The sequence below is a fragment of the Paludifilum halophilum genome (assembly GCF_002245355.1).
Lineage (GTDB): Bacteria > Bacillota > Bacilli > Thermoactinomycetales > DSM-45169 > Paludifilum > Paludifilum halophilum.
The window spans coordinates 115343-230685 of sequence record NZ_NOWF01000001.1; the positions used below are offsets into that span (position 1 = coordinate 115343).

The following is a 115343-nucleotide window of genomic DNA, read 5'->3' on the forward strand; positions in this document are numbered from 1 at the left end:
GCGAATATCGGGCGGATCGCTTGAAGCGAAATGGGATCTCAGTTCCCGATGGCAGGTCAACTCTGTTGAAACAGTATATCACGGCCGTATTTCAAACCCGGGTGTTGGTTCTGTACCGTTCCAACACCCGAAGAATATGGTTGGCCCATGGAAAAGGACAACATCGGGAAATGTACAGACGGGTCTCTCTTCAGGAAAACACTCGAGAAGCGCGTCGGGTCAAGGAGACGGCGATTCGGGCTGTTTACGCCGCCGGACTCGACTACGGAGTGGTAAAACTGGCGCTTCAGCCAGGAAATGTGATCACTGTGTTAAATGTGAATCCCTCTCCCCGTCTCAATCCGGAGATGGAGTCGGGATTTATATCGGCGATTCATCAATATATTCACCGGTTGCCTCTGATGGCAGCGGATTGGAATCAGGTGATGCTGGGGGCGGATCCGGAGTTTATCATGCGGCGGAAAAAGGGGCAGGTGGTGATGGCATCGGAGTATTTTCCCCGTTTCGGCCGTGTGGGGTGTGATGCCATCTGGTACGGCCAAAACCGGTCTTTAAAACCGCTGGTGGAATTAAGGCCCCGACCCAGCATTGAGCCCCGGCAACTGGTGATTCGTATGTATCAGGGGATGATACAGGCCGCCAAAAAGGTGAACGATTCGTCTGTTCAGTGGTTGTCCGGCGCATTGCCCCATCCGGGCTTTCCCTTGGGGGGACATATTCACTTCAGTGGCATTCCTCTCAATTTCAAACTTCTTCGAGCCTTGGACAATTATCTGGCCCTTCCTTTGATACTGATCGAGGATCCCAGAGGAGTAAGGAGAAGGCCGAAATACGGCTTTTTGGGGGATTTCCGCCGTCAATCCCACGGCGGGTTTGAATACCGGACCCTTCCCAGTTGGCTGATTTCGCCGACGCTGACCAAGGGTGTATTGGCTGTCGCCAAGCTTGTCGCTTCCCGTTATCCGTACCTGACCCTTGATCCTTTGTCCGATGATGACATTCAGGAAGCCTACTACCGGGGAGAAAAAGAGAAGTTGAGAGAGTCGGTCAGACAGCTGTGGGGAGAGCTGATGACACTAAGAGAATACGGGAAATACAAAATCTATCTGGATGCTTTGTATGAGATGCTTTTTTCCCGATCAACATGGGATGAGTCCAGAGATTTCCGGGTCCTATGGAAGCTTCCTTTCCGCGAAAGCTAGATTCGTTGTGATCGACCCTTGAAAACGGTGTGCTTGTTCCTTTCGCGAATACCGTGGTAAAATAAGAGTCACGCAATCAGGCGAAAAAACACTTTTAATCAAGGGTTCGGAGGGTCTGATCCGTGGCCAAATACACTCCGATGATACAACAGTATCTATCGATCAAGGCAGATTATCCCGATGCCTTTTTATTTTTTCGTTTAGGCGATTTTTACGAGATGTTCTTCGAAGATGCCAGAAAAGCGGCGGAAGAGTTGGAGATTACGTTGACCGGCCGCGACGGTGGAGAGAAAGAGCGGATCCCCATGTGCGGGGTTCCCTATCACTCGGCAGAAGTTTATATCGGCCGGTTGATTGAAAAAGGGTACAAGGTGGCAATCTGCGAACAGGTGGAGGACCCGGCCGCCGCCAAAGGGGTGGTTCGTCGGGAAGTGGTCCGGGTGATCACCCCGGGTACAGTGATGGAAGAGAAAATGCTGGTGGAAAAGGAAAACAATTTTTTAACGGCCCTGACACGGCACCAGGACCGGTTCGCCTTGGCCGCCGGTGATTTGTCCACCGGGGAGTTTTATGTAACGGAATTTGCGGGGGAAACGGAAGACCTCATCGATGAACTGGTTTCCTTCCAACCGAAGGAGGTCTTGTTGGCCCCTCAGCTTTCCGGGGATTCTTCTCTCCGAGAACAGCTCACCGTCCGTCTGGGAAGTGTGGTGACGGTTCTTCTCCCGGAACAGGTTCCGTCCCGGGACAGAATGGAGGAACAGGTGTCCGGCCAGTTTCCCAATTACCGCGAGGCGTGTTCCACCCCGATCACTCTGGAAGTAACGGGCTTGCTGTTGGGATATCTCCAACGGACACAAAAGCGGGGGTTGAGCCATATGAGCCGGCTTTCCCGTTATGATACCGGTCAATACATGGTATTGGACGAATCAGCCCGTCGCACTCTGGAATTGACGGCTTCCCTTCGAGACGGAAAACGGAAGGGTTCTCTGTTGTGGCTGTTGGATCGGACGGCTACGGCGATGGGGAGCCGCCTCCTGAAAAAATGGTTGGATAAGCCCCTTCTGGATCGCGGTGAGATCGAAGAAAGGCAGAGTGCGGTTCAATCCTTTGTCGATGATTTGATCCTCCTGGAGGAGATCCGGGATCATTTGCGCGGGGTCTATGATCTGGAGCGACTCGCCGCCCGGATCGCTTACGGTTCGGCCAATGGGCGGGATCTTGTCTCTCTTTGCCGGTCATTGAAGATGATTCCGGAGCTTTCGCGGCGGCTGGCGGGTACCGGATGCGATGCTTTGCAAGCAGTCAGTTCCCGGTTGGATCCTTGTGGCGATGTATCGGCTCTGATTGAAAAAGCCGTCGTGGAGGATCCGCCGGTTTCTGTAAAAGAAGGGGGGGTGATCAAGGAGGGGTTCGACGAAGAGCTGGATCGCCTCCGCTCGGCACAGCAGGACGGCAGGAGCTGGATCGCCCGCTTGGAACAACGGGAACGGGAAGCTACGGGAATCAAATCTCTCAAAGTGGGTTTCAATAAAGTGTTTGGCTATTATATCGAAGTGACCAAGGCCAACCTGCGCCTGCTCCCGGAAGGGCGTTATCAACGGAAGCAAACATTGGCCAATGCCGAACGATTCGTCACCCCGGAGTTGAAGGAACGGGAACGGTCGATCCTGGAAGCAGAGGAAAAATCGGTGGAGCTGGAGTATCAGATCTTCACCCGGGTCCGGGAAAAAATCGCCGGTGAGATTCCGCGGATTCAAAAGCTGGCTGAGCAAGTGGCCCGGTTGGACGTGCTCCACTCCTTTGCTGAGGTTTCCCAGCGGTATCGGTATGTACGCCCTGTGATCCGCACCGATGATCGGCTGGTGATCGAAGAGGGGCGTCATCCGGTGGTGGAAGCCGCTGTCGGCGAGCAGGAATTTGTGGCCAATGATGCCCACCTGGATAATCGGGAGCGTCAGGTGCTGCTGATAACCGGACCCAATATGGCCGGGAAGAGTACATATATGCGCCAGGTGGCCCTGATTGCCCTGTTGGCCCAGATCGGGTGCTTCGTACCGGTGAGCCGGGCGGAAGTTTCGCTGATCGATCGAATTTTTACCCGGATCGGGGCGGCAGACGATTTGGTCGGAGGACGGAGTACGTTCATGGTGGAGATGGATGAAACCCGTCTTGCATTGGCTCAGGCGACTTCCCGAAGTCTGATTCTGCTGGACGAGGTGGGACGGGGGACTTCCACCTATGACGGAATGGCTCTGGCTCAGGCGATTGTGGAGTATATTCATGATCAGGTGGGGGCTAAAACCCTTTTTTCCACTCATTACCATGAACTGACCCAACTTGAAGAAGAATGGGAACGTGTCGTCAATGTGAATGCCCGGTGTGTGGAAAAAGAAGGGGAAGTGGTTTTTCTTCATCGGATGGAGCCCGGCGGAGCCGATCGCAGTTACGGGATCCATGTGGCTCATCTGGCGGGAATGCCCCAAGGAGTGATTCAGCGTGCCAGCGTTCTCCTGGAGAGCCTGGAGAGCCGATTGGAAACGGCCGGGACACAGCAACTCGATTTGTTCCATTTTGCGGCGGAAACCGCATCTGCCCGGGACTCCTCTTCGCTGTCCGGGGCGGAGGAAGAAGTTTTACGGTCTCTGTCCCAGTGGGACTTGATGAATCGCACCCCGATGGAGTCGGTCCAATTCCTGTATGATTTGCAACGTCGATTGAAGGAAAAACGTCCGGCAGAAGGAGGTTCCGATGGGTAAAATCCGAGTGTTGGACGATCGGCTGGCGAATCAGATTGCAGCTGGTGAGGTGGTGGAACGGCCCGCTTCCGTCGTTAAAGAGCTGTGTGAGAATGCCCTGGATGCGGGAGCGGATCGGATTCAGGTGACGATCGAGGAAGGGGGGATTCGTTCGATCACCGTCTCCGATAATGGTGCGGGGATGGATCGGGACGATGCCGTTTCCGCTTTTAAACGGCATGCCACCAGCAAGATCCGGCGGGAACGGGATTTGTTCGCCATCCGTTCCCTCGGGTTTCGAGGGGAGGCTCTTCCCAGCATTGCCTCCGTCAGCCGGTTGACGATGTTCACCACTGACGGAGGTGACGGTCCCGGGACCCGGGTGACCCTGAAAGGGGGCAAACTCCTTTCCACTGAGGATTGGGCCGGATCTCGAGGGACGGAAGTCCGTGTGGAAGACCTTTTTTACAATACCCCGGCTCGTTTGAAATACTTAAAAACCGTCAACACTGAAGTTAGTCATGTCGCTGATTGTGTCGGGCGTCTCGCTTTGGCTCATCCGTCGGTCTCGTTCCGTCTGAAACATAAGGAAAAGGAACTTTTCCGCACTCCCGGGGATGGCAAACGGCTCCATGTCCTTTATGCTTTGTACGGGAAACAGGTGGCTCGAAAAATGTTGTCCTTTTTCCGGGAGGATATGGATTTTACCGTATCCGGGTTGGTCGGCCGTCCCGAAGTGACCCGTTCCAACCGTTCCTATGTCTCCACAATCATCAACGGACGGTATATTCGAAGTATTCCCGTGGTCCAGTCGGTGATCCGGGCCTATGATACATTACTGCCGATCGGTCGATATCCGATCGCGGTCCTTTCCATCGAGATGGACCCCAAGCTGGTGGACGTCAATGTGCATCCTTCCAAATTGGAAGTTCGCCTGTCCAAAGAAAAGGAATTGTGCCGGTTGGTGGAAAGCGGGCTCAAAGATTTATTTCAGCGGGAAGTGTTGATCCCGAAGGCGGAAATCAATCAAGGCCGGCCCCTTTCTTCGGCTCCGAAGCCGGTTCAGGAGCGGTTGAACTGGACCCCGCCGGCGCCAGACACTTCCGCAGGCGAGTCACTTCCGTCCGGGGAGAAGGTTCAAGAATCCCGACATGCTTTTCCTGCTTCGCTGACACCTTCTTCCGCGTCTCCTTCCCCGGTACCGGATAAAGGTTTCGCTTCCCCTTTTTCCGACGGCGGAGACCGGGAAGGAGGGAAGAAGGAGACGCCTCCGACTGTGGTGCAGGAGCAACCGGTTGAAAAACCTTTCTCCTCTCCTCGGGAAGAAGTTGAGAGGTCGGGGGAGTTGGAAGAGGAACGCTTTCCCGACTTGACCCCTTTGACACAAGTGCACGGAACCTATATTATCGCTCAATCGGAGGACGGTTTTTACATTTTGGACCAGCATGCCGCTCATGAACGTATTTATTATGAGCTTTTTTCACAGCGGATGCGGGAACGGGACCGGGAACAGCAATCTCTGCTGATTCCCCTAACGATCGAATGTACTCCGTCGGAAGCGGAGCTGATCCAAACGCGCCTTTCGCAGATGAACGAAGTGGGGATCGAGATCGAGTCCTTCGGAGGGACTTCTTTCCTGGTCCGTTCCCATCCGCGGTGGTTTCCGTCGGGTAGCGAAGAGGATTTGATTCGTGAGATCATCGATTGGATGAAATCCGGAGACAAGGTGGATACCTACCGTTTGCGGGACGACGGAGCCAAAATGATGGCTTGCAAAGCGGCGATCAAGGCCAACCGTCACCTGAACAGGGAGGAGATGGAGAGCTTATTGAAGCAGTTGCAGGCCTGCCGTACTCCCTATACCTGCCCCCACGGCCGACCGATCCTTGTTCATTTTTCCACCTACGAAATCGAGAAAATGTTTAAACGGGTGATGTGATGACGGTGGTGACAACTTCCCGTAAAGTCCGGGACGAGGATCGTCGTTTGGCTGCGGCAATCGCCCGCCGCTTGAACGTTTCGGTGGTGGAGCGGGACAAACGATCCCTTGCCCGCCTGTTGGCCGACAGCGGTGCCCGAGATGCAGTGGTCGTCTCCGGTGGATCCGCCTGGTGGCAGGATCGGGATGGGGATGAGTTTTTCTTCCATCCCGGTACGGCGGCTATTCGATTAAAGCAGTTGACCCGAGGCGAGCCCGACGGTTTGGTAGCCGCCGCCGGTTTCCGGAAGGGGCAGCGGATTCTCGATTGTACACTGGGGCTGGCCTCGGATGCGATCGTTGCCGCGCATATGGTGGGGGACTCCGGAGAAGTAATCGGATTGGAAAGCCAACCGGTAGTGGCCGCCCTGGTGGAATTGGGACTGGAAACCGCCCGGTTTCAATCCCCCCGGTTGATGAGGGCGATGCGTTCCGTGCAGGTGGTTTGTGCTGATTACCGCGAATTCTTGCCTCGGTGCCGAACAGGGGAGTTTGATGTGATTCTGTTTGACCCGATGTTTCGCAAGACGGTACAGCGATCTCAATCGATGCAGTCCCTCCGGGTGATCGCCAATCCCGATCCCCTGGATGAGGCTTCCGTCCGGGAAGCGATGCGGGTGGCCGCATGCCGGGTTGTTCTGAAAGAGCGAAAGGGAAGCCCCGAATTTGAAAGGCTGGGCTTTTGCATCGTAAAGGAGGCGTCTACCTATGCCCTCGGCGTTATCGACGTTTCCCGGCGGAAAGGGGAATGAGGGGGATCTTTTGGTGATTGTCGGTCCCACGGCTGTAGGAAAAACGGCTCTTAGTCTGGACCTTGCGGAAAAGTTCCGGGGCGAGATTGTGTCGGGGGATTCGATGCAGGTCTACCGGTATATGGATATCGGAACGGCTAAGGCCTCACCGGCGGAACGCGAAAGAGCCTCCCATCATTTGATCGATCTGGTGGATCCCGATTATCCCTTTTCCTTGGATGAATTTCAGCATCGGGCTCAAAGAGCGATCCGCGAAATTCAGCACCGGGGGCATCTTCCGATCATGGTGGGAGGGACAGGCCTCTATATTCAGTCCGTCACCCACGGTTATCGCTTGCCCGGGGTCAAGGAAGATCCGGAGTTTCGCCGGAGGATGCAGCGGCTGGCCGATGAAAAGGGAAATGAGGCTCTCCATCGGCGCCTTCGGGAAGTGGATGAAGCAACCGCCGCCCGCCTTCATCCTAACGATCGGAGACGAATCATCCGCTCCTTGGAGATCTATCGGGCAACGGGACAACCCCCCCGGTTTCAACAGCGGGCACAGACATCGTATAATAGTTGCTGGATCGGTCTGACCATGCCTCGGGAGCTCTTGTATGAGCGGGTGGAACAACGGGTGGACCGGATGATCGAAGAAGGACTGGTGGAGGAAGTGGTTTCCTTGAGGGAGCGGGGCTACCGGGGGGATTTGGTTTCCATGCAAGCTTTGGGGTACAAGGAGATCGCGATGGTTTTGGATCGGGAGATCACACAGGAGGAAGCGGTGCAACTGATCAAGCGGCGAACGAGAAAATTTGCCAAGCGTCAATTATCCTGGTTTCGCCGATTAAAGATGATTCATTGGTTTGATGTGACAAAGCCCCATTTCGAGGAAGAAATTCGAAAGCTGGTAGCAGGAAACTTCCCTCGGTACAAAGAATAGAGTAAACTAATGCCAAAACGTACTTAGGAGGTACATATTTTGAAGCAGTCGATTAACATTCAGGATACGTTTCTGAACCAAATTCGTAAAGATTCAGTTCCTGTAACCATTTATCTGGTCAATGGTTTCCAACTGCGCGGGGTGGTGCGGGGTTTCGATAATTTCACCATTGTCATCGACAGTGACGGCAAACAGCAAATGGTTTACAAGCACGCGATTTCCACCTTCACACCCTCTCGGGCGGTTTCGCTGATGTCCAATGATGAAGCGAATAAGGAAAGCTAAAACCAAGTGGCCTCCACTTGGTTTTTATCTTTTTATCCCGGTGGTGTTTTCGGTATCGGTTCACCAATAAATGGGCTCCTGCGTATATTGAGGTGAGCGGAACTTGATGAAGAGGTGACAACCATGGCGAGCCGCGTAATCACCCAGGAACCCAATCGCATTCACGTCGTGCTGGATCATGAGGCGAGAGGGAAGGCTCCGATGCCCTCCTCTTTTTCTTTCGGACCTTCCCTTGATGATGAAGGGCATCTTCCCCTTAAACGGTGTCTGGAGGAATTGGATCGCCTGGTGGGGTTGTCGAAGATTAAATCTTTTATTCACGAAGTGTACGCATGGCTGGAGGTGAGCCGCCGACGCCGGCTGGCGGGTTTAAATGCCGAGGGCCAAGTGCTTCACATGGTTTTCGAAGGGAATCCGGGTACGGGTAAAACCACGGTCGCACGGATCATGGGGCGCCTTTTACAAGAGATGAACCTGCTTTCGAAGGGGCACTTGGTCGAGGTGGAGCGGGCCGATTTAGTCGGGGAATACATCGGTCACACGGCTCAGAAGACGAGGGAACACGTCAAAAGGGCCTTGGGAGGAATCCTCTTCATCGATGAAGCCTACGCTCTTTCCCGAGGTGGAGAAAAGGATTTCGGCAAAGAGGCGATCGATACACTGGTTAAATCCATGGAAGATTACAGAAACGATTTTGTGTTGATCTTGGCAGGCTATCCCGGCGAGATGAAACGTTTTCTCCGTTCCAACCCGGGGCTGCCTTCCCGGTTTCCGGTTCATTTAAGCTTCCCGGATTTCACCATTGATGAGTTGCTGCAAATCGCCGAGGGGATGGTAAAACAAAGGCAGTATCGTTTTTCCCCTTCGGCGAAGGAAAAACTGCGCCTTCATTTGTCCAAGGAAGCCCGGCATGGACACGAATCTTTCGGGAATGCCCGATATGTGCGCAATATTGTGGAACAGGCGGTCCGGCTGCAGGCGGTCCGATTGCTGAAAAGTCGCTATGTTACCCGGGAGGAGTTGATGACACTGCGGACGGAGGATTTGCAGTTTCCGCAATCCGAAAACTCCTCCGCCTTTTCGTGGTATACTTGAGACAGAACAGCGTTTGAAGTGTGAGGAGGATCCATGACAATCAGTGAAACCTTCGACCGAGAAAGGGCGGTCCTGGTCGGTTGCGGAATCAAAGAGGACTCTTATGCGCCGGAATCGTCTCTGTCGGAACTGGCGCGGTTGGCGGATACCGCCCGGGCGGACGTGATCACCCGACTGGTGCAGATTCGCGACCGTTTTGATCCTTCCTGGATGATCGGCCGGGGAAAGGTGGAGGAAATCGCCCGAATCGTGGAAGAACGGGAGATCGACCTGGTGATCTTTGACCGCGAACTCTCCCCGAAACAATTGGCGAACCTGGAAGATGCGTTCCCTTGCAAGGTGATTGATCGAACCCAGTTGATTCTGGATATTTTTGCAATGCGGGCGCAAACCAAAGAAGGCATCTTGCAAGTGGAGCTGGCTCAGCTGGAGTACACCCTCCCTCGGCTAACCGGACGGGGAAAAGAACTTTCCCGTCTGGGAGGAGGGATCGGTACCCGCGGACCCGGAGAAAAGAAATTGGAGACGGACCGTCGACACATCCGCCGCCGGATTCATCATATCAAAAAAGAACTGGAGCAGGTGGCCAAGCACAGGCAGTTGCATCGGTCCCGCCGCCGAAAAATGGATATGCTACAGCTGGCCCTGGTCGGATACACCAACGCCGGGAAATCGACACTGTTGAACCGGTTGACGGGGGCCGGTGTCCGGAGGGAAGATCGGCTTTTTGCTACATTGGATCCCACTTCCCGCTTGCTGGAACTTCCATCAGGAGAAAAGGTGATCCTGACGGATACCGTCGGTTTTATCCGCCGCTTACCCCACCACTTGGTGGCGGCTTTCCGCTCTACATTGGAACAAGTACGGGAAGCGGATCTTTTGCTTCATGTCGTGGATACCAATCATCCGGAAGTCGCAGAGCAGATGGAAGCGGTGGAAGGAGTTCTGCAGGAGCTGGGCGCGAGCCAAATTCCCATACTCACAGTGTTCAATAAAACGGACTGTGCAGGGGAAGAACTGGTATCGACAGAAGGCGAATCGATCCGGATTTCCGCCTTCAGCGATTCGAACCTGGAACGGTTGACGGCCAAAGTGGATGAGATGCTCCATGCGGCTCAGGTGCACGGTTCAGCGGAAATCCCGGTGTCTAAGGGGGAGATGATCTCTGATCTATATCGCGTCGCAGACGTAATTCAATCAGAGTTGTCCGGTTTAACATTGAGAATCGACTTTCGTCTCCCCCTTCGCCGTTATGAGCGCATGTCTTCCGAAATGAAGTCCTGCATTCGCAGAGTGTATGAATCCCAAAAGTAGAAACGGTGTTGTGACATTGTACAAGTATTTCAGGCATTCAGAACGGCTGAAAGCATGGGCGGAGGAAGCCCTCCAGCGGATCGCTCCTCGTATCCGGGAGATCGAGGAGCGGGTGGATCAGCATCAGTGGCGTCTCCTACAGGCTTATCGTGAAGCGGGAGTGAGTGAAAACCATCTGTCTTCGTCGACGGGATACGGATACGATGATCTGGGGCGGGAAACGTTGGAGCGCATTGTAGCGGATATCTTCGGGGCGGAGACGGCCCTTTACCGATCTCATATGGTATCGGGGACCCATGCCATTGCCGCCTCTCTGTTCGGTGTGTTGCGGCCGGGAGAGGAATTGATTTATGTGACGGGGCCTCCCTATGACACGTTGGAAAAGGTAATCGGTCGCGAGCGGGATGGTTCCGGGTCCCTGGCGGACTATGGTATTTCTTATCGATCCGTTCCGCTGACTTCCTCTGGAGAAGTCGATTGGAATGCGGTTCGGGAGGCCGCCGGTCCGCAGACCCGGTGTTTCGCGATCCAGCGATCAAGAGGGTATTCGGAACGGGATTCTTTGACGATTGCTCAAATCCAGGGGATGGTTCGGCGCCTTCGAACCATCCAACCGAACGCAGTGATCTTTGTGGACAATTGCTACGGGGAATTTGTGGAGGATCAGGAGCCCACCCACGTCGGGGCGGATTTAACCGCCGGTTCTCTGATTAAGAATCCCGGAGGCGGTCTGGCTAAATCGGGCGGATATATCGTCGGCCGAAAGAAGTGGGTGAATCGGGCAGCGGCACGGTTAGTCGCCCCGGGAATCCTGGCGGAGGGGGGCGCCTCGTACGGCTATATGCGGGATTTTTACCAGGGCTTTTTTTTGGCCCCTCATGTCGTGGGGGAAGCTCTTAAGGGAGCGGTATTCGCTTCAGCGATTTTGGAAGCGGCCGGCTTTGAGACAACGCCCCGGTGGGACGGGGAACGAACGGATATCATCCAGCTGGTGAAGTTCGGAGATCCGGATTTGCTGGTCGCATTCTGCCGGGGAATCCAGGAAGCATCGCCGGTGGATGCCCGCCTTCGTCCGGAACCTTCACCGATGCCCGGTTATGAGGATCCGGTGATCATGGCGGCGGGAACCTTTGTTCAGGGGGCAAGCATTGAGCTCTCCGCTGACGGACCCCTGCGTCCTCCGTATCGGGCTTATATGCAGGGAGGGTTGACGTTTTCTCATGTGAAGATCGGCATTTTGAATGCTTTGGACCACATGTTACAGTCAAATGCTGTCTTCTCCCTGGACCAGGAATGATGGAAGGTGATGTTGAGTCCAATGGAAATCATCTGGTGGTTGATCATTGTGTTGTTGTTTATCGCGGGGTTTGCGGGACTGCTTCTTCCGGTTCTTCCCGACTCCCCGCTGATGTTACTCGGGTTTGTGCTGTATCATTTTCTCATCGACTCCGACTCCTTGACGCTTTCGTTTTGGATCGGTGCCGTCTTGATTACGGCGGCTGTCCTTGCGATCGATTATATCGCCGGTGGTATTGCCGCTCGTACTTACGGAGGGTCCCGCTGGTCGATCGGGGCGGCGATGATCGGGGCCTTGGTGGGAGGGATCGTTTTCCCTCCCCTCGGAATTTTGTTCGGACCGATTCTGGCCGTGATGATCGTAGAGTTACTTCAGAAAAAGTCCTGGGAGGAAGCTCTCAAGACAGGATTCGGGACGTTGGTCGGATTCCTGGGGGGCCTTTTCGTTAAAGGTCTGCTCATGATCGGTATGATTGTCTGGTTTATCCTTTTGGCCATTTGAAAGAAAAACATCCGCCTGTCTCCGAGAGCGTTCTGTCTGTGCTGATCCATCCATCGCCGGGTACCGGACCGGTGTGATTGTGTGCGATCTCTTGCAAAAAACGCAAAGGATCCGCCGATCACACCGCTCCCCTCACCTCCGAAATTTGAATAGTAAGATATATTATCCGAGGGGTGGAACGGCCCTTAGAAAAGATGACAACTTTTTATGTTATTTTTTCTAACACTCATTGACTATATAAACTGACATATATATAATAAAGACAATGAAGGGAAAGGGAGGTCCTGCTGATGCGCGATGACATCCGTCGGAACATGCCCCTCTTTTCCATGGGGATCGTAACGAAACTGACGGAGCTCACTCCGCGTCAGGTGCGCTACTATGAGCAGCAGGGACTGATCAAACCGGCGCGGTCAAAGGGGAAACAGCGGTTATTCTCTTTTAACGATGTAGACCGTTTGCTTCATATCAAATCCTTGATGGAAAAGGGGATCAACATCGCCGGTGTCAAAGAAGTATTGTCCGGTCGAGAGCCGGAGACTCTGTCCCGTTCGGCGCCCCGCCCGGAGAAGGCGGAACGTCCGAATCTATCCGATGCTGATTTACACAAGTTGTTAAAGCGACAGTTGAGCGAGCTGAGTGCCCGACCGAACCAAAGCCATCTGATTCGCGGAGAGTTGTCAAGGTTTTTTCATTAATTCCACACCGTTTCATCACTGATTTAAGGGGAGAAATAAGAATGGCCAAGTTTACGAAGGAAGACATTCTCAAATCCGTCCAGGAACATAATGTGGAATACATCCGTCTTCAGTTCACCGATCTGATGGGGACGATCAAAAACGTGGAAATCCCCAAAGGGCAGCTGAAAAAAGCACTGGACAACAAAATGATGTTTGACGGTTCTTCCATTGAAGGCTTTGTCCGGATTGAAGAATCGGATATGTACCTCTACCCCGACCTGGACACTTGGATTATTTATCCCTGGGGCGGTAGTGAAAATTCGAGGGTCGCCGGTTTAACCTGTGATGTTTACACCCCTGACGGGGAACCCTTTGCCGGTGATCCGCGCGGGATTCTGAAAAAGGTGATCAAAGAAGCAGAAGAGATGGGTTTCACATCCTTCAATGTCGGTCCGGAACCGGAGTTCTTCCTGTTCAAAGCCGATGAACGGGGAGAGCCGACTCTGGATTTGAACGATAAGGGCGGTTATTTTGATTTGGCGCCCTTGGATCTCGGTGAAAACTGCCGCCGGGATATTGTGGTCACCTTGGACAAATTGGGCTTTGAAATGGAAGCGTCCCACCACGAGGTGGCGCCGGGGCAGCACGAGATCGATTTCCAATATGCCGACGCCGTAACCGCCGCTGACAATATTCAGATTTTCAAGCTGGTTGTCAAAAACATCGCCCGTCGCTATGGGTTGCATGCCACTTTTATGCCGAAACCGCTGTTCGGTGTGAACGGCTCGGGAATGCATACCCACCAGTCCCTGTTCCGGGGGAAGGAGAATGTCTTCTTCGACGATCAGGATGAGTTGGGACTCTCCCAAACCGCTCGACACTATCTGGCCGGGCTCTTGAAGCACGCCAAGGCGTTTACCGCTGTTACCAATCCGTTGGTCAACTCCTATAAGCGGTTGGTTCCAGGGTTTGAAGCCCCTTGTTATGTCGCCTGGTCCCCAACCAACCGCAGCCCGCTGGTTCGTGTTCCCGCTTCCCGGGGGTTGTCAACCCGGATCGAGGTTAGGAGCCCCGACCCCTCCGCCAACCCGTACCTGGCTCTGGCGGTGATGTTGAAGGCAGGCCTGGACGGGATTAAACACAAGCAGGCACTGCCCAAGGAAACCGATCGCAACATCTATGTGATGGATGAAGAGGAGCGGAAAGCCGCAGGGATTGAGAGCTTGCCGCCGACTTTGAAGGCCGCCCTGGACGAGTTGCAGAAAAATGAGGTGATCCGGGAGGCCCTCGGTGAACACGCCCTGACCCATTTCGTAGAAGCCAAGGAGATCGAATGGGATATGTTCCGTACTCAAGTTCATCCCTGGGAACGGGAACAGTATATGTCCCTTTACTGAGTCGTTGGAAAACCTGCTGTCTTCGACAGCAGGTTTTTTGGTTTTATAGATTCCTGTCCGTTGTGTTGAGGGGGGGCTTTCTCCCTTCTACCCATCGATCATGCAAGCGAAGAAGAATGAGTAAAAGGACATTGGCCAAGGCGGATAACCCCATATTCCAGCCGTGTTCGTAATACATTCGACCCAGCTGGTGAAGGTTGAGCTCCACGGCGAGAAGAATGACGGTTCCCAACAGGATCCATCGGACTTGGTGGAGGATTCGGTCCGGATATCTCTGAATATAGATCCATGCTCCAATGGGATAGATGCCCAGATTAAGGGTGATGTGAGGCCACAAACCCGGAAGCAGAGGATCTTCGTACCCCCAGAAACCGCCGCTGACAAAGGCGGCATCCAGCAGAAAGGAGCCCAAGCTCGCCGCCAAGGCCGTGGAATATCCCCGTCTCCATTCCTTCCAATGGATGAGCAGGAGACCGATCAGCCACCAGATGATCAACCAGAAAATAAAGACCAAAAGAGACACGACCTTTTACCGTTTTTATTTATTATCTCTTGGAAAGGGGGAGCTTAGACGATGGAAATGGGAAAACAGCGTAATATTTAATAAAAACAAGTTTGTAAAACAAACAAAGATCCTCCGCAAAAAAAGAGTTCATCCCATAGATGAGCTGGAACCGGATGGAGCTGATCGACGATCCGGAGAGAAAACCGGAAAGGGATCGGAACTGACGGGTTGTGTGGTTCCATGCTTTTTGCAGGGAATGCATCCATAAGGAAAGGTTTTCGCTGAACGCTTCCTTTATACGGGGGAACAGCCGGAGCGGGAAGTGCCTGTATCTCCCGTTCCCGAGTCGCGTTGACTCGCCTGATTCGGCAAGGGTATAATGGACAAGTCACTAATTGGATGGGGGTTCGTAGTGTGCTTACCACGATCGGAAATATATCCGCCCATGTCGGAGAAAAAGTGAAGTTGGGCGTTTGGCTTTATAATAGACGTTCCAGCGGGAAGATTCAGTTCCTGCAACTTCGTGACGGCACCGGCATGATTCAGGGTGTCATGGTGAAGAGCCAAGTCTCTCCGGAAACTTGGGAGCAGGCGGCTGATTTGACTCAGGAAAGTTCTCTGTACATAGAGGGGACGGTCAGGGAGGATGAGCGCTCCCCAAGCGGTTTTGAGATGGATGTCACGGGAATCGAAGTGATTCAGACGGCTGAAGAGTACCCGATCGCCTTAAAAGAACACGGAGTGGAGTTCTTGATGGATCACCGTCACCTGTGGATCCGTTCTCCCCGTCAGCGTTCCATTTTGCGCATTCGGGCGGAAATTATCCGGGCGATGCAGGACTGGCTCAATGGAGAAGGTTTTACACTGGTCGACCCTCCGGTTTTGACCCCTTCTTCCTGTGAGGGAACGACCAACCTGTTCCATACGAAGTATTTTGATGAGGACGCTTATTTGACCCAGAGTGGACAGCTCTATATGGAAGCGGCGGCGATGGCTTTGGGCCGGGTCTATTCCTTTGGTCCCACCTTTCGGGCGGAAAAATCGAAAACCCGCCGCCATTTGATTGAGTTTTGGATGATTGAACCGGAAATGGCTTTTGTGGATCATGAGGAAAATCTCCGCATTCAGGAACGGATGGTGGCTCATGTTGTGCAGCACATCTTGCAACATTGTCGGGATGAGCTGAAGGTGTTGAAGCGGGATACGTCGGCACTGGAAAAAGTGAAGGCTCCTTTTCCCCGGATTACCTATGATGAGGCAGTCCATCTCCTTAACCGGGAAGGGATGGAATTCTCGTGGGGAGAGGATTTTGGTGCCCCCCACGAAACGAAGATCGCCGAAAGCTTCGATAAACCGGTATTTATCACCCATTACCCGACCGGGACAAAAGCGTTTTATATGAAGCCGGATCCCGAACGGTCGGAAGTGGTGCTTTGCGACGATCTCATTGCTCCGGAGGGCTACGGGGAGGTTGTCGGGGGAAGCCAGCGGATCGATGACCCCCGACTTCTGGAAGAACGGTTTCAACAACATCAGCTTTCCCAGGAGGCCTATGAGTGGTATATGGACCTTCGGAAGTATGGATCCGTTCCTCATTCCGGATTCGGACTTGGACTGGAGCGAACGGTAGCCTGGATTTGCGGTCTGGACCACGTTCGGGAAACGATCCCCTTTCCCCGGATGCTGAACCGGCTTTATCCGTAACGAGATCCGTCGCATAGTCGGCAGGTTTGCGGTAGCATCGGCGCATACCGATGCTTTTTCTTTTTCAAGTCTGTTTTTTAAAAAATCTCGTTGCTATAGTGAGGAAGAGAGGTGGATGAGATGGATCGGAAAATGTCGCCGCATTCGGCACTTGTTCATCTATTGCAGCAAGGTTCCATGTCTTTTCCGGTGATGTTGTTTACGGAATATAAACGGTTGGGTTTGACCGAAGGACAAGTGATGCTTTTATTGCAGATGATGGTTTTTGAAGAAAAAGAGGAAACCCCTTTTCCCACTGTCAGTCAGTTGGAAGAGAGGATGGACGCTTCTGGCGATCAGATTATGGCTTGGCTTCAATCGTTGGTTCAAGGCGGTTTTTTAACCATCGAGGAATCGGTGAATGAGGAAGGGATCCGTAGCGAGCGTTATTGTACCGCCCCCTTTCTGCAACAGTTGGCGGCTTCCTATCTGGATCGAGACCCGGAGGAGCCCGACGAGTCGGTGGAGAAAGCTTATGAGAATTTATTCCAACGATTTGAACGGGAATTTGGGCGCCCGCTGTCTCCGATGGAGTGTGAAACCTTGACTCAATGGCTGGATGAGGACAAGCACTCGGAACCGCTGATTATTTCGGCACTTCGAGAAGCGGTTTTCTGTGGTAAACTCAGTTTTCGCTATATCGACCGGATATTGCTGGAATGGCAGCAAAACGAAATCCAAACACCGGAGGAAGCGGTGGAGTATTCCCGGAAGTTTCGAAACAAAGGGATTCTCTATCAAACAAGGAATCCTCGGGAAGAGACGGAAGACACCTTTTCCTTTTATAACTGGGTGAAGGGTTGACGATGGACGGAAGCGGATCCGCTTCCGTCCATTTTTTTAAGTGGTGGGTCACGCGTGGACGTGGCTCTGTCGATCCCCGCATACATTGAATAAGGACAGGAGGGGATCGGGTTGGCTCACGATGTGGGAGTACTCATCAGCCGACAGATATTCCAAGACTGTCTGCGGGGAAGGTCCCCTTATGAGCCCTTGGCTCTCTATGATCATTTCGGAAGGAAAGAGGGATTCCAACCAATCTTTTTTACGTTGGAGGATATCTTCTTTCAGGATCTAACGGTGAGGGGGTTCCTTTGTAACAAAGAGGGAGGGGTTTGTCAGAAACGATTGCCGCTGCCGACGTTGATTCATAATCGGATTAAACCGGCTTTCCGGGACAGCAGAGAGCTGGCCCGGTTACGTCAGCTTTCCGAAACGGTGCTTTTCAACGCCGACAACCGCCTCAATAAATGGACGGTTCACCGCATTTGGTCCCGGGAGTCCGACCTGCTTGCCCATCTTCCGGAGACAATCCGGTATCATCCGTCGGAGGTGAAACCGTTTCTCCTTCGCCGCGGTTCGGTCTATTTGAAGCCGTGTCATAAAAGTTTGGCGATCGGGATTTTCCGCATGGACTTGGAGGAAAACGAAAAAAGTGCGAGAATCTCTGTTCCCGGTCAGGAAGAGGGTCAGATTTATTCTCTGGAACGAGCGCTTTCTTTCCTGAAGGAACAGATCGGAAATACTCCGTATTTGGTTCAGCAGTCCCTTCCCTTGATCCGGATCGATCACCATCCCGTCGATATCCGGGTGGCCGTTCAACGGGGAAGAGACGGAGAGTGGCGGGTAAGCGGGATGGTGGCCCGGTTAGGTCCGGTCGGTGGAATAGCGACCAATGTGGCGGTGGGGGGACGGGCGCAACAATTGCTGCCGGTTCTTCGCCAAGCGGGGTTTCAGAAAGCCGAAGGCCTGTGCTGTCGGATCGGAGAAATGGTGGTGAAGGCGGCGGAAGTGTTGTCCCGCCGTTACCCGGAGTTGGCGGACCTGGGATTCGATGTTGCGGTGGAACCCGGTGGAAGGTTGTGGATCATCGAAGTGAATGCACGCGACTTGCGAATCACTTTCCATCAGGCCCGGGATCTGGAGTCCTGGAGGCGGACATTCGCCCGTCCGATGGAGTATGCCTCCTATCTTCTCCGGAAGCAGGATTCTTCCCGTCCCTCGGTGGCGGTCCTGACACCGGGAACTCTGCCTGTGAGAGGAAGATCCAGCGGCTCCGTAGAAACCACCGTGAGGGAAACAGCGGAAAGGTTGGCGGAGGAACGCAGGGTTTATGTTTTGGGGATGGATACCCGGGTGTTAAAAAAATCCTGTCCGGTGGAAGTTCGCGCTTCCAACCGCCGGCAGTATTGGAATCAGGCCTTCGGCCACCTGCGTCGACTCCGTTCCCCGATCATCCAAGTGGAGAACCGGCCGGCAGTCATCGGCGAACTTCGCTCCATCTGTTCCCAGTCTCGTCTCCTTCTCTATCTTCATTCCGATACCTTTATCCGTCCGCCGTATATCCGACCGGCGACGCTTCGCAAAAATCTGGATCATTGTGACGCAATCGTTACAAACAGTGCGCATCTGAAAGAGCAGCTGATTCGCATGTTTCCCCGGTGCCGGGATCGAATCCATGTCGTTGCCCCGGGAGTGAATCTCAACCGTTTTCGCTCTCTTCAGGATCCGAGGGTGCAGGAACAACGGAGTCAGCGGCGCCAGGCGATGGGTTTAATCGGTAAAAAAGTGCTTCTTTTTGTCGGAAGAATGATTCCGCAAAAAGGTTTGCATGTCTTGTTGAAGGGATTAGCGAGAATTCGAGAACGGCATCCGGAGACCCACTTGCTGATTGTCGGAGGAAGCCATTACGGAAGGATGATCCAAACACCCTATGTCCGCATGATTCGAGAGCAGATGAAACCCTTCCGGGACATGGTGACCTGGATTCCTTTTGTTCCCCATTCACAGATGCCCTCTTATTATCAGGCGGCCGATCTCCTGGTGACTCCTTCTCTGGTACGGGAAGCTTTCGGCCTTGTCAATGTGGAAGGGATGGCGACCGGTCTCCCGGTGGTATCCGTCGGAATCGGCGGAATTCCCGAAGTCGTGGAAGATGGAAAAACAGGGGTTTTGCTTTCCCGCAGAGAGTTGGCTCCACGTTTGCCGGAGGTCTGTAGTGACTTGTTCGGAAATCCGCAAAGGATGAAGCGACTGGGAGAAGCCGGTCGGAAGAGAGCGGAAGAGTATTTTGGATGGGACCGGACGGCGGAAGGCATGGAACGCTTGTATAAAGATTTGCTGAAGGATGATACCCCGTTATCGATAGGATAGCGGGGTTATGTTATTTTTTCTTACATAAATACTTTTCGATTCGTTTCTTTTGTGGTAATATGTTAATTAAATTTACATAAAAGAGAGGGATGGTTCATGGAGCGTTTGGCTTTATCTATGGATGCAGTCTGGGTTATGTTATGCGCCGTTCTCGTGATTTCGATGCAGGCGGGTTTTGCGTTGCTGGAAGCGGGATCGACGCGGATGAAGAACGCCGGTCATGTCGCCGGCAAGCAATTGCTGAGCTTTTCCATGGCCGGGCTGGCCTTTTGGGCTGTGGGATATGGTTTGACCTTTGGAGAGGGTAATCGCTGGATCGGTACTACGGGCTGGTTTTTGGATTTGCCGCCGGAGGGTGACAGCATTCCTCTGGAGATCTCTTTTTTATTCCAGCTCTCTTTTGTGGCCGTATCCCTCGCTATCGTCTGGGGCGGGTTTGCGGAACGGGCCAAGCTGGGGGTTTACGTTTTATTCGGTCTTTTATATACGATTGTCATCTATCCGGTTGTCGGTCATTGGATTTGGGGCGGCGGTTGGTTAAGCGAGTTGGGAAAACAGGATTTTGCGGGATCAACGGTCGTCCATCTGCAAGGAGGGGTCGCTGCGCTGGTAGCGACGTGGCTTCTGGGTCCCAGGATCGGCAAATACAACACGAATGGTACACCGCATTCTTTGCCCGGTCATAATCAGGTGTACACGGTGCTGGGGGTACTGGTCATCTGGCTGGGGTGGTTCGGGTTTAATCCCGGCAGTACGTTGAGCGTGCAGGACGGTTTTTTCGGGTATGTCGCTTTAACCACCAATCTGGCAGCGGCTGCCGGGGGCATCGGTGCTTTAGCAACCGCTCGCTTGCGGCTCGGACGGGCGGATATCCCAATGATGCTGAATGGTGTGTTGGCCGGGTTAGTGGCGGTTACGGCCGCCTGTGCCTTTGTGGAATCATGGGCGGCAGTGGTGATCGGGGGGATCGCCGGTTCATTGACGGTATTTACGGCGCAGTACTTTGAACGAAAAGGGATAGACGATCCGATTTACGCTTTTTCGGTACACGGAGTGGCCGGGATCTGGGGAACGCTGTCAACGGGCTTTTTCGCTTCCCCCCGCCTGGTGGAGATAACAGGAGTAGGACAACCGGGATTATTATACGGTGGAGGGTGGACGCAGTTGGGCGTCCAAAGCCTGGGTGTACTGGCCTCTGCGATCTATGTCGCTGTCGTATCCTTTGTCATTCTTCGGCTATTGGATCGTTGGATGGGGTTGCGCGTATCGAAAGAAGAGGAAGTCATGGGACTGGACTTAAGCGAACATGGAGCCTACGGATACCCGGAGTTGAATTCCGCCGAAAAAATGTAACCATAAAGCGCCGGAGAAGAAGTACGTAGAAGTTAAGGGACCCATTTCTACCCAAGATAGAAATGGGTCCTTCTGTGATTGGAGACTTATGTTTGGAAGAGACTCATTCCATGCTTTTTTGTTTGGTTTGATTGAAGTGATTTATTTTTAATCAGGTGATAAATGCCATAAAACAGTGTCATACTCCCGATCAGAGCCAGAACCCATACCGAACTTCCGGAGATAGGGAAAAATCATCTTAAATTAAAACAAGTTTGTAACGCAAACAAAAAAAGAAATATCGAAAAAACATGTCTCCCAAGACAAGTGACCTGCGCCGATGTTCAGCGCAGGTGCTTCAGTTGGTCGATCACTTTTTCCAGGTGGAGTTTCCGGGAGGCCTTGAAATAGATGATCGATTGCTCCGGAGTTTGTTTGAGGTGGCGAATTAAGGCGGATCGGTTGGTAAAATGAAAGACTTTATTGGAATCCATTCCGTTTGCAACAGCTGTTCTCCCGATTTCCTTCGCCAGTTGTCCGTAGGTGACCAATTGTTTTAAACGGAGTTTGGCGGCATGTTGCCCCACCTTTTGGTGAGCCCACCGGGAATACCGGCCCAGCTCCAACATGTTTCCCAGTACGGCTACGGTCGGACGATTATCGGACATGTTGTGGAGGACGGTCAGCCCTGCTTTCATCGCTGAGGGATTGGCATTCCAGGCATCGTTGATCAATCGGCGTCCGGATTTGCCGCGAATAACCTGAAATCGCATTTTGGGAAGGCGGACTCTAGCGAGTCCCCGTTGAATTTGGGAGACACTGAAATCCAGGCTGCGGGCGATACCGATGGCGGCAAGGGCGTTGTATACGTTGTGATGACCCCACGTAGGGATGGAGAATGAATGTTTCCGTCCATCCAAAAGAACGTCGAATGTCATCCCGGTGTTCGTATATTTCACGTTTTCTGCACGAAGGTTTGCCGGATTGGTGATGCCAAAGGTTTTGCGTGTGCCTCGAAACCGCTTCGTCGATAACTTTTTGGACCCGGGACAATCCGCATTTAAAAATAATGTGCCACCCGGGCGCATTCCTTCGACCAATTCCTGTTTAGCTCGTACAATGGCGTCTAAGGAACCCAAGCTGCCTACATGCGCTTCTCCCACATTGGTAACGGCCCCCACCTGGGGACGGACTACACGACATTGGCGGGCGATATTGTTAAGGGATTTCATCCCCATCTCCAGTAATAAAAGATGGTCACCGGGCTTGAGGCGGAGGAGATAGGAGGGAAGGAACGTGAAGGTGTTCAAATTTCCCTGGGTCTTCACCGTCCGTAAACGCTGTCGAAGAATGGAATGGATCATTTCGGTGGTGGTGGATTTACCGGCACTTCCGGTAACGGCTACCACCCGTACGGGAACTTTTTTCATGTTCCACAAGGCAAGTTTCCAATATGCCGACGGTATGTTCCGGTGAGTAATAACGGCGACACCGGATGGCAACGAAGAAGAGAGATGCTCGGGTACAACGGCGGCGATGGGGCGGATCCGCCGAAGGGCTTCCAGCTGTCTGTTCCATGACTTGGATTTGGAATAGAAGTAGATCTGATTCGATCGCAAATATTTACTTTTGCCCAGGTTGGCTGATCGGACAAGGCGATCAGCCGTTCCGCGGATCAGGGATCCACCCATGATTTGGGTGCATTCTCGAAGGGTGACGGGTTTCGTAATAACCGCCTCCTATACTGTGAAATCCTCCTGATGATTGGCTTACCCGTATGATATTCGAAATCACATGATTTGGGACAGGATAAATGCCCAATTTTAAACGGGATACAGGCACTCCAGCAGGATGATTCACCTTTAAGAGGAGTCGGAATCATAACTCCTCGGGAAGGAAGCTGAAACAAAGGGAACGCTAGAAGCGTTGTGAAAAAGTCCCCTGTTCGGGAGGGTGGGGTTCCACACGCCGTTTCGTTGTTCTGACGAGCCAAAGGCACTCCGTGTGGAACCCCACCCCGACCCACCAAGGATGTGCTAAAATCACAACGCTTCTAGGGTAAGGACAAATTTACCTATCGTTCAAAATCTTCATAGAACGGATGAAATTTATGGTCGTCGCGGAAACAGCCTTCGTTCCACTCGATCCATCCTTTGCTCCAGTGAATAAATTCTCCTGGAAAGGTTGTAAATCGTCCTTCCTAAATCCGGCTGTTGTTGTACTTCGTAAGGACCGTACTGTTGAAGATTCGGGTTCAAGTTGTAATTCCAATAGTTCATGTTTTTATCTATTCCTTTCTTAAGTAGGATACTTCACCTATATTCTTGAGGATATGAGATGAAACGGCAAATGACTATATTTTCGAATCCGGAGGTATTGGGTTTACCGGAACGAAAAAAGAAAATGGTACGGTAGTCATTTCTGTAACAAAAAACTGGTACTTTGAAAAAGGAAAGTACCTCCTATTAGCCATACGGGGCGTCAAGGCCTTGACCCAAAATAACAAGGAGGTACTCACATGAAGTATAAGCAAAATCGGAAACTGGAGAAAATCATGGAATCGACGTTCCGTCTCGATTCGAACCCTTCAAACGGAACATGGGAAAACTAACGTCCTGTTCGGAGAGGGAGGTGCATAGAACGGTACAAATGTGGGGTTTACTGTATGTGAAGGAAACAGAATGTCCCTCACCGGTGTTCGTTATTAACAGTTTCCCATCCTTTTAAATTGGATACCCCGTAGTTTGCGAAATGATTAATCATGATCGCCATTTCTTTTGGAGATGGGTCCATTTCATTCTCAATCCAATCCTTAATAACATGGATCGCTCCACTCACCACGAACGTACTCAAATACCGTGAGTCTACTTCTTTTAAATGATGGACGGTATTCATCATAAAACGTTGCGCGATATCCATCAGCCGTTGTTCAAAAGCGGGGTCCCTATTTTTGGTTAATAAGGTTTGAAAGAGAAATTTGTTGTTTGTGATGTATTCTAATAATTTCTGGGTCATCTTTAATGACTCTTCTTCGATTGTAAATCTGTAACTGTTCAGATACGTATTCATATCTTCGATAATCTCCCATTCGATCTTATCCAGTAAGTCATACGGATCTGAATAATGCATGTAAAACGTGGAGCGATTAATATCCGCCATTGCACAGATTTCTTTAACCGTAATGGCGGATATCGGTTTGTCGTCGGCTAGTAATTCAATGAGACTTTCTTTTAATACTTTGCGTGTGTGTTTTTTGCGCCGATCCAATTTCTTACTCAACCTGATAAACCCCTTTTATAATATTTTGTTAAATCCAACATCATCTAAAAAAGTGTTGAAAAGCGAACAAACTTTATAAAACTGTTTGTTGTATTTACGACACAGTGTCTATTAAAATAATAAAGTGTCTAAAGGCTAATATCAAGAGAGGATGAAGCCTTATTGACTTCTCAGTAAAAATTATAAAACATAAAAAACCTATTGTGATAACCGTTGTGGTTCTTGCTCTAGTCAGCACGATCATGCAGTTTGCAGTCTCTGTCAATTACAATATGGTTGATTATTTACCTGATGATGCACCATCTATACAAGCCATGGATTTAATGGAAGACGAATTTGATGAGCCGATTGCCAATGCGAGAGTGATGGTTCGCGATGTATCGATTACCGAATCTTTAGCATACAAAGAAAGATTAGAAGCAATCGATGGTGTCACTGGAGTCACTTGGTTAGATGATGTTATCGATCTAAAAAAGCCCATCGAAATGGCGGATCCAGATACGGTAGAACCTTATTATCAAGATGAAACAGCGTTATTCTCGTTAAATATCCGTGAGGGTGATGAAGTCGCAACCACCGATCAAATTTATGACTTGATCGGTGAGGAAAACGCCATTTCTGGCGAAGCAGTCGATACAGCGACATCCCAAAAAATGGCCGGTCAAGAGTCTTTAAATGCCGCCGCTTTGTTAGTTCCCATCATTATCATCATTTTAATTCTATCCACAACATCTTGGATCGAACCGTTATTTTTTTTAACGGCCATCGGAATTTCCGTTCTAATTAACTTGGGAACGAATATTTTCATCGGTGAAATATCCTTTGTTACACAGTCGGTAGCACCGATCTTACAACTGGCTGTATCTTTGGATTACGCCATTTTTCTGCTTCACAGCTTTTCAGACTATCGCAAACGGGTATCGGATCCCAATGAAGCGATGCGGCGAGCCATCAAACAATCGTTCCCCGCTATTGCAGCCAGTGCATCAACAACGTTTTTCGGCTTCATCGCACTATCATTTATGAATTTTGGCATCGGCGCTGACTTAGGCTTTAACCTTGTCAAAGGAATTGTTCTCAGCTTTATTAGCGTCGTCGTCTTTCTACCTGCTTTAACGCTGATGTTTTACAAATGGATCGATCGTACACAACATAAACCATTATTTCCGAGCTTAGAAAATATCGGAAAGCGGGTTATGCAATTTCGAATTCCAAATTTAATCCTCCTTTTACTCTTGATCGTACCGGCATTTTTAGCTCAGAGCCAAACCTCCTTTATCTACGGGGTTGGAGAACAGCCAGAAACAACCCGGGCGGGTGCTGATGCAGCCGCTATACAGGAAGAGTTCGGAAAGAATACTTCGATGATCCTACTTGTTCCTAAAGGGGGGATGGGTAAGGAAGAAGAACTCGTTCAACACTTAGAGGAACTCCCTCATGTGTCGAGTGTTATTTCATACGTAAACACTGTCAGTTCGGCTATTCCGCCTGACTATTTAGAGGAGTCGGCGACGGAACCATTTTACTCAAAAAACTACACGCGAATCACGCTGAATACCGAGACCGACTCGGAAGGTGATGAAGCCTTTTCGTTAATCGATGAAGTTCGAGATACAGCTGAATCCTATTATGATGAGGTCCATCTGCTCGGTGAGAGTGTGACACTGTATGATATAAAAAATACCGTTGAACAAGATAACACGGTCGTGAATTTGCTAACGATTATTATGATCGCCATCGTGCTTGTCATCACTTTCCGATCGATCTCGATCCCGATTGTCTTATTACTGACGATTCAATCGGCCGTATGGCTAAACTTATCTGTCCCATATTTCACAGATTCGTCATTGGTGTATGTCGGTTATTTAATCATCAGTACGGTACAACTCGCTGCCACAGTCGATTACGGTATCTTATTTACGGAAAACGATCGAAACCTCCGTCAAGAAATGCCTGCCATGAAGGCGATTAAGAAGACGATCGATGACAAGATGTTTGCGATATTGATATCTGCTTCCATCTTATCAAGCGTTGGGTTTATTTTATCGTTCACATCAACAAACCCCATTGTGTCTTCGATTGGGTTATTGCTGGGCAGAGGTGCATTACTCGCGTTTGTGATGGTCGTTTTCGCCTTACCAGCTATGTTGGTCGTATTCGATCGAGTGATTGAAAAAACAACGCTGCGAGCGAACTTTTATAAGGGGAAAGGAGAATGATGATGAGGTTTAAACGGACTGGTGCCATATTCATGGCCCTCCTTCTTGTGATACCGACGCATCTCGTATCAGCGGCGAAACAAGAAGAAAAATCACAAAGCGAAGGATCCTATTCTGAGAAAAGCGAAGTTGTATATGCCACATTAGAGGCCAATGGCGATCAAAAAGAGATGTATGTCGTCAACCATTTCTCAATCGATAAATCTGGAAAAATCATCGACTATGGACCTTACACCAGTGTTGAAAATTTAACCAACTTAACAGAGATGAAATTGAACGATCATCAAGTTGGGTTTACCGCCACAGAAGATCCGTTTTATTACCAAGGGAATCTAGAAGGTCGATCATTACCATGGGATATCGATGTGTCCTATCAATTAAATGGTGAAACCTTACCTCCTGAAAAACTGTTAGGTAAAGATGGAAAACTGGAGATTCACATTGATACCAAAGCGAACGAAAAGGATAATCCCTTTTTCAAGAATTATATGTTACAGATATCCCTTCCTTTAAACTCGGATATCTATCAAAATATCGAGACTCAAAACGGAACAATCGCCGATGCAGGAAAAAATAAACAAGTGGCCTTTACCGTTATGCCTGAAAAAGAAGAGAGCTTTGTTGTAAAAGCTGATGTAAAGGATTTAGAAATCGAAAGTATAGAAATAACGGGCATGCCAGCCTCCATGCCCATTGATACGTCTAATGCCGATGACATCACAAATGATGCGAAGTCTCTATCCGATGCGACAAAAGGCATTGATGTAGGCATTGATGAACTGAATAAAGGGATAACAGAATTAAATCAGGGTGTCGTGAGCTTGCACGGAGGGTCGCAGGAGTACAAGAAGGGAATTAATAAACTCGATCATGGCTCCTCAGAACTGATTGAAGGATCTAAGTCCATTGATGAATCGCTAGAAAAAATGAGTCAGTCATTAGGAAGTCATTCGGGTCAGATGAATGTGAGCAAATTACAGGAACTACAAAAAAGACTCACGGACATGGCAAACGGGTTAAAAGTAACAGAAAATAACCTTGCTGATTTACGGGATCGATATTCGAACGCTTACAATAGACTAGACAAATCGATAGCGGCCATTCCCGCTTATCATATCTCCGATGAAGAAATACAGGAATTAAAAGAGAGCGATGCGGATTCTAAAGTTGTCGATAAACTGGTCAAAACCTATACTGCTGCCCGTGCCACGAAGGATACCTATTCCGATTTGAAAAAAACCTTTCGAGCAGTGGATCCGACGCTTAAAGACGTTACAGGCTCCGTTCATGATATGAGAATCTATCTAGAAACCATCGTTGATGAATTAGACAAAAGCCTGGATCATACGAATTTGGATGAATCGATGAAGGAATTACAGCAAGGGTTAAATGCTCTATCATCCAATTATAAATCCTTCCATTCGGGATTGGTCGATTATACCGAAGGTGTAGCCAGATTATCAAAATCATATGGGGAGTTACATGGTGGCATCACAGAACTGACAAATGGAACACATGAATTAAAAAATGGCGTTCATGAACTCCATAATGGTACATCGGAGTTGGCTCAATCGACGAATGATCTACCAGATCAAATTCAAACCGAAATCGACCAAATGACCGATGAATACGATAAATCGGATTTTGACCCCGTTTCATTTGTTTCATCCAAAAATAAAAAGGTTCAGTCTGTGCAATTTGTCATGAAAACAGAAAGCATAAAAAGAGATAAAGACAAAAAGGATGATCAACAAAAAGAAGAAGAGAAAAAGGGATTCTGGGACCGGTTCTTGGATTTGTTTAGATAAGACCTGATAGAAGATCTTTTGCAGACTTTTGATTACGGGAGCTTTGTTCAGAAGAGATCGGAGGTAATGCGGAAAGATCAGTTGTTGGACGTCTCTCTAAACAATGAGCAACGACCATGGTCCATATAGGCTGCTGCCGTGCCTTATTTTTTTCGCTGAGCATACCGTTAGGCGAGAAACCATGGGAAGGAAGCGGTTTAATGGAAAAATGCAGAAACAAAAGCTCGTCGTTGCCCATGTATCCCTATTTTGGCTATGAAACTCAGTGTGAGCAGGTTCCCATCACTTTTCCTCCTCAGCATCAAGACAGACAGCCTGGTCTGGAATACATGATGAAACCCCTGCCAATAGCCGATAACCCTGAATACAGGGGAAGTGGGAAGATGGCCGGGAAAGTTGCGATCATCACGGGAGGGGACAGTGGAATCGGTCGCGCTGTCGCTATTGGCTTCGCCAAAGAGGGGGCGGACGTGGTGATTGTTTATTTATATGAACGCCGAGATGCCATAACGACCCAGCGGATGGTGGAGCGATATGGGCGTAGATGTCTGTTAATCGAGGGCGATTTGCGTCAATCCGCATTTTCGGATGAAGTCGTGCAAAAAACGCTTGAGTACTACGGTCAAATGGATGTTTTAGTCATCAATCAAGCGGTCCAGTTCCCCCAAGAAAGCATCCGGGATATTTCCGACAAACAGTTGGAAGATACATTCCGTACCAACATTTTTCCTCACTTTTACCTGACTCGAGCGGCTATCCCTTATCTTCGTCCGGGAAGTTCGATCATCAGTACAACATCTGTCACCGCGTATGAGGGGGCTCCACTGCTGGTTGATTATTCTTCCACAAAAGGAGCTATTGTGTCATTTACCCGTTCTTTGTCTCTTCAATTGGTTCGTTGCGGGATACGAGTGAATGCAGTTGCTCCCGGGCCGATATGGACACCATTGATCGTATCCAGTTATTCAGCCGATTATGTGAAGACCTTCGGTTCGGATACGCCTATGAAACGCGCCGGTCAACCATTTGAACTCGCTCCGACATACGTCTATTTGGCATCCGATGATTCATCATACGTTACCGGTCAGGTATTGCATGTCAATGGTGGCGTCATCACGGAAACTTGATTAAAAAAGCAAAATCCGCAATAAAAAGGCTGCTGACTTCAATTCTGATCAGCAGCCTTACCCGCTGAGCGGGTCCTTTATTTGAAAACCCCTTGAGAGTGTGATAGAAAAATGACATATTGGAGAGTGATTGACGGCAGATGAATCGGCCATGAGATTTTCCCGGACCACCGGGCCGTACATACCCAGCCAAAACCACCATGCCGAAGTTTCATGGTCAGTCCACCCTTCTTCTCTGGAGGGTTCACACGGCTCCGACTTTGAAACGGGTTACCTGGATGTCTGTTCATTTTGTACCGAGGCTTCCAATGAAGTTCCCTCATAGATGGGGATGTTGTGAAAAAAATCGCTGAGCTGTTTTAAGGCTTGTTCCGCATCGGGACCAGCGGCCGTGAGAACCAACTGATCCCCACTTTCCACCCCGACAAATAGTGAAACGAGACCCAACAGCCCCTTGCTGTTGGCAGTGATCTTACCATGACAAACCATGATATGGCTAGAATAGCGGCGGGCGGTTTCGACGAATTGAGTCACTTCCCGCAGGGACGGTTTGGCTCGGATGGTGAAGTTTCGTTTTTTACGCACTGGAATTCCTCCCTAATTAAAATCTAAAAAAGAACAGGTAGTAGAATCGGGGTTAACAGCCCGACTATGAATGCGGTCAAAGTCATCCCCGCCACCTACATGGCGGTGGCGGGTTCTCCCCACTTGGAAGCGCTGACCTTCTACCATCTGGGCCGCGGTACCCATCGCCAGGCCTTTCAGCCATTGGCTCTGCACTCCCATCCACGTTACCCCTATGATCACCGCCGGAGGGATCGGGAGGTGTAGAAACCGAACCACCCACTCGGATCCGTAAAATAAGAGGAACAGGATTTCCAAAACCACAAACCAAATGGAACGATTGTTCTTCCCCATCCCCTTCTGTTTCTGCCGGTCCATTGTTGATTCTTACTATACGGCTCCTCCCCTTTTTTGCGCAAATTTTATGTAAGATTATATAACACGGAAAAAGCGTTTACATCTCTTTTTTGCTCTTTATTCGATTTTCATCCGTAAATGTGTAAATAAAATTTACATATAAATAATCTTGAGACGCAGTCCATTTTCGAATATGTTATATTAACTTACAATAATAAACGCATATACTCCGATTTCCGTCGGGGGACAAAAAGGGTGAGGTGCTTCCTATTATATCCTGGTTTAAATGCAAGGTTCCGGGTAGTGGTGAAGGAAGGACTTTTTTACGGTATGGGGCGAAGACTTTATGGTAAAGACAAGGAGGTTGAAAAGATGAAGGGGTTAGAGGAATTCGTTTATAAAATGGTCGATTCACAGTACGAAATCAATCTTTCGAAAGAGGTCTCTGAACTTCATCCAAAGAGGTTGAGGCTCCAACTGAACGAACATGGTTTGGAACCGATTTATCGATACAGAAAAGAGATTGCACGGTTCTACACCTATAAAGACGATCTCCGTCAGGAACTGATTTACTATATGACGAAACAAACCAAAAACACGATCCACCATTTGAATCAATTTGTTCATCTAACTCCGCAAGATGAAGATTCTTTGATCAACCTCTACTCTCAATTCGTTCATGTCACTCTGAATGGGTTTAGATGTTCCGAGTCCTTTCCTGTTTTCAAAAGTCATCTGCGAGGCAGCATCGACCGTCATTCGTCGTTTCTGACTCATTATTTGCATACCATCCGCGATGCTCACATCATCCGTTCAGACTCCTTCCAACCTGTTGTATGTCACGAATATACCCCGACACTGCAGTTACGCCTGCTCGGAATGCAGCATTCCCAAATTCAAGAACCGATCCTGGATATTGGTTGTGGAAGCCAGGGGCGATTGGTTCGGTATTTCCGCGATCAGGGATTGGAGGCCTATGGAGTGGATCGACATGTTATTCAAGATCTTTATCTTTTTGAGGCAGATTGGTTTGAATTTCCTTTTCTAAAGAATACATGGGGAACGATTCTTTCCCATATGGCGTTTTCCAATCATTTTGTTCATCATCATTGGAGGAAAGACGGACAACCCGAAAAGTACGCCGAGATTTATATGAACATCTTGGAGTCCTTAAGAAAGAAGGGAAGTTTTTTCTATGTTCCCGGACTTCCATTTATAGAAGAATGGTTACCATCCAATCGCTATCGACTCCAACGAACCACGATAGACCGGCAACCATCTTTTTATTCGACACAAATCATGAAGCGGTGAAAGAAGATTGCGCAATACCTGATTTCATATGGCATACGGCATAAGCTGAATTAATGGCAATGCTTCGGTTTTTGGATTTCACCAATAGAAATGACTCGACTACTTTTGTCGAGTCATTTCTATTTAAAAAAAGGTCGAGAAGGGGCGGGTTTCATTTTTGGGACAGTGACCCTTAAAGAGGGGGGAGTTGCTTGTAAACCCGGATCATCTGCGGCACAACTTTCCGAACATCATGCATATCTTCCACGTACTTCCGACCCGAGATGCCCAGTCTTCTCCGTTCTGCCGGGTGTGTGATAAGCCATTCTAATTGTTCATAGAGGGTTGCAGGATTAGCAGAAACGATAGGGGGATCGGTGAGAAAGGTAGATTTTAGGTCTTCCCGAAGGTAGGAAATGACAGGTTTCCCCAAAGCCATCGCTTCCACCGCCAGTACCCCATAGGTACCGATCAAAAGCTGGTCAATAATGATATCCGCACGGGAATAGATTTTGAGTGCCTTACGTTGCGGAAGGTTTTTGACCAGTTGAAAGTCGAAATCGTAGCGCCTCTGCAATTCTTTGACGGTGTCGATCACGTCCCCGCTTCCTTTGAAGAAAGGCAAGGAAGGGGCATGGACCACCAGTGGGCGATCGTTTTTCTCATCAGGGAACCGGGGGCGAAATGATTGCGTTTGAATCATGCGCGGTACCACGTGAACCTTTTCATAGAAAAGCTTGGCGTGTTCGTACAGCTCATAGTCGGGAACTACAGCATCGCGAATACGACGGGATAATATTTTAAGATGATTGACTACTTGCTCCTCCGTTTGCCCATTTCGATAAAGGATTCGGATATAAGGGTTGTTTTTTCGTGCAGCGGAACGGATTCTTACATCATTACCACAATGTCGCATCAATACTTTTTTGTGTTGATGAATTAATTGATCGAGATCGGAACCATCATTATATATGGTTAGACCCCAGTAATAATGAAAAACATCAAATTCATTCCAGTGTTCAGAAAACCATTTTTTCATCTCTGGCCGTGAAAGTTGCAGTTGGCGATAATGTCCAAAAGGGTTTCGATTATAAGTACACAGGGTCACTTGATAATCAATCCCGTTCAAGTTTTTGGCTAGAAGTCCCGCTTGACCGGCCATATCCACAGGTGCAATAAGGATTCGCATAGTCTGAGGCCTCCCTTTTTTCAATAGCATGATCATTACAATATACTTTCTGATGGGATAAACGGAACGGCTACCATGGACACGGCCCCAATCCTTTTGAAATCAGCAGAATATAATAAAGAAAGATGTTGGGAGGGATAGACGTGTATCGTTGGTTTTATCTCGAAAATCACCTAAAATTTTTGGAAACGATCCCGTCTGGATTCAAAGGATTGGGAGTTTCATATGATTTGCCCCGCAAACAAATCACTCCCGATCAACTGGCTCACCAATTGGAAGAGGTAAGGCCAGACATTATATTGGCCACGGGGTGGACCCCTTTACAAAGAGAACCCTACTTCCGTGTGATCAATCAATATTGCAATAGATACAACGCATTTCACGTGTTTTGGTCCTTTGAGGATCCCTTGCATACCGAGACGTGGGGCATGTACTATGCTGAAACAGGAAAACCCGATTACGTGTTCACACACTCCTTTGACTCTGCTTCGATCTATCAACAAATCGGGATCCCTTCCAGCTACATGCCGTTTGCATGTAACCCCGATATTCATCGAACGCTCCCGGCTCAGCCACGCTATCAATCCGATATCGCTTTGGTGGCCAATCTCAAAACCGCTTGCCACACCTTTCGTATCGCCAGTTTGGAAACTTTATTAAAGCCCCTGATCAATCGGGGGTATGATGTCGCCATTTGGGGACAGGGTTGGCGAGAGAACCGATCAGCTCTACCTTTTCATGTACCCGATGACATGATTCGGGGTCCGATTCCATATGATCAAGTTCCATATGTATATGCTTCATCCAAAATCATCTTAGGGGTGCAAAACTCCCCGGATCTGCTCACGCGTCGAACCTTTGAGTGCCTGGGGTCGGGAGGCTTCCTCCTTACTAATGATACGAAAGGCGTACGTCGACATTTTCAGTCGGGAATCCATCTCATGACGAGCCGCAATCCTTCCGAGACCATTTCGATGGTTGACAAATTTCTCCGTGAGGGGAGTTTTCGCAAGCAAATTGCTTCGGCCGCGCAAAGAGAAGCGCATCGCAACCATACGTATTCAACCCGAGTAAGTGCAATGACCCAAGCGATACAACCCTATGTATCTGCCAAAAAACAGAAAAAACGTGTTTCCCTCTTCACCCCTCGTTTAAAGCAAGAAGTTCGTCCTCGACTAAACTTTACAGGAAGCAATAACCAGGGTATGCTCGGGCAATATCTTAGAGTCGGTCGGAGCCATCAATCCGTTCAACATGCTTATCTATGGTTTGACGTTCAAGAGGATCTCCTGCGATCCTGGAGGATTGCTTCAGCAAAGTTGAAAATGTTTCTTGTATCCCCGGCAGCCGGCCATCCGACGATCAAATGTTATGCCATTCGATCCCCGTGGAATAAAAAATCCCTGCAAAATGGTTCACCTCCGAAACGAAGCACCCAACCGATTGCTAAAACACAAATTCGCTCATCCTTTTCTAAGGAATACCCCTACAAAGATAATTGGTATACGTTCAACATAACCCATGTCGTCCGTGAGTGGTTAACGGGTACGCAAAAGAACTACGGACTATGTCTGGGGCTTTCTGATGCGAATTTCGGTTTCCTTCAGTTTACAAGCACTCGTTGGAACGGTCGAAACAAATACGTTTTGGGACGGGTTTATTATAGACGGTACCTACCGAGGTTGGAGATCATTTATGAAAATCAGACTCCGATCCAATTGAATAGCTGGTCCGCGTTTAAAGAATAGCTTTCACTCATCGGGTAGCAAAAACCCGGCTCCTTAGCACAGGATGCCGGGTTTTTCGGTGCCGTTTAGCCACCTTTTAATGGGAGGCGAAATATGAGAAGCGATTAAACAGTGTGTCATTTGTGGGTTGAAAATGCAATGTTTCATGACGCAGAGGGATCCAAAACGTGTAAGAAGTAAACAAGATCGAGTTTAGGGTTCGCTGGGGTCTTTACGTAGACCGGCACTGCAAAACCCAGCCCCTCGGAGCTAGACTTCCGAGGGGCTGGGTTGCCGGATTAGTTTTGAGCGGTCTGTTTTCTTCTCTTCGTTGTCCATCCCGCCAGGAGAACCCCAAGGATAATCAGGATCTCCAGGCCGTATTTAATGAGGGGATCGCCTTCGAAAAATTCCTTGACAAAAGGTTCATCCACGATCATTTTACCAGCGGTCCAGGCCAGCACGCCAGCACCGATATAGATAATCATAGGGTAGCGCTCGATCAGACGCAAAATGACGGTACTGCCCCAGATGATGATTGGGACGCTGATCAACAAGCCGAGGATCACCAGCAGGTAATGGCTGTGGGCGGCTCCAGCGATCGCCAACACGTTATCCAGTCCCATCACCGCATCGGCGATGATAATGGTCTGAATCGCACCCATCATACTTTGGCTGGCTTTGACATCTTCATGGTCTTTTTCTTCCACCAACAGTTTGTAAGCGATCCAGATCAACAGAAGTCCCCCGGCCAGCAACAGTCCGGGGATTTTCAGTAGCCATACGACGGCCAGAGTGGCGACGGCCCGGATAACGATAGCTCCGACGGTTCCCCAGATGATCGCCGGTTTCTGTTTATCCTTGGGCAGGTTTCGCGCTGCCAACCCGATGACGATCGCATTGTCGCCGGCCAACACCAAATCGATAATGATAATGGAAACGAGTGCTTGAAAAAACTCTACAGAAAAAAGTTCCATCCAATCCATAACCTCGCTTTTTTGGTTATTTTATTTTAAACAAAATAAAAAGACCCTCACCAAATAACGGTAAAGGTCTTGCTAACAACGTGTACGTTGCCAACAAAGCCGGGGAACAATTCCCGTAATGACGACTTTGTTGTCACAGCTACTCCCCTTTAAAGGAAGAAAAGAAGGTATTCATTTGCACTGATTTCATCATATGCGAGAATAAAAGCCGAGTCAAGAGCCTAGATGAAAAATTTATCTTCATTTGAGTTTTTAATTTCATAAACAAGTTTGTAAAACAAACAATCGATTTCTATCGCAAAAGAGCATCATTCATAGAATGGTGCTCCCTTTCGATATCACCCCCTATTGATATTAGGCGTTTATCCCCGTGCCAATGCCAGGGGGATGACATAGGATGAGTGTAGGTTTTGACTCGCCTAAAAGCGGAGCAATCGAAAGGGAAGGGAGAGGAGAGAATGAAAGGGGTGATCCTCGCCGGAGGAACGGGATCCCGGCTGTATCCTTTAACCAAGGTTACAAATAAGCATCTGTTGCCGGTCGGAAGATACCCGATGATTTATCATCCTATTTCCAAGATGGTGGAGTGCGGCATTCGGGATATCCTGATCGTAACCGGGGTGGAGCATATGGGGGACGTTGTCCGGTTGTTGGGAAGCGGAAACGAGTTTCATGCCCGGTTTTCATACCAGGTACAGGATCAACCCGGAGGTATCGCCCAGGCTTTGCAAATGGCTTCCTCTTTCGCCGGTAAAGAGCCGATTCTGGTCATTCTGGGGGACAATGTGTTTGAGGACTCGCTGATCCCTTTTGTTCGTTCCTTTGAAAAACAGAAAAAAGGAGCCAAACTACTGTTAAAAGAAGTGGACCATCCGGAACGGTTCGGAGTGGCAGAGATCGAGGGAGACCGGATTATCGGAATCGAGGAGAAACCAAAAGAACCTAAGAGCTCTTACTGTGTCACGGGTATTTATTTATACGATTCCCAGGTATTTTCCTTCATCCGTCAACTTTCTCCATCCGCGAGAGGGGAACTGGAGATTACCGATGTGAATAACCTTTATATCCAAAACAGCATCCTGACTTATGATCGATTGCAGGGGTGGTGGAGCGACGCCGGAACTCCTTCTTCGTTACTTCGAGCCAATCAATACGCCACGGATCTGTCGCTTCGCTTCAACCCGGAATCGGGAGAAGATGCGTCATGAGTCGGACCATCCTTGTCACTGGAGGGACGGGTTTTATCGGGAGCCATTATATCCGTTATTTGCTGAAACGGTACCCGGCCGTCCAGGTTCTCAATGCCGACGCTCTCACATACTCCGCCAACCGGATCAACCTAAAGGAAGTGGAAGGAGATTCCCGCTATTCGTTCATCCGAGTCGATTTGTCCGATCCGACTGAGGTGAAACACCTCTTTGAACGTAAAATTGATGAGGTGGTCCATTTTGCGGCGGAAAGCCACGTGGACCGAAGCATCCAGGGGGCCGATGTTTTTATTCATTCCAATATCATCGGCACTTATCATCTGCTGGAGGAAGTGAGGCGTTCCCAGACCGTCGAACGAATGGTCCATATTTCCACAGATGAAGTATACGGCAGTATTCCACGAGGGCGGACCCGGGAGGGGGAGGCCCTGGTCCCGGGAAACCCCTACTCGGCGAGCAAAGGGTCGTCGGATCTTTTCTGCTTAGCCTATGCAAACACTTATGGACTTCCCCTGATGATTTCCCGGTGTACCAACAATTACGGACCCAACCAACACCCGGAAAAGTTTATTCCCCGGATGATCCTGCATGCCCTCCAGGATCGCCTGCTTCCCATCTACGGAAACGGATTGCAAGAACGGGACTGGATCCATGTCGAAGACCACTGTGCAGCGGTGGACCGCATCCGGAAAAGGGGAGAACCCGGTGAGATCTATCATATCGGGATGGAACAAACCGTTTCCAATCGAGAGATTGCCCGTCGCATCCTCACCCTATTGAACAAACCAGGGGACCGGATCCGTTACGTCTCTGACCGTCCTGGACATGATCTTCGCTATTCTCTGGACACGACCAAAATTCGCGAGCAATTGAGTTGGTCCCCCCAAATCTCTTTGGAAAAAGGGCTCCAGCAAACCGTCGAATGGTACGCCCGTGTCGACGATGAATGGTTGCAATCCTTCGGGGCGGTCGACCCGAAAGAAGGGGAAGGGAACCGGGAATGAACATCGTGATTACCGGAGCCGGAGGACAGCTTGGCGAAGATATTCTTCGCCTGTTGACCCGTACCCGGAACTGGCGAGTGTCCGGTTACCAAAGAAAGGACTGGGATCTTACAAACGCGGGAAAAACCTTGCAAGTGATCGGTACGGAACAGCCGGATGCTGTGATTCATTGTGCCGCCTTCACTGACGTAGATCGGTGTGAGACATTTCCCCGCGAAGCGTTTCGGGTGAATGCGAGAGCTACCCGGGATCTGGCGGCGGCCTGTCAGCGTCACGGAGCCAAACTGATCTATATCAGTACGGATTATGTCTTTGACGGAAAGAAAACAACCGGATACACGGAAGAAGATCTTCCTTCTCCGATCAATGCCTACGGTAAAACCAAATGGATCGGTGAACAGTGGGTCAAGCGGCTTTGCTCCGATCACTTGATCCTCCGAACCGCCTGGGTATACGGAAATTACGGTCGCAACTTCGTCTCCGCAATCCTTCGAAAAGCGGAAAAGGGAGAGCCTTTATCCGTCGTGGATGATCAGGTGGGGTGTCCCACCTATACAGTTGATTTAGCGGAACAAGTGAGAAATCTGTTGGAAACATCGCTGACAGGAGTAATTCACACTGCCGGAAGCGGCCGTTGTTCCTGGTACGAGTTTGCCGCATCCATACTCAAGCGGGCCGGGTTCCGGGGAAACCGGCTGGAACGGATCTCATCCCGCCAGCTGAAACGAGAGGCGGTTCGTCCGGATGTATCCGTTTTACGATCGATTCGGTTGGAGGAGAACGGTCTAGAAAGGTTGCCTCACTGGAAAGAAGGATTGAATCGTTATTTCATGGACCGGGAGGAGGGAAAGGACGATGATCGAAGGCGTTGTCTTTAAAAAATTGCTTAAACATTGCGACGATCGGGGTACCTTTATGGAAATTGTACGGGATGATGAAAAACTTCTGGAACGTTTCGGCCAGCTATCGGCATCCATGTCGTATCCTGGTGTGATCAAAGCGTTTCACTATCATCAATACCAGGATGATCTGTGGTACTTTCCCGCCGGAAACGCACAAGTGGTCCTGTACGATCTACGTCCCTCATCAACAACTTATCAACAGACCGATGTTTATTATATGGGAGAAGAAAATCCATCCGCCCTCCTGATTCCCAAGGGAGTGGCGCACGGATACCGGGTGTTGGGCCAGCTTCCGGCGACGATCGTTTATTTGACCACCGAGTCTTATCGTCCGGAACAGCCGGATGAAAAACGGATTCCCTGGGATGACCCGATTATCGGGTTTGATTGGAAAACGCATCACCGCTGAAAGGCGGGGAAGGTGAGGTCGGGAAAGTATGTTGGATCTTTGGGTATTTGTCGATGAGCCATCGACTACATCCTTCCCCTCCTTTCCCCCCTTGGTTCTCCAAACGGGAATCGCAATCACACCGATCTCTCGACGAACCTGGAATTCCCGGGGGTGGACTTCGATCGAAAAAAAGGGGGGAACCGGTTGGGGCGAAAGGGTACGGAGCGAAATTCAGAAAGATTCCTCTGTCCGGGTCCATTGGGTTGGGCTCCCGGTCCCGTCAGAGGAGCTGTTCAATCTTAAAAAAAAGGAGGCTGTGTCCGTACACCTCTATCTGGATCAGTTGCCGAAGGATTCGGAAGATCTCCCGTGGGAGTCTTTGGATTCGGTGAGAGTTCCATCTTTTTTCTTTCGCCATCGGCTTCGCCGGATTTTCCCCGAAAAAAAGAATCGAATCCTTCTGGTCCATCCCGTCCCCCGGCCTTGTTATTCCCGGTGGGACAGAGACGGTCACAAGCGAAGAACCCAACTCCGGCACGCCTGGGGATGTTCGGAAAAACGGGTGCTCCTGGTGGAAAGAGATGATCTGCAGAAGAGAGAGATCCGCTTCCTGAAGAAAATAACGGAAGAGATATCCACAACCCGAAAGGACGCCGTCACTCTGTGGATTCCGAACGAAGGACGAGGAAAGAGCGAGCCGGAAAACAGGAACGATCGGCGGTTGGCGGCGGATTGGCTGTTGACTGGCGGCACTTTGAGACGCTCCTTGTGTCCCTTGCATGTGGAGGCGCTGGCATGTGGAACACCGGTGTTAACGACGGACACGGGGGACCATGGTGAATGGATACGTCATGGCTACTCCGGCTTGCTTTTAGAGACGGAGCATTGGAGGTCGGAATTGAAAATGTATCTGCAACGCTTGGCCGAAGCCCCCCGGCTGACTCGGGATTTGGGAGTGAACGGGCGAAGGTTGTATGAGACCTATCTCCGGACGGGGGAGGATTCTCGGTGAACGGCATGACCAGCATTATCATTCCGGTCCGGAACCAGCGGGCTTATACCCGGCTCTGCCTCCGATCGATCCGAACCTATACCCGGCCCCCCTATGAGGTTATCGCCGTGGATAATCGTTCGTCAGACGGCACTGCCGCATATTTGGAGAAGCTCTCCGGTGTCCGCCTTCTCCGCAATCCTGTCAACCGAGGGTTTGCCGGAGCGGTAAATCAAGGACTGGAGGCGGCGCGGGGCGAGTATATCGTACTGTTGAATAACGATACGCTGGTTTCCCATCGATGGTTGGACCAGCTGTTGGCTGTCCTTCATGATGAAAGAAACGGATTGACAGGTCCGCTTTCCAACCGGGTCATCCCCGAACAAAAAATAAAGGTCACTTTGACAAAACCCGAGGAGATCCATTCCTTTTGCCGCCGTTTTAACCGAACCGACCCTTCCAAGTGGCGGGCTGTTCCCCGCTTATCCGGATTTTGCCTGGCATTCCGCGCCCGTCTGATCCGGGAGATCGGCCGGTTGGATGAACGATTCGGTCTGGGAACCTACGAGGATGATGATTTTAGCCACCGTGCCCGCCTGGCCGGGTATCGCTGTATCGTGGCCGGGGACACCTATGTCCACCATTTTGGAAGCCGCAGTTTTCGCCGGAAAGGTCAAAAGGAATTTTATAAAATCCTCCGTCAAAACCGGCGTTATTTTGTGTTGAAGTGGGATCGACCTCCTGTGGACGGGAAGGATTCATCTTGAACATCGGCAAGCGATGGTTATCCGTTTCCTTTCCGCCGCAGTTGTTTCACGACTTTTTCCAGCTTTATTTTTCGTGAAGCTTTGAAGTAGATATAGGAGCCGGGAGGAGCGAATCGCCGGATATGGGCGGCGGCCGGGAAACGGTGGGGAAGGGAACAGACGTTTTCAGAGGGATAGCCTTTGGCGATTGCCGTGCGGGCGATCTGTACCGCCCGGGGGCCGATCGTCAAAAGCCGGTCCGGATTCAGTTTGGCAACGGCGACCCCGACTCGGCGGTGGGCGGAAGAAGAGAAAAGACCCAATTCATGCATGTCTCCCAAAACAGCGACACTGACATTTTCCTTGGCCATCCGTTTTAATACCTGCAGTCCGGCGGTCATCGAAGTCGGATTGGCGTTGTATGCATCGTTGATCAGAGTGTAATTCCGGATTCCGCGGATGCGTTGCAACCGCATATGGGGAGAGGAATACGTTTGTAATCCTCTTTGAATATCGGGTATGGGAATACCCAGGTGTTTACCGACGGCGATGGCGGCTAAAGCGTTATATACGTTGTGCTTTCCCCAAGTTGGAATATGAAACCGATCCGGACCCACTCGAAAATGCATCCCGTCTTCGAGAAAGCGAATCTTTTTGGCCCGAACCGTGGCCGGATGACGGATGCCAAAAGTGAGGATCCGTCCGCGGAACTGCTGAGTCCGGAGCCGTTGGGAACCGGGATCATCCGCGTTCAGAATCAGGGTTCCCCCGGGAGACAGGCCATCCACCAGTTCCTGTTTGGCCCGGACCACATTGTCGAGAGAATTGCCCAAGCTGCCGACATGTGCCTCCCCCACATTGGTAACTACACCGACCTCAGGCCGAGTGTACTGACATTGCCTGCGTATATTGCCGAGGCTGGACATGCCCATCTCCAGAACGGCCACCCGGTGACGTTTTTTTAAGCGCATCAGGTTTCCCGGAAGACAAGACGCAATATTATTGTTGGCATAAGACTTCATCGTCGGATACTTTTGAGCCAGGATAGCGGCTGTCATTTCTTTCGTCGTGGTTTTGCCGGCACTGCCGGTAATCCCGATAAACAAGGCGTCGGATCGGTTCCGCTGCCAAAGGGCCAACCGCCAAACCGCCTGTTTCGTATCGGGAACGACAATCAGCGGACATTTTTGGGGGACCGACCGCCTCCATCCCGGAGAAACAATCACCCTTGCGCAGGACTGGTGTTTCAATTCATGCAATTGGCGTCGAATGGATTCATTTTCTTTAGCAAAAAAGACGACACCGGAACGCAAATACTTGGTATTTCCGTAAACTGCGTGACGAACGGGGGCCCGCGGTTGTCCCCGAACGAGAGATCCTCCGATCAACCGGGCCAGCTGACCGAACCGAATGGGAAACAAAGCGTTCACCTCACGATCCATCATCCATCCAACGCTTGTGCTCTTAGGATCAGGGTATGCTTGTCATGCGGCAAGCGTTCTGGGTGGGAAACTGACAAGATATTCGCCAAATCCCTGGCCTCATAGGCAAAGGGAGTTTCCATCCTCTCCGAGCGTTCATATGTTGTGCGTGACCGGAGGTGTGATGGCGTGAAGGAACAAAAAGGAGTAACTCTATGGTTGACAGGATTGTCCGGAGCCGGGAAAACGACGATCGCTTGCATTCTGGAACAGAAATTGAAGGAACGGGGACTCCGCGTGGAACGGTTGGACGGGGATGTCGTTCGAACCCATCTGACAAAAGACTTGGGTTTCTCCAAAGAGGACCGCTGTGAGCACATCGAGCGGGTCACCTATGTGGCGGAGTTGCTCACGCGCCACGGCGTGATCGTATTGGCCTCCTTTATATCCCCTTATCGTTCCATGCGCGCATACAGCCGAAAGCGGATTTCTTCCTTTGTCGAAGTCTATGTCCATTGTCCTCTGGAAGAATGTATCCGCAGGGATGTCAAGGGCTTGTATGAAAAGGCGATGAAGGGAGGAATCCCCTGTTTTACAGGGATCAATGACCCCTATGAAGCCCCGGAAAATCCCGATCTCACGGTCAACACCCAGGAGGAGACACCGGAGGAAAGTGCCGAGCGGGTGCTCCGCCATCTGGAATGCGAGGGATGGGTGAGCGGGGGGTGATTCAGGCAAAAACACTTGCCGGTCGCTCTCTGGGATTCGAAGTTGAGGCCCTTTGTCTCATAGTTTTGATTTTTCACCCGCCCATGTTACAATTTAGCAGTAAACGGACATCCCCCGCTTAACTGGTGAAGCGGGGGATGTCGTGTAAGGAAAGAGTGAAAAAATGGACGTTTTGGAATTGGAGGGAGTCTCTAAAAAATCGGTACCCGGGAAATCGTGGACGGATTATGTATGCGAGTCGGTGAAGGGGAAGTGTACGGATTTCTCGGACCCAACGGTGCCGGCAAAACCACTACCATTCGCATGATTGTCGGCTTGATCCATCCGACACCCGGGACGATCCGGATTATGGGCCATGATGTGCAAAAAGAGCGTAAACAGGCCATGGCCCATGTAGGGACCATCGTGGAAAACCCGGAGACCTATCCGTATCTACAGGATGGAAAAATCTGATCCACTATGCGCGACTGGCAGGGTTGAATTGAAAGAAGCAGGTGTATCCGATTTGTTGGAATCCACTCGGACCGTTTCTTTTCGTGTGCGCGATCCGGCGCATGCATTAGGGGAAGGGGTCACCGCGGAAGAACGGGAACCTGGAATCATTCAAACCCATCTGGAAGAAGAAGCGGTTCCGTAACGCATAAGACAATCAAGCGGCTCCTTGGAAGGGCGGGGCCGCTTTGATCATTCACCGGAAGCGTTTCGTCTGTCGCTGTTGGCTCCTTGTTTCCGGATGGCCTCGTGAATCGCCTCCAGCCGATTCCAGTGGTTTTCTACAGCCGCTTTGCCCTCGGAGGTGATCCGGATGGTCGTCTGGGGGATTTTTTTACGGACAAAATGTTTGTCAATAGCGATAAGACCTCCTTTTTCCAATTTGGTGAGATGGCAGGACAAATTGCCTTTGGTTAACCCGGTCAGCTCCTGTAAGAAGAGAAATTCAGCCAAGGTACACGCGGACAGGGCCGTCAGGATGGAGAGGCGGGCCGGCTCGTGAATCAATTTGTCCAATCGCGCTAATTCCTTATAGGGCAACATGGGTGAATTCCCCCTTGATTCGAAATCTTTTCTTTCTTCCTTATTATAAGATGGAGAATCATCCATATCAACAACTGGTTTATATAACAAACCATAATCCCTTTTTTCCTCAGATCTCTCCGAATAAAGGCGGACAGCCCGTACCACGGACTGTCCGCCTTTTAAAAAGCAAAGAAATCGGCAGAAATCGAAAGGGGGAATCTGGTATACTGGAAACGAGCGCACACGTGTGCGCTCAATCCTTAATGATTCGGTTCGGGGTTACTTTTCATCCTCGTCTACCCATCGAATCCGGTTTACCTGTTCTTTTACGGAACCGCGAATCGCTTGGAGATATTTTTCCCGAAGCCGGGCCTGCTCCTTCTTCTCCTCAGGAGTCAGCCCTTCGGCTTTTTGCTTGCGGGCCAACTCATTGATTCGCTGAATCATTTCATCCGTGATCACACTCATCACTCCTCCTTTTGTCACTCTAGCGGAAAGGCCGGTGCTACGCAAGCCGGGAGAAAAGGATGAAATCCGCAGGAGAAAAACACGGAAGCTTTACGCCCAATACATAGGAAGATGGAGTGTTGCGAGATGGTTCAATGGAAACGGTTCGAGGAACTGACGCAGACCCCTGGTGTCCCGGGGGATGAAGGGGAAGTCCGGCGCATTCTCCGCCGGTATATCGATCAGTGTACCGATAAGTCCGTCCAAGACAATCTGGGCAGTCTATTCGGTGTTCTCCGGGGGGATCCGGATGGTCCCCGGGTACTGGTTGCCGGTCATATGGATGAAGTCGGTTTTATCGTCACCCGTGTGACAGACCGGGGCTTTCTGAAGTTTCAACCCCTCGGCGGATGGTGGAGTCAGGTGATGATGGCTCAGCGAGTTCAGATTGTGACCCAATCCGGCCGACGAATCCCTGGAGTGATCGGCTCGACACCTCCCCATCTCCTTAAGGAAGAATCTCGAAAAAAGCCGGTGGACGTGTCGGAAATGTTTATCGATATCGGGGCGGACAGCGAAGATGAAGTAAAACAATTAGGCATCGTACCCGGCGATTCGGTGACACCTTCATTTCCCTTCATTGAAATGGCGGGGGGCCGCAGGCTGATGAGTAAAGCCTGGGACAATCGATTCGGGTGCGGATTGGCTCTGGAATTGCTGGAAGATTTGAAGGGGATCGACCATCCCAATATCCTTTATTCCGGAGCAACGGTGCAGGAAGAAGTGGGATTGCGGGGAGCAGTAACCGCTGCCAACCGGGTTCGCCCCGATGTCTTCTTCGCAGTGGATGCCGGTCCGGCGGGGGATACGCCGGGCGTTACCGACGGTTTCGGTGAACTGGGAAAAGGGGTTGTGATCCGTCTATTCGACCGGTCCATGATTCCCCTGCCGGGTATGAGGCAGTTTTTGATCGAGACGGCTGAAAAAGAAGGTATTCCCTATCAATTTTTCGTTTCACAGGGAGGGACGGATGCCGGGGCGGTTCATCGTTCCGGGACAGGAGTTCCTTCGGCAGCCGTGGGGATTTGCGCCCGGTATATCCATTCCCATGCCACAGTGGTAGATAAAGAGGACATCGAGGCGGCCAAACGCTTTTTGTCTGCCGTGGTGCGACGCTTGGACCGGGAGACACTGGATGCCATCAGAAAGGGCTAACCCGGAAAAACCCGGACCGGAGTCCGGTCCGGGTTTCGGTTCTATCGGGGAAGGAGGTTGACTTCGATCAGGTACCCGATTCATCCGATGCATTTTACCGAACTATTGGACGGGGTTTTCCGAGTTCTAAGATCCCGATTTACTGTTTTTCTTCCGATTGCCCTTATCTTTATGGGCACTGGCCCATTTTTGATGGACCTTTCTTCCCGGCTGGTTTTCCAACCGGGAAGATGGACGGGAGTCGCGGAAGGCGCCTTCTTTTTACTCGCTCTGCTGATCTATAGTTTCTCCTTCCTTGTATTGCAACCGCTTCTGTCTGCGGCGGCGGCGGGTACGACTTCCTACTCCCTTCGGAAAGAACGACTCACTTTGCGTGAAGCGCTGAAAATAGCCGGCAGACACAGCGGCCCGTCGATTGCCGCTTGGTTATTCCTGTGGATTCTTATTGCGGGGGGATGGATCATCCTGGCCGGCCTCCTGTTCGTCCCGGCCGTCCTAGCCCGAATGGCCGGAGCGGGAGAATGGATCTTCGGATTGGGGGCCTTTATCTTTTTCCCAGCAGCGGGGGCTTTTTTTCTTTTCATCATGACCCGTTTTTTTCTGATCATCCCGGTGATTGTGGAGGAGAAAACGGCGATCTTCGGTGCGATGAAGCGCAGTTGGCAGCTGACCCGCTCCTCCTTCTGGAGAACGATGTCTTTGATGATTGTATTGGGATTGCTCACTTTTTCTTATCAGTTTGTCGTTTCAATATTGTCCCAGTCTCTGTTCATTCCGGAATGGCCATGGGTTCTCCATGGGCCGATCTCTCTTTTTATGACCGTTTTTTATTGTATTCCGCAGGTACTGCCTCCCATTCTGGCTACCCTTATTTATTTCGACCGGCGCTGCCGATATGAAGCGATGGACTTGCAAGCCGAAATCGATGGCTGGAATGGGGAATCGGCACTGCCGCCCCTGTCGAAAGAGAGGTGGCCATCGTGACGCCGGATTACCGAGAAGCTCGGAAGCAGTTATCGGAGATCCTGGAAGAAGAGGAGTTTTCCCAGCAGGAACAGTTGCAAGGATGGCTGGAAAAGGTAGGTTCTCTTTTTCATTCATTGGATGAAGGAGTCCAGAGGTGGCTGGAAAGTATGTTGGGAGTGGAAGACCCTCGGTTGGGTTGGTTTTTTCCTCTCCTCATGGCGACGCTTTTGGGGTTTTTGCTTTGGTGGGTCGGAAGACGCATGGTATTTAGTCCACGGGAGACAAAGAAAAGCTCATCCGCGTTTCATCCGGACCCGAAAACCACCGAATCCGGATGGGATCTCGGAGAGAGGATGGCCCGTACGGGGCAATATCGGGAAGGGATCCGCTGTCTATTCCGGGGTGTACTGGAAAGCCTCGAAAGCCAAGGGGTTCTTCGCCGCTCCGACTCCAAGACCAACCGGGAATACCGGGATGAAGTGCGGCGAAAACAGCCGGATCTGTCGGAGATGTTTACCTCTCTCGTCCTCCGGTTTGAGCGTGTCTGGTACGGAATGAATCAGGCAAACGAAGAGGACTTCCGGGAATTTTATCAACTTTCCCATCAACTGGTCTGCGCAAGAGGAGGTGGGTCGCGTGAAAATCACTAGAGGCGTCCTTGTTCTCCTCATCTCTGTGATCGTCATCGGTCTCTTGGGATGGTTGGTTGCTTTTCTTCCTGCTTCCTACCCCAGCTATTCAAGTGAAAGCCCCGCTCAGGACGGAGTCAAGGGAGTTTACCGCCTGTTCAAGGAGAGGGGTGTGGAGGTTGCCCGTTGGGAGAATCATTGGGGTGACCTTCCCGATGATCAGGGCCATGTCCTCTTTATCGTTGCGCCGGAACAATTTCTGATCCCGGAAACCGCTCGAGATCGGCTACTCCGATGGGTGAGTCGGGGAAATGTCGTTGTGTTGTGGGCCGATCCTGCCGATCCGATGGTCACCGAATTGGGATTTATCGGCGAATCGGGGGATGGAAAGGAGAAGAGAGCTCGCATGGAACCGGTGGCGGCGGGCTGGCTCAAGGATGTCCGAAGTCTGTATTTCCCCCGAGACTTTCGTCTGTCCGACTATGTTGAACTGGATGACAGCTGGAAAGACACCGATGGGATCCGTCGGATGGGCCGCTTGAATACGGGAAAAGGGTCGATCTATTATATCCCTGATCCCGAAATGATTACCAATCGTTATATTGAGCAGGCGGATAACCTGGCTTTGCCTCTTTACTTTGCTTCTTTGGCGGATACAAAGGTCTGGTTTGACGAAGGTGTGCACAAGGGTGCCTTATCCGTTTCAGGCAACAGGGAAGAAGACACTCCGTCTTCTCCGTGGCAGTTGTTGTCGGGAGAGGCGTGGTTACTGATCTTTCAGGGGACGGGACTTTTTCTGCTGTGGCTCTTTTGGCGGGGAAAACGGTTTGCCGCACCCCGTCAGGAAACGGTCACCGAAGTTCGGACTTCCGATGAGTATATAGAGGCGATGGGCGGCCTGTATCAATGGGCGGGGCTGGGAAGGGAATCCCTTTCGATTCAGTTGGATGGCCTGTTGAAAGAGGCGGCCAAACATTTTGGACTTCCCGGGAACGCTTCCCGCATGGACACGATTCGCTGGACCCGCCGTTTCCTCGGTGATGAAAAAGCCCGTCGGCTGGAGCGTTTAATCGAAGAAGTCGAGCAAGCTCCTTCCAAGGTGAAGGGAAGAAAACTGATTCGATTGAGCCGGGAAATCCAGGAGATGAGGGAGGAGATTGCGGAATGGAAAACAGCACCGTCCACACAAATCACATAGCGGAAGTATCAGAACAAGTACTGAACGGATTGAAACAGGTCGTTACGGGTCAGGACGGGCCATTACGTCTTTTGTGGGCGTCTCTGATAACCGGGGGGCACGTTTTGATGGAAGGAGCTCCCGGTCTGGGAAAAACGATGATGGTTCGGGCGATGGGTCAAATCATCGATGCCGATTTTTCCCGGGTTCAGTTCACCCCGGATTTAATGCCGGCTGATGTGACGGGAACGAAGATTTTTGACGTGCAGTCGGGGCGGTTCACCTTTAAGCAGGGGCCGATTTTCACTCATTTGTTGTTGGCGGATGAGGTGAACCGGACACCTCCGAAAACCCAGGCGGCTCTTCTAGAGGCGATGGAAGAGGGAAAGGTGACGGTAGACGGGGAGTCGTTGGACTTGCCCAAGCCTTTTTTTGTGGCAGCGACCCAAAACCCGATCGAGTATGAGGGAACCTATCCCTTACCGGAGGCTCAGCTGGACCGATTTACGATGAAATTAATGGTCGATTATCCGGAAGAGGAAGAGGAAGTCGCAATCCTGGAAGGACACCGAATCACCTCCAAACGGGAAGCGGTACTTACCCCTCTGATCGGTGTGAATGAGATTCTGGCCCTTCGGGACCGGATCGAAGCGATCCGGACAGAGGAATCCATTCTGCGTTACATTACCTCCATGATCCGCTCGACCCGGACCCATCCGCAGGTGATGCTGGGGGCCAGTCCCCGGGCGGGACTGGCTGTACTGACCCTAAGCCGGGCGATGGCAGCGATGGAAGGACGGGATTATGTCATACCGGACGACATCAAGTTTGTCATCAAACCCGTATTGCGCCACCGTCTTATTCTCAACCCGGATGTGGAACTGGAGGGGTTGAAAACTGATGACCTTATCGAAGAGATCGTCCGTACGGTTATGGTTCCGAGATAACGCTCTTCTTCCCTCTCACCGAATGTTGGCGGCCATCGCCCTGGGAATCCTGTTTACAGGTCTGGGAATCCTGACCGGCCAAGGGAAGAGCTTTTTCACCCTGTATTACGCTCTGTTGGCACTCATTGGAGGGTACGATGCTTTCCTCCTGATCCGGGATTCGGATTTGGAATTCGTGCGGAAAAGTGATGGGTTTTTTGAATTGGGGGAAGACAGCCGGGTTCAAATCGTGATCCGCCACGCGGGTTCCTATCCTCTCCGGTGTATGGTGAGAGACGATTACCCGAAAGGATTTAGGGTGGACCGCAGAGAGATGTCGGTAATCGTTCCTGCCCGGGGGTCGACATCGGTCAGCTATTCCGTCCGGGCCCATCGGCGCGGTCGTCACCGGTTCGGACGTATTCACATTCGCGCTTGGAGCCGTTGGGGTCTTTTCGTCCGCCAACAGGCGGAATCGGCTGAAGAGGAAAAACGGGTTTATCCCCGGTTGGCGGAAGTGCGTAAAGTAAAAGGCGGGGTTTACCGGAAGCAGCTGACCATGGAGGGGCCCCACAGCCGGCATGGTTTGGGTAGAGGATCGGAATACTCCCATATCCGGGATTACGTCCCTGATGACGAACCCCGATGGATCAACTGGAGCGCGACAGCCCGCCGGGGACGCCTGGCGACCAATGTTTATCAGCCGGAGCAGGGACAGCATATCGCCATTCTGATCGACTGCGGCCGGATCATGGGAGTGAGTGACGGAGAGTCTTCCCGGCTGGACCGGGCGGTGGAAGGGGCTCTCGCCTTTGCGGCGGTCGCTTTGGACCGGGGGGACAAGGTGAGTTTGATCGCTTTTTCCAGCGGGATCAAGCGATGGGTTCCTTCCGGAAAAGGGGGCAAACAGCTGCAGCATATCATCGACGCCTGTTTTGATCTGGAGCCGGACTTTGTCGAGTCCGGCTATCAAACCGCCCTGGAATCATTGGCCTTCCATCACAAACGCCGGACCCTTGTAGCTTTGTTTACCGATGCCGGCAATCTCACTTTTGCCGATGAGCTGGTTCGCCAGATTGCCATCCTTCAACGGCGTCACCTGATTCTCACGGTCACGATGAATGACCTTCGGCTGGCGGAGGGAATCCGGTGTTACCCGGACAGCGAGCTGGAGGTCTATCAAAAGACCATCGCTCAATTGATGGGAAACGAAAGGGAAGACCGGCTCAACCAATTGAAACGTCGTGGGATGGTGGTGTTGAACGTTCCCGGCGATCAGTTGGCCAGTGATGTGATTCAGACCTATATGGACATCAAAAATCGGTCTCTGCTTTAAATCCAAACCCGCATATGCGGGTTTTTTAATTCGGTAAAACAACGAAAAAGAAAGGCTCCTTCCGAGCCCTTCCTTCAATCCATCATTCAACCCGTAACCACCAAGTCTTGCTGGTGCTGCCTTTGTGGTATTCCTCTTTCCATTCGACATCCAAGCGTCTCCAAGTAAACCCGGTATCCGATGAACGGTATAAACCTTTATTGGTCAAGGCGTAAAAAACCCCGGGTTCCTTGTCATTAGCCGTAAGGATGGGGATGACCATTCCTTCCGTCGGTGGAAGACCCTCCTTTACTTCCTTCCAAGGTTGTCCCCCTTCTTTTCGGTAAATCGTGGATTCCGGCGGTACCTGGGACAGGTGATGGGCATGTGTGGCGTGTTTAGCGGCGGATACGAGGATTCGATCCGGATCGCCCGGATCCACCGCCATACCGTACAAATAATGGTGTTGAAGCCCTTCGGCCTTGTATTGCCATGTAACGCCGGCGTCCCGGCTTTCCGCGTATTCTCGTCCTTCTTCAAACAAGCCGTCGCCTGCGGCCGCATACAGCCTCTCCGGTGCCATGGGATGAGCAAGCAGGGTATGGGTATCCAGTGGACTTCGAAACTTTCGATCTTCCCATGTTTCGCCTCCGTCGGTACTCCGAATGAAGGCCCCGGCCTCTATGGACACATAGATGTTGTCGTCCTGTTTGGGGTCTGGTGTAATCCAGCGGACATGACTGGTATGGGGACGCGGAGGAAAACTCCAAGTAGGAGCGGATGGCAACAGCCTGACTTTCTCCAGTTCTCTCCAGGTATCTCCTCCGTCTTCCGAACAAAAAAGGGCTGTCGGTTCAGTGCCTGCATATACAATACCATATCCGTTTGCGGATTTTGTGGGGCTGACTGCGATGGCCGTTATCATGGAGTGGTGAATCCCTCCCGCTAGGGGTTCCGTATACCTTCCCGGAGAACCGCAAGGCTCCCAGGTATCTCCCCCGTCATCACTCCGCCACAGCCCTCGCCCGAATGTACCGCAGTACACCCGCTCTGGTTGAAAAGGATCGGCGGTCACACAAACCGGCTGCATGCCCTGCAACTTCGGTTTGGTAGTCAACGGGCCTTCCCGTTGATCCACGACCAACAATTCTCTTTCCATCGCCAAGTACATTTTTGTCATGGAAAATCACACTCCTTTGGTAAGGATCTGTGCCACCCTGCCTTTCTCCTAAAAACCTTGTGATTAGCACGTCCTTGGTGGGTCGGGGTGAGGTTGTACACTCCGTTTCGTTGTTCTGACGAGCTAAAGGCACTCCGTGTGAAACCCCACCCTCCCGAACAGGGGACTTTTTCACCGGACTTCTAAACGGGCTTCCAGATAGGGCGCTAGGATCAGGTCAACCCTTTAAATATCAGGTTCAATGTATCGGTAACAATCTCATCCACGGAGGGGGACGGACTCTCAAGAAGAAGGTTCTGGATAGGATGGGATCCGGGAAACAGAATAGCCCCCATAATCACCAGCAGGGTATGATCCAGGGAGCGAAGATGAAAGATTCCTTGGTCTCTCCCGATCTCCAATATTCTCCGTACTCGTTTCCAGACGGGCTGGGTATATTGGAGCACCTTTTCCTTTCTGGGACTATTCATTGCAATTTCCTGGTGGATAATTGCGGCCATTTCAAGATCATCCCATTTGAAACGGATCATCTCTTCCAAAATGGATCGCAGTTCTTCCTCAGGGGAGGACCTTGGTTTGTTTTTTTGCAGCATGCGCTCCTGAGGATAAAAGGTATCCAAAAGCGCGTAGAATAAGTTTTCCTTCCCGCCAAAATAGTAGGAAACAAAAGCCGTGTTGACATGGGCCTCCTCGCAAATTTGACGTACAGTGGTGGCTTTGAAACCATATTTCGCAAATAATTTTTTGGCGGCATAGAGGATGGATGTTTTCGGATCGATCGGATTCCTCTTCAAAATTCGTACTCCTCGCGTCAATAAAGTATGAACCGGTGTGGTACGGTCGATTTTAAACAAATGTTTAAACTAAATGTAAAATACTCATGAGCGCCTGTCAAATGGAAACAGGATTGACAACAGTGAAAAAAGACCGATATAATGCAATTAAACATATGTTTAAAATTTATATTCAAACAAAAAAAGAAAAAACTTCCGTGACCCGAGCGAACTATAAGAAATAGAATGGTTCGCCTTTTTCTATCCCTGATTGTTAGTTTGTACTAACTAACAATCAGGGATAAAACCATGCTGGATACTAAAAAGGTAAAGGGGTTGTTTTTTTGTATACCGTTCGATTTGCCGATATCGGTCCATCGGGAGCCAAAGTCGGTGCCAAAGCTTATCATTTGTCCGTTTTGGCCAATCACGGATTACCGGTTCCCGACGGATTTATCGTGACAATGGACGCCTTTGTTCGTACATTAGAAGTTCATCAGCTCTCTTTGGACCATCCGGAAGCGTTGGCGGATCACCTGCCGACCCTGACGATTCCGGAGGATGTGAGAAGGGAGCTGGATTCCGCTTTTCAACCGTTATTGAAGGAGTATGGAGCCGTCGCTGTTCGGTCATCCTCGGAAGCGGAAGATCTGGAGGGGGCTTCCTTCGCCGGACAATACGAAACATTCCTTCATATCCGCGATTTTCAGGAGTTGCAGGATCAATTGAAGGCGTGCTGGGCATCGATATTTGCCCCTTCGGTCCTGCACTATTTGAAACAAATGGGGATGGATACCCAAACGTTACCCATGGGTGTTATCGTCCAGGGACTGGTTCGCTCGGAGGTTTCCGGCGTCGCCTTCAGCACTCATCCGGTTACAAGCGATTCGCGGGAAGTCATGATCAATGCCAGTTACGGGCTGGGGGAAGCGGTTGTTTCCGGACGAGTCACCCCTGATCTATGGACTGTGAAGAAAGACAGCCATCACATTCAAGTGGAACCCGGGTCCAAAGAAGTCCAGGTATACCCGGATGAAAACGGAATAAAAACAGTGGAAACCCCTGTCCAAGACCGGGAACGACTTTCACTGAAGGATCACCAAGTTCTGGAGCTGGCTCGGATGACGGAGAGAGTCGAGGAGTTGTTCGGCCATTCCGTGGATACGGAGTTTGCATGGGAAGGGGACCGTCTTTATTTATTGCAGGCACGCCCTGTGACGGCTGGAGTCACTGAAGAGGAAGCGGAACCTCTTTCGGAATTTCAACGTTCGCTTCTGCTGACCGAATCAGAGAGAAAGGGCGATTTTTGGATTTTTATGGAGGACCATATATCGGAAATCTTGTCTCCTCTGGATGCATCTTTTCTGATTCCTGCTTTTAAAGGGGCATCCGGGGTGTTTGAATCCTTTGGTTTTCCCTCCCAGTTAAACACCAAGGTGTTCAAAGGACGACTCTATACGTCCCCGTCTGTACCCGAAGAGGATCAGAAAATACAGATGGAAAAACAAAAAGAGAAGGTGGCCCCGTTATTTCCCCGGTTAAACCAACGGTTGCGGGATGCTGTCGATCAAAAATTGCTCCCCCGCTACCGCCGTTTTGAGGAAAGTGCCCGAAAAACGCTCTCCCTCCAAGAAGCGTCGGACCAACTCCGGGAATTGTTCGAGTTTCATAAGGAGGTATGGTGGATTCATTTTGATGTGGTCCTTCCCCAGGGCGCGCTCCATATAGCCTTGGAATCCGTTTACAAGGAGTTGTTGGGGGAAGGCAGTACGGTGGAAATTCAGGAATTGTTGACCGGCAAAATGAACAAGTTCCTGGAAGCTGAACGGAAAATGTGGAAACTGGCCGAACAAGTCAAGGGGAATCCCGATTTGCTCGAGGTCTTTAGCGAGGGATCCGCCGAGGATTGGTGGGCGGCACTCTCTGATTTTCCGGAAGGGCGTTTATTCCGGAACCGGGTGAAAGATTTTCTCTCCATTTACGGATACCGTCCAATCCGCCCCCATGTTTTCAGTGAAACCTGGATCGAAAATCCGTCCCATGCCTTGGCTTCCATTGCTTCCTATGTGGAAAGAACCTATGATTTCGACGAGGAGTTTCGGAAATCAGTGGAGAGACGGAAAGCCCGCGTGGAAGAAGTGTTCGGTCGGATGCCGGAAGGGGAGAAAAAGCAAGAGTTCATTCGGTTGCATGAATGGGCACTGGATGCCTCCTGTATCCGGGATGATCACCATTTTTACATCGATGCCATGCTTCCTGCGGTTTCCCGGCATTTTTTGCTGAACGTGGGGCAAACGTTGGTTCGCCATCGCGTGCTGGACGAACGGGAGGAGATTCTGTACCTGTATCTGGATGAAGTGTTTGATTGTTTGAAGAATCCTGAACCGATGTGCGACCGGGTGCAAAAACGGAAGGAAGCGTATGAGGAGTATAAGAAAACCTCGGTGCCCGTCTTCTTCGGAACACCTCCGGAAGCCTTGAAAAAGGACCCCATGTTTGAAGAGATGTTCGGACCCATCATGAAGGAAGAGGGTTCATCCGACGCCATCAAAGGTCATGCGGCATCGAAAGGCACCTTTACGGGAGCTGTTAAAGTGATCCATGATGAAAAGGAATTCGGCAAATTGCAACAGGGGGATGTATTGGTCTGCAAAACAACCACACCGACATGGACGATCCTCTTCAGCACGGCAGGAGCGGTAGTGACCGATGCTGGCGGGGTCCTGTCCCATTCCGGGATTATCGCCCGGGAATATGGGGTGCCGGCGGTATTGGGAACCCAGGCGGCCACTCGAAAACTGCGAGACGGTGACCGGGTAACGGTCGATGGAACCCACGGCACCGTAACGCTACTGGAGTCGTCACCGCACCGGGAAGCGGCGGCTGCGATGGACCGCAGCGGTGGTGATCACTCGTGAATCGCACCAAGGAATGGGTGGCTATTGTCGCTATCCTGCTCGGATCGGCACTGGTTCCCGTCAACTCGACGATGATCGCGGTGGGGCTGACCACCATCGCGGACAGCTTCAATGAAAATCTGACACAGATATCCTGGGTGGTAACGGTCTATTTGATTGTGATGGCTGTCACGCAGCCAATCGCCGGCAAATTGGGGGATATCCACGGCAGCCGTAAAGTGTTACTGGCGGGATTGACCTGCTTTTTGGTTGCTTCTGTCGCCTGCGCCTTTTCATTTCATCCCTTGTGGCTGATTGTCTTCCGGGGTCTTCAGGCATTGGGCGGGGCGTTGCTCACCCCCAATGCCATCGCCTTGATGCGCCACACGGTCCCAAGGGAACGGCTGGGTCAAGTGATGGGGATGTTCGGTTTGGTGGCGGGATTGGGAGCGGCTGTCGGGCCGCTGTTGGGTTCTCTGTTGATCGGTATATGGAGTTGGAAGTCCATGTTCTGGGTCAATGTTCCCTTTTTGGTCTTCTCGATTCTTGTTTCTCTCTGGGCCTTGCCCCGTACGGATACCCGGAAACGGATCCCGCTGGATATCGGGGGTTCGATTTACATGGCCTCCGGATTCACACTTTTGATCCTTCTTTTTCAGGGAGCCGGCGGGACCGGTGTTTGGGCGATGGCCATGGGATTCGGCCTGTGTTTTTTCGTTTTCCTGTTTGTCCGCCATGAGCGACGGACGGTGGAGCCGTTGATCGATTTTGCACTGTTTAAGCGCCTCCCATTCGTCAGTGCAAACCTTTCGATCCTGCTCAGTAACTTTGTGATGTACGGTATTCTTTTGGTTATGCCGATCGTCTTGGAGAGTCGGTTTGATATTCCGGAGAGTCGGACCGGATTGGTTGTGTTCGCCTTTACGTTGGCGATGTCACTTTGTTCCCCGGTCGGAGGGCATCTGGCCGATCGGTTCGGCCAAAAAACGATGGTCGGAACGTCCTTTGTATTGACGCTTTTGTCCTCCACCTTCCTGTGGATATTCATCACCGAGGGATCCCTTCCCTTGGTGATCGCTTCATTGGTCTTAGCGGGGCTCGGTTGTGGAGTAGGAATGGCCGCCATGCAGCTTTCCTCCCTGGATGCTGTTGAAAAAGAAAAGACCGGCATCGCTTCGGGGATTTTCTCCACCTTCCGGTATTTCGGCAGTATGGTGGTGTCCTCGATCGTCAGCCTCTTCGCCGGTTCTTGGGTATTGTTCGGGTGTTTTCTGGCCGCCGCTCTCGCAGGACTTGCGGTATCGCGCGGGATCCGGAACCATTCACCGGCGGAACCCCAACAGATGAGAGCATGAAGGGGCTGGTGGGCATTTGAACAGTGTACCGCGAAAATCAGGGCTGGATACAGGCAACTTTTTAAAAAAAGCCCGGAGGAGAATCCCCTCCGGGGTTTTAGTTGTCATTTTTATTGGTTTATTTGGAGCGGGAATTGTTGATTCGACAGGGGTTTGATAAGCTGGGAATGTTCGCAGGATCAATCTTTTTCGTCCATCCAAAAACGAAAGCCCCTTCCGTGAGGGGCTTGACCGGAGTTAATCGGGAATGAGGGTCGGTTTGGAACTGGATGGGGCAGGGGGCTTCGTTGAGAAATCATTCAAGGCTGGGCGGCCCAAGTAGAGAACCAGGAGAACTAAGGTGATCAGAGCAACCAAATACTTGGTCCAGTCAGGCCAGGGGGCGGGTGTAATAAACCCTTCAATCAATCCGGCAATGATGAACATCGGAATGACGCCCAGGATCAACCGGACGGTGACTCGACCTTCCCGTTTAAAGGATTCCAACCGGGAGCGATCACCCGGAACAAAAAAGGCATAAGCCAGGGACAAACCGGCGGCGCCGGAGATGAAAATGGCAGTCAGTTCGATGATTCCATGAGGCCAAATAAATGCCCAAAAGGTATATGAAGCCCCTGACTGTTGAAACAGGGCGGCTAATGCCCCGATCAAAAGTCCGTTGGAGAAAAGAACCCATACGGTCCCCACTCCCAACATGGCACCCAGTGCAAAGCAGAGGAAGGCGACTTTGATATTGTTGGTCATGATTTGGCTGGAGACGACGGCATGGTTCCATTGGTTTTGCCCGATTTGATCCGGATCGAGGTTTTCTGTCATACCGGCAGGCAGAAAGGCGTTTCCGTTATCCGGATCAGCCAGGGTAAAACCGTAGGCGTAAAGCGCCCCCGCGACAAACAGCAGGGCCGCGATCAGGAAAAAGATCGACCGTTCATAGAACAGTTCCGGAAAGCGACGGTTGAAGAAGTGGATTCCCCGGCGGGCGTCGCTCTTGGAATGATTTCCATAAACCGCCTGATGGGCCCGGGCCACCAGGCGGTTGAGATAACGAGTGACCGGATGTTCGGGAAAATAGGTTTGGGCATAGGCAAGGTGTGTTGCGGTTTGCCGGTAAGTATGACCGAGTTCGTCCAAGGTTTCTCGAGAAACTTCTTGGCTATGGATTCGGGTTAGCAGAGATTCCAACCGTTTCCACACAGGTTGGTGTTTTTGGGTGAATAATTGGACACGATGTGCGGATTGAACGGACACTGACAAACCACCTCCCTTCCCATTCTATCACGGGAAAGGAGAGGGAAAAGGGGAAAAGGAGCTGTTTTATGGAAAATCGGATTTCGGTGACGACTCCCGAATTTGTCAACCTGGAGTTTGAAACCGCAGGAGTTGGAAGCAGGGCGCTGGCTCTCCTGCTGGATTGGCTGATCCTGTCGACAGCCGGACTGCTTTTGTTGATCCCGGCTTCTTTGTTTATGGGTTTATCCGAGATCGTGGGCAATCCCTTTTGGAGCTCCCTCATTATCGCTGTTTTCTTCTTCCTGTTTCTCTTTTTGCCTTTGGCCTACTACGTCCTGACCGAATATTTTATGAACGGCCAGACCATCGGAAAAAAAGTGATGGGCCTTCGGGTGATCTCCGACCAAGGAACGGCTCCCGGATTTTTAGCCGTATTCCTCCGCAATTTGCTCCGCATGGTGGACAACCTGCCGCTGCTCTATCTGGTCGGAATGACCGCTGTGATGATCCATTCCCGGGAAAAACGGTTGGGGGATCTGGCTGCCGGTACATTGGTGGTAAGTCTCAGGGGGCAACCGATGCCGCAGATCCGCTTTCTCTATGCCAATGGGGAACCCCTCTTTGCTTCTCGGGAGTTATCCCCTGTCACGGAACAACAGTGGATGACACTGGACCGGTATCTGCATCGGAGGGAGTGGATGACGCCTGCTGCCAGACAAACGCTGGCCGCAAAGCTGGTTATCGTTTTGTTTCCGGATATGAAAATCGAGCCGGGAAAAGAGGAGTTTTATTTGGAAACGGCTTATATTCAACTGGGGCCCTATCAGGAACATCCGTATTTTATGCAACTTTAATATTTATATCCTTCTCTTCCTCATTCTCTTGGATTACAATAGATTTGTCGAACCCCCTGTGTTTTTGTACCAAAATGTCTCATCGGAACGGTTGAACATCCATTCCTAGTTTGTGCTGTCGATCCAGCTATATCCGGGGGAGTGATGATCCTTGCGTTCTCCCATGGTGCGCACGGGAATTTTTTTATGTATTTGGAGTCTCGTTATGATGGGGTGTTCATCCGAAGCGCAACCTCCCACACCCTCCGCCGGTCAACCGGTTACGGAAGAGAAGGATGCGAATACCCAGTCGGAGGTTGAAACCCTCGAAAACGAAAAGAAAGAAGAATCGGCTTCCGCCCAGCAAACACCTGGGGCGAGAGAAAAAGGGGAAAAAAAGCAGAAAGAGAAGAAAGAGCAACAAGAAGAACCGATTCGAGAGCAAGAAAAGGAAGAGTTGAAGGAGATCAAGAACCGTTCGGTGATCTATAACGGATCCAGAAAGACAAAAAAGATCGCTCTCACTTTTGACGACGGCCCGGACAAACAATACACCGGACAGATCCTCGATATTTTGAAGAGGGAAAAAGTTTCGGCCACTTTTTTTGTCATCGGACGGATGGCCCGGAAACACCCGGATATGCTGAAGCGAATCGTGCAGGAAGGACATGTGCTGGCCAACCATTCCTGGAGCCATCGCTATTTTCCCAAATTGCCCATGAACCAAGTGGAAAGGGAAATCGAAAAGACGAACCGGGTTGTCAAAAAGGTGACCGGAAAGGAAATGACCTTGATCCGTCCCCCCTACGGTGCGGCGGACGGAGTGAGAAAAAAGATTCACGACAAAGGGTTTATGATTGTTAATTGGGATGTGGACACACGGGATTGGCGTTCCGGGAGGACCGCCGAAGCGGTGGTGAAATCGGTCAAAAAACATGCCGCCCCGGGGAGTATCATCCTTCTACACTCTGCAGGCGGTTCCCGAGATCATACCGTTCAGGCGCTTCCCGAGGTCATCGCTTATCTCAAAAAGCAAGGTTATTCGCTGGTGACCGTAGATGATTTATTGGATTCGCCGGCCTATTTGGAAACATCCGATCAGCCTGTATCGACAAAAAAGCCCTGACGGGCTTTTTTGTTTCTCTATTTATTGAAAATGATATTTCTTCATCTTGTTATATAAAGTGGCTCGGGAAATTCCCAGCAGTTTGGCTGCCGCGGTTTTATTGCCGTAGGTTTTGATTAAAGCATTTCTGATCTGGGTCTCTTCGCTGTCAGTCGGCATCTGTCCGTTGAAAGGGACAGGGGAGGGCGGATGGTCTTTTCTCCCCATGAAATGGTTTGGGAGGTGGTGTGGTTGAATCACCTCGTCATCTGCCAGAATGATGATTCGTTCCATCATATTGCGCAATTGTCTGATGTTTCCGTCCCAGTTATGATGCAGAAGCCGATACATCACTTCCGGATCGATCTGTGGGATCGGCTTTTTATATTTGATGGAAAATTCCTTTAAGCACAGTTGAATCAGTTCCGGGATGTCTTCGATTCTTTCGCGCAGAGCGGGTATATGGATGGAAACCACATTTAACCGATAGTATAGATCCTGTCTGAACGCCCCTTCGTCAATCATGTTCTCCAGATTCCGATTGGTAGCGGCAATGATGCGAACATCGACGGGGATCGGTTCGTTTCCTCCGATCCGGTAAAACTGCTTTTCTTGGAGGACGCGCAATAATTTTACTTGCAAGTCAAAAGGCATTTCTCCGATTTCATCCAGGAATAGGGTTCCTCCTTTTGCCGCATCGATTTTTCCTTTCTTCCCTTCCTTGTTTGCACCGGTGAAAGCCCCCTTCTCATAGCCGAACAATTCACTTTCAAACAGTGAAGCGGGAATAGCACCGCAATTGATGTCGATGAACGGACCTTCTGCACGAGGGCTCGCTCGATGGATGGCATGAGCGAACAATTCCTTTCCGACACCGCTTTCCCCGGTGATCAGAACAGAAGCCTCTGTCGCGGCCACTTTTTCCGCCAAATCGACAGCTCGGCGAAGGGGTACGCTTCTCCCTTTGATTTTATGGAAGGGGTGATCTGTCTCTTTGGTATCGATGCTGCTTTCCAGATCCCGTATATAGGCTGTAGTGGTTGAAAGCTCGTCACTCAATTTGACGATATCAGTAATATCCCGTTCAACGGAGATCCCGCCGATCATAGAGTCATTCATCCGGACCGGCAATGTATTGATCAAAACATATACATCGGGATGAGGTTGATGATATTTTCGGATTACCCCTTTTCCATCCCTCAACACGGACATGACCTCAATGGAGTCTTCTTCGAAGAAATCGGTAATCGGTTTGCCGAGCATTTCATCATGGGAGCATTGGAAGATTTCTTCCGATTTGTGATTCCAGGAGATGATATTTCCGTTCCGATCAACGGCGGTAATGGCGTCATCAACGGCCCGAAGCAGAGTTTCATAATAGGAGGAGCATATTTTCCATTGTTGAAATGCGGCTTGTGCGATTTTGGCAAAAGGGATCCATCCGACCAAGGTTCCGTCTTCATCTTGCAGTACTATATCTTTCCCGTCCTCCACCTGATCGAGATCGGACAGGATACACTCCTTTGAAAGGGTTTTCATCTTAGAGCTGTCCAATGATTCGTTCCAAGGCGATGAAAGCGAGAGAAGAGAAATTTTTTGATTGAACATGAATGGTCCCCCCTTGGATACCGATTGACGTCTATACAATTTTGTACATATCAATACACTTTTGTATATGGATTTACATATATGTTTAAAACCATTTTACACATCTTTCTCTCCATCCTCAAATGGATGATAAAAATCAATTGGCATGTATTTTGCTCTACATAACGTTCAAAAAAGGTGTTGTTTGGAGGGAAGGAAATGATTGAAACCCTTTCGAAAAATATCTTTCTTTATGCTTCGCAAAGCAAGACGATGAATCGAGCGGCTAAGAAATGGGGGCTCCGATTCGGGGCTTCGCAGGTTGTAGCGGGGGAAACGATTGAAAGTGCCGTGAAAGCGGTAAAATCATTGAACGACAAAGGGTTGGTATGTACCGTCGATCACCTGGGGGAGTTTGTTTCGAGTCGTGAGGAAGCGACTGAAGCGACAGAATACTGCATCTGGACATTGGACCGGATTGCGGAATCGGGGGTTCACTGCAACTTATCCCTGAAATTGACCCAACTCGGCCTGGATATCGATCAACGGTTTTGCTTTAACAACATGCGCCGCATTCTCGATACGGCCGCCAAGCATCGAAATTTTGTGCGCATCGATATGGAAGATTATTCTCATTGCCAAATGACCTTGGATCTGCTGAAGGAACTCAGGCAAGAGTATGAGAACGTCGGGACGGTGATCCAGTCCTATCTATATCGCGCACTGCAGGATGTGAAAGATTTGAAAGGGGTTCCACTCCGCCTGGTTAAAGGAGCTTACAAGGAATCCCCGGAAGTCGCTTATCAAGAAAAGGCGAAAGTGGATGAAAACTTTATGACGATCATCAAAGAACATCTACTCAGCGGCAGCTATACAGCCATTGCCACTCATGATCACAACATAATCGCCAAGGTGACAGATTTCGTCAAGGAAAAAGGGATCTCCCCCGATCAATTCGAGTTTCAGATGTTATACGGTTTCAGAAAGGAATTGCAGATTCGCTTGGCTGAAGAAGGGTATACGATGCGTGTCTATATTCCTTTTGGAAACGATTGGTTCGGCTATTTTATGCGTCGCCTGGCAGAAAGGCCGCAAAATGTGGCTTTCGCTTTGAAAGGGATGTTTTCCCGATAATCGATAGACAGAAATGTAAAGCATTAGACATCCGATTGACACTTCTGTAAATGTTTCAGGTGATTTCCCCATCTATACAAGGTGGATTTTTGGCATACCTTTTGCTTTGTAATAGGACGGGGCAGCAACCATCAGTGAAAGGAGCTTGATTATGACAACACCCTATAAGCATGAACCCTTTACGGATTTTCAACGGGAAGAAAATCGCCGGGCCTTTGAAGAGGCGTTGAACAAAGTAGAAGCATCTCTAGGACAGGACTACAGTCTTGTGATCGACGGAGAGCGGATTTCAACGGATGAAAAGCTCGTTTCCGTGAATCCGGCGAATAAAGAAGAAATCATCGGAACGGTGTCCAAAGCGAACCAAGAGCTGGCGGAGCAAGCGATGGAAGCAGCATCCCAAGCCTTTAAAAGTTGGAGCAAATGGGATCCGGCTGCACGGGCGGAAATCTTATTTCGTGCCGCGGCCATCGTTCGCCGCCGCAAGCATGAGTTTTCCGCTCTGCTGGTGAAGGAAGCGGGCAAGCCGTGGAAAGAAGCAGATGCAGATACGGCGGAAGCTATCGACTTCATGGAATATTATGGGCGTAAAATGTTGGAGCTGAAAGACGGGAAACCGGTAAACAGCCGAGAAGGCGAAATCAACCGATACATTTATCAGTCGATCGGAGTGAGTGTCGTCATTCCCCCGTGGAATTTCGCCTGTGCGATCATGGTGGGAACGACTGTAGCTCCGCTGGTCACCGGAAATACAGTCCTGTTGAAACCGGCTGAACCGACACCGGTTATCGCCGCCAAGTTCGTAGAGGTGTTGGAGGAAGCCGGACTTCCCAAAGGGGTTGTCAACTTCGTCCCCGGTGATCCGGTGGAAATCGGTGAATATCTGGTGGACCATCCCAAAACCGCTCTGATCACTTTTACGGGCTCCCGCGCAGTGGGAACGCGAATTTATCAACGGGCGGCTGTGGTTCATGAAGGTCAAACCCATCTGAAACGCGTGATCGCCGAAATGGGCGGGAAAGATACCGTCGTGGTCGATAAAGAGGCGGATCTTGATTTGGCGGCGGAATCGATCCTCGTGTCGGCATTCGGTTTTTCCGGACAAAAATGTTCTGCCGGTTCCCGGGCTGTGATTCATGAAGATGTTTATGATGCCGTTTTGGAGAAAACGGTTCAATTGGCCAAAGAACGGACCGTCGGTGATCCGCGCTCTCATGACACGTATATGGGGCCGGTCATCAATCAAAAGGCCTATGACAAAATCACTCGCTACATTGAAATCGGAAAAGAGGAAGGGCGTTTGGTAACCGGCGGCGAGGCGGATGATTCCAAAGGATATTTCATTCAGCCGACGATTTTTGCCGATGTAGATCCGAATGCCCGGATCATGCAGGAAGAAATCTTCGGGCCGGTAGTCGCCTTTTGTAAAGCCAAGGACTTTGAAGAAGCGATCGATATCGCCAATAATACGGAGTACGGCTTGACAGGGGCGGTCATTTCCAAAAACAGTGAAAATATCGAACGGGCGAAGCGCGACTTCCAGGTTGGAAATCTTTATTTCAACCGAAATTGTACCGGAGCGATTGTAGGCTATCATCCCTTTGGAGGATTTAAAATGTCCGGAACCGATTCCAAAGCGGGCGGACCGGATTATTTGATCCTCTATATGCAACCGAAAACCATCAGTCAAATGCTGTAACCGTATGACGGCAGTCCCTTCACTCAAGGGATTGCCGTCAATTAAAATAACGAAGGAGGTAAATGGATGGAACATGTAGTCGTCCTATCGATCGGTATCTATCTAATGGGGATGTTAACCATTGGCTATTTCGCTTATAAAAGGACTTCTGATTTGTCCGACTATATGCTCGGGGGACGAAGTCTGGGGCCGATGGTTACGGCGTTAAGCGCCGGAGCATCGGATATGAGCGGCTGGCTGTTGATGGGTTTGCCGGGTGCGATGTATGCCACCGGATTGAGTAGTGGATGGATTGCAGTCGGGTTGACACTGGGCGCTTATTTCAATTGGCTGTATGTGGCTCCGCGGTTGAGAACGTATACAGAAGTGGCCAACAATGCGATTACGATTCCTGACTATTTGGAGTACCGTTTTAAAGACCGGTCCAGAATCTTGCGGGTGGTTTCCGCGCTCGTCATCTTTGTATTCTTTACTTTTTATACTTCGGCAGGAATGGTTTCCGGCGGCGAACTTTTTAAAAATTCCTTTGAAATGGATTATTTGTGGGGGGTATGGATCACGGCCGGAGTGGTCATCGCGTATACCCTGTTCGGCGGTTTTCTGGCCGTCAGCTGGACAGACTTTGTTCAGGGAACGATTATGTTTATCGCGTTGATTCTCGTTCCGGCCGTGGTGATTATGGAAGGAGGAGGCATCGAGGCTACATTCGATGAAATCCGCACGGTCGATCCGACATTGCTGGATGCGTTCAAAGAGACCGGCGGTCTGATTGGCCTTTGTTCGCTGTTGGCGTGGGGATTGGGCTACTTTGGTCAGCCGCATGTGATCATCCGCTTTATGGCGATCCACTCCGTCAAAGAAGTGAAAAACGCTCGCCGCATTGGAATGGGGTGGATGATCTTCTCCGTTGTCGGTGCGATGTTTACCGGTCTGGTCGGCATTTCCTACTTCAGCCAATCCGGCCGCTCATTGGACAACCCGGAGGCCGTGTTTATCGTGTTATCCCAAGTTCTGTTCCATCCGTTGATCATGGGTTTCCTGCTGGCTGCCATCATGGCTGCTATCATGAGCACGATTTCGTCTCAATTGCTGGTGACGGCCAGCGCCTTGACGGAAGATTTTTATAAGGCGTTTTTCCGTCGTTCCGCTTCAGATAAAGAGCTGGTTCTGGTTGGACGCCTCTCTTTGTTGGGAGTTTCTCTACTCGCCCTCTTCTTGGCGTTAAACCCCAATGAAACGATTTTGAATCTGGTCGGTTACGCATGGGCCGGATTTGGTGCCGCCTTCGGGCCTGTTGTGCTGTTAAGCTTGTACTGGAAGCGCATGAACAAATGGGGGGCCTTGGCCGGAATGGTGAGCGGTGCAGTGACGGTCATCGTCTGGGAGCAAATCGAAGCCTTTGATGCAATTTATGAGATCATTCCCGGATTCATCGCCTGTATGATCACGATTATCGCAGTCAGTCTGTTGACAAAGAAACCGACGGCCGAGATGGAATCCGAGTTTGATCAAGCGGTCACTTCCATTTCTCGCAAATAGAAAGAAAATAAAAACCCTCAATCATTTTGCGTTAATTTTAATACAATTAAATCAATTTTTGAGACAGTCCGTTCTCAAAATCTCCTATTCTGATAGGTTGAATCGGCGGCATGTTTTTTCTGTCCTCAAAGGTGGAAGGTAGGATAGAGAACTCATGGACAGGAGGAATGGTGATGAAAGCAGTCGTACATGATGGTCCCGCCGGATGGGACGGTTTGAAAACAAAAGAGATGAGAGAGGCATCAGCAGGTTCCGGTGAAGTAAAAGTCCGGCTGAAAGCATCGGGTTTAAATCACAGAGATATTTGGGTTTTGTATCGACGGAAAGAAACGGACAGGCCGGTGATTCTCGGCTCCGACGGCGCCGGGGTTGTTGAACATGTGGGCGAGGGAGTGGAAGGCATCCGAGTCGGGGATGAAGTCGTCATCAATCCCAGCTTGGGATGGTCCCATACTTCTGATGCACCACCGGCGGGATTTGATATCTTGGGATCCCCTACACCGGGAACCTTCGCTGAAAGTATCGTAGTTCCTGCAGAAAACATTGAGAAAAAGCCAGCCCACCTCGATTGGGGGGAAGCCGGTATTCTCCCCCTGGCGGCGTTGACGGCGTATCGGGCCCTGTTTACCCGTGGGCGGTTACAAGCGGGGGAACATGTACTGATTCCCGGTATCGGATCCGGTGTGGCGACCTTCATCCTTATGATGGCTAAAGTGGCGGGAGCCCGGGTTACCGTCACATCCCGAAGCGAGGAAAAGCGAAATAAAGCCTTGGAATTGGGGGCCGATGCCGCCATTGACAGCGAAGGGGATTGGCAAAAGAGCATGAAGGACGATCAAGCGGATTTGATTATCGACAGCGTCGGTCCGGCTACCTTCGAAAAAGCCTTGGGGCGACTCAAATCCGGCGGACGTTTCGTCAACTTCGGGGCTTCTACAGGCGAATCGGTGAAGCTTCCGCTGCGTCCTTTTTTCTATGGGCAGTTTAATCTTTTGGGGACAACGATGGGGAGCGCCGAAGAGTTTCGGAAAATGCTTCGTCTGGTTGAAACACATCAAATCCGACCGGTATTGGATCAGACCTATCCGCTGTCCGAAGCTTTGCAAGCTTTCCAACGAATGAAAGACGGAAAGCAATTCGGGAAAATCGGTTTGAAGATCGATTAAGAATGAAACTTCGGGGTCCGGTTTTTTCACCGATGAAGGGAAAACCGGACCCCGCTTTTTGAATCAGGTCCTATCCGGTATGAGGCACAATAGGACAGCAAATCATATATTTCTTAAACCTTCCATACAACTAATAAATTCAAACTATATAAAATATTTTTCCAATATACAGTGAAACACATCAAAAAATCATATAAAATAGCGAAGAGAAAGTCACCACATGCTTAGGAGGCCGTGATGAAAACGTTTTTTAAATTCGGATGTCTGTCCATGATTTCTCTCATCGTATTAGCTATTTTTGTTAGTCTATCCAACGAATCCTGGGGTATACAGGGAACCGCTGAACTTGTCCGTGTAGTTGATGGCAACACCTTGGAAATGAAAATCGACGGAGAGCCGAAGAAAATCGATCTGGCCCTGATCGAAACACCGGATCTGGTTTCCGATGACCCTTATGCCCAGAAAGCGGTTCAACGTCTAAAAAAAATCTCCGACCACGGAGATTATCAGCTCTACTATAAAGCCAACAAAGGCGAAAACGGGAATTATATCGGATTTGTCGGCGTTGAGGGCGAGGTGAACCTGGGGATGGTACAGGAGGGATGGGCCAAAGTCAAGGTACCAAAGACCGGAGAGTGGGACGAGGATACAGTTCAAAAATTTTTGAATGCGCAAAGCAAGGCTAAAAAAGCCAAAAAGGGTATATGGAAGTACGATGGATATGTCAAGAAAGACGGATATGACAAAGAAGTGGGCATCAAGGCCTTTGAAGAAGAGGAAGCGGCTCGGGAGCGAGCTGAAGCAAAGGCCAAAAAAGCCGAGGAAGAAAAGAAAAAACGGCCACAAATGATCGAAAAACAGATTAAAGAAACCCTTGATTCAATCAAAGATCAAGAAAAAGGAAAAATCAGTTCGATCCATTTTGAAGGGACCTCGGGGAAAAAATGGGGAGAACCCGGTAACCACCTAAACGTTACGGTCTATGTCAATGAGGAATTCTGGGCTTCCTCTAGTAGAGGCCGAAAATCCTCTTTTGTTCATGTAAATGGGTACAAGATTGAAAGGGAGATCGACCAATTGGGCTTTTTGGACAAAGGAACCAGTGTTACTAATGTCATTTTTCGCAGTGATGAAGTAAAGGATCGATTGGCTGTAGAGAAAATTGGAGATGGATGGAAAATAAAAAGATGAGAAAAGCGGAGGATGGTTGGTATTATTCCCGAATGCCGATGCCGCCCGCCTAACCAATATTGTGTAATAGACCCAGTTAAACCGGGTCTATTACCATCATAAAGGAGAATCACATTGGAGTATTACCCGCATTTGATAACAGGCTCTGAAGTGTGGCATTGTGATTATTCCTATATATAAAGAGATTTCAATTTTTTGTAAAAAACTAAGAACCCTTCATCTTAACAGAAAAAAGGGTCTAAACCAAATTTTTCATTGATTGCGTACTATAAGGCCGAAATGCCGTGTTGTTTCTAGAGTTAGCCTCGAGGATTTTTTGTTAGTACGTAGTGTTATACCTGCAACACCTTTCTCCTCTGGGATGGGAACGCATCACTTTGACGGGGGACTATGTTTGGAATCTAAAGCAGAGCATTGACATTAACAACTTGCGGTCACTGCGGGAGAAAATTGTACTAACGAAAAGTAGGGTGAACAATTAGGGGTGCCCCGGGCACCAAAAAATCCGGCTCCCTATCGTACAGGATGCCGGGTTTTTGGTACCGTCGATGGCCTTAGCGTACAATTTTCTTTTTTCGGTAGGTGACCCCTATAGAGGCACATTTTATTCTCTGAACGATCTTTTTAATTTAAGGGTTGACATACCGGACAATGACATATAAAATTTATCTTGAATTAAAGATGAATGAATTAAGGATTTGATGGTGATGAAGCGGTATAATGAAAAAGATTTGTCATTAAAATCATTTATTGTTCTTTCTCGTGCGAATCATGCTGTGGAAGAAAAAATTAGAGAAGATATTCGTAAGCATGGGTTAAATACCACAGAATTTGCCGTTTTAGAATTGCTTCACCACAAAGGTGACCAACCGATTCAACGTATCGGAAAAAAGATTTTGCTTTCAAGTGGCAGCATTACTTATGTTGTTGACAAATTAGAAGAAAAACAATTGCTAAAACGCATCAGATGTCCCGAGGATCGACGGGTTATTTATGCCGGGATCACAGACAAAGGCAAGGATTTGATGAATGATATTTTCCCCAAACATAAAGAAGCCATTCAAAGCATTTTTGGGGAATTGAATGACAGTGAAAAGAAAACATTGATTTCATTGTTAAAGAAGTTAGGACTCTCTTTGAAAAACAAATAAATTTTTTTAAGCATTTATCCTTAATTCGAGATAAATGGAATAAAAATAAATTTGAAAGGGACAATATTGAAAATGAAAAAAGCAACGGCAGGCATTCACCACATTACCGCGATTGTAGGGGATCCGCAGGAAAACGTTGACTTTTACACCAGCGTTCTAGGTTTAAGGTTGATCAAAAAGACCGTGAACTTCGATGATCCGGGCACATACCATCTCTATTTTGGAAATGAAGGAGGACAACCCGGTACCATTATGACCTTTTTTCCCTGGGCGGGAGCTCCCCGGGGGCGTATTGGAGCTGGCCAGGTTGGCGTGACAACATTTGTCGTACCTCAATATGCCCTGAATTTTTGGGAGAAACGCCTTTTGAAATTCAATGTGTCAGTTAAAAGAGAAACTCGTTTTGGGGAAGAATTTCTCCAATTTGAAGATCCGCACGGCCTTCATCTTGAAATCGTTGCTCGGGAAGAGGGACCAAAAAGTGAGTGGGAATTTGACAGTGTGACACCGGATGTTGCGATTAAAGGATTTGGGGGTGCGGGCTTGCTTACCGCTGCTCCTTATAAGACGGCAGACCTACTTGAAAATGTCATGGGAATGGAAAAGGTCGGCCAAGAAGAAAATTATTTGCGGTTTCGATCTCATGGGGATTTAGGCAATGTCATTGACATTCAATTAAAGGCAAGCCCTAGAGGCGAGATGGGCGCCGGTACCGTGCACCATATTGCCTTTAGAGCGAAAGATTTTGACGACCATAAAGAATGGCAGAAACATGTTGCCGAAAATGGGTACTTCCCGACAGATGTAAAAGATCGAGATTATTTCCACGCAATTTACTTCCGTGAACATGGCGGATTGTTGTTTGAGATTGCAACGGATCCACCCGGATTCACACGTGATGAGCCATTCGAAGCTTTGGGGAAAAATTTAAAGCTTCCGAAATGGTTAGAAACCTATCGCTCACGAATTGAAGACGTTCTTACACCTATTACAGTTCGAGGAATACAGGGGTCTTGATCATGAAACACATTTTTCACAAAGGTGCGTACTTAGAAAAAACCAACTTTTCTTTTGCTACATGGTACTGGAGGAACAGAGACGGATTTATTACCGGTCGCTGGAATGATTGATGATACAGCATCCATTTTAGGTGTGCGTGGAAATGTAAGTGAGAACAGTATGCCGCGATTTTTCAAACGTTTGGCTGAAGGTGTATTCGATGAAGAAGATCTTATGTTACGAACAAAAGAACTCGGGGATTTCCTTAATAAGGCTGCAAATGACTACGGATTTGAACGAAATAATGTAGTGGCCATTGGCTATTCAAATGGGGCAAACATTGCTGGTAATCTGCTCTTTCAGGATCCGAAGGCCTTAAAAGGCGCTGCATTGTTTCATCCCATGGTTCCACGCCGGGGCATCGACCTGCCTGACTTATCTGGCACACCGGTCTTTATAGGGGCAGGTATAAATGACCCGATCTGCAAACCAGGAGAAACAAAAGAATTAGCTGGAATGTTAGAGAACGCCGGGGCAACCGTGGATATTTATTGGGATAACTACGGCCATCAATTGACGCGGCAAGAGATTGAAAAGGCAAAGAACTGGTATGTTCAAACGTTTGAGTGAAGGATGGTTTCATGAAATCCGTCAATCCGGGAACATTAAGCGAAAGAGAGAATTACAAATTTTTGATTGGGAGCATTATCCCAAGGCCGATTGCTTTTGTAACTACTCTATCTGAAAAGGGGGTGTTAAATGGCGCGCCGTTCAGTTTTTTTAACGTGGTCACTTCACAGCCACCGATGATTTCTGTGTCGATTCAACGTAAAAACGGACAACAGAAAGATACGGTTCGAAATGCTTACTTTCAAAAGGCATTCGTGGTGCACATTACCGATGAATCATACATTGAAGCCGTAAATCAGACAGCGGCCAATCTAAAGCCTGATGAAAGTGAAATTAAAGCGGCAGGCCTGACTCCTGTCAAAAGCGAAATCATTGATGTCCCGGGTATTCACGAGGCGAAAATTCGATTGGAATGCCGGTTGGAAAAAGTGATTTCGCTTGGCGAAGAGGAGACCAGCTGTGATCTCTTAATCGGCAGGGTTGTCTGTTATCATATTGACGACAATTTATATGACAATGGACGGATCGACGCTGCCCTTTTCAAGCCGGTCAGCCGTCTTGCAGGAAGCAATTATGCAAAATTAGGGGAAGTCTTTTCCCTGGTGAGACCACAGTAGTATTTAGAGTGAATTACGTTTATGGCGGTGTAACACATGGGCATATTAGATTTATTTAGAAAAGATAATAAAAGGAGCGACTCAACAATGGGAAATGTAAAATTAGCAGTGATTTACTACAGCTCAACGGGTACGAACTATCAAATGGCCAAGTGGGCTGAAGAAGGCGCCAAGCTAGCAGGTGCCGAAGTGAAATTGGTTAAGGTCCCTGAACTTGCACCGGAAGCCGCGATTGAGTCTAATCCGGCATGGAAAGCCCACATGGATGCAACGAAAGATGTACCGGAAGTAACGTTAGATGACCTTGAATGGGCTGATGCTTATATCTTCAGCATGCCGACGCGTTTCGGAAATCTTCCGGGACAGATGAAACAATTTCTGGATACCACTGGAGGACTTTGGTTCAAGGGAAAACTCATCAATAAGGTTGTCAGCGGTATGTCCTCCGCTAATAATCCGCATGGAGGCCAGGAAGCTACGGTTAAGAACCTTTATACAACCATGATGCACTGGGGTGCCATTATTGCAGCTCCTGGATATACAGATCCAGTAACTTTCGCCTCAGGTGGAAACCCTTATGGCACAAGTGTGACGGTTGATCAGGACGGAAACATGCAAGAAGATGTACAGGATGCCGTCAAACATCAAGCCAAACGGACGGTTACTATCGCTTCCTGGGTGAAACAGGGGCAACAATAATTCATCTCTGCATTCCTTGAAATGTGGAGAAATAGGATTCTCCACATTTCAAGGCAATAAATTTTTTTATTCATTTATCTTGAATTAAAGATAAATGAAATGATGATAATTTCATTAGTACACCTAAAGGTTATTGATAGTGTGCTACAAGGACTCATGATCTACTAAAAAATCGCGACTCTGTACTAAAGAGGGTGATACATGGATTGGGAGATTGAGTTACCATGTTACCCAAACTACTACAAAAATATTTTAAAGGGAGAGGTAAATAGATGAATAAGAGGGTTAAAAAATTAATGGTATTAGGTGCTGTCTCAGCGATGGTGCTAGGTACAGTAGGAAATGGAGCATTACCGATTAATTCTACACAAGCAGCAACAAGTGAAGTGAAGAAGGTGGACAATAAATCTACAAATAATATATTAACTCCTTCAAATCACACGTTATTAATGATTGACCATCAGCCGCAAATAGCTTTTGCGACTAAGTGGGGATAGTCCGAGATACGTGTAATATATACAGTTTGGATTGAGTATTTGTTCTAATTCATATCCGAACCCCGTCATGATCGACGAGGGTTCGGATTTTATACCAGCATTTCGGCAGGGGTTTCTGGTAGGATTAATTCCGGTTCCGGCGGTTCCGGTGCATTGTCCATATCGATGATGTAGTCCCCGAAGCGCTTGATGTGACTGGTCATATAGGGGCTAAGGGCGGCAACGGCTTCACTATCGAACCCGTAACCCTCTTTGGTCAGCTCTCGCAAAACCGTGGTTAGGTCTGCGACGTTCTGAAAAATGACGGCGTTGGCCACCAGGTCATTGTATTTTATCGCCTTTTCCTGCTCCTCTGGATCGTTGTCGGCGATCACGCTCTCACCGCCGAAAAAGAGCCATTTGGAAAAGCCGTTGTAGGCTTCCGCCTTGTTTGTGGTAGCTGTGATTTGTTGACGCAGTTCCAGATCGGAAATGTACTCCAAGAGGAACACCGTCCGTACCACCCGGCTCAAATCAACTACGATTCCGATGGCTATAGCCTGACGTGGAGCTATAAATACACTGCGGTGAGCAATCTGTAAATTAACAAAGGGCCCGCTTTGGCGGGTCCTTTGTTAATGATCGTTTTTATCCTCGATCAACAGTCCATACAGACCGATATTCAACCCAGACCAAACTCCTGCATCTAATCCATATTCGGTAAAATAAATGAACATAGAAAAACGACTTTCTTCCAGAGTGGCCCCTAATTTTGCTTTTGGTTGCTGTACCCGTAATCCGGTCAAATCAGAAGGCGGACATCCTCAACCTTCCGTGCAATTTTCCCACCAGATATGCCACTGTTCCACCACACAACCACAGGTCATCACATTAGATGCTTAACAAACACGCAGGAGGCTAAAAACACAGGAACCCTCTCCGCACCATTGTTATTTCTTGATGCAACCGGTGATCGTCCAGGTCAAACAGGTAGCCCAGAAGCATGGCCCGAAAAGCTACCTCAGGATCGATCGAATTGTGAATGTTTGTTATATATTTTTTAATTTAGAAGGAATATAATCAACATTGCCAAGTTAGAAGATTGGAAAGGTCGCAAAATTAAAGCCGCTAAGGAGGTCGCAACTTGAAGAAATCCGTTGCATTACTTTTTGACCTTGGTGTTGAGTGTTTTTATGATATCTGTGCCGTCTCATGCTCAAACGGGTGAACAAGCAGATCGGTATCAGAAACACATCATCGTAAAGTTTAAGGAAGGAACTCCAAACTCGGAAAAAGCGAAAGCCCATCGTCAGAATCATGCGACGTTAAAAGACCGGAATAATCATCCGGCGATAAATTTTGATCTGGTTGAGGTCAAAGGAAGTAAGGAGTCCGCAATCAAGCGATATAAAGAAGACTATTAAAGGCTACGACTTCGTTCAAAACGACTGGGATCCCTCCGACCAAAACGGGCACGGGACGCATGTCGCCGGAATCGCCGCTGCAGAAACCAACAACTCGATTGGAATCGCCGGGATGGCTCCTGAATCCAACATCCTCGCTGTTCGGGTTCTAGATGCCCAGGGTTCCGGATATCTCAACAATGTCGTAAAAGGGATCATTTACGTCGCTGACCAAGGTGCTGAAGTTATTAACCTTTCTCTCGGTTGTAATTGTGATACTCAGACACTGGAGGATGCCGTGGATTACGCCGGGAGTCGACATCGTTTCCTCCACTCCTCATAACCAGTATCAGTATATGAGCGGAACTTCGATGGCTTCTCCGCACGTCGTGGGCCTTACGGGACTATTGGCTGGTCAAGGGCGTACCAATAGCGAAATTCGTACAGCTATCGAGAACGGTTCCGACAACATTTCAGGGACGGGTACTTATTTACAACACGGACGGATTAACTCATATAATTCCGTCAACTATTAATCCGGAAGTAACAGCGACAGCTCCTGATCGGTCCAGTGACCCCTAATCTTCTGGGGCTTTCTGCACTCTCCCCCCATGAAGGTACAAACCGACATAGCTGCAAAAATGCTGGCCTAATCAAAAAGCCCTCCGGGGAACATTCCCCGGAGGGCTTTTCGTTACGAGGGGTTTATCCCATTCCATAATAAGTGCGGTTCTACGATGACGCTTGAAGGCTTTCCGACACGGGTGCTCCATCAACCCTTTGCAGCCCCGGCTTTCCGTTTTCCACCACAAAAGTGGCCCATGTGGCGATTGGGGCATCGGGTTTTGTCACGTATGGAAGAACACGATAATCGGTCTGCCAAGTGTCACGGGTCACCGTACAACGCACGCACATAGAGCACTTTCGCTAAGGTGTTTGCCCAGTTATTCCCACACTAACTGTATATATTGTACGTACCTCGGAGTGCCCCCTTCATAGACCCATTTATAAGGAGTTGGACCAGGTCTGTTGATTGGGCTTCTCCATCCGTTGATCGTCGACATATCCACGATCATAGACAGAAGTTCCCTCATCGGTTCGGTTCGCACGGCTTCCGCTTGATATAAAGTCTGGTTAGCCACGTTCAAACAAACATGAAGCTTGATTCCAGCGGGTACGGGATTTCCTTGCTTTTTTAGACAACGTCGTGTGATCGACGGAAACGATATACGCGTTGATTGCAAAGATGTTCTTCACATTCACGGTAATTGTTCCAATCTCCCGACCGTGGCTAAAGTGATGAATTTTCAACCACTCGAAAACCGTAAACTTTCTGGCAGGGTCCCGATATCCATGTTTCTATTGAATCTGATCCAGATCTTCGGGTTGAATGAACGATTGCAAAGCACGGATCCATGTGGTACTTTTACTCATAAGAGCACCTCTCTTGTGGGTAGACTTGGTCGTTGATCCCATTATACAAGAGCGGGCTCTTCTTTTTTATCCTAAACTTTGGTTAATCGACAGACCTGTTATTGGAAAATTGTTTTATCGATGGGTTGTAATTAGTGTTTATGACCAGCTTTCCCAGTATCCTTCTGGATCGATGTTCGCCAGCCGAATCCATCCGTTTTGAACTTTTTGGCGGAACGCGGGATCATGATCTACTAATCGTTCCACATACTCTCGTGGTGCTTCGATCACCACCAGCAAACGCAGAGGAGCATGATAGACCTCCTGATCCGATTGCATCACGGATTGCCAAGGAAGTCCGGCTAACAAGTCACTGGCGTTCCCCTGCATAACACCGAGACCTGCTGTAACTGTTTGGGTAGCTTTATTCCCGCTGCCATAATAATGAGGTGCAACGGTAGACGCGTAATACTGTAGGTTAATCCATTGGGCAACCGTCGCTGGCCCAGCGATAATGTTAGCAAGCAGGGTACCGTCTTGATCCTCTTGCCAGTCGTAGTTGTGCAGAAAGGCCCTCCCCCCCAGATTACACTCCTTGGTTAGCTCACGGCGACCGATGATAAACTCGGCGTTATTTGCCAACCCCCATTCCGGACGTACCTCACTCCAATCTTCCGCAAAGCGGTGTGCCTCAGCCTTCGGATTTTTGGGACAAGATTCGAAGTTAGGTAATTGTGATAAACGCTCTTCATTTGCATCGTGACTAACTTTCGGTAACGCAGCCTGGATACGATCAAATACTTCTTGAGCTGGTTCTGAAAGCCTAGGAACATACAGCCAATGTAATTCATCAAGCGTCGTTACATGTTCGGCGGCAACGAAAACCGTGTCTTCGGGAATCGAAATTCCCTCAGTTGCAAGGGCCTCCCTTACCTTTGGAAGATTAGCCAAAGCTGCTAGAACCCGCGCATTGAATCCGCCCGATGCCCCTCCGCAAGCACCGCAATCCAGCGCAGAGGCATAGGGATTGTTAGTGCTGTAGCTTCCATGCCCGCAAATAACCACTAATGGAGCGAAATGATTGGTGAGCCCCATCATTCTGAGAGCTTGTCGTACATAGTGCACTTTCTCTTCTTCCGAAAAACCAACCGGTAACTCCGTTTCCGAGGTGTGCATGTGGTCGAGTGAGAGTTCCGTCGAAGGTTTGCGCAACCATGCTTCTCGGAGTTGACGGAAGGCACGACCTGCACTGCGTGGAACAAAGCTCCTCGCCAACATTTGCAGACTTTGCCAAGGACCACTTACCTCTGGCAACAATAAGCTGGTAAGCAGGTTTTGTTTCATCGTTTTAAACGTGTAGTTAAGTGAATGAGCAGCCTGTCGACGTTGTTCGTATTGTTTCAGTTCAAACGCAGACGAAGACTCCTTTACTCTATGTTGCGGTTTGAGTATGACCGGCAAGGAGGAATGGGTATGTTCACTGCCAAGTTCGCTTGTCTCAATAGGCAGTCCGAAAAAACCAGCCATTCCATACGTTTCAAAAGGACCTGCTTTTTCTAGTTGGCGACGAAAAGGCTCTGAACGTACATCAATACAGAATACAAATTGTGCTAACGCCGGCTTTACCTCGCCTGATACAGGAGGTTTCGATCTAATCATCTCGCTTAATTGATCTGCGTGTGTTTGTTCCCAGGCTTCCAGCCAGAGCCGCCTGGTAGTCATCTCATCAAAACGATAAGCGAGTATCAATCGTGCTTTTTGTTCCGTAGAAGACAACTGCGACCAAGCTTGGATTGGCAGGTCACCCCAATGGGCCCAAGCCGCAATCAGCGGAACTAGAGGCACTTTATCCTCGTTTTTTTGCTTAGGCAAGGGCAGATAAGGTTTGAGTAAGGCCCACTCCAGTGAAATCCGAACAGCTAGATATTCTGTTAGAAGTGAATTTTCTTGAGTTGATTGTTGCGAACGCCAGAGCATCATTCCTGCCCACCCTGGTAAGGAAATCAAATGCGCTTCAAGATAGTCCTGTATCTCTGAATGAGGAATTTCAAGTGCAAACAATGCTTCTTTAAGAGCAGTATTCGCCTCTTGCGGCCAATCTTTTAGTCTCTGACGTTGCTCATGACTAAGTGCTGGATCGTACAGAACTAGTCGGTGCCACGCACGATAGAAACCCTCCTCGCGATTTGGCAAAGACCAGGCTGCCTGGGACTCATCCAAGAATAACTTACACCACTTAATTAAGTGATGATCCAGAGTATGAGCCACCCTCTCACCGCCCTGCTTTTCCAAACACAGGCTTAATGGTTTTAGTGAATGTTTCTCAGTATCCAGAGGCTCCAGATCACTTAGTTTCTCTACCAAGCACTTTAACCCTGGTGTTGCCAATAGGTTCGAAGGCAGATCATCTCGCTTAAGTGCAGCCCGACAGAATCGCTCTGCCACCTCGCGTGGCAAATCAAGAGATTGTGAATCAAGCCAACGTTGAAGCGCCATTTTCAGGAAAGCCTCATCAATCTCACCTCGGTTCTGCGCAGCGTGTATCATAGAAAAACTAGGATATATTTCCACATCACGAGTATCTTTGAGCCAGCGTGCCACCTGTTCAAATGATTGTCGTTCAAGCCCCATCCAGGGATTACGTGCCGCAAACGTAGCAATGGGCCAAAGCGGTGCAATAGCTCGACTGGCTGACTTCACTAAATCGTTAATGTCGAGGTCGGGGGAATCAGGAGTCAAATTTTCCTTTGTTCTTTTGGGTAATGTTGATGTTACATTCATCGTTAATTACCTCCTCGTGCAAGGTATTGCGCAAGATAGTTTGGATGACTTTCGATCGAAACAGGATGAGGATCACCCAGTCTCACGAGCCAAAGATAAATCACAGCGAAGGCAGCAGAAGAACGATTACGAGCTAACCACGCCCCTAAAGCACTACCGGACAACAAGATGAACAGAACCAAAATGGCCGCCGGCATAGGTGGTTGTCCACCTTGACGAACCGTTTCATACAACACTCCAGTTAAGGCGTCATAGATGATGCTGAACACTATTACCGCTCCCCCTAACAGGGAAAATCCCGCCATGCGCCCGATACGTCCATGACCAAAAGCGATGAGTTGTGTCCAAACAAACGACAGTGACCATCCCAAGATGAGGGAACTAATTAATTGATAACCATCTCCAGGAGCCGTTAGCCAAAAACCAATCCCCACTAAGAAACCTAAAGCAGTTCCTGCGATTTTCCATAAAAATGACGATCGTTGAGACGTGCGAGACGTTGCCTCGTAGCGACGTACCGCGGAGCCGGCCTGTAAGAAAAGGGCGGCTTTGAATAGGCCATGTAACACGAGATGAATAATGGCCGCTACATAAGCACCTAATGCACACTGAATGAGCATAAACCCCATCTGCGCAATTGTAGAGGCAACCAATTGGCGTTTATAATCAACTTGGACCAAAATAATTCCAGTTCCTAGCAAGACTGAGATACTAGCCAGCATAAGCAAAAAGATCTGAGCTAAATCGCCATTAAAAAGAGGTGCGAATCGAGTCAGCATAATTCCGCCGGCATTCACTAAACCCGCATGCATAACCGCGGAAACAGGCGTCGGAGCAACCACCGACTCTAACAACCAGCGTTGGAAAGGCCATTGTGCGGCTGGAATCACCACTGCTAATACCAGCAGCAGGTTCACCCCGGTTCGCTCCCATGAGCCAAGTTGTGCCAGACCGTCTTTGGCCAGCACATGGGATAACTGCCAGTGTCCCGTTACTTGCGTTAGCCAGACTATCCCTAACAACAAAATCAGCCAACTCAGTGCAAACAGACGACCGGAAAGTGCAGCAGCGGTTCTCGCCACTTGCCACTCTCTGTTTAACCCTATGAGCAATGTTAGTCCCAGGAGTGTAGCACCCCAGCAAACCAATAGCCAACGAAGATCATCACTTAGCCAAGCAACTGAAGCAACACCTGTAGTGAGTGTCAAGAGCGCAAAATATTTTCGATAAGAGCGATCACCGAGTAAGTAACGTACTGAGTAACGCTGTACGACTAAACCTATCGTAAGAACCAAAAAAGCCATCAACCAAGCTAGGGGATCAAGACACCAAGGACCAAAAATGATATTCGCATCGGTAGTGACAAGGGCCAACAAGGCGACCAATACGGGAAGTGCGATGATGCCCACGTGAATACGGACAAAACTTAACGGAACCCGTGGATGTAAGAGCAATAACGCGCTTAGTGCACAAACAGCAAGTGATATAAAAAAAGATGTCAACATTGACAAAGAATCCAACCCAACTTCCCCCAAGCAAAAATGATTTGACTATCCAAAGTGTGTATTCAATAAAAAAACCGGTATATTCAACAACCAATGGTGTATGTTCCATCCATTGGCTTGAATGATACCGGTTTACCTTCAACCCATTTTTCATGTTTTGAAGATCTCCCGTTGCTTTTATGACAATTTCTTTTGCAAATCACTTGATAATTTAAAAATCATGATTCGTTCACCGGTGCGCGTACTAATATCCGTGTGAAGACTCAGCATTTCTTCACCGGTCAAATCCTCTATCAGTTGGCCCAGTTTTTCTCGACCAGATTCCACTAGATCAGAACGAATTTTTTTTACCGACAATAATCCTTCTTTTGTGTCACAAAGTTTGTATTCGGCAGGTGTAAGAATTCCATTTAAAGAAACAACAACCATATCCCTGAGAATATCTGTTTTTACCGACACGGAACCTCGTCCTAAATAATCTTTTTCCCATTTCGTTAAAGATTTACTTATCTCAGCTTCCAATGATCCTTTTGTCCATTTTGTATTGTCCAATATTACTGCCTCCCGAAAAAAAGACGGTACATTTCTTTTCCCTATATAGAATGGGAAAATGAAATATACCGTCTTATCATAATCTTAGCCTCAATCGTTCAGTACTTTTTCACACAGTCAATTAAAATAAAAATTAACTGCCTGCTAAAGTACGATTAAAGAAGAGGCCACCATTACTAATCTGACGGATTATGTTGATGTATATTATAGCCATTGCTGTTTATCCTGTCAATGCTGAACTATCAAGATGAGGTACGTCTATGAATATTGTAGGATTATCTCTACAGCATGAAAAGGTAAACAGGAAGGAGGCTGTAGAGTTCTTGTATCGACTCGATAACTTAAGACATTATTAGAATCCGAATTAGTGTAGTTGTTCTCTCATCAGTCAGGAGGAATAATAACTGTTTTGAAGGGTGAATTGATTCTACCAATAAAATTTTTGAAGGTGACTCAAAGGGTGTTATCTAATAAAAATTTATTCGGTACTTCCGCGCGATTTTCCGACTTATGACTTGATAAACACGCAATTAGTTAACACGTGTTTTCCACACAATAATCCAAATACCCAAATAATGTTACGAATGTCTTTGTACCTGGTGTGGTTACGGTAGAGGAGCTCCGATTTTTTCAACTCAATTAATTTTTAGGGAGCGTGTCACTTAAATGAAACTCAAGTTGACGGTCAATTAACCATTGAACTAACAGGGGGAAACCCTAAAATGAATGCTTTGACCATTACAGCATTGCCTTCGGAAAAAAAGGGCAACCATCCAACCATTTATATAGCGAGTGATTCAACGGCCCAAACATACAGCGGGTATTGGAAACCACAAGCAGGCTGGGGACAGATGCTCCCATACTTTTTTCATCCGGATGTGTCGGTTCAGAATCATGCGATAGGTGGCAGGAGTACGAAAACCTTCTACAATGAGGGACGAATGGATACGATTTTACGCGAAATAAGGCCGGATGATTATTTGCTGATCCAATTCGGCCATAACGATGCTACCGAATGGATTCCGGAACGTTATACACCGGTGGATGAATACAAGGAATACCTGAAGGATTTTGTGGAAGGAGTGCGCCAACGGGACGGGATCCCCGTTTTAGTTACCCCTGTGGGGCGCCGTGATTTTAACAAAGATTCCGGTGAATTCAATGTTAGTTTTCCGGAGTATGTGGAAGGAATGAAAGAGGTCGCTGTTGATTTGGATGTATTGCTTGTCGACTTGAGTACCTTAAGTCGACATTTTTATAATGAAATTGGTCCGGGCGCCACCCGCGACATTTTCTTACATGTAGAACCCGGCATTTATGAGGCTTTCCCTGATGGAGCCGCTGATGACACCCATTTTCAGGAATACGGGGCTGTCCGAATTGCTGACCTTCTCTCCGAAGGGATTGCCAACCTTCATACACCCTTAGCCGATTACACCGTCGATCCTTACAACAGCCTTTCTCAGCTTAGCGAAGCATTTGTGGGAGGTGAAGGGCTGACCCGTTCTTTGAAGAAAAAATTACAGGAAGCCAAGAAATCTGATGAAGAGGGGAATTACAGCGCACGAGACCATCAGCTTGATTCCTATATCAACCAGGTTGAAGCCCATGCCGGGAAGTTTATATCGCAAGATCACGCGGATATCCTGATCAAGATGGCCGAAAAGCTGAGAGAAGAAAAATAATAGTAGAACTAAGCGAAAAGGACCAGTCCATCACTGGTCCTTTTTAATCACCCGTATCACTCTATATATTCATATTATTACGTATAATCCACTTGAGATGCATGTGTTTTTTGAGGGTTAAAAGGAAATAAATAGGATCTCAAATTTTCGTTTTAAGGGCTTTTTATTTTTTATCGAGTGGTATAGGACCTAAGTGTTTTCCCTTTTATTGGTTCATCGCAATTGAATAATCATGATTCAGAAAAGAGAAAGTGGATATCGTTTCCTCTCCTTATTTATGTTTTAATAGAATGAAAGAAAGAAATGAAAGAATGGAGAGGTGAGATATGAATCATCCAACTACACACAACAACAAACTCTCCACGGAATTCCGGGAAGTATTGGAAAAGGCGAAAGATTACACCCGTCAAGCAAAGGCGAGCAACACGACAAAGAGCTACCGGGCGGATTGGAATGATTTTGACGCTTGGTGTCGGGAGAGAGGGGTGTCTTCCTTGCCCGCTGATCCGCAGACGGTGGCTCTTTATTTGACCGATTTGGCTGATCGGCGAAAGACTTCCACACTACAACGTCGACTGTCGGCGATCAGCCAGGCACACCAGGCCGCAGAGTACGACCCGCCGACGAACGGTTACCTGGTTCGTTCCGTGTGGGCCGGGATCCGGCGGACCAAGGGAATGTATCAGGAAGGAAAGGATCCGATTCTAGTCGATGATCTCCGTCAAATTGCGGAGGCCTTGCCGGATACGCTGGCCGGAAAACGGGACCGGGCGTTGCTGTTGGTCGGTTTTGTCGGAGGTTTTCGCCGTTCGGAACTGGTCTCCATCGACTGGGAAGATATACAGACGATCCCCCGCGGAATGGTGATTCTGCTCCGACGTTCCAAGACGGACCAGGACGGAAGAGGGGAAAAGGTGGGAATTCCCCGTGGCTCCCGCCCTGAAACCTGCCCGGTACGGGCGCTGGAGTCATGGGTGCGTACGGCGGATATCACCGCCGGCCCCGTTTTTCGACCGATTAACCGACACGGTCAGGTCCGAAACCGACGCATGACGGATCGCTCGGTTGCATTAATTGTGAAAAAATCGGTAGAGCGGGTTGGGCTGGACCCGAAACGTTTCGCCGGTCACAGTCTCCGTTCCGGAATCGCCACCTCTGCCGCCATGGCCGGCAAGGATGAACGGGCCATTATGAAACAAACCCGGCATAAGTCAACGAATATGGTTCGGCGATACATACGGGACGGGGAACTGTTCAATGACAACGCCGCTTCGGATATTGGATTGTAGAAGTTTAGTTCAACGAATAGAATCAAGTTTTCCCTTTTTATAAAAAGGAGGTGGGAAAGCCACCTCCAACTGACGGGATTAGATTTTTGAATATTTAGAACGATAATGAATTTTCTTTCAGTAAGGTATACAAGAAAGAAAATTCATTTAAAGAATATCTGCAGCGACTGAATCAATTTTATGTCATCTTAAATGGTCAAGATTGAAAAGCGATTAACAAATACTCGCCAGTTGTTCAGATTCGAAAGTTTTATGTACTTCAGAGCATAAAACCCTTGCTTGATTACGATCAACCCCCCACCCCTAAGGTAACAAAAGAATGATTTTGTTACCTTAGGGGTGCCTTAAATTGACCGGATCACATCTGCTAAGGCACAGAATCAAGAAGTTACAATGAATCTAACGACGACAGCTAGGGGGAATCGCTATCTGAGTAAGTAACAGCAAAGCGGGGATAACCATTCGGCATCCCCGCTTCCAGTCCTCCGTTATTATGTTTGGTTCCACACTACTATCCGAAATACCGGCATTATTAACAAGTATGTCTAACGTTCCATATTCTTTTACCGCTGTGTCAATCATGTTCTCGATATCCCAATTTTGTTACATTGACTTTTACCACCTTAGCTTTTCCTCCATGACTGGCGATTTCTTCTTTGACGGTTTCTGCACCTTCAACATGAAGATCAGCTAAAACCACTTTTGCCCCTTCTTTTGCATACAATTCCGCAATGGCTTTTCCCATACCGGATGCTGCTCCTGTGACGACTGCTACTTGACCTTGCAGTTTCATCAAATACCTCCTTGTACTGGATAGCGAATGATTGGTATCAAGGCCAACCGGTTCGGAGTTCATACTCGACGTGCCGTAGTTTAGCAAAAAAAGCTCGGATCATAGCCTCTAGACTGTCTCGGTTTATAGATTTCGTGACGCGTGCCTCCGTAACTTTTAAAGCTCCCGGAAGACCGGGTAGCGGCATCTGTTCAGGGAATCATTTTACAACGTTTGACTATACAGTACCATAAACGACCATCTTTATTAAGATCTATACGCTGCGTCTTTGTCTCTAAAATATGTCTAAACATCCATAATCCATGTAGTATAGCGGCGAACGGTAAAAAGGAGATCGGAAGTGGCCACGACTTTAGTCGCGAGGCTTAGACTGGTATACTAGTAGGAGTCTAAGAAGCTGTTTGGAGGGCGAACGATATGATCGTAAAACCAAAGTTTAAAGGATTTATCTGCACAACGGCACATCCGGCCGGTTGTGCACACCATGTGGCGAAACAGATCGAATATGTGAAAAGCCAACCGTCCATCGAGGGACCCAAGCGTGTCCTGGTGATTGGATCTTCCACCGGCTACGGACTGGCTTCCCGAATAACCTCTGCTTTTGGCGCCGGAGCCTCCACCATCGGTGTCTGCTTCGAGAGACCCGCTTCGGGTAAACGGACCGCCACCGCCGGATGGTACAACACAGCAGCCTTTGAAGAAGCCGCTCACAAGGAAGGCTTGTACGCCAAAACCATTAACGGCGACGCCTTTTCGCAGGACATCAAGCGTCAAACCATGGATCTCATCCGCCAGGATTTGGGACAGGTGGATCTCGTGGTTTACAGCCTGGCATCACCGAAACGAGTTCATCCTATCACTGGCGAAAAATTCTCTTCGGTAATCAAGCCCGTTGGGGAGCCGTTCACCAACAAAACGGTCGACTTTCACACCGGCGACGTATCTGAAATCACCATCGAACCCGCCACTGAAGAGGAAATCCGGCATACGGTGGCCGTCATGGGCGGTGAGGATTGGAAAATGTGGATCGATGCTTTGCAGGAGGCGGATTTGCTGGCCCCCGGAGCAACCACCATCTCCTATTCCTACATCGGTCCGGAGATCACCCATGCTGTCTACCGGGAAGGAACGATCGGCAAAGCCAAAGACCATCTGGAAGCAACCGCCCGGGAACTTCGGGATCAGCTCCGGAATCTGAACGGACGGGCCTACATATCTGTCAACAAAGCCCTGGTCACCCAGTCCAGCTCCGCCATCCCCGTTGTTCCGCTATATATGGCTCTGCTGTTTAAGGTGATGAAGGAAAAGAATTTGCACGAAGGATGTATTGAACAGATGCATCGCCTGTTTGCAGACCGGCTGTATGCCGAAGACACCCCCGTCGATCGAGAAGGACGGATCCGGATGGATGACCGGGAAATGAAAGACGAAATCCAGGAGACCGTCAACCGATTGTGGAAAGAAGTGAATACCGATAATATCAACCAACTGTCCGACTTGGTCGGATACCGTACCGATTTCTTCCGCCTCTTCGGTTTTCAGTTCGACGGAATCGACTATGAGCAGGATGTGGATACCGAAGTGGCAATCGCCAGCCTGAAAGGTTGACGTTGATTCACAAAAACCCATCTCCTTTTAAGGGAGATGGGTCACCTGTTTTTAGATTGTTCAACCCCGAATATTTGAAAGTACAAACCCCACAGTTTGACTCAAACTGTGGGGTTTGTACTTTCAAATCCCTCTCATTGATACTTTTTGTTACCTAATTGGAGAATGTCACAAATGTCAGCATTCATTTGTCATCTTTAGCGAGACCTGAATCTATAAACAGGAGGTTTCAAAATGTCGCTGGATCAAGTCTACACGCAATACAAATCCATGCTGTTCGGTCTCGCTTACCGGATGCTGGGCATTGCAGCCGATGCGGAAGACATCGTGCAGGACGTATTCGCGCAGTTCATGCAGCTGGATGCGGGTAAAATAGCGGATCAGAAAGCGTATTTGACGAAAATGACCGTCAACCGCTGCATCAACCTACTGCATTCGGCGGGCCGTCGGCGTGAGACCTACACGGGTTCTTGGTTGCCCGAACCGCTGCCGGATTTAACCCCGGACGGAGGATCTCCCGATCCTGCGGAACGCCGCGAAATGATCGGCTACGCCTATCTTGTGCTGATGCAACAGTTAACGCCGCTTGAGCGGTCTATTTATATTTTGAAGGAAACGCTCGGATTCGAATACCGTGACATCGCGGAATCGACGATTTGCTTTTCATCGAAATGGGTGCGCACGCGATCGTAAACGTTGCTGGGTACGCCGGTTTCCGACAGCTTCGTCACATATTCGGTCAACTCAAGCACGGTACGTTCCGCCTCCGAGTAGATCGGTACTTCCCGCCATACGGGCAGCAATAGAATCCGGTCCGTGCTCTCGCCCATCCGGAGCAACTCTTTGGCATGCATGTCAATGCACTAGGAACAGCCGTTGATCTGCGAAGCGCGGAGCTTGATCAATCCATACAGCTGATGGCCCAGGCCGCTATTCTTGATAGACTGCTCGAGCAAGAGCATTGTTTTGAAAGCTTCGGAATTGGCGTTTCGGTAATTCATTCGGAGTTCCATCGTTTATCTCCCCCGTCTTTTGATTTGGTACTTCATAAATAAGACAGACGAGAGCTTCGAATTGTGACAGTAATACTTTGTCAAAATGTCGGCGGAAACAAACGGCTTGAAAAAGACCGAAGGCAAGACATCCTAATGCTATTAGGATGTCTTGCCTTCGGTGGAATTTTTCGATGTTATGACTCCTGGATCTCTCCCAACAACATCTCTACCCACTTCATATCCGCTTCCAGATGAAGAATGCCCCCTTCCACCAGATAAATCATGGAACGGTGCCGTTCGGGATCGAGACGGGCATGTAACTGGCGCAGTTGCATCATGTGATAAACCAAGGACGCCCGTTGTCGGTTCAGCATCTCTGCCTCTTGCCGAAAATCGATTTCTTGTGCACAGAGGAGCTTAAAGAAAAAAGCATCTTTCAAAAGTGAACGTTCTACCGGTTCCAGCAGCCACCGGTGTAACTCCTCTCGGCCGGCCTCCGTAAGTCGGTACTCTTTACGGTCCCTACTCTCTTCTGTCAGAGGCTTCACCAATCCGTCCCGCGTCAAGCGATCCAATGTCGTGTAAACTTGTCCGGTGTTTAGGGGCCATTGGCCATGCACCATACTTTCAAATTTAGTTTTGATTTCGTACCCATGCCGCTCTCTTTGATACAGCAAGGTTAATATAGCATGCTTCACAGACATCGTTCTTTCCTCAGTTCCACCGTCCTATACTTGGGGCTGGACCCCGACGGATGAATTATACTCTAGGGAAGATACATTGCAAACCTCTCTCCCTTGAAAAACATTGCCGTTCAACTGTGAATGGATTCCTGTAAATCGACCCGTCCGGCATGGAGAGTCGGAATCCAGGTAGCGAAAATAGTAACCAGACCGCTGGTGAGACACGTAATCAGCCATTCAGGCCAAGGAATCAGAAAGGACATATTCACCTCATCCGAGAGGACATTGAGGCCGATCAACCAGAGCCCCAAAGCCGATCCAATCACGATCCCGGTCATCCCGATGACAGCACCCTCTCCAAGAACCATTCCGTACACTTGAGCACGACTGGCCCCGAGAGCCCGCATCGTTCCGTACTCTTGCAATCGTTCTGTCACACTGATCATCAAGAGATTGACGATACCAATCCCCGCTGTAGTGAGAGTGACCGCCAACAATCCCGCAAAGAGGAGAGAGAGACCTGGAAAGATACGCCGTTGCCAGCGTATCTCCTCTTCCAAGGTTCGTACCTGAGTTAGACGATCCCCCATCTCATGGAGAAGTGACTCTTTCACTTTCTGTTGACTACTTCCTTCCTCCAATGCCACTAAGCTTCGAACAGTAGTTTGAACGCCCAATTCATTTTTCATCCGTTCCTCCGCCACAAACCCGACATAACCGCCGTCAAACTGCGTTTTAACAACTCCGTCGACACGAAAGTTCTTTCGCCCCGATGGTGTTTCAAGAATGATAGATTCTCCGACATTTCCTCCCCATTTCTGAAAAGCATAGTCCCCCAGCAAAATACTCCTGGAGCTATTGAGATCCCATTCCTGTGATCCGCCTTTTTCTATCGTGAATAAGGGATGAGACCGTTGCCATTCCGGATCCACTCCCAGTACCTTCATCTGATGCAAACGATCAGCAGATCGCCATCTGACAGATGCCCCCCTCATACTGGAAACATCTTGGACACCATCCATTTGCCGCATGGTTTTCAGGTCCTTCTCCTGGATGGGTTTTAACGATTCAACAAGCAATTCACCACCGAAAGTCGTTGCAATATCCTGATCTATAAATGTTTTTTGATGCTCAAAAGCGGATGACATCATCAGCGATAGAGCGACTCCCAATGTAAGAACGGCCGCCATATTGGAGGAACGATGAATCCGATGAAGAACGTTTCGGCAAGCCACTTGACTTTCCGGCCATTGTCGCAAAAGCCCCCTGATCAATCGGCTAATCCCTCTTAAAAACAAAGGTAATAGCAAAAAGGCTCCCAGGATCGCAAGGAAGTATGACCAGAGGTGACCAGTCAAAGAGGCTCCCAATAAAACGAATCCAACCGGAGATCGCCATTTTGAAATCCGAACCGTTCGCTCCATCCTGCGTTGAACGAGTACCGCCGTCACGCTGACACCACTGGCACGTTGCACCGGGAGCAGAGCAGCGATCACCGGAAGTAAAACCCCTAAAATCAACGCAATCGGCAACGCCATCCCCAATTGCAGTTCATAGTCGATTTCCGTCTGGAACGAGCGAAAAATCCCTCGTTGTAAGATCGTAGCCATCCAGATTCCCGGGAAAATTCCAATAAGCGTTCCCAATCCGGACAAAAGGACGGCTTCCCGCAAAACGATTCCCCGAATCTGATCGGGCGTGGCTCCCAGAGATTTCATGACAGCAAATTCTCGCTCCCGCTCGGTTACACTGGTATAAAAGGTTTGGAACAGGATCAAGCAACTAATGAACAGAGCGGTTCCACCTATAGCAACCAATAGAAGATATAACTCATCCAACCGATTGCTTTGTCGAGGATCCACCAATACCGGTTCCGCATAGACGGGCCAATTTTCTTGTCTAAACTGCTCCTCCAGCTTTTTTTGAATGACTTCCGTTTTTTCGGAGGCCACCTTCAAGCGAATTTCCTGGAGTGATCCTTGGTTAGGAGTGAATTGTTCCAATTGATTAACCGATAATGCAACCCGCCAACTCCTGCTGCTAGCCTCCTCCCAGCTTCCAGGCCCTTTTAAAAATAAAATGTCTCGCACGACTGCTGCTACCGGCACGGTGTATGGCTGTCCGCTAACCTTCAGAGTTAGTTGATCTCCCGGGCTTACATTCCACACCTTAGCGGTGGTTTCAGGAATAATTAATCCGGATGTACCCAATTGCCCTTGTATCACTTCCAAAGGAATCAAGGATGAGTCCAAATGACTAAAACCGATTAACTGAACCGACTGCGCCGCTAACGAAATTTCCTCCTGCCCGGAAAACTGCAGTTGAGCCGGTTGCTGGATCACTCCAACAGCATCATGGATACCGGAAATCTCTTTGATCTCAGATAACACTTCTTCTGGAAAGAGTCCATCTGTAGGATGGACCAATAAGTCGGAATCCCCCAAAGACTCTTCTGTTTTTTCACGAATCAGCTGATCGGTTCTTTCCACACTGTTTAGTACAGCGAAAAGGGAAGCGACACCGACAGCGATTCCCAGCAGGGTAAGAAAGCGTCGGAGAGGTTTACGTCTGAAGTTTCGCCAGGAAATCTTCCAGAGCACGCTGTAAATTCACCTCCGTCTGTCGGATATCCGATTTGATGCACCCGTCCTCCAACAAAAGAACCCTCTCCGCGCATCCTGCCACGGACAGATCGTGGGTTACCATGACGATGGTTAGTCTCTCTTTCCGATGAAGCCGCGATAAGATCTCCAGCACCTCGTAACTGCGGCGATAGTCCAAGTTTCCTGTAGGTTCATCGGCCAGTATCACTCTCGGTTGCATCGCCAAGGCTCGGGCAATGGCTACCCGTTGTTGTTGTCCCCCCGAGAGTTCCGCCGGAAAAGAATGTTCTTTCCCTTCCAAATCCAAATCACTGATTAGTTGTTGCACACGTATCTGTATATCTTCTCGCGGGCAACGATCCATAGACATCGGAAAAGCGATATTCTCTCTAACATTTAATTTAGGCAATAGTTTATAATTTTGAAATATATAACCGATTTTCCTTCGCCTAATCAACGTTCGCCGCTTTTCCAACAGATTGTGAAGAGACAGCCCATCTATGCTGATTTTACCTTGATCCGGAACATCCAGTCCTCCTATCAAGTTTAACAGTGTACTCTTACCAGATCCGCTGGGTCCCATGACAGCCACAAACTCCCCTGGCTCCACATGCAGACCCACTTCCTCGACTGCCGGTCTTTCTCCTGACGGATACTTTTTACTTACGCCCTCTAAGGTGATCAACCCAATCCCTCCGCTTTAATACTCGATATAGATATCACGAAGATCCGCTTTAAAAAGCAGGTTATAGAGAATCCTCCCCCTCGTCAAATCATGCATTTTCATCCTTTCTCTAAATTATATCAACTATGCGATGGAAATAGTAATGATCAACACTACTTCAATTTAGCAATAAAATCTCCCCTCTAACACATACCAGGGGAGATTTTATTTAGGTTATATCGTGAGAAACCCTGGAGTTACACTGCCAGGAATCTCAATAAAAGATTACCGCCGCGCCTGTACTAATTTATTATATATTTGAGAGTCCCAATTCTCCTGTAAAAATTTATAGAAATCTTCTTCAATTTGTTTTTTATCCTGTTCGGGGATCACTGTAGTAGGTTGACCGTACTCCTCCATCGAATAATATTCATCTCTCAATACGGACCAAATCACAGCATCGTAATACTTCCCGTCTACAAAATTGTAATCTCTTAAAATCCCTTCCATGACAACTTTTTTATTATTCATTAACATGCTCATGGTTCGCTTGTTAAATAGCCCGGTGATAAATTGAATTCGATGAGCATTTTTATGTTGAAACAGATGATCCATTACCAGTACCGTTGCTTCTGCTCCACAACCGGAGTCCCAGAGATGATGATCCCCCACAATTCCGCCCAATTCATAACTGCCTTCATATTGTAATTTTTTCCATGTGACAAATCCGATTTTTTCTCCGTCATGAGTTAAAATGGTAACATAGTTAGTATTCGAATCATTGATGATATCTTCCTTCAATTGATCAGCTCTAAAAAAATCCTGTTTTCCACTTCCAAGAGCACTAGCCACTGATGGTCGCAACCATTGAGACATGAGTTTGAAGTCTTCATCTTCAAGAGGAGCAATCTGAACCATATGTCCTTTCATCAAAACCAACCCTTTCTAAAAGATCTAACCCAACTTTTTATCTTTTATTAGACTAAACAGACCATTTATATATTGCATCCGTAATTTACGCAAATGACATACTATTATTTTACATTTATTACGGATAACAGCTAGCGCAAAAGGAGGCCGATTCGGCCTCCTTTTGCGCTATATTTCGACAACGAATCGACAGGTAAAGCCATTTATTTCTTGACAAACACACTCTTTTGATATTGTTCCCGTCGAAGTGCTTTTATTTCTGATTCAGGGAAGGACGGTTGCGAACTTTCCTCTCTTTTTTGAATCATTGCGGCCAATTCAGAAATGGTTGGCGCTTCAAAAATACACTTGAGCGGCAAATGGATGCCAAAAATATTTTTAATTCGGGATATGATCTGCAATGCCAACAACGAATGACCGCCATGTTCAAAGAAATTATCATCGACACTGATGTCCTCTTTTGGAAGAACGTCAGACCAAATCTCTAATAACATTTTCTCCTCCGGCGTGGAAAAAGCTTTGTACTCACGAGTTGTGGTTCTTTTTTTGGGTTCTGGCAATCGACGGTAATCCACTTTTCCACTGGACGTCACCGGCATTTGCTCCAAATGGAGGAAAGCAGAGGGAATCATCGCAACAGGAAGGCGATTGCCCAAATATCTCCGAAGGGCGGTTTCATCAAAACTTTCTTCAGCAGGGATGACATAGGCCGCAAGGAAGGATTCCCCTTCTTTTTTCCAGAGTTTTACGGTGCAAAAGGCAACTTGCGGATGCTGATGCAACGTAGAAACCACTTCGTTTAAATCTACCCGGACACCTCGAATCTTTATTTGGTGATCCCGACGACCCAAAATCTCTATGGAACCATCCGGCCTATATCTTCCCAAGTCTCCGGTTCTGTACAACAAATCCTCTTCCGGACCGGAACTAAACGGGTTGGGAACGAAAGAGTTTTCGTTTTTCCGCGAATGGTTGATATAACCCTTGGTTCGGTAGGGGGTACGGATCACTACTTCCCCTACTTCGCCGATTCCACATAGATTGTCGTTCCGATTAAGGATCAAGATTTGTGTTTGAGGCATCGGTTGCTGCAACGGTTGGGCACCAGCCAAAAGTTTTTGAGGTACACGACTGAAACATTTCACCATTGTTGTTTCTGTAGGACCGTAAAGGTTGATCAACTGAATATCAGACAAGAATTTACTGCGCCAGCGCTGAATTAAAGAAGAGGTCAGTGCTTCCCCTGAAAAGAAGACATAACGTAGTGACGGTAAGGGAGTAGGACGCACCCTATCAGTCAGCCACGACTGGATCAAAGAAGGAACAATATGCAATACACTGATATTTTCCTGTTGTATCCAGGGTAAAATGTAATCTGCTTCATAACTGACTGGTTCTTCTGGTAAACATACCGTTGCTCCACTGACCAATGGCAAAAACACATCGCGCAAAAATGCGTCGAAGGAAATATGCGTTAGTTGAGCAAAACGATCATATGGCTGAATGTCGAACTCCTCTTTTTGCCAATCAAGAAAGTGACTTAGTCCCTTATGTTGTCCCAATATTCCTTTCGGTCGACCTGTGGTTCCGGAAGTAAAGTAGATATAGGCCGGATCCCCCGGTTGTGGATGATCGATCATCCCATCGAAATCGGGAGAATAAAGCTCCTCGCTTCTATCTTCTTCGAGACGTAACACTCGAATAGCGGGTACCTCATGATCAGGTATTCCGTCTTCTGACATATCCAATAGCATATCAGCACGGGCTTCCCCTAAAAGCTGTTCTTTTCGTTTCAAAGGGAGCTTTTCATCAATGGGTAAAAACACGCCGCCCCTCTTCCAAACAGCCAAAATACTTGCGATCAATTTGAAGCTTTTCCCACCCGTTATAGCTACGATTTGACCTTTTTGAACGCCTTCTTTGCGAAGCTTCCAGGCTAGGTAATCAGAGTGTTTTTTCAGTTGGATGTAAGTCCAGCGATCTTCCCCGCGAATAACAGCCACTCGTTGAGGCGAACATGTTACCTGGTCTTCAAACATTTTCGTCACCGGTTGAAGGTCGACTTCTTCAATGGGTGCTCCAGGGTCCGGCAACATTTGTTCAGTTTCCCGGGTTACCAAGGTATAGGAATGGATATCCTGTTGAGGATCCTGGATGATTTGATCCAAGAGATTTTGATATTGATTGAGCATTTCTTTCATTCGCGAATCGGAAAATTTGTCAGATCGATAGACCAGATCCAGCTGCAATCCCTGCTCTCTTTCAAAGATGTAGAGAGTCATAAAGAACTTGGATTCAAATTCAAGAAAATCCTGCTCTTCCACATCCGCACCGGGAATATTCCAGAGATGATCATCGATTTCTTCTTTGGTGATATAGTTGATCATCACATCAAACAAAGGATTCCGATTCAATGAACGTTCCGGCTGGACTTCCTCCACCACGCGTTCAAATGGAACCTCCTGATGGGAATAGGCATCCATAGAAGTTGTGCGTACCCGTTGCAGTTGTTCAGTGAAGGACGGATTACCGGATAGATCTGTCCGCAATACCAGTGTATTAAGGAACAGTCCAATCAGGGATTCCAGTTCTCTTCGATCCCGATTGACGATGGGTGTACCGACCAGAATATCATCCTGATCGGTTATTCTGTGCAACAAAACTTTAAATGCCGCCAACAACGTCATAAACAGAGTCGCCTGTTCCTTATGGCTGATTTCTTTCAACCGTTGCACCAAATCTTCCGATAAACGATAAGTGATTCGGCTGTTCCCTTGATCTTGCAACTCACTGCTCTCACTGCTTGTGTCCACAGGCAACTGCAACGAAGGAATCTCCCCGCCCAATTGCTTTTTCCAGTAAATCAACTGATTTTTTAAAGCTTCATCCGTTAGGTATTCTTTCTGCCAAAGAGCATAATCCCCATATTGAACAGGAAGAGGAGGTAGATTTACATTTGTTCCGGCACATATTTTCGAGTAGATTTCCGATATTTCCCGAATCATGATACCGATAGACCAGCCGTCGGAAATCATATGGTGCATATTAAAGATTAGGCGGTGCTCTTTTTCGTCACAACGAAGCAACTGTAATCGAAATAAAGGGCCTTCGGTCATTTGGAAAGGGCGACGGGCTTCCCTGTGGAAAATTTCCCGAAGCGATTCTTCCTTTTCCTCCGGCGGAAGATGAGACAGATCCTTGTATTCAAGAGGCAACTCACTTTGTGTCAGAACGGATTGAACCGGATATCCTTCCCCATCCGATTCAAATACCGTACGTAAGATGGTGTGACGTTCGATCAACTGCTTCAGGCTGTCTTTTAACGCATCTAAATTCAGCGTTCCACGAATGATGTAACATTTCGGCATGTTGTAAACAGAACTTTCCGGGTTGAGCTGATGTAAAAACCATAATCTCTGCTGTGCAAAGGAAAGTGGCAGGTTGGCAATTTGACCTGTCGGTTCAATGTCTTTTGGGACATGGTTCCGCCCCTTTTGTTGATCAATGCGGGCGGCGATATTTTTAATATTTGGCTTTTCGAAAATGGACCGAAGTGGGAGTCTTACCCCTGTTGCTTCATAGATACGGGAAATCACCTGAACAGCCAGCAGAGAATGGCCGCCTAATTTAAAGAAATGATCTTGGATGCCGATTTTATCTAATCCGATCAATTCAGACCAGATCTTGGTCAGGGTTTTTTCCGTATCCGTTCTCGGCTCCATAAAATCCTCCTGTAAAGCCAGATGAGAGGAATCCGGCGCCGGGAGAGCAGTTTGATCCACTTTTCCATTGGCATTTACCGGGATGTGTTCCAGAACCATATAGTATGCGGGGATCATATATTCCGGAAGCTTGTCCTGAAGATACATCCGTATCTCGCCGGAATCCAACGGGATACCATTGGTGCTGACGAGATAAGCAACCAACCTCTTAACGGATTGATCTTCTCGAAGAATGACTACGGCTTTCTTGACTGCTTCATGCTCGAGAAGTGTATTTTCAATTTCCCCGGTTTCCACTCGCATGCCCCTGATCTTAACCTGATTGTCTTCCCTCCCGAGGAAGATAATCGAGCCGTCCTTCCTGAAACAACCGCGGTCACCCGTTCGGTACAACGGAAGACCCGGGCGGAACGGATGATCCAAAAAAGCGTGTTTTGTACGTTCTGGTTGGTTTAAATATCCGCGGGCCACTCCGATTCCACCGATATACAAATCCCCTGCTACACCGAGAGGAACCGGTTGTAGATTCCGGTCCAAAACATAGACCTGGTTATTGTCAATAGGGCGTCCGACTGATACCACCGCATCCTGAACGTCTTGTTCCGAACAAGCATGCATGGTGGAATCAATCGAAACCTCCGTTGCTCCCCAAGTATTGAACAATTTTCCCGGCATGTATTGTAAAAACCTTTTCACCAGATCCCCATGAAGGGCTTCCCCGCTGGAGATCACCACTCGGAGGCGGTTAAGAGACTGTTTGTCCTTTTCTGTGATTGTATCGATCACCATTCCCAGCATACTGGGGACAAATTGGATTACAGAAACCTGATAGCGAATACCTGCATCCAAAATGGCACGGGGATCCCGGTGCATGCCCGGCTCAATCAGGGCAATGCGACCGCCGGCCATTAGCGGCCAAAAGAATTCAACGGCTGCATCATCAAAAGTCAGGGTAGTCTTCTGCAAAACTGATTCACCAGGTTGCAATTGGTGCTGCCGTTGCATCCAATGCATCCGATTGACCCAACCCCTGTGAGCACTGGCAACTCCTTTCGGTTGACCGGTGGATCCCGAGGTATAGTATACGGAAACCAAATCGTCGGGGGAAACTTCGGATTGAACCCGAGAATCCGGATATTTTTTCCATACATCCTTCTCTGAATCCAAGGAAACCAATGCAACCGAAAGATCCACGCCCAATTTCTTGGCTAGATGTTCCTCTGTCAGACACAGTGGAGCTTTGGCATCCTGCAAGATCGTCATAATCCTGGAGTTCGGTGCCTCGGTGTCCAAAGGAAGGAACGCACCACCCGCTTTCAAAATTCCCAGAAGTGCCGTTACCAGCTCCAGGGAGCGCTCCATATAAACACCCACACAAGTATCCTTGCGAACCCCCCGTTCCCGCAGGAAGTGCGCCAGACGATTGGACTCTTTCTCCAACTGGCCGTAGGTGATTTCCTTATCTTTGTAGATTGCAGCCACGGCATTCGGCGTTAAACCCGCCTGTTTTTCAAACAGTTCATGCAAACATGTATCCGACGGAAAGGATACGTCTGTATCGTTCCAATTATAGAGAAGTTGCCGTTTTTCCGCATCCGTTAGCATATTCATCTGGTTAATCGGCTGGTCAGGATCATCCGTAATCGCCTGGAGAAGGTTGAGAAAGTGGTCGGACATTCGTTTGACCGCATCTTCTTCAAATCGATCCGTACGATATTCCCAATAGCCGACCCATCCGTCCTCTTCGAACTCGATATAGAGCGTCAAATCGAATTTTGAAGTGCCCGTGTGGATGTACTCATTCCCCTTGACCTTAAGTCCCGGTATTCCCTTGGCGGAATTAGGACGACTTTGGAAAGAGAGCATCACCTGAAACAAAGGAGAATGACTCTGGTCTCGATCCGGACATAATGCTCGTACAACCTTTTCAAAGGGAACATCTTGGTGATCAAAGGCTTGTAAAAACTCCGTCTTGACTCTGTCCAACAGTGTATGAAACGTCGGTTCACCTGAATGATCCGTGCGAATGACGATCGTGTTGACAAAACAGCCGATCAAATTCTCCGTTTCCGCATCCATTCTCCCGGCAACAGGGGTCCCCACCACAATGTCATTTTGTTGGGAATACCGGTGTAAAAGAGCTTGAAAAGCAGCCATGACGGTCATGTACAGTGTGGCATTCCGCCGCCCGCCGACTTCTTGCAACTTCTCAACCACATCCGACGGGATCCTGAATCGTTCTTCCTTTCCCCGGGAAGAACGGGTAACATGATGGGATTGATCCGGAAATAATGTAAGAGTGGGGAGTTCTCCACTCAACTTGTTCTTCCAGAAGTCTAGTTGCCGCTCCATCTCATCGGAAGCTAGCAAATCTTTTTCTAAGCGGGCATAATCCGTAAATTGTACCGGTAATGATTCCATAGAAGGGGGTTGGCCAGTCTGGTAAGACTCATAGAAACTCAGCCATTCCTTGATCAGGATATCCATGGACCATAAGTCACAGATTAAATGATGCATATTTACAAGCATCAGATGATTTTCGTTGTCCAACGAGAAGAAATTCACCCGCAACAGTGGACCGTTCTCCAAATCGAAAGGCGCCCGTGCTTCTGTATCAATTTGCTTTCTCGCTTCCTCTTCCGACGTCGCTAAATGAAAGGAGACTGTCGGAAGTGAAGACTCATTGACGACTTGAGCAGGACTACCATCTTGCTCACCAAAGGTGACGCGGAGGATTTCATGTCGGTTAGCTAGAGCAAAGAAACTTTTTTCGGCGACATCACGATTCAACTTGCCGGCCAGACGATAAAGCCGTGGCACATTATAAAGCGGAGACCCCGGATCCAACTGTTCAATAAACCACAAACCTTGTTGTGAGAAGGACAGAGGAATGTTCTGATTCCTGCGGGCCAATGCCTGCAGAGATGGTCGTTTTACTGTTTTTCCATTACGTTGTTGTTTTTCAATTTTTTTGGACCAATCCCGGAGGACCGGATAGTCAAAAATCCATTGGATCGGGATGTTGACCCCAAAATGTTGACGGGCTTGGGTGGTTACTTGTACCGCCAACAATGAATGCCCTCCCAGGTGAAAGAAATGGTGGTTGGCCCCCACCTTGTCCACTCCGAGTACTTCCGACCAAATGTTGGCCACTGTTACTTCCATGGGAGTAGCGGGTTCTTCATTCGCTTGCACATTCACTACTCGCGGTTCCGGGAGAGCTTTCCGATCCACCTTCCCGCTCAGTTTCACCGGAAATTGATCCATAAAAACCACATGGGAAGGAATCATATAGTCAGGCAACCACTTGGAAAGGTAATTTTTTAAAATGCAGGCATCCGTTTTCCCTTCAGCAATCACATAGGCGCAAAGCGTCATGTTTTGCCCGGGCTTACCCCGTCCAATCACGACGGCCGCACGTACGGAATCATGCTCAGTCAACGCTGATTCGATTTCTCCCGGCTCCACCCGGAACCCACGGATTTTGAGCTGATGATCCTGACGTTCCACAAAATCCACATTCCCATCCGGCAACCATCTTCCTAAATCTCCCGTTTTGTACATCCGGCCGGAGCCAAACGGATGGAGGATAAATTTCTCCTGCGTTAAATCCGGACGATTCAGATACCCTCGCGCCACCCCCGGGCCTGATACATGAATTTCACCGGTCATCCCAATGGGAACGGGATTCTGATTTTCATCCAATATGAAAATTTGCATATTGGATACGGGGGTTCCGATCGGAACGTTTTTATGCCCCTGTTTCTCGCATTCAAAATATAAGACTTGAATGCAAGTTTCCGTGGGACCGTAAAGATTGATCAAATCAGTATCGGGCAAACAGTGGAAAAACCGTTCTTTCAGTTCTGCCGTTAACACTTCTCCACCGCTGAATACTCTTTTCAGACTCCTGCACTCTTGGAATCGATTTTCTTCCAGCAGCATCCGTAACATCGAAGGCACAACCTGAAGAACTGAAATCCGTTCCCGAATCACGGTATTCGCTAAGCTAAGGGGGTCAGTTTGAATACCGGGTTGAGCCATAACCAGGCAAGCCCCGGATAACAAGGGAGCGAAAAATTCCCAAACCGAAGCATCAAAACTGATAGAGGTTTTTTGTAAAACCCGATCCTCCCGAGTTAAAGGAAACCTTTGATTCATCCAGTTCATATGATTATAAACAGACTGGTGTTCCACAACGACCCCTTTGGGTTTGCCTGTAGAACCGGAGGTATAGATGATATAAGCCGGAGATTCCAAGCCCACTTTGACAGCAGGAGGGGAACTTTGAACCCACTCCCTACTCTCCTCAAGCAGGACATTTTGCTTTACCAACCCATCAAAACGGTGGACCCATTCTTTTCCGGTCAAGACGGCATCAGCACCTGTATCCTTCAGGATGGATTGAATGCGGGAATCCGGAAAACCGGGGTCCAACGGAAGATATGCTGCTCCCGCTTTCAAAGTTCCCAGGATTCCGATCACCATTTCAATCGAACGATTGATGCTGATTCCTACAATGGAGCCGGATTGAACGCCTAGACGGATCAAATGTGCGGCCAAACCGTTGGACCTCTGATCCAACTCTTTATAAGTCATCGACCGGCTTCCCATTTCAACGGCCAAGCGGTCTGGAGTATTTGCGGCTTGCTCCGTGAATAATTGATGCAAACATTTTTTCCGGGGATAGCGGACTTCTGTCTGATTGAACCCGTACAAGACCTGCTGTTGTTCCCGCTCATCCATAAGCTTCAATTGTTGAATTGGCAAACGGGGCTGTTCCAACCCACTGTCCAGCAAAGTGAGAAATTGGTGTCCCCATGTTTGGATATCCTCTTTCGTAAATACATGGCTGTCATAGCTAATTTCCGCAAAATACCCGTTTTGCCTCTTTACAAAGGACAACCCGATCTTAAAAGATTCTAGATACCCTGCCTGATCCCTAATGGAAAACGATACTTCGCCACTGGAATGGGTTTCGGTTAAATCCTGCGCATCAAAAACGAAAGGAAAGCGTCGGCTATCTTCCCCGTCTTCCGGATTGAAGGATTCCTGTAACTGTTCGGCTTCTGCTGTCAACTTTCCTATTTTCTCTATGACTTCATCAAAAGAAAGTTTCGAATCCATCCGGGTTTGAATAGGAACATACCGGGATAAACTTCCAATCACATCGGCAAGCTCTTCTTCTGTTCTTCCCGTCAATCCGGTTCCCACCAGTACATCTTTCCGATCGGTTAAAAGACGCAGCCACACCATCCATGCCGAAAGTACAATCTGCCAAGGAGTGAGATGGTGGGAGCTAGAGATTTCATCAATTCTCATTCGCGTCTGCTCCCCTACAGGGAAAGAAATCCGGGAAGGTTCAAACAAAGACCCGCCGCTTTTTTCTCCAGGAAGACTTGCTTCGAGAAAGGGTTTATAATCGATTTTGTCCCAATATTCCCTCCCTTCCTCTCCCTCCACAGAATGAAGGACTTCATTGAGCCATTCTGAAACAGCAATATATTGTAATCCTTCTTCTTCATTTTCCCATTCCGAAGTGTTGTACGCCCGAGCCAATTCGCGGAGAATATTTTTCGTTTCCAAGTCCGAACAGATCGCCGGCATCGACAAGATCAACACATGATGATTGGGAGTTTGGCGGATCAGTTGAGCCGACAACTGTTTTCCGCCCGGCTCTGACATCAATCGTCCGATTTCCGCCTTACTTCTTTCTGGGTCAACATTTCGTTCCTGTATCAAGATTTCTCTCTGTTCATCAATGATTTGGAGCGGATATTTCATTCCAGAAACTTTATGATAACCTGTACGCAGGCTTTCATGCTTCTGAACTAAACGGTTCAATGACTCTTGAAGCCGTTTTCGATCCAGGTTTCCTTCAATGGAAACGGCTACTTTCATATGGAATGGATAATTCCGCTCCTTTGTTAATGTCCAAATTCGCTTTTGGATCGGAGAGAGATGAAATCCTTGCAGTTGAGTTTCCATCAACCTGCCTCCTTGTTACAAGTTCTCTGGAGTATACGGTTCCCCCATGGAAACCACCGTTTTTCGCTCTCCTTCAAAGGGGTTTCGCCCATGAGCCACCAGCATATTATCCAGCAGTAAAACATCTCCTTTTTTCCATTCAAAAGAAATCGTTTCCTGATCATATGCCTTTCGAATATGTTCAGCATCGTCATAGTTGATGGGGGATCCGTCTCCGTAATAGGTATTGTAAGGAAGATTTTCGATACCCAGGCTCTCAGTAAGCATGTCCCGGACTTTTGGATCCAAACTCGATTCGTGCCAGAATGCAATATGATTAAACCACAGCCATTCACCCGTGTCCGGATGTTTTCTCACCGCTTTTCGGACTTGCTTGGTTTTTAAGTGAGATTCATCTTTCCACTCAAATTCAATCTCATTTTCTTTGCAGTATTGCTCCACTTTCTTCGGATTTTCTGTATGAAACACATCTTGCCATTTCAATCCGAAACCGTCTCCGTAGTTACGCACCAACATCCAACCTTTTGCCGCGAATTTCTCCCGAAGATCTTTATCGATCCGGTGATAAACCCGACGTACATCTGCAATCGGAGTTTCCCCTCCTGTCTTTGCAGGAGCGATACTGCAGAAACATATTTTTTGGGGCCAAGTTGTTACATAAGAAAGTTCATTATGCAGTGCAATATGCTGATCAGAAGGAAATTCGGTAGAGGTATACGTGTTTTCTGTTACTTTGGATCGAGGTGTAGCACCTTCTTTATACTTCATCGGGACTTTAATATACTCTTTTGTCAATTCCTGAAATTGCTTTTGAGTTTGAATATTAAAGCCTCTAAAAAGAATACCGCCATGTTGACTTAATTTTTTTTCGATAAAATCTCTTTGGTTACTGATCCATTCCGTCAAATCAACATCCGGAATCCGGGGGGTGATCAGCATCGGCAATAAACCCGAGTCAAAAAGGTTTTCAACATGGATCATTTTCTTAGAATCCATCTGAATCGGAGTTGGTTTGACAAACTTTTTCCTATTCTTCCATGAAATCTTCATCGATCGGCTCCTTTTCTCATTTTTGATTCTAAAATGACGGTAAATCGAATATGAAAACTCCTCTGGTCCAGGAGTCAACTTCTCAACCTGCACAAAGGAGTTTTCCGCTAATAATAATGACGCCCATTTTTGGGATATCCATTCTGCGTGGCTTAACTCAAGGTCAACCACCTTTACTCTGTCTATAGATGTAAAACATAGAATTCAAAGCCATCATAAAACATATTTTTTTGATCAACCACCGTATTCTCCGCAACTTTCATGGATCGGAGAATAACCGATATTCCCATGCAGTGAGGCTTGTCTTCTTCTTTCTGGTATGAGTGAAAAGTTACTTCTCAGCTTTTTACTTCCGTTGGCATCAGGACCTGTCGGATTAGTTCTCCTAAATATTGCACATGAGGAGGGTCTACTAAGTTATGGTGATGGCCCTGGATGGAATACTTTCGGACTTGACCGGTGGTTCGTTTGTACCAAGGAGAAGAGTCTACCAAAGGAACCGGATCCTGTTGTGATACTTCATTCACTAAAAACAAATGCAAGTCAGTCTGAATCGGTTCCTTGACTACATAATTAAGGGCGGCAGTACGATTGGCCATCATGATATCGAGGTATCTTTTAACGGTCGATATATCTGCACTCAAAGGCAACACTTGACGTTCCTGTGCTTGACGCAGAACTTTTAACAGTTGTTGGTCTCGATCCAATCCTTCCAGTTCGTTTTTGTCCATTCCGAGCTTTTCTGCCCAGGCCACCAATGAATCCCGGTTTTGTATAACAGAAAGGGAGTCCTTCTCTCGACTGTCGATTGGGTGGGCATCTAACAGACCTAGAAATTGCACCTTTTCTCCCATCTTTTCCAACCGTCGGGTCATCTCGTAAGCCATCGTCGCTCCAAAAGACCAGCCCAGCAGTCGATAAGGACCTTTAGGCAATTTTCGACGCATCTGTTCCACATAAAGATCCGCCATCTCGGAAATGTCGGTTAAGGGAGGATCCTCCGATTCGTACCCCATCGCTTGAATACCGTACACCGTTTGATGCTCCCCAAGCGCTTTAGCCAAATGGTAATAGCATAAAACCCCGCCCCCGCCAGGGTGAACCATTACAAAAGGCACTTCGGTACCCTTCCCTTGTCGAATACAAACCAACAGATCATTAGAGGTGGGAGTCTCGTTCCGGATATGATCGCATATCTCCATTACCGTGGATTTTTGAAACAACGTGGAAAGGGGTAATTCTACTCCGAATGTTTCATTAATCGCATCCAACAGCTCAACTGCTTTTAAGGAATACCCGCCTATGTCGAAAAAATTATCGGTTAATCCGATATTTTGGGTTTGAAGCACCTCTTCCCACAGGTTAACCATTTTCAGTTCTATTCGATCTCGAGCAGCTAAATTTAGTTCCGAGTTCCGGGATAATTCCGGAGAGGGAAACGCCTTATAATTTATCTTTTTACTACTTTCATGGACAGGGAAAGCATCCATCCAGATAAAATAGCTTGGTAACATGAAGGTCGGCAGATGTTCTCCCAGATATAATCGAATATCCGTTGTCGCCACTGGTTTTTTGCTGGGAATCATATATGCCACCAAACTGGCTTCATTGGATTCATCTTTTCGAACCAACACCTTCGCCTTTTTCACGGACAGATGTTGTCTTAACAGTCTTTCGATTTCCTGGAGTTCAACACGAACCCCCCGTATTTTGACCTGATGATCGATCCGTTCTAGGAATTCCAAACTTCTATCCTCCCTATAACGAACCCAGTCCCCGGTCTTATACAGGCGTGCACTGGGATGTTTTGAGAAGGGATGAGGAATAAAAGCTTTTTTTGTTAAATCCGGTCGATTGAGATAGCCTTTGGCTAGTGTCGGACCCCCAATATACAATTCACCTGGTACTCCCGTGGGGACTGGTTGGCGATTCCGATCCAGCACGTAAATATCCGCATAAGGAGCCGGATACCCAATCGGAACTCGGCCCTCTATCTTTTCTACATCACAATCCCAAGTCGTTACATCAATGCAACTTTCTGTGGGGCCATACCGATTTACCAATTTGATGTTCATCTTGGAGAAGAACTTTTTTACCAGTTCCGGAGCTAAAGGTTCCCCTCCGACTAAAACTTCCCTCAAGCTGGTGCATTCAGAAAAAGAAGGAACATCCAGCAATCGATCCAGTATCGTTGGGACTAATATAAGACGAGTGACATCTTCATCTTGGATGATCTCCACCTGCTTGTCAGGTCGCAATTCTACCTCCGGCGGTCCGACTATCACCCGGCCGCCCCAAAGAAGCGGCAGGCACATCTCTAGTAGACAAGGATCAAAGCTAACCGAAGTTTTAAAAAACACCCCGTCTCCTTCTTCCAAAGGAAATTCGCGATATTGCCATATCATCTGGTGCATTAGGGCGCGATGGATCATACTAACTCCTTTAGGCCTTCCTGTAGAACCGGACGTAAAGAAGACATAGGCCAAGTGGTCCAAGCTCCAGTCTTGGCTTAATATCCCGTTCTCCGTTTCTTCCTGAGCAACGGCATCCCATTCCTCATCGACAAAGAGAAACGGAACATTTACCTGAGGAAAAAGAGACTCGCTCATCTTTCGGGTAGTCACCAAAAGCGACATCCCAGAATCTTCTGCAATCATGGCGATCCGTTCTCTTGGGTAGGATGGATCCAGAGGGAGATAGGCACCGCCTGCCTTCCAAATAGCAAAAAGACTGATGATTGATTCCCAGGATCGTTCCAGATAAACACCTACCAACACGCCGGGGGCGACCTCTTTTTTCTTTAAATAATGGGCAAGCTGGTTCACCCGTTGATTCAATTCATAGTAGGTAAGACTTCCCTGGTCCCCAGTTATGGCAATAGCTTCGGGCGTCCGTTCCGTCTGTTCCTGAAGGAGTCGATGTGGCAATTTGATATCCTTATATTGGAAATTAGCCTTATCCTGCTCTTTCATCAACAGTTGCTGTTCTTTCTCAGTTAAGATGGGCAGTTTTGAAATGGGAAGATCCGGATCATTTAAGGCATTTCTCAGTAATAATATGAGATGCTCAACCATGTTTAAGATACTTTCCCGACGGAACAAGCCGGTATTATACTCCAACTCTCCCATAATGGAACCTTTTTTCTTATTAAAACGCAATCCAATGTCAAATTTGGACGTTCCATTATCGATCTCCAGGGAATCTATTTTGATTCCGGGGGCCAGTTTCTCTTGTTGATCGGATTCATCTCCATAAGCGAACATCACTTGAAAAAAGGGATTGTGATTGATCATCCGTTCCGGTTTCAAATGTTCCACCAGTTTGCCGAAAGGAACATCATGTTGAACGGCATCAAGAAACTCCTTTCGAACAGATCGAATTAATTCACGAAAACTGAACGATCCTGAGACATTCGTCCGTATAACCAACTGATTGACAAAATATCCAATCATCTTTTCCAGCTCACTGCGGTTCCGACTTGTCACAGCAACACCAGAAGTTAGATCGGTTTGGCCCGTATAACGGTGGAGAAACACCTTAAACCCGGCCAAAAGCACCATAAAAAGAGAAGCTCCCTCTTTTTCACCCAACTCCTTCAACTTTTTTGCGACGGACTCCGGAAGTGCGAAAGTTTCAATAGATCCTGAGAAGCTTTGCTTTCCCGAATGGGGATAGTCGGTCGGCAATTCCAGACGAGGAGGATCCGGCTTCAATTTTTTCTCCCAATAGGAAAGACGGTATTCAAATTCCTTTTTGTTCATCTCTTCCTTTTGCCAGTGCGCAAAGTCTGCATATTGAAGAGTCAATTCCGGAAGCGGAGAAGGTTCCCCCCGAAAGTAAGCCTTGTACAGTTCCGCCAGCTCGCTTGTGAAAAGCCCCACCGACCACCCGTCAAATACGATATGGTGTACATTGAATATGAACAGGTGATCGTCAGCATCCAAACGAACCAGTTTAACTCGGAACAAAGGACCTTCCGTAAGGTTAAAGGGGCGGCTTCCCTCTTCTTTCGCTTCCTGCATCCCATGGTTAAATCGATCCTGAGAAGGCGCGGACGTTAAATCAACCAACGGGAGCGATATAATAAAAGGTGGCCATACCACTTGCATAGGCTTACCATTCTGTTTGGTGAAAGTTGTACGAAGTGTTTCATGACGCCGGATCAGTTCGTTCAAGCAATCTTTCAATATTTCGGAATCCAACAATCCCGTCACCCGGTAACCAAATACCAGATTGTAGACAGGGTTATTCGGCTCCAGTTGATCAAAAAACCACAACTGCTCTTGTCCATACGAAGCGGGCAATACAAAAACATTTTGTTGAACATCCCCGCTCCCTGCTGAAAAGGTATTCATATGAAACCTCCTAGATGGAATGTATACCGGCATAGCTGATCTTCAAACATGACCGCCTTTCCCCACTTTCGATTATAAAAAAATATAGCAAAAAAAGTATTAAGTGTTTTACGCAAAAATACTCTGAATGGATCGATAACCTCTCCCCCATCAAACTCGAGAGTCAGCCATTCGACTAAAAATAAAAATAGGGAACCTGAAGGTTCCCTCCGATTTCGCCCAAACTAGAAACACCCGGAATGGTTTTGTTTTTATGGTGTAACAGAGATATTGCCTGAGGTTGTTTCCAGTTGAACATGGTGAGTTCCCTCGCCGATGGTTCCCGATTCTTCACTCCCGCTCATCGGAAAATCGATTTTTCTGTTTCCGGAAGTTGTAGCGGTTTCCAGTGTCAGATCCGGACTTTCATCATTAAGACTCAGATCAATATTTCCGCTTGAACTCGACAGATTTGCATCTGTGGCAAACTTCTCAAACGCAATGGATATACTTCCACTGGTACTGCTGCCATTAATTCGATTTGCGGTAATTCCGCCCCCATTCACATCGCTTGCTGAGGCGGAGAAATCGATTTGGTTCAGATTGAGATTTCGAAGCTGAACATTTCCTGAGGATCCCTCAAGCTTCAGATCTTGTTTGTGATTATTTGGAATCTTAACTGTCATTTTGGGAGGGTCACTGGAATAACCGCCGAGCTTTATAAAGCCTATTTGAAGACCGCCCCTTTCAGTCGCTATATCCACGTGATCTCCTCTCCGATTCATGGAAAGCTTTGGACCTCGTTCAAAAGTATCAAATACTACTTCCAATTGGCTTGAAGATCCACCTTCAACGACGACATCAACACTTCCATAATCCACTGAAATACCCTTAACGCCGCTTGCGTCCAATGAATCCTCTTCGGTCGTGGGATCCCCTTTGACGAGGGCGCATCCGGATATCATAAGTATCATCATAAAAAAGAAAAGAACAGGAAAAATGATCTTTTTTTTGTTCATTGATGTTCACCTCTATAATTAATCCTTCTGACGTCTGTTGGAGTCAAACGGGCGGTTCCATAAAAAATATTGCCCACCTGTCCCCCCTTTTTTATATATACTGAGTAGTTACATACCGAGTATATTCTTAATCCCTTAAAAAAGCAACCTAATTCTGGTTAAGAAAAAAGAGTAAGATTGTAAGTATCTTACTCTTTTTTCTGAAGTTTATCTTATTTGTAATACAAACCGATTTGTGATAATTGAATTGGGGTATGAGTTTTCATGTAAGAAAAACACCAGAATGGTTATAGAGAATATCTTCATTGGTGTTTTTGAGCATAACGGATCGCTCGTTCTGCATTTAGCCTGCCGGAAGACCAGAAGGTTCCTGTACCAGGGATCTTGTCAGCCGTCTTCATAATAATGTACCGGATTTCTTTGTTATTATATCCCTGTGAAGCAAGCAACGCCGCCACTCCCGCGACATGGGGAACAGACATAGATGTACCGCTTACCTCAAAATATTGGCTGCCGATAATCGTCGAAATAATATCCGTACCCGGCGCTGCAATGTCGACCCATTCCCCATAATTGGAATCTTCCGCTTTTTCGTCGTTTGGGTCGGTGTTTGCTACTGAAATAGCCGGTTTATAAGCGGCTGGATAACGCGGTTTGGAAGTTGGTTCATTTCCAGCTGATCCTATGACCACCGCTCCCTTTGACCAGGCATACAAGACAGCAGCCTTCAACGTTAGACTCGGCTCGTTGATACCAAAGCTGCAGGTAATGATATCCGCGCCACGATCTGCGGCATGGATGATACCCTGAGCGAAGTAAGAAGTGTATCCGCTATCCGTCTCATTTTTAAAAATTCGGATGGCTAATATTTGGGAATTAGGGGAGATTCCTGCGATTCCAATTTCGTTGTTGGTTGCAGCCGCCGCAATACCCGCTATATGGGTTCCATGTCCGTATTCGTCCTGAGGATCCCAATCATTTTCCACGAAGTCATATCCTTTAATGACCTTCCCTTCCAAATCGGGATGATCAGCCTGAACACCAGAATCTACAACGGCTATCGTAATATCTGAGGAACCTATCGTAATATCCCAGGCCTCCGGAGCTTTAATTTTTTGCGGCCCCCATTGATCGGTGGAGAAAAGGGGATCATTCGGTATGAAAGCCTCGACGGCTTGTCGGTCCTTTTGATGACTGGAAAGCGGCGAGGCTTTCGATACAAAATCCAGGTTCCCAGGTTGATCAGACTCCACATACTCCACATCGGGATGGCTACGATATTGATTTTTAGCCAAAGGGAGGGATTCATCTTTAGGTATTTCGACAACCAGGAAATCCAGTTGACGACTTTCGAAGATGATCTGATCTCCTTGTTTACGCACGAGGGATTTGCGGGCATTTTCACTGGTTTCCGCTTTAAATTTCACAATCAAACGCTTTTCCGAGGCTTCCGGTGAAGCTGATTCCGCGATCATCGGAGGCCACGATGTGATAGAAAACGAACCAACCAACAGAAAGATCAAGGATACGATCCATATCTTCCTCGTCATGCATACCACCCCTTTAATCAAATCATATTTAATGAGTATTTATTTACTTTTCACAACTTTATTTAATAATCAGTTGGCAGTCGATAGATAAATCGACATTTGTTCCGCCTCAATCACCGTCTTTCCTCCTACTCTCGCCTCACCTTTCCCAATAAGAAACGCCCCTTTTCTCTTGACCGCTTCAAAAAATAAATCCAGTCGATCCCCTGGAAAGGCGTGATGTCTAAAGTAAACGAACTTAAATGACGCTAAAAACCCCAGATCTCCCCGAGGCTCTTCATCAAGGAAAGCACTAAGTTGAGCGATTGATTCCACTGCCAACATAAAAGGCATGGCCGGCTTTTCACTTTCCTGATCAAAAAACCAATCAGACCAGCTCAAGTTCTTATACCCTCTTACCCATAAACCTGATTGGCGTTCACAAATCCGGTCCACCAGTAAAAAAGGACGGCGATGAGGAAGCACTTTTAATATTTCATTCAAAAACCCTCTCTCCTTTACAAACGATTCAGTCTCCCTCATAAAACCGACATCCCCCTCGTGAACATTCGCCGATTAAACCCGTTCAATCGAATCCATGGAGAGGGGCTTTCAGACTGAGAGCAAAGCTCAATGAACGACTGAATCATCTTCCAAGGAAACAGGCCCTTCCGCCAACACATCTTCCACCACAGCCAAAGCTTTATCAACCTCGGAGAATGGCACGTCGTGATGGAACACCGCACGGAGCCGCCCAAAGCCCATTTCACTGACAAGCAACTCCTTCTGTTGCAAAGCGTGCTGGAACGATCGCCATGTAAAGCGCGAATCCTGAATTTTGAATAAAACAATATTGGTCTGTACCGTCTCCAGGTTTACCTTAATGCCAGGAAGCTGGGATAAGGATTCTGCAAAGCGACGTGCTTTTTGATGATCTTCCTGCAAGCGGGATATCATTTTTTGAAGGGAATAAATTCCCGCCGCGGCAACCGCCCCTGCCTGGCGCATTCCTCCGCCTAACATTTTTCTCCACCGGCGAACTCTCTCAATAAATCCCTCACTTCCCACAACCATGGACCCGATTGGACTGCACAAGCCCTTGGACAAACAAAACTGAATCGAATCTGCATGACGAGCAATAACATCAACCGGTATTCCTGTTGAAATTGATGCGTGAAACAATCTGGCCCCATCCATATGAACGGGTATTTGCTTTTTGTTTGCAAACGCTTGTACCTCTTCCAGATACTCCGGGGAAAGGATGACCCCTCCGCAGCGATTGTGGGTATTCTCCAAACAAAGGAGAGAAGGTAGCGCAAACTGAGGATCATTCATGTCTTCGGGAAATGCAAGTTCCAAATCGCTCAGTAACAAGCGTCCATCAGGTTGAGTCGAGATCGGTTCATACACCACCCCTCCACAAACGGAAGCTCCGCCGGCTTCGTAAATATAAATATCGGATTCATTCCCGACAAGCGCTTTTGTCCCCCTTGGGCAGTGGGACAAGATGGATGCTAAATTGGCCATGGTACCGCTTGGCATGAAACATGCGGCTTCTTTCTTCAGTAAATCTGCCGAAAAAATCTCCAATTGGTTCACGGTAGGATCTTCCCCATAGACATCGTCACCCAGTTTGGCTTGAAACATCGCTTCCTTCATCTCTGGAGTTGGCTGTGTCAATGTGTCACTTCTCAGGTCGATCATCCCCGCTCTCTCCTCCATTCCAATATTCAACTGTTAACCGATCTTCCGCATCCTTCATCACTTTGGAGACCTCATTATAATCCTTGCCATGAGCGATGAAAAATCCAAGGCGATGATACGAACTTTCGGGAGGATGAATTCGTGTAAAAGGGCTTGATGTAATCTCTACAGAATGAATCCCTTTCATCTGTCGTACAAATTCAACACCCCTTATTCCTGACAAAATCCCTTTACGTTCTGCCAGTAGAAACTTTACTCCGGCATAGCCCGTTTTTGGCCGAGTTACTTTTGGTGATTGTCCTACCGCAATCCGTATTTGTTCCTGCAATAAATCGATCCCGGTTGCCAATTGAATGGCCTGGGGAATCATACCACCGGCTAAGCGTGCATTGACTTCAATTACCTTACATCCATTTTCGGTCCATTTCACTTCAGTATGACTCGGACCATTATAAAACCCCACCGCTTCAAGCGTTTTCCTTACCACTCTTTCCAATTCCACTCTCTTGTCTTGGCTTAGAGGAGCGGGAAATATATGTCTTGATTCAATAAAATGAGGGAAACCAACAGTTGTTTTCTTTGTGATGCCAATACATACGCTTTTCCCTTTATGAGTCAACATTTCAACACTGTACTCCGGCCCCTCCACATACTCTTCGAGTAGAACCGTCTGAGCTGTCGGTTGTCCACGAATATTTTTATCAATTTCCAACAATCGGGCTACTTGATGATTCGCTTCGTCTCGGTTTCGGCACATTAACACCCCCTTTGAGCCACTATCATCCGCCGGCTTAACGATGCAGGGAAAATCCACCGACAACACATCCGGCCGTTCTCCATTTTGAATCGTCATATACTTAGGTTGTGGAATATCAGCTTGTTGAAGTACGCGTCTCGTCTCCGCCTTATTACGACAAATTCGAACCGTTTCCGAAGTGTTTTCCGGAATACCCCATTTTTGGTTTAAATAAGCCACGGTTTCCAGATAAAAATCAGAGGTTGTAGTTATTCCGGATATCGCCTGTGGACTCAGTCGGTTTTCAATCGTTTTTATTAAGCTTTCGAATCGATTTGTGTCACACGTTAAAACCTCAGCTGGAGTTTCTCCGAGTCCCCGATAGCGGGAAAGATCTCCAGTCACGAATATAGGGATAAACCCCATTTGACTGGCCTTATGAAGAGCTTGCATTCCCGATCCTGTCGTATTGGACTCAATAAACAGCAGTATATTTTCCATGATTGGCTCCTTGATTTAGTCGGGAGTATGACCAACGATCTACCACCGTCCCGTAAGATACCTTCTGGGGAGTTAGCTGTTCCGGTAAAGTAATTTCATGTTGCAACCGGTAAGACTCATCAAAAATAGTTTGACAGTAACGATCGCCGCGATCCGGGAAAATAGCCACTATGTTTGTTTCAGGCCGAACTTGCCGACTAATCCATCGAGCCACCGCGTATACGGAACCCGAGCTATTACCAGCGAAAATCTTTTCAATACGGGCGAGTTCCACAGTCGCACCAAAGGCTTCTTGATCGTTCAACCAATGAACTTCATCGATAATCGAGTGATCTATATTGGGAGGATGAAGGCTGTTTCCCAATCCTCCTTGCAACCGCTTTGGTTTATCCGGTTGGCCAAACAGTACACTTCCCACTGCATCGACCGCAACCACTTTAGGATAGCAACCCTGCTCTTTCAATGCGCGGGCTGTACCACAAAGGGATCCGCCGCTTCCCACAGACCCCACCAAGATATCAATGTTTTTTAAGTCCTGCAGAAGTTCCTCAGCTAACATCTTGTAGGATTTAGGGTTTTCGGGATTTTCATACTGACGTAACCAGTAGGCATTCGGATACTGATTACGTAATTGCTGTAGTTTTTCTAAGCGAGCACTCTGCCATCCATGTTGTGACATCTTCCTGACAATGTGAATACATGCACCCATGGACTCCAACTTTCTTAAAGTGATGGCATCAATGCGTGGATCCGTTACAATATGAACCTCGTGCCTGTAGAAGCCGCCCACCATTGCGACTCCCAAAGCCAATGTTCCGGATGAACTTTCGATAATCGGAGCCCCCTCTTTTAATTCTCCCGTTCGCTTAGCTTCCAATATGGCCTGTTTGGCCACGCGATCTTTCATAGCAAATGGATTTAACAACTCCATTTTGGCAAATACATTCCCGGGAGAACAGCTCTCTTTTTTTAAGCAAACCAAAGGGGTATTTCCGATGCTTTGTATCAAATTTTGATATAGCATATAGGTTCCCTCTATTCAAAAGTAAGTGAATGGAACAACATTACATCTTCAGAAAACTGACCCATCAGTTTTTGAGCTTGCTCCAACTGAGACGGATATGTTTGACGACGAGGATCCAATAAAATACCCAAATACGTTCCGCTGTGGGCAACAGCCACACCGACCCCTTCCACATCCTTGGATATTTGAATGATCGAATCCAACAATCGCTTTGGCCGAATCTTTTGATTCAGTTGGGCACTTCGAGTAGACACTTTCCCGATAGACTCCACGTCTTGTTCAGATATGGCTTGAGTAATCTTTTGATGAAGAAAATCGTACTCCTTTTTTTCAATTTGAGTGAAAGGCTTGGGCGTATCATTAAATTGTACAGTGTCGATCTCTCCACCTTCATCGATTCCAACCACCGTAAGGGGAGGAAGAGTTCCCAAAAATCGACACAATTCGACCTTGCGATGGTAGAAGGAGACGACCCCCTTATACATGACACCATCCGTCGGTTCGATCTCTCTCATTAATGAGAGCAGGTAGGTTGTAGACAATTTTAAACCCAAACAATCTTCAATAGCACGAGCAACAGCTACCAAGTCAGCCGAGGAACTGGCCAGTCCTTTCCCTTCAGGCATTTCACTAAATATCTCCAACCTGCCTACCGGAGGATATCCATGATCGATCAGTATTTGAGAGATGAACTGAAGGGATTTTTTTTTATGGGAAGGGTTTACTTTTAAAGAATTCATCTTCGAATCAAAATAGAAAGTAGCATAAGAATACATTTGAATGGGAAATGTAACTAAAAAATCCAATCCATTTTTATCGCCAACTCCTTGTAACAACTCCCCAAATGTTCCAAACGTTTTTCCCTTCCCTGTAGCCGGAATAAGTCCTTGGATTTTATAAGAGTGAGATTGTGCTAACCTCACTGACTCTTCACCTCCTCAACTTTTTAAAATATCATTCAACGTTTTCTCCGCTTTTTGCTGCTCAATTCGGCATTCTGACCACTCATCTTCCAATTCAGTCAGCATTTGTTGTGATCTATTTATCATCTCTCGTACCCGCTCAGGGTGAGTTGAACCGGACGAGCACTTTCTGAGAAGATTTTGATCCACATCAAAATGGCTTTGAATCCAGCTGTCAGAAATATTTATCTCATAACCATACTCTGCACACACTTCTTTGACGTTTTGGGCTTTCATTTCGGTGGGAAGAAGCCCTTTATCGATAGAAGAAGCAATGGCTTTACCTGCGATCACTTGAGCTGTGCGGTAAGGAATTCCAGCTTTTAATGTCAGGGCATTCGCTAATGAAAAACCCCCTAAAAATTCCTTCTCACAGGCTTGGCGCATTCGCTTTTTCAGGAAGCGGAGATGACTCATAAACACGGTTAACAGTCGGAGAAGGGATTCTGTCGTCTGGAAAAGAGAAGGAATAGCTGTCCCTACTTCTTTCGATACTTCAACCAGATTACTATATGGTGTATTTCGCTGTCCCACGATCATACCCATGTGGATCGAAATCAGATGGGAGGTCCTCCCTCGAATCCGTTCTAGAATAGGGAAATTTTTCTTTTGAGGCATCGACGACGAAATGCCACTTAATTCGTCTGGTAAATCAATAAACCCGTATTCATTGCTTCCCCACTGAGTAAAGTCCGTTAAAAAACGACTTAGAGAGGTGGCAAAGATCGATAATTCCCCGGAAATACGCAAAATCCATTCTCTTGATGCAACACCGCTTAAAGCGTGATGGACCGGATATGAAAAACCGAGATACTCGGCCAATTGATCCCGATCCCATCCCAGTTCCTGCCCCGCCATCGCTCCGCTTCCCAATGGACAGCCGTTTCCCTCGTTGTAGACAGCTAACAAACGATGAGAAGTTTGCATGAGAACTTCCAAAAAGGCGGTCAGATAAAAAGAGGGACTGATCACCTGTGCAGCCTGATAATGCGTATACCCCGGCATCACCGTTTCTACATGCTCTTTCGCCAAATTTAAGGTGACCTGGGCCAACTCGGATAACTGTACAGCTATATCAAATAAAT

The 115343-nt window shown here is 48.4% G+C and carries 89 protein-coding genes and 5 pseudogenes (2 of these 94 running past the window's edge); 59 read left to right on the forward strand and 35 right to left on the reverse strand.

Annotated features, from left to right (window positions below; translation table 11 throughout):
- From CHM34_RS00515 to glnA, 12 genes are all read left to right on the forward strand, one after another.
- Window positions 1–1202, forward strand: the 3' portion of a protein-coding gene (locus CHM34_RS00515) for a putative amidoligase domain-containing protein (RefSeq protein WP_169713508.1). The gene continues 181 nt to the left of window position 1, outside the view; 1202 of the gene's 1383 nt are visible here — the last part of the coding sequence; the start codon falls outside the window, past its left edge; its stop codon occupies window positions 1200–1202.
- 122 nt (window positions 1203–1324) lie between these two features.
- Window positions 1325–3961: a DNA mismatch repair protein MutS gene (gene mutS, locus CHM34_RS00520; RefSeq protein WP_094262636.1), complete on the forward strand. Its 2637-nt coding sequence runs from the start codon at window positions 1325–1327 to the stop codon at window positions 3959–3961.
- Window positions 3954–5879 carry a DNA mismatch repair endonuclease MutL gene (gene mutL, locus CHM34_RS00525; RefSeq protein WP_094262637.1) on the forward strand — a complete coding sequence of 642 codons (1926 nt, stop codon included), beginning with the start codon at window positions 3954–3956 and terminating at the stop codon, window positions 5877–5879. Before mutS ends, mutL begins: the two co-directional genes overlap by 8 nt.
- Entirely contained in the window at window positions 5879–6670 is a 792-nt protein-coding gene (locus CHM34_RS00530) for a class I SAM-dependent methyltransferase (RefSeq protein ID WP_094262638.1), read from the forward strand. Before mutL ends, CHM34_RS00530 begins: the two co-directional genes overlap by 1 nt.
- On the forward strand, window positions 6627–7592 hold the full coding sequence (gene miaA / locus CHM34_RS00535; RefSeq protein WP_094262639.1) for a tRNA (adenosine(37)-N6)-dimethylallyltransferase MiaA: 966 nt from the start codon (window positions 6627–6629) through the stop codon (window positions 7590–7592). The genes CHM34_RS00530 and miaA overlap by 44 nt, the downstream gene beginning before the upstream one ends.
- 39 nt (window positions 7593–7631) lie before the next feature.
- Window positions 7632–7877 (forward strand): RNA chaperone Hfq, encoded by a 246-nt coding sequence (gene hfq, locus CHM34_RS00540; protein ID WP_094262640.1) that lies wholly within the window; start codon window positions 7632–7634, stop codon window positions 7875–7877.
- A 123-nt stretch (window positions 7878–8000) separates the two neighbouring features.
- Window positions 8001–8972: an AAA family ATPase gene (locus CHM34_RS00545; protein WP_094262641.1), complete on the forward strand. Its 972-nt coding sequence runs from the start codon at window positions 8001–8003 to the stop codon at window positions 8970–8972.
- A 33-nt stretch (window positions 8973–9005) separates the two neighbouring features.
- Complete coding sequence (gene hflX, locus CHM34_RS00550) at window positions 9006–10286, forward strand: GTPase HflX (protein WP_094262642.1); 1281 nt, start codon at window positions 9006–9008, stop codon at window positions 10284–10286.
- 16 nt (window positions 10287–10302) lie between these two features.
- Complete coding sequence (locus CHM34_RS00555; RefSeq protein WP_240511800.1) at window positions 10303–11583, forward strand: methionine gamma-lyase family protein; 1281 nt, start codon at window positions 10303–10305, stop codon at window positions 11581–11583.
- Window positions 11584–11604: 21 nt separating this feature from the next.
- Complete coding sequence (locus tag CHM34_RS00560) at window positions 11605–12084, forward strand: DUF456 domain-containing protein (protein WP_169713509.1); 480 nt, start codon at window positions 11605–11607, stop codon at window positions 12082–12084.
- A gap of 290 nt (window positions 12085–12374) precedes the next feature.
- Complete coding sequence (locus tag CHM34_RS00565) at window positions 12375–12782, forward strand: MerR family transcriptional regulator (protein WP_094262645.1); 408 nt, start codon at window positions 12375–12377, stop codon at window positions 12780–12782.
- A gap of 41 nt (window positions 12783–12823) precedes the next feature.
- On the forward strand, window positions 12824–14161 hold the full coding sequence (glnA, locus tag CHM34_RS00570; RefSeq protein ID WP_094262646.1) for a type I glutamate--ammonia ligase: 1338 nt from the start codon (window positions 12824–12826) through the stop codon (window positions 14159–14161).
- 43 nt (window positions 14162–14204) lie between these two features.
- Here glnA and CHM34_RS00575 read toward each other — a convergent pair whose 3' ends face one another.
- Window positions 14205–14675 carry a CBO0543 family protein gene (locus CHM34_RS00575; protein WP_094262647.1) on the reverse strand — a complete coding sequence of 157 codons (471 nt, stop codon included), beginning with the start codon at window positions 14673–14675 and terminating at the stop codon, window positions 14205–14207.
- Window positions 14676–15080: 405 nt separating this feature from the next.
- Between CHM34_RS00575 and asnS the strand changes: the two genes are divergently transcribed.
- The 4 genes from asnS to CHM34_RS00600 all read left to right on the forward strand — a co-directional run bounded on the left by asnS (window position 15081) and on the right by CHM34_RS00600 (window position 20915).
- On the forward strand, window positions 15081–16370 hold the full coding sequence (gene asnS, locus CHM34_RS00585) for an asparagine--tRNA ligase (protein WP_206093726.1): 1290 nt from the start codon (window positions 15081–15083) through the stop codon (window positions 16368–16370).
- A 120-nt stretch (window positions 16371–16490) separates the two neighbouring features.
- Complete coding sequence (locus CHM34_RS00590; protein WP_094262650.1) at window positions 16491–17213, forward strand: DnaD domain protein; 723 nt, start codon at window positions 16491–16493, stop codon at window positions 17211–17213.
- A 111-nt stretch (window positions 17214–17324) separates the two neighbouring features.
- Complete coding sequence (locus CHM34_RS00595; RefSeq protein ID WP_094262651.1) at window positions 17325–19562, forward strand: YheC/YheD family protein; 2238 nt, start codon at window positions 17325–17327, stop codon at window positions 19560–19562.
- A 96-nt stretch (window positions 19563–19658) separates the two neighbouring features.
- Window positions 19659–20915, forward strand: coding sequence for an ammonium transporter (locus CHM34_RS00600; RefSeq protein WP_094262652.1), 1257 nt, complete (start codon window positions 19659–19661; stop codon window positions 20913–20915).
- A gap of 323 nt (window positions 20916–21238) precedes the next feature.
- Here CHM34_RS00600 and CHM34_RS00605 read toward each other — a convergent pair whose 3' ends face one another.
- Both CHM34_RS00605 and CHM34_RS00610 read right to left on the reverse strand, forming a co-directional pair.
- Window positions 21239–22585: a UDP-N-acetylmuramoyl-tripeptide--D-alanyl-D-alanine ligase gene (locus tag CHM34_RS00605; protein ID WP_094262653.1), complete on the reverse strand. Its 1347-nt coding sequence runs from the start codon at window positions 22583–22585 to the stop codon at window positions 21239–21241.
- Between the two features lie 997 nt (window positions 22586–23582).
- Complete coding sequence (locus CHM34_RS00610; protein WP_094262654.1) at window positions 23583–24173, reverse strand: TetR/AcrR family transcriptional regulator; 591 nt, start codon at window positions 24171–24173, stop codon at window positions 23583–23585.
- A 272-nt stretch (window positions 24174–24445) separates the two neighbouring features.
- Here CHM34_RS00610 and CHM34_RS00615 point away from each other — a divergent pair, with 272 nt between their 5' ends.
- The 3 genes from CHM34_RS00615 to CHM34_RS00625 all read left to right on the forward strand — a co-directional run bounded on the left by CHM34_RS00615 (window position 24446) and on the right by CHM34_RS00625 (window position 29327).
- A complete protein-coding gene (locus tag CHM34_RS00615; protein ID WP_240511830.1) occupies window positions 24446–26392 on the forward strand; it encodes an efflux RND transporter permease subunit in 1947 nt (648 codons plus the stop codon).
- Between the two features lie 2 nt (window positions 26393–26394).
- Window positions 26395–28200, forward strand: coding sequence for a YhgE/Pip domain-containing protein (locus CHM34_RS00620; RefSeq protein WP_094263053.1), 1806 nt, complete (start codon window positions 26395–26397; stop codon window positions 28198–28200).
- Between the two features lie 200 nt (window positions 28201–28400).
- Window positions 28401–29327, forward strand: coding sequence for an SDR family oxidoreductase (locus CHM34_RS00625; protein ID WP_094262655.1), 927 nt, complete (start codon window positions 28401–28403; stop codon window positions 29325–29327).
- A gap of 270 nt (window positions 29328–29597) precedes the next feature.
- Here the strand turns inward: CHM34_RS00625 and CHM34_RS00635 are convergent, their stop codons facing one another.
- On the reverse strand, window positions 29598–29912 hold the full coding sequence (locus CHM34_RS00635; protein ID WP_169713510.1) for an HPr family phosphocarrier protein: 315 nt from the start codon (window positions 29910–29912) through the stop codon (window positions 29598–29600).
- 66 nt (window positions 29913–29978) lie between these two features.
- Between CHM34_RS00635 and CHM34_RS18880 the strand changes: the two genes are divergently transcribed.
- Both CHM34_RS18880 and CHM34_RS00645 read left to right on the forward strand, forming a co-directional pair.
- A complete protein-coding gene (locus CHM34_RS18880) occupies window positions 29979–30158 on the forward strand; it encodes a hypothetical protein (protein ID WP_141201601.1) in 180 nt (59 codons plus the stop codon).
- Window positions 30159–30620: 462 nt separating this feature from the next.
- Window positions 30621–31559, forward strand: a complete 939-nt coding sequence (locus CHM34_RS00645) for a class I SAM-dependent methyltransferase (RefSeq protein WP_094262659.1) — start codon at window positions 30621–30623, stop codon at window positions 31557–31559.
- Window positions 31560–31731: 172 nt separating this feature from the next.
- On the opposite strand, the gene CHM34_RS00650 is transcribed toward CHM34_RS00645, so the two are convergent.
- Complete coding sequence (locus CHM34_RS00650) at window positions 31732–32727, reverse strand: glycosyltransferase family 4 protein (RefSeq protein WP_169713511.1); 996 nt, start codon at window positions 32725–32727, stop codon at window positions 31732–31734.
- 125 nt (window positions 32728–32852) lie between these two features.
- Here CHM34_RS00650 and CHM34_RS00655 point away from each other — a divergent pair, with 125 nt between their 5' ends.
- A complete protein-coding gene (locus CHM34_RS00655; RefSeq protein WP_094262661.1) occupies window positions 32853–34475 on the forward strand; it encodes a glycosyltransferase family protein in 1623 nt (540 codons plus the stop codon).
- A gap of 278 nt (window positions 34476–34753) precedes the next feature.
- Here the strand turns inward: CHM34_RS00655 and CHM34_RS00660 are convergent, their stop codons facing one another.
- Window positions 34754–35431, reverse strand: coding sequence for a TerC family protein (locus CHM34_RS00660; RefSeq protein ID WP_094262662.1), 678 nt, complete (start codon window positions 35429–35431; stop codon window positions 34754–34756).
- A 467-nt stretch (window positions 35432–35898) separates the two neighbouring features.
- Here CHM34_RS00660 and CHM34_RS00665 point away from each other — a divergent pair, with 467 nt between their 5' ends.
- From CHM34_RS00665 to CHM34_RS00690, 6 genes are all read left to right on the forward strand, one after another.
- Complete coding sequence (locus tag CHM34_RS00665) at window positions 35899–36648, forward strand: sugar phosphate nucleotidyltransferase (RefSeq protein WP_094262663.1); 750 nt, start codon at window positions 35899–35901, stop codon at window positions 36646–36648.
- On the forward strand, window positions 36645–37652 hold the full coding sequence (rfbB, locus tag CHM34_RS00670; protein ID WP_094262664.1) for a dTDP-glucose 4,6-dehydratase: 1008 nt from the start codon (window positions 36645–36647) through the stop codon (window positions 37650–37652). Before CHM34_RS00665 ends, rfbB begins: the two co-directional genes overlap by 4 nt.
- Entirely contained in the window at window positions 37649–38530 is an 882-nt protein-coding gene (gene rfbD, locus CHM34_RS00675; RefSeq protein WP_169713513.1) for a dTDP-4-dehydrorhamnose reductase, read from the forward strand. Before rfbB ends, rfbD begins: the two co-directional genes overlap by 4 nt.
- The gene (locus tag CHM34_RS00680; protein ID WP_094262666.1) at window positions 38508–38963 is read left to right on the forward strand and encodes a dTDP-4-dehydrorhamnose 3,5-epimerase family protein; all 456 of its coding nucleotides are present in this window, start codon (window positions 38508–38510) and stop codon (window positions 38961–38963) included. The genes rfbD and CHM34_RS00680 overlap by 23 nt, the downstream gene beginning before the upstream one ends.
- 298 nt (window positions 38964–39261) lie before the next feature.
- Window positions 39262–39957, forward strand: coding sequence for a glycosyltransferase (locus tag CHM34_RS00685; RefSeq protein WP_169713514.1), 696 nt, complete (start codon window positions 39262–39264; stop codon window positions 39955–39957).
- Window positions 39958–39962: 5 nt separating this feature from the next.
- Entirely contained in the window at window positions 39963–40703 is a 741-nt protein-coding gene (locus CHM34_RS00690; protein WP_240511831.1) for a glycosyltransferase family 2 protein, read from the forward strand.
- A gap of 17 nt (window positions 40704–40720) precedes the next feature.
- Here CHM34_RS00690 and CHM34_RS00695 read toward each other — a convergent pair whose 3' ends face one another.
- Window positions 40721–42127, reverse strand: a complete 1407-nt coding sequence (locus CHM34_RS00695) for a UDP-N-acetylmuramoyl-tripeptide--D-alanyl-D-alanine ligase (protein WP_094262669.1) — start codon at window positions 42125–42127, stop codon at window positions 40721–40723.
- A 141-nt stretch (window positions 42128–42268) separates the two neighbouring features.
- On the opposite strand from CHM34_RS00695, the gene cysC reads away from it, so the two are divergent.
- From cysC to CHM34_RS19145, 3 genes and pseudogenes are all read left to right on the forward strand, one after another.
- Window positions 42269–42832: an adenylyl-sulfate kinase gene (cysC, locus tag CHM34_RS00700; RefSeq protein WP_094262670.1), complete on the forward strand. Its 564-nt coding sequence runs from the start codon at window positions 42269–42271 to the stop codon at window positions 42830–42832.
- Between the two features lie 163 nt (window positions 42833–42995).
- A pseudogene (locus CHM34_RS00705) lies at window positions 42996–43302 on the forward strand (ATP-binding cassette domain-containing protein); the annotation flags it as partial.
- 11 nt (window positions 43303–43313) lie between these two features.
- A complete protein-coding gene (locus CHM34_RS19145; protein WP_169713515.1) occupies window positions 43314–43469 on the forward strand; it encodes a hypothetical protein in 156 nt (51 codons plus the stop codon).
- A 47-nt stretch (window positions 43470–43516) separates the two neighbouring features.
- Here the strand turns inward: CHM34_RS19145 and CHM34_RS00710 are convergent, their stop codons facing one another.
- Both CHM34_RS00710 and CHM34_RS00715 read right to left on the reverse strand, forming a co-directional pair.
- Window positions 43517–43867, reverse strand: a complete 351-nt coding sequence (locus CHM34_RS00710) for a transcriptional regulator (RefSeq protein ID WP_094263054.1) — start codon at window positions 43865–43867, stop codon at window positions 43517–43519.
- Between the two features lie 261 nt (window positions 43868–44128).
- Window positions 44129–44311 carry a DUF896 domain-containing protein gene (locus CHM34_RS00715; RefSeq protein ID WP_094263055.1) on the reverse strand — a complete coding sequence of 61 codons (183 nt, stop codon included), beginning with the start codon at window positions 44309–44311 and terminating at the stop codon, window positions 44129–44131.
- A 132-nt stretch (window positions 44312–44443) separates the two neighbouring features.
- Between CHM34_RS00715 and CHM34_RS00720 the strand changes: the two genes are divergently transcribed.
- Genes CHM34_RS00720 through CHM34_RS00745 form a run of 6 tightly spaced genes read left to right on the forward strand, consistent with a single transcriptional unit; the run spans window position 44444 to window position 50545 of the window.
- Complete coding sequence (locus CHM34_RS00720; protein ID WP_094262671.1) at window positions 44444–45511, forward strand: M42 family metallopeptidase; 1068 nt, start codon at window positions 44444–44446, stop codon at window positions 45509–45511.
- 57 nt (window positions 45512–45568) lie between these two features.
- On the forward strand, window positions 45569–46495 hold the full coding sequence (locus CHM34_RS00725; protein WP_094262672.1) for a glycerophosphoryl diester phosphodiesterase membrane domain-containing protein: 927 nt from the start codon (window positions 45569–45571) through the stop codon (window positions 46493–46495).
- Window positions 46492–47127 (forward strand): DUF4129 domain-containing protein, encoded by a 636-nt coding sequence (locus tag CHM34_RS00730; protein WP_094262673.1) that lies wholly within the window; start codon window positions 46492–46494, stop codon window positions 47125–47127. Before CHM34_RS00725 ends, CHM34_RS00730 begins: the two co-directional genes overlap by 4 nt.
- Window positions 47114–48304: a DUF4350 domain-containing protein gene (locus tag CHM34_RS00735; protein ID WP_169713516.1), complete on the forward strand. Its 1191-nt coding sequence runs from the start codon at window positions 47114–47116 to the stop codon at window positions 48302–48304. Before CHM34_RS00730 ends, CHM34_RS00735 begins: the two co-directional genes overlap by 14 nt.
- Window positions 48271–49230, forward strand: a complete 960-nt coding sequence (locus CHM34_RS00740) for an AAA family ATPase (protein ID WP_094262675.1) — start codon at window positions 48271–48273, stop codon at window positions 49228–49230. The genes CHM34_RS00735 and CHM34_RS00740 overlap by 34 nt, the downstream gene beginning before the upstream one ends.
- Complete coding sequence (locus tag CHM34_RS00745; RefSeq protein ID WP_094262676.1) at window positions 49184–50545, forward strand: DUF58 domain-containing protein; 1362 nt, start codon at window positions 49184–49186, stop codon at window positions 50543–50545. Before CHM34_RS00740 ends, CHM34_RS00745 begins: the two co-directional genes overlap by 47 nt.
- 86 nt (window positions 50546–50631) lie before the next feature.
- On the opposite strand, the pseudogene CHM34_RS00750 reads toward CHM34_RS00745, so the two are convergent.
- A pseudogene (locus CHM34_RS00750) lies at window positions 50632–51704 on the reverse strand (WD40/YVTN/BNR-like repeat-containing protein).
- Window positions 51705–51916: 212 nt separating this feature from the next.
- The gene (locus CHM34_RS00755; RefSeq protein WP_169713518.1) at window positions 51917–52498 is read right to left on the reverse strand and encodes a TetR/AcrR family transcriptional regulator; all 582 of its coding nucleotides are present in this window, start codon (window positions 52496–52498) and stop codon (window positions 51917–51919) included.
- Window positions 52499–52821: 323 nt separating this feature from the next.
- Here CHM34_RS00755 and CHM34_RS00760 point away from each other — a divergent pair, with 323 nt between their 5' ends.
- Both CHM34_RS00760 and CHM34_RS00765 read left to right on the forward strand, forming a co-directional pair.
- A complete protein-coding gene (locus CHM34_RS00760) occupies window positions 52822–55395 on the forward strand; it encodes a PEP/pyruvate-binding domain-containing protein (RefSeq protein WP_094262678.1) in 2574 nt (857 codons plus the stop codon).
- Window positions 55392–56729 (forward strand): MFS transporter, encoded by a 1338-nt coding sequence (locus CHM34_RS00765; RefSeq protein WP_094262679.1) that lies wholly within the window; start codon window positions 55392–55394, stop codon window positions 56727–56729. The genes CHM34_RS00760 and CHM34_RS00765 overlap by 4 nt, the downstream gene beginning before the upstream one ends.
- Before the next feature lie 237 nt (window positions 56730–56966).
- Here the strand turns inward: CHM34_RS00765 and CHM34_RS00770 are convergent, their stop codons facing one another.
- Window positions 56967–57977, reverse strand: a complete 1011-nt coding sequence (locus CHM34_RS00770; protein WP_169713519.1) for a stage II sporulation protein M — start codon at window positions 57975–57977, stop codon at window positions 56967–56969.
- 68 nt (window positions 57978–58045) lie between these two features.
- On the opposite strand from CHM34_RS00770, the gene CHM34_RS00775 reads away from it, so the two are divergent.
- Window positions 58046–58813, forward strand: coding sequence for an RDD family protein (locus tag CHM34_RS00775; RefSeq protein WP_094262681.1), 768 nt, complete (start codon window positions 58046–58048; stop codon window positions 58811–58813).
- Window positions 58814–59021: 208 nt separating this feature from the next.
- Window positions 59022–59918, forward strand: coding sequence for a polysaccharide deacetylase family protein (locus CHM34_RS00780; RefSeq protein WP_169713520.1), 897 nt, complete (start codon window positions 59022–59024; stop codon window positions 59916–59918).
- A gap of 21 nt (window positions 59919–59939) precedes the next feature.
- On the opposite strand, the gene CHM34_RS00785 is transcribed toward CHM34_RS00780, so the two are convergent.
- On the reverse strand, window positions 59940–61505 hold the full coding sequence (locus CHM34_RS00785; RefSeq protein WP_094262683.1) for a sigma-54 interaction domain-containing protein: 1566 nt from the start codon (window positions 61503–61505) through the stop codon (window positions 59940–59942).
- Window positions 61506–61703: 198 nt separating this feature from the next.
- On the opposite strand from CHM34_RS00785, the gene CHM34_RS00790 reads away from it, so the two are divergent.
- From CHM34_RS00790 to CHM34_RS00840, 11 genes and pseudogenes are all read left to right on the forward strand, one after another.
- Window positions 61704–62618, forward strand: coding sequence for a proline dehydrogenase family protein (locus tag CHM34_RS00790; RefSeq protein WP_094262684.1), 915 nt, complete (start codon window positions 61704–61706; stop codon window positions 62616–62618).
- Window positions 62619–62769: 151 nt separating this feature from the next.
- Window positions 62770–64317, forward strand: a complete 1548-nt coding sequence (gene pruA / locus CHM34_RS00795) for an L-glutamate gamma-semialdehyde dehydrogenase (RefSeq protein ID WP_094262685.1) — start codon at window positions 62770–62772, stop codon at window positions 64315–64317.
- 66 nt (window positions 64318–64383) lie between these two features.
- Window positions 64384–65856, forward strand: coding sequence for a sodium/proline symporter PutP (putP, locus tag CHM34_RS00800; RefSeq protein WP_094262686.1), 1473 nt, complete (start codon window positions 64384–64386; stop codon window positions 65854–65856).
- A 173-nt stretch (window positions 65857–66029) separates the two neighbouring features.
- Window positions 66030–67022, forward strand: a complete 993-nt coding sequence (locus CHM34_RS00805; protein ID WP_094262687.1) for a zinc-binding dehydrogenase — start codon at window positions 66030–66032, stop codon at window positions 67020–67022.
- Between the two features lie 237 nt (window positions 67023–67259).
- The gene (locus CHM34_RS00810; RefSeq protein WP_094262688.1) at window positions 67260–68213 is read left to right on the forward strand and encodes a thermonuclease family protein; all 954 of its coding nucleotides are present in this window, start codon (window positions 67260–67262) and stop codon (window positions 68211–68213) included.
- Between the two features lie 707 nt (window positions 68214–68920).
- The gene (locus CHM34_RS00815) at window positions 68921–69364 is read left to right on the forward strand and encodes a MarR family winged helix-turn-helix transcriptional regulator (RefSeq protein ID WP_094263056.1); all 444 of its coding nucleotides are present in this window, start codon (window positions 68921–68923) and stop codon (window positions 69362–69364) included.
- 72 nt (window positions 69365–69436) lie between these two features.
- Window positions 69437–70381, forward strand: coding sequence for a ring-cleaving dioxygenase (locus CHM34_RS00820; RefSeq protein WP_094263057.1), 945 nt, complete (start codon window positions 69437–69439; stop codon window positions 70379–70381).
- 2 nt (window positions 70382–70383) lie between these two features.
- Window positions 70384–70993: pseudogene (locus tag CHM34_RS00825) on the forward strand (alpha/beta hydrolase).
- Window positions 70994–71004: 11 nt separating this feature from the next.
- On the forward strand, window positions 71005–71610 hold the full coding sequence (locus tag CHM34_RS00830) for a flavin reductase family protein (protein ID WP_094262689.1): 606 nt from the start codon (window positions 71005–71007) through the stop codon (window positions 71608–71610).
- A gap of 36 nt (window positions 71611–71646) precedes the next feature.
- Window positions 71647–72309 carry an NAD(P)H:quinone oxidoreductase gene (gene wrbA, locus CHM34_RS00835; protein ID WP_094262690.1) on the forward strand — a complete coding sequence of 221 codons (663 nt, stop codon included), beginning with the start codon at window positions 71647–71649 and terminating at the stop codon, window positions 72307–72309.
- A 272-nt stretch (window positions 72310–72581) separates the two neighbouring features.
- Window positions 72582–72806 (forward strand): hypothetical protein, encoded by a 225-nt coding sequence (locus CHM34_RS00840; RefSeq protein WP_094262691.1) that lies wholly within the window; start codon window positions 72582–72584, stop codon window positions 72804–72806.
- Window positions 72807–72895: 89 nt separating this feature from the next.
- Here the strand turns inward: CHM34_RS00840 and CHM34_RS00845 are convergent.
- Window positions 72896–73318 (reverse strand): annotated as a pseudogene (locus CHM34_RS00845) (Tn3 family transposase); the annotation flags it as partial.
- A gap of 660 nt (window positions 73319–73978) precedes the next feature.
- On the opposite strand from CHM34_RS00845, the gene CHM34_RS20315 reads away from it, so the two are divergent.
- Genes CHM34_RS20315 through CHM34_RS19715 form a run of 3 tightly spaced genes read left to right on the forward strand, consistent with a single transcriptional unit; the run spans window position 73979 to window position 74724 of the window.
- The gene (locus tag CHM34_RS20315; RefSeq protein ID WP_439116301.1) at window positions 73979–74209 is read left to right on the forward strand and encodes a S8 family serine peptidase; all 231 of its coding nucleotides are present in this window, start codon (window positions 73979–73981) and stop codon (window positions 74207–74209) included.
- Window positions 74154–74531 (forward strand): S8 family serine peptidase, encoded by a 378-nt coding sequence (locus CHM34_RS19710; protein ID WP_240511832.1) that lies wholly within the window; start codon window positions 74154–74156, stop codon window positions 74529–74531. Before CHM34_RS20315 ends, CHM34_RS19710 begins: the two co-directional genes overlap by 56 nt.
- Complete coding sequence (locus CHM34_RS19715) at window positions 74482–74724, forward strand: S8 family serine peptidase (RefSeq protein ID WP_240511802.1); 243 nt, start codon at window positions 74482–74484, stop codon at window positions 74722–74724. The genes CHM34_RS19710 and CHM34_RS19715 overlap by 50 nt, the downstream gene beginning before the upstream one ends.
- A gap of 1036 nt (window positions 74725–75760) precedes the next feature.
- Here the strand turns inward: CHM34_RS19715 and CHM34_RS00855 are convergent.
- The 3 genes from CHM34_RS00855 to CHM34_RS00865 form a co-directional block, all read right to left on the reverse strand.
- Window positions 75761–78382 carry a DUF2309 domain-containing protein gene (locus tag CHM34_RS00855; RefSeq protein WP_094262693.1) on the reverse strand — a complete coding sequence of 874 codons (2622 nt, stop codon included), beginning with the start codon at window positions 78380–78382 and terminating at the stop codon, window positions 75761–75763.
- Between the two features lie 2 nt (window positions 78383–78384).
- A complete protein-coding gene (locus CHM34_RS00860; protein ID WP_439116297.1) occupies window positions 78385–79917 on the reverse strand; it encodes an NADH dehydrogenase subunit 5 in 1533 nt (510 codons plus the stop codon).
- Window positions 79918–80064: 147 nt separating this feature from the next.
- Window positions 80065–80439: a Na-translocating system protein MpsC family protein gene (locus CHM34_RS00865; RefSeq protein ID WP_094262694.1), complete on the reverse strand. Its 375-nt coding sequence runs from the start codon at window positions 80437–80439 to the stop codon at window positions 80065–80067.
- Window positions 80440–81161: 722 nt separating this feature from the next.
- On the opposite strand from CHM34_RS00865, the gene CHM34_RS00870 reads away from it, so the two are divergent.
- Both CHM34_RS00870 and CHM34_RS00875 read left to right on the forward strand, forming a co-directional pair.
- On the forward strand, window positions 81162–82124 hold the full coding sequence (locus tag CHM34_RS00870; protein WP_094262695.1) for a rhamnogalacturonan acetylesterase: 963 nt from the start codon (window positions 81162–81164) through the stop codon (window positions 82122–82124).
- A gap of 326 nt (window positions 82125–82450) precedes the next feature.
- On the forward strand, window positions 82451–83413 hold the full coding sequence (locus CHM34_RS00875) for a site-specific integrase (RefSeq protein WP_094262696.1): 963 nt from the start codon (window positions 82451–82453) through the stop codon (window positions 83411–83413).
- Window positions 83414–83890: 477 nt separating this feature from the next.
- On the opposite strand, the pseudogene CHM34_RS00880 reads toward CHM34_RS00875, so the two are convergent.
- Window positions 83891–84206: pseudogene (locus tag CHM34_RS00880) on the reverse strand (SDR family NAD(P)-dependent oxidoreductase); the annotation flags it as partial.
- A gap of 417 nt (window positions 84207–84623) precedes the next feature.
- On the opposite strand from CHM34_RS00880, the gene fabV reads away from it, so the two are divergent.
- Window positions 84624–85814: an enoyl-ACP reductase FabV gene (gene fabV / locus CHM34_RS00885; protein WP_094262697.1), complete on the forward strand. Its 1191-nt coding sequence runs from the start codon at window positions 84624–84626 to the stop codon at window positions 85812–85814.
- Between the two features lie 234 nt (window positions 85815–86048).
- Window positions 86049–86507 (forward strand): sigma factor, encoded by a 459-nt coding sequence (locus CHM34_RS00890; RefSeq protein ID WP_094262698.1) that lies wholly within the window; start codon window positions 86049–86051, stop codon window positions 86505–86507.
- On the opposite strand, the gene CHM34_RS20025 is transcribed toward CHM34_RS00890, so the two are convergent.
- The 17 genes from CHM34_RS20025 to CHM34_RS00970 form a co-directional block, all read right to left on the reverse strand.
- Complete coding sequence (locus CHM34_RS20025; protein ID WP_338048632.1) at window positions 86414–86668, reverse strand: carboxymuconolactone decarboxylase family protein; 255 nt, start codon at window positions 86666–86668, stop codon at window positions 86414–86416. The genes CHM34_RS00890 and CHM34_RS20025 overlap by 94 nt on opposite strands.
- Window positions 86669–86677: 9 nt before the next feature.
- Window positions 86678–86827, reverse strand: a complete 150-nt coding sequence (locus tag CHM34_RS19720; protein WP_240511803.1) for a carboxymuconolactone decarboxylase family protein — start codon at window positions 86825–86827, stop codon at window positions 86678–86680.
- Between the two features lie 176 nt (window positions 86828–87003).
- Window positions 87004–87513, reverse strand: coding sequence for a PadR family transcriptional regulator (locus CHM34_RS00900; RefSeq protein WP_094262699.1), 510 nt, complete (start codon window positions 87511–87513; stop codon window positions 87004–87006).
- Window positions 87514–87623: 110 nt separating this feature from the next.
- On the reverse strand, window positions 87624–90092 hold the full coding sequence (locus CHM34_RS00905) for an FtsX-like permease family protein (protein WP_094262700.1): 2469 nt from the start codon (window positions 90090–90092) through the stop codon (window positions 87624–87626).
- Window positions 90055–90780, reverse strand: a complete 726-nt coding sequence (locus CHM34_RS00910; protein ID WP_094262701.1) for an ABC transporter ATP-binding protein — start codon at window positions 90778–90780, stop codon at window positions 90055–90057. The genes CHM34_RS00905 and CHM34_RS00910 overlap by 38 nt, the downstream gene beginning before the upstream one ends.
- 264 nt (window positions 90781–91044) lie before the next feature.
- Window positions 91045–91689 (reverse strand): GNAT family N-acetyltransferase, encoded by a 645-nt coding sequence (locus CHM34_RS00915; RefSeq protein ID WP_094262702.1) that lies wholly within the window; start codon window positions 91687–91689, stop codon window positions 91045–91047.
- A gap of 203 nt (window positions 91690–91892) precedes the next feature.
- Window positions 91893–101399 (reverse strand): non-ribosomal peptide synthetase, encoded by a 9507-nt coding sequence (locus tag CHM34_RS00920; protein ID WP_094262703.1) that lies wholly within the window; start codon window positions 101397–101399, stop codon window positions 91893–91895.
- Window positions 101400–101414: 15 nt separating this feature from the next.
- Complete coding sequence (locus CHM34_RS00925; RefSeq protein WP_094262704.1) at window positions 101415–102449, reverse strand: TauD/TfdA family dioxygenase; 1035 nt, start codon at window positions 102447–102449, stop codon at window positions 101415–101417.
- 338 nt (window positions 102450–102787) lie between these two features.
- Complete coding sequence (locus CHM34_RS00930) at window positions 102788–106804, reverse strand: non-ribosomal peptide synthetase (protein ID WP_169713522.1); 4017 nt, start codon at window positions 106802–106804, stop codon at window positions 102788–102790.
- Between the two features lie 251 nt (window positions 106805–107055).
- Window positions 107056–107802: a DUF4097 family beta strand repeat-containing protein gene (locus CHM34_RS00935; protein WP_094262706.1), complete on the reverse strand. Its 747-nt coding sequence runs from the start codon at window positions 107800–107802 to the stop codon at window positions 107056–107058.
- 302 nt (window positions 107803–108104) lie between these two features.
- A complete protein-coding gene (locus tag CHM34_RS00940; RefSeq protein ID WP_094262707.1) occupies window positions 108105–109352 on the reverse strand; it encodes a S8 family peptidase in 1248 nt (415 codons plus the stop codon).
- Between the two features lie 69 nt (window positions 109353–109421).
- The gene (locus tag CHM34_RS00945; RefSeq protein WP_169713523.1) at window positions 109422–109835 is read right to left on the reverse strand and encodes a 3-hydroxyacyl-ACP dehydratase FabZ family protein; all 414 of its coding nucleotides are present in this window, start codon (window positions 109833–109835) and stop codon (window positions 109422–109424) included.
- Window positions 109836–109961: 126 nt separating this feature from the next.
- Window positions 109962–111035, reverse strand: a complete 1074-nt coding sequence (ltaE, locus tag CHM34_RS00950; protein ID WP_094262709.1) for a low-specificity L-threonine aldolase — start codon at window positions 111033–111035, stop codon at window positions 109962–109964.
- On the reverse strand, window positions 111016–112272 hold the full coding sequence (locus CHM34_RS00955) for an ATP-grasp domain-containing protein (RefSeq protein WP_094262710.1): 1257 nt from the start codon (window positions 112270–112272) through the stop codon (window positions 111016–111018). The genes ltaE and CHM34_RS00955 overlap by 20 nt, the downstream gene beginning before the upstream one ends.
- Window positions 112247–113296, reverse strand: coding sequence for a cysteine synthase family protein (locus CHM34_RS00960; protein WP_094262711.1), 1050 nt, complete (start codon window positions 113294–113296; stop codon window positions 112247–112249). The genes CHM34_RS00955 and CHM34_RS00960 overlap by 26 nt, the downstream gene beginning before the upstream one ends.
- Window positions 113297–113307: 11 nt before the next feature.
- On the reverse strand, window positions 113308–114219 hold the full coding sequence (locus CHM34_RS00965) for a GHMP family kinase ATP-binding protein (protein ID WP_094262712.1): 912 nt from the start codon (window positions 114217–114219) through the stop codon (window positions 113308–113310).
- A gap of 15 nt (window positions 114220–114234) precedes the next feature.
- Window positions 114235–115343, reverse strand: the 3' portion of a protein-coding gene (locus tag CHM34_RS00970) for an argininosuccinate lyase (protein WP_094262713.1). Its footprint extends 388 nt past the window's final position; only the last 1109 of its 1497 coding nucleotides appear in the window; its start codon lies beyond the right edge, outside the window; its stop codon occupies window positions 114235–114237.

Excerpts from the sequence above, each read along its gene's own strand:
- mutL (WP_094262637.1), top strand. The coding sequence starts at position 3,954 with ATGGGTAAAATCCGAGTGTTGGACGATCGGCTGGCGAATCAGATTGCA.
- CHM34_RS00530 (WP_094262638.1), top strand. The coding sequence starts at position 5,879 with ATGACGGTGGTGACAACTTCCCGTAAAGTCCGGGACGAGGATCGTCGT.
- miaA (WP_094262639.1), top strand. The coding sequence starts at position 6,627 with ATGCCCTCGGCGTTATCGACGTTTCCCGGCGGAAAGGGGAATGAGGGG.
- CHM34_RS00545 (WP_094262641.1), top strand. The coding sequence starts at position 8,001 with ATGGCGAGCCGCGTAATCACCCAGGAACCCAATCGCATTCACGTCGTG.
- hflX (WP_094262642.1), top strand. The coding sequence starts at position 9,006 with ATGACAATCAGTGAAACCTTCGACCGAGAAAGGGCGGTCCTGGTCGGT.
- CHM34_RS00560 (WP_169713509.1), top strand. The coding sequence starts at position 11,605 with ATGGAAATCATCTGGTGGTTGATCATTGTGTTGTTGTTTATCGCGGGG.
- CHM34_RS00565 (WP_094262645.1), top strand. The coding sequence starts at position 12,375 with ATGCGCGATGACATCCGTCGGAACATGCCCCTCTTTTCCATGGGGATC.
- glnA (WP_094262646.1), top strand. The coding sequence starts at position 12,824 with ATGGCCAAGTTTACGAAGGAAGACATTCTCAAATCCGTCCAGGAACAT.
- CHM34_RS00590 (WP_094262650.1), top strand. The coding sequence starts at position 16,491 with ATGGATCGGAAAATGTCGCCGCATTCGGCACTTGTTCATCTATTGCAG.
- CHM34_RS00600 (WP_094262652.1), top strand. The coding sequence starts at position 19,659 with ATGGAGCGTTTGGCTTTATCTATGGATGCAGTCTGGGTTATGTTATGC.
- CHM34_RS00605 (WP_094262653.1), bottom strand. The coding sequence starts at position 22,585 with ATGGGTGGATCCCTGATCCGCGGAACGGCTGATCGCCTTGTCCGATCA.
- CHM34_RS00615 (WP_240511830.1), top strand. The coding sequence starts at position 24,446 with ATGGTTGATTATTTACCTGATGATGCACCATCTATACAAGCCATGGAT.
- CHM34_RS00620 (WP_094263053.1), top strand. The coding sequence starts at position 26,395 with ATGAGGTTTAAACGGACTGGTGCCATATTCATGGCCCTCCTTCTTGTG.
- CHM34_RS00625 (WP_094262655.1), top strand. The coding sequence starts at position 28,401 with ATGGAAAAATGCAGAAACAAAAGCTCGTCGTTGCCCATGTATCCCTAT.
- CHM34_RS18880 (WP_141201601.1), top strand. The coding sequence starts at position 29,979 with ATGAATGCGGTCAAAGTCATCCCCGCCACCTACATGGCGGTGGCGGGT.
- CHM34_RS00645 (WP_094262659.1), top strand. The coding sequence starts at position 30,621 with ATGAAGGGGTTAGAGGAATTCGTTTATAAAATGGTCGATTCACAGTAC.
- CHM34_RS00650 (WP_169713511.1), bottom strand. The coding sequence starts at position 32,727 with ATGCGAATCCTTATTGCACCTGTGGATATGGCCGGTCAAGCGGGACTT.
- CHM34_RS00655 (WP_094262661.1), top strand. The coding sequence starts at position 32,853 with ATGTTGGGAGGGATAGACGTGTATCGTTGGTTTTATCTCGAAAATCAC.
- CHM34_RS00660 (WP_094262662.1), bottom strand. The coding sequence starts at position 35,431 with ATGGAACTTTTTTCTGTAGAGTTTTTTCAAGCACTCGTTTCCATTATC.
- CHM34_RS00665 (WP_094262663.1), top strand. The coding sequence starts at position 35,899 with ATGAAAGGGGTGATCCTCGCCGGAGGAACGGGATCCCGGCTGTATCCT.
- rfbB (WP_094262664.1), top strand. The coding sequence starts at position 36,645 with ATGAGTCGGACCATCCTTGTCACTGGAGGGACGGGTTTTATCGGGAGC.
- rfbD (WP_169713513.1), top strand. The coding sequence starts at position 37,649 with ATGAACATCGTGATTACCGGAGCCGGAGGACAGCTTGGCGAAGATATT.
- CHM34_RS00680 (WP_094262666.1), top strand. The coding sequence starts at position 38,508 with ATGATCGAAGGCGTTGTCTTTAAAAAATTGCTTAAACATTGCGACGAT.
- CHM34_RS00690 (WP_240511831.1), top strand. The coding sequence starts at position 39,963 with ATGACCAGCATTATCATTCCGGTCCGGAACCAGCGGGCTTATACCCGG.
- CHM34_RS00695 (WP_094262669.1), bottom strand. The coding sequence starts at position 42,127 with ATGATGGATCGTGAGGTGAACGCTTTGTTTCCCATTCGGTTCGGTCAG.
- CHM34_RS00710 (WP_094263054.1), bottom strand. The coding sequence starts at position 43,867 with ATGTTGCCCTATAAGGAATTAGCGCGATTGGACAAATTGATTCACGAG.
- CHM34_RS00720 (WP_094262671.1), top strand. The coding sequence starts at position 44,444 with ATGGTTCAATGGAAACGGTTCGAGGAACTGACGCAGACCCCTGGTGTC.
- CHM34_RS00740 (WP_094262675.1), top strand. The coding sequence starts at position 48,271 with ATGGAAAACAGCACCGTCCACACAAATCACATAGCGGAAGTATCAGAA.
- CHM34_RS00745 (WP_094262676.1), top strand. The coding sequence starts at position 49,184 with ATGACCTTATCGAAGAGATCGTCCGTACGGTTATGGTTCCGAGATAAC.
- CHM34_RS00775 (WP_094262681.1), top strand. The coding sequence starts at position 58,046 with ATGGAAAATCGGATTTCGGTGACGACTCCCGAATTTGTCAACCTGGAG.
- CHM34_RS00780 (WP_169713520.1), top strand. The coding sequence starts at position 59,022 with ATGGGGTGTTCATCCGAAGCGCAACCTCCCACACCCTCCGCCGGTCAA.
- CHM34_RS00785 (WP_094262683.1), bottom strand. The coding sequence starts at position 61,505 with ATGTTCAATCAAAAAATTTCTCTTCTCTCGCTTTCATCGCCTTGGAAC.
- CHM34_RS00790 (WP_094262684.1), top strand. The coding sequence starts at position 61,704 with ATGATTGAAACCCTTTCGAAAAATATCTTTCTTTATGCTTCGCAAAGC.
- pruA (WP_094262685.1), top strand. The coding sequence starts at position 62,770 with ATGACAACACCCTATAAGCATGAACCCTTTACGGATTTTCAACGGGAA.
- putP (WP_094262686.1), top strand. The coding sequence starts at position 64,384 with ATGGAACATGTAGTCGTCCTATCGATCGGTATCTATCTAATGGGGATG.
- CHM34_RS00805 (WP_094262687.1), top strand. The coding sequence starts at position 66,030 with ATGAAAGCAGTCGTACATGATGGTCCCGCCGGATGGGACGGTTTGAAA.
- CHM34_RS00810 (WP_094262688.1), top strand. The coding sequence starts at position 67,260 with ATGAAAACGTTTTTTAAATTCGGATGTCTGTCCATGATTTCTCTCATC.
- CHM34_RS00815 (WP_094263056.1), top strand. The coding sequence starts at position 68,921 with ATGAAGCGGTATAATGAAAAAGATTTGTCATTAAAATCATTTATTGTT.
- CHM34_RS00820 (WP_094263057.1), top strand. The coding sequence starts at position 69,437 with ATGAAAAAAGCAACGGCAGGCATTCACCACATTACCGCGATTGTAGGG.
- CHM34_RS00830 (WP_094262689.1), top strand. The coding sequence starts at position 71,005 with ATGAAATCCGTCAATCCGGGAACATTAAGCGAAAGAGAGAATTACAAA.
- wrbA (WP_094262690.1), top strand. The coding sequence starts at position 71,647 with ATGGGCATATTAGATTTATTTAGAAAAGATAATAAAAGGAGCGACTCA.
- CHM34_RS00840 (WP_094262691.1), top strand. The coding sequence starts at position 72,582 with ATGAATAAGAGGGTTAAAAAATTAATGGTATTAGGTGCTGTCTCAGCG.
- CHM34_RS20315 (WP_439116301.1), top strand. The coding sequence starts at position 73,979 with ATGATATCTGTGCCGTCTCATGCTCAAACGGGTGAACAAGCAGATCGG.
- CHM34_RS19715 (WP_240511802.1), top strand. The coding sequence starts at position 74,482 with ATGCCGTGGATTACGCCGGGAGTCGACATCGTTTCCTCCACTCCTCAT.
- CHM34_RS00855 (WP_094262693.1), bottom strand. The coding sequence starts at position 78,382 with ATGAATGTAACATCAACATTACCCAAAAGAACAAAGGAAAATTTGACT.
- CHM34_RS00870 (WP_094262695.1), top strand. The coding sequence starts at position 81,162 with ATGAATGCTTTGACCATTACAGCATTGCCTTCGGAAAAAAAGGGCAAC.
- CHM34_RS00875 (WP_094262696.1), top strand. The coding sequence starts at position 82,451 with ATGAATCATCCAACTACACACAACAACAAACTCTCCACGGAATTCCGG.
- fabV (WP_094262697.1), top strand. The coding sequence starts at position 84,624 with ATGATCGTAAAACCAAAGTTTAAAGGATTTATCTGCACAACGGCACAT.
- CHM34_RS00890 (WP_094262698.1), top strand. The coding sequence starts at position 86,049 with ATGTCGCTGGATCAAGTCTACACGCAATACAAATCCATGCTGTTCGGT.
- CHM34_RS20025 (WP_338048632.1), bottom strand. The coding sequence starts at position 86,668 with ATGCATGCCAAAGAGTTGCTCCGGATGGGCGAGAGCACGGACCGGATT.
- CHM34_RS19720 (WP_240511803.1), bottom strand. The coding sequence starts at position 86,827 with ATGGAACTCCGAATGAATTACCGAAACGCCAATTCCGAAGCTTTCAAA.
- CHM34_RS00900 (WP_094262699.1), bottom strand. The coding sequence starts at position 87,513 with ATGTCTGTGAAGCATGCTATATTAACCTTGCTGTATCAAAGAGAGCGG.
- CHM34_RS00915 (WP_094262702.1), bottom strand. The coding sequence starts at position 91,689 with ATGAAAGGACATATGGTTCAGATTGCTCCTCTTGAAGATGAAGACTTC.
- CHM34_RS00920 (WP_094262703.1), bottom strand. The coding sequence starts at position 101,399 with ATGGAAACTCAACTGCAAGGATTTCATCTCTCTCCGATCCAAAAGCGA.
- CHM34_RS00925 (WP_094262704.1), bottom strand. The coding sequence starts at position 102,449 with ATGAAGATTTCATGGAAGAATAGGAAAAAGTTTGTCAAACCAACTCCG.
- CHM34_RS00930 (WP_169713522.1), bottom strand. The coding sequence starts at position 106,804 with ATGAATACCTTTTCAGCAGGGAGCGGGGATGTTCAACAAAATGTTTTT.
- CHM34_RS00935 (WP_094262706.1), bottom strand. The coding sequence starts at position 107,802 with ATGAACAAAAAAAAGATCATTTTTCCTGTTCTTTTCTTTTTTATGATG.
- CHM34_RS00940 (WP_094262707.1), bottom strand. The coding sequence starts at position 109,352 with ATGACGAGGAAGATATGGATCGTATCCTTGATCTTTCTGTTGGTTGGT.
- ltaE (WP_094262709.1), bottom strand. The coding sequence starts at position 111,035 with ATGATCGACCTGAGAAGTGACACATTGACACAGCCAACTCCAGAGATG.
- CHM34_RS00955 (WP_094262710.1), bottom strand. The coding sequence starts at position 112,272 with ATGGAAAATATACTGCTGTTTATTGAGTCCAATACGACAGGATCGGGA.
- CHM34_RS00960 (WP_094262711.1), bottom strand. The coding sequence starts at position 113,296 with ATGCTATATCAAAATTTGATACAAAGCATCGGAAATACCCCTTTGGTT.